This window comes from Amycolatopsis sp. NPDC058278, from assembly GCF_042881395.1.
Lineage (GTDB): Bacteria > Actinomycetota > Actinomycetes > Mycobacteriales > Pseudonocardiaceae > Amycolatopsis.
This window is the reverse complement of sequence record NZ_JBHVXZ010000022.1, coordinates 1-107,610: the sequence shown is the minus strand read 5'-3', so window position 1 is coordinate 107,610 and position 107,610 is coordinate 1. Positions and strand designations below refer to the sequence as shown.

108 protein-coding genes and 2 tRNA genes are annotated in these 107,610 nt (G+C 71.3%); 66 read left to right on the top strand and 44 right to left on the bottom strand.

The features are described from left to right. From ACFVYA_RS14455 to ACFVYA_RS14440, 4 genes are all read right to left on the bottom strand, one after another. Window positions 1-318 (bottom strand): hypothetical protein (locus ACFVYA_RS14455; protein WP_285986649.1); only part of this gene is annotated, 318 nt, incomplete at its 3' end. Between the two features lie 58 nt (window positions 319-376). Beyond that, window positions 377-1,012: a TetR/AcrR family transcriptional regulator gene (locus ACFVYA_RS14450; RefSeq protein ID WP_387045123.1), complete on the bottom strand. Its 636-nt coding sequence runs from the start codon at window positions 1,010-1,012 to the stop codon at window positions 377-379. Beyond that, window positions 1,009-2,532: an ATP-dependent acyl-CoA ligase gene (locus tag ACFVYA_RS14445; RefSeq protein ID WP_387045112.1), complete on the bottom strand. Its 1,524-nt coding sequence runs from the start codon at window positions 2,530-2,532 to the stop codon at window positions 1,009-1,011. The genes ACFVYA_RS14450 and ACFVYA_RS14445 overlap by 4 nt, the downstream gene beginning before the upstream one ends. Further along, complete coding sequence (locus ACFVYA_RS14440; protein ID WP_387045110.1) at window positions 2,529-3,266, bottom strand: enoyl-CoA hydratase/isomerase family protein; 738 nt, start codon at window positions 3,264-3,266, stop codon at window positions 2,529-2,531. The genes ACFVYA_RS14445 and ACFVYA_RS14440 overlap by 4 nt, the downstream gene beginning before the upstream one ends. Window positions 3,267-3,314: 48 nt before the next feature. On the opposite strand from ACFVYA_RS14440, the gene ACFVYA_RS14435 reads away from it, so the two are divergent. Beyond that, window positions 3,315-4,922 carry an amidohydrolase gene (locus tag ACFVYA_RS14435; RefSeq protein WP_387045109.1) on the top strand — a complete coding sequence of 536 codons (1,608 nt, stop codon included), beginning with the start codon at window positions 3,315-3,317 and terminating at the stop codon, window positions 4,920-4,922. Between the two features lie 4 nt (window positions 4,923-4,926). Here the strand turns inward: ACFVYA_RS14435 and ACFVYA_RS14430 are convergent, their stop codons facing one another. Further along, window positions 4,927-5,247 carry a hypothetical protein gene (locus tag ACFVYA_RS14430; RefSeq protein WP_387045106.1) on the bottom strand — a complete coding sequence of 107 codons (321 nt, stop codon included), beginning with the start codon at window positions 5,245-5,247 and terminating at the stop codon, window positions 4,927-4,929. Between the two features lie 55 nt (window positions 5,248-5,302). On the opposite strand from ACFVYA_RS14430, the gene ACFVYA_RS14425 reads away from it, so the two are divergent. From ACFVYA_RS14425 to ACFVYA_RS14400, 6 genes are all read left to right on the top strand, one after another. Next, window positions 5,303-5,743, top strand: coding sequence for a GNAT family N-acetyltransferase (locus tag ACFVYA_RS14425; protein ID WP_285986644.1), 441 nt, complete (start codon window positions 5,303-5,305; stop codon window positions 5,741-5,743). A 40-nt stretch (window positions 5,744-5,783) separates the two neighbouring features. Next, window positions 5,784-6,467, top strand: coding sequence for a metal-dependent transcriptional regulator (locus tag ACFVYA_RS14420; RefSeq protein WP_285986643.1), 684 nt, complete (start codon window positions 5,784-5,786; stop codon window positions 6,465-6,467). A 69-nt stretch (window positions 6,468-6,536) separates the two neighbouring features. Then, window positions 6,537-7,355 carry an LLM class flavin-dependent oxidoreductase gene (locus ACFVYA_RS14415; protein ID WP_387045104.1) on the top strand — a complete coding sequence of 273 codons (819 nt, stop codon included), beginning with the start codon at window positions 6,537-6,539 and terminating at the stop codon, window positions 7,353-7,355. 72 nt (window positions 7,356-7,427) lie between these two features. After that, window positions 7,428-7,760 (top strand): transcriptional regulator, encoded by a 333-nt coding sequence (locus tag ACFVYA_RS14410; RefSeq protein WP_285986641.1) that lies wholly within the window; start codon window positions 7,428-7,430, stop codon window positions 7,758-7,760. Window positions 7,761-7,789: 29 nt separating this feature from the next. Continuing rightward, complete coding sequence (locus ACFVYA_RS14405; RefSeq protein WP_387045101.1) at window positions 7,790-8,848, top strand: zinc-binding dehydrogenase; 1,059 nt, start codon at window positions 7,790-7,792, stop codon at window positions 8,846-8,848. Between the two features lie 311 nt (window positions 8,849-9,159). Continuing rightward, window positions 9,160-9,786 carry an alpha-ketoglutarate-dependent dioxygenase AlkB family protein gene (locus ACFVYA_RS14400; protein WP_387045100.1) on the top strand — a complete coding sequence of 209 codons (627 nt, stop codon included), beginning with the start codon at window positions 9,160-9,162 and terminating at the stop codon, window positions 9,784-9,786. Here the strand turns inward: ACFVYA_RS14400 and ACFVYA_RS14395 are convergent. Beyond that, window positions 9,783-10,364: an ArsR/SmtB family transcription factor gene (locus ACFVYA_RS14395; protein WP_387045097.1), complete on the bottom strand. Its 582-nt coding sequence runs from the start codon at window positions 10,362-10,364 to the stop codon at window positions 9,783-9,785. The genes ACFVYA_RS14400 and ACFVYA_RS14395 overlap by 4 nt on opposite strands. 81 nt (window positions 10,365-10,445) lie before the next feature. Here ACFVYA_RS14395 and ACFVYA_RS14390 point away from each other — a divergent pair, with 81 nt between their 5' ends. Next, window positions 10,446-10,799, top strand: a complete 354-nt coding sequence (locus tag ACFVYA_RS14390) for a hypothetical protein (RefSeq protein ID WP_285986637.1) — start codon at window positions 10,446-10,448, stop codon at window positions 10,797-10,799. A gap of 328 nt (window positions 10,800-11,127) precedes the next feature. Here ACFVYA_RS14390 and ACFVYA_RS14385 read toward each other — a convergent pair whose 3' ends face one another. From ACFVYA_RS14385 to ACFVYA_RS14365, 5 genes are read right to left on the bottom strand one after another with little or no spacing between them, the layout of a single operon-like run. Continuing rightward, window positions 11,128-11,961: a biotin-dependent carboxyltransferase family protein gene (locus ACFVYA_RS14385; RefSeq protein ID WP_387045095.1), complete on the bottom strand. Its 834-nt coding sequence runs from the start codon at window positions 11,959-11,961 to the stop codon at window positions 11,128-11,130. Next, window positions 11,958-12,569, bottom strand: coding sequence for an allophanate hydrolase subunit 1 (locus tag ACFVYA_RS14380; protein WP_387045094.1), 612 nt, complete (start codon window positions 12,567-12,569; stop codon window positions 11,958-11,960). The genes ACFVYA_RS14385 and ACFVYA_RS14380 overlap by 4 nt, the downstream gene beginning before the upstream one ends. Next, entirely contained in the window at window positions 12,566-13,318 is a 753-nt protein-coding gene (locus ACFVYA_RS14375) for a LamB/YcsF family protein (protein WP_285986633.1), read from the bottom strand. Before ACFVYA_RS14375 ends, ACFVYA_RS14380 begins: the two co-directional genes overlap by 4 nt. A gap of 1 nt (window position 13,319) precedes the next feature. Beyond that, window positions 13,320-14,114 (bottom strand): putative hydro-lyase, encoded by a 795-nt coding sequence (locus tag ACFVYA_RS14370; RefSeq protein ID WP_387045091.1) that lies wholly within the window; start codon window positions 14,112-14,114, stop codon window positions 13,320-13,322. 10 nt (window positions 14,115-14,124) lie between these two features. Continuing rightward, entirely contained in the window at window positions 14,125-15,369 is a 1,245-nt protein-coding gene (locus ACFVYA_RS14365; protein WP_387045090.1) for an MFS transporter, read from the bottom strand. Between the two features lie 117 nt (window positions 15,370-15,486). Here ACFVYA_RS14365 and ACFVYA_RS14360 point away from each other — a divergent pair, with 117 nt between their 5' ends. Then, window positions 15,487-16,209: a GntR family transcriptional regulator gene (locus ACFVYA_RS14360; protein WP_387045088.1), complete on the top strand. Its 723-nt coding sequence runs from the start codon at window positions 15,487-15,489 to the stop codon at window positions 16,207-16,209. Between the two features lie 237 nt (window positions 16,210-16,446). Here ACFVYA_RS14360 and ACFVYA_RS14355 read toward each other — a convergent pair whose 3' ends face one another. The 5 genes from ACFVYA_RS14355 to ACFVYA_RS14335 form a co-directional block, all read right to left on the bottom strand. After that, window positions 16,447-17,805, bottom strand: a complete 1,359-nt coding sequence (locus ACFVYA_RS14355) for a ricin-type beta-trefoil lectin domain protein (protein WP_285986629.1) — start codon at window positions 17,803-17,805, stop codon at window positions 16,447-16,449. Continuing rightward, entirely contained in the window at window positions 17,802-19,661 is a 1,860-nt protein-coding gene (locus ACFVYA_RS14350) for a ricin-type beta-trefoil lectin domain protein (RefSeq protein WP_387045086.1), read from the bottom strand. The genes ACFVYA_RS14355 and ACFVYA_RS14350 overlap by 4 nt, the downstream gene beginning before the upstream one ends. Beyond that, complete coding sequence (locus tag ACFVYA_RS14345; RefSeq protein WP_387045084.1) at window positions 19,658-20,719, bottom strand: RICIN domain-containing protein; 1,062 nt, start codon at window positions 20,717-20,719, stop codon at window positions 19,658-19,660. The genes ACFVYA_RS14350 and ACFVYA_RS14345 overlap by 4 nt, the downstream gene beginning before the upstream one ends. A 23-nt stretch (window positions 20,720-20,742) precedes the next feature. After that, window positions 20,743-21,954, bottom strand: coding sequence for a family 16 glycosylhydrolase (locus tag ACFVYA_RS14340; protein ID WP_387045082.1), 1,212 nt, complete (start codon window positions 21,952-21,954; stop codon window positions 20,743-20,745). Window positions 21,955-23,096: 1,142 nt separating this feature from the next. Beyond that, the gene (locus ACFVYA_RS14335; protein ID WP_387045080.1) at window positions 23,097-24,332 is read right to left on the bottom strand and encodes an ROK family protein; all 1,236 of its coding nucleotides are present in this window, start codon (window positions 24,330-24,332) and stop codon (window positions 23,097-23,099) included. 133 nt (window positions 24,333-24,465) lie between these two features. Between ACFVYA_RS14335 and ACFVYA_RS14330 the strand changes: the two genes are divergently transcribed. The 8 genes from ACFVYA_RS14330 (at window position 24,466) to ACFVYA_RS14295 (ending at window position 33,831) form a co-directional block, all read left to right on the top strand. Next, window positions 24,466-25,653, top strand: coding sequence for an ROK family protein (locus ACFVYA_RS14330; RefSeq protein WP_387045078.1), 1,188 nt, complete (start codon window positions 24,466-24,468; stop codon window positions 25,651-25,653). A 205-nt stretch (window positions 25,654-25,858) separates the two neighbouring features. Continuing rightward, window positions 25,859-27,529, top strand: a complete 1,671-nt coding sequence (locus tag ACFVYA_RS14325; protein WP_387045076.1) for an ABC transporter substrate-binding protein — start codon at window positions 25,859-25,861, stop codon at window positions 27,527-27,529. Window positions 27,530-27,546: 17 nt separating this feature from the next. After that, window positions 27,547-28,629, top strand: a complete 1,083-nt coding sequence (locus ACFVYA_RS14320; protein WP_387045075.1) for an ABC transporter ATP-binding protein — start codon at window positions 27,547-27,549, stop codon at window positions 28,627-28,629. Further along, on the top strand, window positions 28,626-29,606 hold the full coding sequence (locus tag ACFVYA_RS14315) for an ABC transporter permease (protein WP_387045073.1): 981 nt from the start codon (window positions 28,626-28,628) through the stop codon (window positions 29,604-29,606). Before ACFVYA_RS14320 ends, ACFVYA_RS14315 begins: the two co-directional genes overlap by 4 nt. Window position 29,607: 1 nt before the next feature. Next, window positions 29,608-30,594: an ABC transporter permease gene (locus ACFVYA_RS14310; protein ID WP_387045071.1), complete on the top strand. Its 987-nt coding sequence runs from the start codon at window positions 29,608-29,610 to the stop codon at window positions 30,592-30,594. Then, window positions 30,591-31,592 (top strand): ABC transporter ATP-binding protein, encoded by a 1,002-nt coding sequence (locus ACFVYA_RS14305; protein ID WP_387045069.1) that lies wholly within the window; start codon window positions 30,591-30,593, stop codon window positions 31,590-31,592. The genes ACFVYA_RS14310 and ACFVYA_RS14305 overlap by 4 nt, the downstream gene beginning before the upstream one ends. Before the next feature lie 41 nt (window positions 31,593-31,633). Continuing rightward, window positions 31,634-33,037, top strand: a complete 1,404-nt coding sequence (locus ACFVYA_RS14300) for a GH1 family beta-glucosidase (RefSeq protein WP_387045067.1) — start codon at window positions 31,634-31,636, stop codon at window positions 33,035-33,037. 170 nt (window positions 33,038-33,207) lie between these two features. Continuing rightward, a complete protein-coding gene (locus ACFVYA_RS14295; RefSeq protein WP_387045121.1) occupies window positions 33,208-33,831 on the top strand; it encodes a DUF2306 domain-containing protein in 624 nt (207 codons plus the stop codon). Here the strand turns inward: ACFVYA_RS14295 and ACFVYA_RS14290 are convergent. After that, complete coding sequence (locus tag ACFVYA_RS14290) at window positions 33,779-34,942, bottom strand: acyl-CoA dehydrogenase family protein (protein ID WP_387045066.1); 1,164 nt, start codon at window positions 34,940-34,942, stop codon at window positions 33,779-33,781. The two genes, ACFVYA_RS14295 and ACFVYA_RS14290, sit on opposite strands and share 53 nt — an antisense overlap. Then, window positions 34,939-37,281 carry a bifunctional salicylyl-CoA 5-hydroxylase/oxidoreductase gene (locus tag ACFVYA_RS14285; protein WP_387045064.1) on the bottom strand — a complete coding sequence of 781 codons (2,343 nt, stop codon included), beginning with the start codon at window positions 37,279-37,281 and terminating at the stop codon, window positions 34,939-34,941. The genes ACFVYA_RS14290 and ACFVYA_RS14285 overlap by 4 nt, the downstream gene beginning before the upstream one ends. Before the next feature lie 67 nt (window positions 37,282-37,348). On the opposite strand from ACFVYA_RS14285, the gene ACFVYA_RS14280 reads away from it, so the two are divergent. After that, window positions 37,349-37,744: a RidA family protein gene (locus ACFVYA_RS14280; protein WP_387045062.1), complete on the top strand. Its 396-nt coding sequence runs from the start codon at window positions 37,349-37,351 to the stop codon at window positions 37,742-37,744. Here the strand turns inward: ACFVYA_RS14280 and ACFVYA_RS14275 are convergent. Continuing rightward, window positions 37,731-38,573 (bottom strand): PaaX family transcriptional regulator C-terminal domain-containing protein, encoded by an 843-nt coding sequence (locus ACFVYA_RS14275; protein ID WP_387045059.1) that lies wholly within the window; start codon window positions 38,571-38,573, stop codon window positions 37,731-37,733. The two genes, ACFVYA_RS14280 and ACFVYA_RS14275, sit on opposite strands and share 14 nt — an antisense overlap. A 52-nt stretch (window positions 38,574-38,625) precedes the next feature. On the opposite strand from ACFVYA_RS14275, the gene ACFVYA_RS14270 reads away from it, so the two are divergent. From ACFVYA_RS14270 to ACFVYA_RS14260, 3 genes are read left to right on the top strand one after another with little or no spacing between them, the layout of a single operon-like run. Then, window positions 38,626-39,303, top strand: coding sequence for a GNAT family N-acetyltransferase (locus ACFVYA_RS14270; RefSeq protein WP_387045057.1), 678 nt, complete (start codon window positions 38,626-38,628; stop codon window positions 39,301-39,303). A 43-nt stretch (window positions 39,304-39,346) separates the two neighbouring features. After that, a complete protein-coding gene (locus ACFVYA_RS14265; RefSeq protein WP_387045055.1) occupies window positions 39,347-40,105 on the top strand; it encodes a hypothetical protein in 759 nt (252 codons plus the stop codon). A 36-nt stretch (window positions 40,106-40,141) separates the two neighbouring features. Then, a complete protein-coding gene (locus tag ACFVYA_RS14260; protein WP_387045054.1) occupies window positions 40,142-40,501 on the top strand; it encodes a PLDc N-terminal domain-containing protein in 360 nt (119 codons plus the stop codon). A 7-nt stretch (window positions 40,502-40,508) separates the two neighbouring features. Here the strand turns inward: ACFVYA_RS14260 and ACFVYA_RS14255 are convergent, their stop codons facing one another. Continuing rightward, window positions 40,509-40,979 carry a MarR family winged helix-turn-helix transcriptional regulator gene (locus ACFVYA_RS14255; RefSeq protein WP_285986610.1) on the bottom strand — a complete coding sequence of 157 codons (471 nt, stop codon included), beginning with the start codon at window positions 40,977-40,979 and terminating at the stop codon, window positions 40,509-40,511. Between the two features lie 97 nt (window positions 40,980-41,076). Here ACFVYA_RS14255 and ACFVYA_RS14250 point away from each other — a divergent pair, with 97 nt between their 5' ends. Beyond that, complete coding sequence (locus ACFVYA_RS14250; RefSeq protein ID WP_387045052.1) at window positions 41,077-41,499, top strand: nitroreductase family deazaflavin-dependent oxidoreductase; 423 nt, start codon at window positions 41,077-41,079, stop codon at window positions 41,497-41,499. On the opposite strand, the gene ACFVYA_RS14245 is transcribed toward ACFVYA_RS14250, so the two are convergent. Both ACFVYA_RS14245 and ACFVYA_RS14240 read right to left on the bottom strand, forming a co-directional pair. Next, complete coding sequence (locus tag ACFVYA_RS14245; RefSeq protein WP_387045050.1) at window positions 41,496-42,656, bottom strand: acyltransferase family protein; 1,161 nt, start codon at window positions 42,654-42,656, stop codon at window positions 41,496-41,498. The two genes, ACFVYA_RS14250 and ACFVYA_RS14245, sit on opposite strands and share 4 nt — an antisense overlap. Before the next feature lie 89 nt (window positions 42,657-42,745). Further along, window positions 42,746-44,038, bottom strand: a complete 1,293-nt coding sequence (locus ACFVYA_RS14240) for an FAD-binding oxidoreductase (RefSeq protein ID WP_387045048.1) — start codon at window positions 44,036-44,038, stop codon at window positions 42,746-42,748. 90 nt (window positions 44,039-44,128) lie between these two features. Between ACFVYA_RS14240 and ACFVYA_RS14235 the strand changes: the two genes are divergently transcribed. The 3 genes from ACFVYA_RS14235 to ACFVYA_RS14225 are packed head-to-tail and all read left to right on the top strand — an operon-like array spanning window position 44,129 to window position 46,851. Next, window positions 44,129-45,013 (top strand): LysR family transcriptional regulator, encoded by an 885-nt coding sequence (locus tag ACFVYA_RS14235; RefSeq protein WP_387045046.1) that lies wholly within the window; start codon window positions 44,129-44,131, stop codon window positions 45,011-45,013. 46 nt (window positions 45,014-45,059) lie between these two features. Then, complete coding sequence (locus ACFVYA_RS14230) at window positions 45,060-45,863, top strand: oxygenase MpaB family protein (RefSeq protein ID WP_387045045.1); 804 nt, start codon at window positions 45,060-45,062, stop codon at window positions 45,861-45,863. Between the two features lie 31 nt (window positions 45,864-45,894). Beyond that, a complete protein-coding gene (locus ACFVYA_RS14225) occupies window positions 45,895-46,851 on the top strand; it encodes a DNA polymerase domain-containing protein (protein WP_387045044.1) in 957 nt (318 codons plus the stop codon). A gap of 488 nt (window positions 46,852-47,339) precedes the next feature. Here ACFVYA_RS14225 and ACFVYA_RS14220 read toward each other — a convergent pair whose 3' ends face one another. Further along, window positions 47,340-48,110 carry a CDP-alcohol phosphatidyltransferase family protein gene (locus ACFVYA_RS14220; RefSeq protein ID WP_387045042.1) on the bottom strand — a complete coding sequence of 257 codons (771 nt, stop codon included), beginning with the start codon at window positions 48,108-48,110 and terminating at the stop codon, window positions 47,340-47,342. Window positions 48,111-48,177: 67 nt separating this feature from the next. On the opposite strand from ACFVYA_RS14220, the gene ACFVYA_RS14215 reads away from it, so the two are divergent. Genes ACFVYA_RS14215 through ribA form a run of 6 tightly spaced genes read left to right on the top strand, consistent with a single transcriptional unit; the run spans window position 48,178 to window position 53,139 of the window. Next, window positions 48,178-49,140, top strand: coding sequence for a zinc-binding alcohol dehydrogenase (locus ACFVYA_RS14215; RefSeq protein WP_387045040.1), 963 nt, complete (start codon window positions 48,178-48,180; stop codon window positions 49,138-49,140). Between the two features lie 31 nt (window positions 49,141-49,171). Next, complete coding sequence (locus ACFVYA_RS14210; RefSeq protein ID WP_285986602.1) at window positions 49,172-49,570, top strand: 6-carboxytetrahydropterin synthase; 399 nt, start codon at window positions 49,172-49,174, stop codon at window positions 49,568-49,570. Next, on the top strand, window positions 49,567-50,634 hold the full coding sequence (locus tag ACFVYA_RS14205; RefSeq protein WP_387045038.1) for a glycosyltransferase family 4 protein: 1,068 nt from the start codon (window positions 49,567-49,569) through the stop codon (window positions 50,632-50,634). Before ACFVYA_RS14210 ends, ACFVYA_RS14205 begins: the two co-directional genes overlap by 4 nt. After that, window positions 50,631-51,464 carry a methyltransferase domain-containing protein gene (locus tag ACFVYA_RS14200; RefSeq protein ID WP_387045036.1) on the top strand — a complete coding sequence of 278 codons (834 nt, stop codon included), beginning with the start codon at window positions 50,631-50,633 and terminating at the stop codon, window positions 51,462-51,464. The genes ACFVYA_RS14205 and ACFVYA_RS14200 overlap by 4 nt, the downstream gene beginning before the upstream one ends. Beyond that, a complete protein-coding gene (locus ACFVYA_RS14195; protein ID WP_285986599.1) occupies window positions 51,461-52,480 on the top strand; it encodes a lysylphosphatidylglycerol synthase transmembrane domain-containing protein in 1,020 nt (339 codons plus the stop codon). The genes ACFVYA_RS14200 and ACFVYA_RS14195 overlap by 4 nt, the downstream gene beginning before the upstream one ends. Next, complete coding sequence (gene ribA / locus ACFVYA_RS14190; RefSeq protein WP_285986598.1) at window positions 52,477-53,139, top strand: GTP cyclohydrolase II; 663 nt, start codon at window positions 52,477-52,479, stop codon at window positions 53,137-53,139. The genes ACFVYA_RS14195 and ribA overlap by 4 nt, the downstream gene beginning before the upstream one ends. Here the strand turns inward: ribA and ACFVYA_RS14185 are convergent. Then, complete coding sequence (locus ACFVYA_RS14185) at window positions 53,128-53,826, bottom strand: creatininase family protein (RefSeq protein ID WP_387045033.1); 699 nt, start codon at window positions 53,824-53,826, stop codon at window positions 53,128-53,130. The genes ribA and ACFVYA_RS14185 overlap by 12 nt on opposite strands. 28 nt (window positions 53,827-53,854) lie before the next feature. Between ACFVYA_RS14185 and ACFVYA_RS14180 the strand changes: the two genes are divergently transcribed. The 4 genes from ACFVYA_RS14180 (at window position 53,855) to ACFVYA_RS14165 (ending at window position 58,437) form a co-directional block, all read left to right on the top strand. Next, window positions 53,855-54,655: an inositol monophosphatase family protein gene (locus ACFVYA_RS14180; protein ID WP_285986596.1), complete on the top strand. Its 801-nt coding sequence runs from the start codon at window positions 53,855-53,857 to the stop codon at window positions 54,653-54,655. A gap of 138 nt (window positions 54,656-54,793) precedes the next feature. Beyond that, window positions 54,794-56,278 carry a serine/threonine-protein kinase gene (locus ACFVYA_RS14175; RefSeq protein ID WP_387045031.1) on the top strand — a complete coding sequence of 495 codons (1,485 nt, stop codon included), beginning with the start codon at window positions 54,794-54,796 and terminating at the stop codon, window positions 56,276-56,278. Window positions 56,279-56,402: 124 nt separating this feature from the next. Then, window positions 56,403-57,461, top strand: a complete 1,059-nt coding sequence (locus tag ACFVYA_RS14170; protein WP_387045030.1) for a glycosyltransferase family 4 protein — start codon at window positions 56,403-56,405, stop codon at window positions 57,459-57,461. Between the two features lie 127 nt (window positions 57,462-57,588). Beyond that, the gene (locus ACFVYA_RS14165; RefSeq protein ID WP_387045028.1) at window positions 57,589-58,437 is read left to right on the top strand and encodes an RNA polymerase subunit sigma-70; all 849 of its coding nucleotides are present in this window, start codon (window positions 57,589-57,591) and stop codon (window positions 58,435-58,437) included. A gap of 88 nt (window positions 58,438-58,525) precedes the next feature. On the opposite strand, the gene ACFVYA_RS14160 is transcribed toward ACFVYA_RS14165, so the two are convergent. Together ACFVYA_RS14160 and ACFVYA_RS14155 are read right to left on the bottom strand one after the other, a co-directional pair. Then, complete coding sequence (locus ACFVYA_RS14160; RefSeq protein ID WP_387045026.1) at window positions 58,526-61,762, bottom strand: GH92 family glycosyl hydrolase; 3,237 nt, start codon at window positions 61,760-61,762, stop codon at window positions 58,526-58,528. A 92-nt stretch (window positions 61,763-61,854) separates the two neighbouring features. After that, window positions 61,855-63,177, bottom strand: coding sequence for a PLP-dependent aminotransferase family protein (locus tag ACFVYA_RS14155; RefSeq protein WP_387045024.1), 1,323 nt, complete (start codon window positions 63,175-63,177; stop codon window positions 61,855-61,857). 47 nt (window positions 63,178-63,224) lie between these two features. On the opposite strand from ACFVYA_RS14155, the gene ACFVYA_RS14150 reads away from it, so the two are divergent. Next, a complete protein-coding gene (locus tag ACFVYA_RS14150) occupies window positions 63,225-64,220 on the top strand; it encodes an aldo/keto reductase (protein ID WP_387045022.1) in 996 nt (331 codons plus the stop codon). Here ACFVYA_RS14150 and ACFVYA_RS14145 read toward each other — a convergent pair. Next, complete coding sequence (locus ACFVYA_RS14145; RefSeq protein ID WP_387045020.1) at window positions 64,148-65,050, bottom strand: LysR family transcriptional regulator; 903 nt, start codon at window positions 65,048-65,050, stop codon at window positions 64,148-64,150. The genes ACFVYA_RS14150 and ACFVYA_RS14145 overlap by 73 nt on opposite strands. 82 nt (window positions 65,051-65,132) lie before the next feature. On the opposite strand from ACFVYA_RS14145, the gene ACFVYA_RS14140 reads away from it, so the two are divergent. Together ACFVYA_RS14140 and ACFVYA_RS14135 are read left to right on the top strand one after the other, a co-directional pair. Next, entirely contained in the window at window positions 65,133-66,389 is a 1,257-nt protein-coding gene (locus ACFVYA_RS14140; protein ID WP_387045018.1) for an MFS transporter, read from the top strand. A 60-nt stretch (window positions 66,390-66,449) separates the two neighbouring features. Beyond that, window positions 66,450-66,674 carry a hypothetical protein gene (locus ACFVYA_RS14135; protein ID WP_285986587.1) on the top strand — a complete coding sequence of 75 codons (225 nt, stop codon included), beginning with the start codon at window positions 66,450-66,452 and terminating at the stop codon, window positions 66,672-66,674. Between the two features lie 48 nt (window positions 66,675-66,722). Here ACFVYA_RS14135 and ACFVYA_RS14130 read toward each other — a convergent pair whose 3' ends face one another. Beyond that, entirely contained in the window at window positions 66,723-69,644 is a 2,922-nt protein-coding gene (locus tag ACFVYA_RS14130; RefSeq protein WP_387045016.1) for a tetratricopeptide repeat protein, read from the bottom strand. Window positions 69,645-69,792: 148 nt separating this feature from the next. On the opposite strand from ACFVYA_RS14130, the gene ACFVYA_RS14125 reads away from it, so the two are divergent. The 3 genes from ACFVYA_RS14125 to ACFVYA_RS14115 all read left to right on the top strand — a co-directional run bounded on the left by ACFVYA_RS14125 (window position 69,793) and on the right by ACFVYA_RS14115 (window position 73,367). Beyond that, window positions 69,793-70,455: a hypothetical protein gene (locus ACFVYA_RS14125; protein WP_387045014.1), complete on the top strand. Its 663-nt coding sequence runs from the start codon at window positions 69,793-69,795 to the stop codon at window positions 70,453-70,455. Then, window positions 70,442-71,290, top strand: coding sequence for a hypothetical protein (locus ACFVYA_RS14120; RefSeq protein WP_387045013.1), 849 nt, complete (start codon window positions 70,442-70,444; stop codon window positions 71,288-71,290). The genes ACFVYA_RS14125 and ACFVYA_RS14120 overlap by 14 nt, the downstream gene beginning before the upstream one ends. Window positions 71,291-71,564: 274 nt before the next feature. Further along, on the top strand, window positions 71,565-73,367 hold the full coding sequence (locus ACFVYA_RS14115; protein WP_387045012.1) for a hypothetical protein: 1,803 nt from the start codon (window positions 71,565-71,567) through the stop codon (window positions 73,365-73,367). 19 nt (window positions 73,368-73,386) lie between these two features. On the opposite strand, the gene ACFVYA_RS14110 is transcribed toward ACFVYA_RS14115, so the two are convergent. Then, window positions 73,387-73,683: a hypothetical protein gene (locus ACFVYA_RS14110; protein ID WP_387045011.1), complete on the bottom strand. Its 297-nt coding sequence runs from the start codon at window positions 73,681-73,683 to the stop codon at window positions 73,387-73,389. Window positions 73,684-73,833: 150 nt separating this feature from the next. After that, window positions 73,834-73,909: transfer RNA gene (locus tag ACFVYA_RS14105), tRNA-Arg, on the bottom strand. A 272-nt stretch (window positions 73,910-74,181) separates the two neighbouring features. Here ACFVYA_RS14105 and ACFVYA_RS14100 point away from each other — a divergent pair. The 7 genes from ACFVYA_RS14100 (at window position 74,182) to ACFVYA_RS14070 (ending at window position 81,153) form a co-directional block, all read left to right on the top strand. Then, window positions 74,182-74,835: a response regulator transcription factor gene (locus ACFVYA_RS14100; RefSeq protein WP_003087851.1), complete on the top strand. Its 654-nt coding sequence runs from the start codon at window positions 74,182-74,184 to the stop codon at window positions 74,833-74,835. Continuing rightward, window positions 74,836-75,444 carry a trimeric intracellular cation channel family protein gene (locus tag ACFVYA_RS14095; protein WP_387045010.1) on the top strand — a complete coding sequence of 203 codons (609 nt, stop codon included), beginning with the start codon at window positions 74,836-74,838 and terminating at the stop codon, window positions 75,442-75,444. 66 nt (window positions 75,445-75,510) lie between these two features. Beyond that, window positions 75,511-76,203 carry a response regulator transcription factor gene (locus tag ACFVYA_RS14090; RefSeq protein ID WP_013230061.1) on the top strand — a complete coding sequence of 231 codons (693 nt, stop codon included), beginning with the start codon at window positions 75,511-75,513 and terminating at the stop codon, window positions 76,201-76,203. Next, a complete protein-coding gene (locus ACFVYA_RS14085; protein WP_285986391.1) occupies window positions 76,200-77,609 on the top strand; it encodes a HAMP domain-containing sensor histidine kinase in 1,410 nt (469 codons plus the stop codon). The genes ACFVYA_RS14090 and ACFVYA_RS14085 overlap by 4 nt, the downstream gene beginning before the upstream one ends. A 176-nt stretch (window positions 77,610-77,785) precedes the next feature. Next, a complete protein-coding gene (locus tag ACFVYA_RS14080; protein WP_285986390.1) occupies window positions 77,786-78,586 on the top strand; it encodes a DeoR/GlpR family DNA-binding transcription regulator in 801 nt (266 codons plus the stop codon). Next, window positions 78,583-79,665, top strand: coding sequence for a galactose-1-phosphate uridylyltransferase (gene galT, locus ACFVYA_RS14075; RefSeq protein WP_387045008.1), 1,083 nt, complete (start codon window positions 78,583-78,585; stop codon window positions 79,663-79,665). Before ACFVYA_RS14080 ends, galT begins: the two co-directional genes overlap by 4 nt. A gap of 72 nt (window positions 79,666-79,737) precedes the next feature. Continuing rightward, window positions 79,738-81,153 (top strand): S1C family serine protease, encoded by a 1,416-nt coding sequence (locus ACFVYA_RS14070; RefSeq protein WP_285986388.1) that lies wholly within the window; start codon window positions 79,738-79,740, stop codon window positions 81,151-81,153. A 138-nt stretch (window positions 81,154-81,291) separates the two neighbouring features. Here the strand turns inward: ACFVYA_RS14070 and ACFVYA_RS14065 are convergent, their stop codons facing one another. The 5 genes from ACFVYA_RS14065 to ACFVYA_RS14045 are packed head-to-tail and all read right to left on the bottom strand — an operon-like array spanning window position 81,292 to window position 84,905. After that, entirely contained in the window at window positions 81,292-81,825 is a 534-nt protein-coding gene (locus ACFVYA_RS14065) for a hypothetical protein (RefSeq protein WP_387045007.1), read from the bottom strand. 11 nt (window positions 81,826-81,836) lie between these two features. After that, on the bottom strand, window positions 81,837-82,952 hold the full coding sequence (locus ACFVYA_RS14060) for a molybdopterin-dependent oxidoreductase (protein WP_387045006.1): 1,116 nt from the start codon (window positions 82,950-82,952) through the stop codon (window positions 81,837-81,839). Next, window positions 82,949-83,581: a class I SAM-dependent methyltransferase gene (locus tag ACFVYA_RS14055; protein WP_285986385.1), complete on the bottom strand. Its 633-nt coding sequence runs from the start codon at window positions 83,579-83,581 to the stop codon at window positions 82,949-82,951. Before ACFVYA_RS14055 ends, ACFVYA_RS14060 begins: the two co-directional genes overlap by 4 nt. Next, window positions 83,581-84,264, bottom strand: coding sequence for a DUF2064 domain-containing protein (locus ACFVYA_RS14050; protein ID WP_387045005.1), 684 nt, complete (start codon window positions 84,262-84,264; stop codon window positions 83,581-83,583). The genes ACFVYA_RS14055 and ACFVYA_RS14050 overlap by 1 nt, the downstream gene beginning before the upstream one ends. After that, window positions 84,261-84,905, bottom strand: a complete 645-nt coding sequence (locus tag ACFVYA_RS14045) for a glycosyltransferase family 2 protein (RefSeq protein ID WP_387045119.1) — start codon at window positions 84,903-84,905, stop codon at window positions 84,261-84,263. Before ACFVYA_RS14045 ends, ACFVYA_RS14050 begins: the two co-directional genes overlap by 4 nt. Window positions 84,906-85,064: 159 nt before the next feature. On the opposite strand from ACFVYA_RS14045, the gene ACFVYA_RS14040 reads away from it, so the two are divergent. Genes ACFVYA_RS14040 through ACFVYA_RS14030 form a run of 3 tightly spaced genes read left to right on the top strand, consistent with a single transcriptional unit; the run spans window position 85,065 to window position 88,217 of the window. Continuing rightward, window positions 85,065-86,459, top strand: coding sequence for a hypothetical protein (locus tag ACFVYA_RS14040; RefSeq protein WP_387045004.1), 1,395 nt, complete (start codon window positions 85,065-85,067; stop codon window positions 86,457-86,459). Between the two features lie 10 nt (window positions 86,460-86,469). Next, window positions 86,470-87,171, top strand: a complete 702-nt coding sequence (locus tag ACFVYA_RS14035) for a response regulator transcription factor (protein WP_387045003.1) — start codon at window positions 86,470-86,472, stop codon at window positions 87,169-87,171. Then, window positions 87,168-88,217, top strand: a complete 1,050-nt coding sequence (locus ACFVYA_RS14030) for a sensor histidine kinase KdpD (protein WP_285986381.1) — start codon at window positions 87,168-87,170, stop codon at window positions 88,215-88,217. The genes ACFVYA_RS14035 and ACFVYA_RS14030 overlap by 4 nt, the downstream gene beginning before the upstream one ends. Before the next feature lie 330 nt (window positions 88,218-88,547). Here ACFVYA_RS14030 and ACFVYA_RS14025 read toward each other — a convergent pair whose 3' ends face one another. Beyond that, window positions 88,548-89,510 carry a helix-turn-helix transcriptional regulator gene (locus tag ACFVYA_RS14025; RefSeq protein WP_387045002.1) on the bottom strand — a complete coding sequence of 321 codons (963 nt, stop codon included), beginning with the start codon at window positions 89,508-89,510 and terminating at the stop codon, window positions 88,548-88,550. A gap of 64 nt (window positions 89,511-89,574) precedes the next feature. Here ACFVYA_RS14025 and ACFVYA_RS14020 point away from each other — a divergent pair, with 64 nt between their 5' ends. Further along, entirely contained in the window at window positions 89,575-90,339 is a 765-nt protein-coding gene (locus ACFVYA_RS14020) for a nuclear transport factor 2 family protein (RefSeq protein WP_387045001.1), read from the top strand. Here the strand turns inward: ACFVYA_RS14020 and ACFVYA_RS14015 are convergent. Beyond that, complete coding sequence (locus ACFVYA_RS14015; RefSeq protein WP_387045000.1) at window positions 90,297-91,397, bottom strand: NAD-dependent epimerase/dehydratase family protein; 1,101 nt, start codon at window positions 91,395-91,397, stop codon at window positions 90,297-90,299. The two genes, ACFVYA_RS14020 and ACFVYA_RS14015, sit on opposite strands and share 43 nt — an antisense overlap. Before the next feature lie 123 nt (window positions 91,398-91,520). Here ACFVYA_RS14015 and ACFVYA_RS14010 point away from each other — a divergent pair, with 123 nt between their 5' ends. From ACFVYA_RS14010 to ACFVYA_RS14000, 3 genes are read left to right on the top strand one after another with little or no spacing between them, the layout of a single operon-like run. Continuing rightward, window positions 91,521-92,021 carry a molybdenum cofactor biosynthesis protein B gene (locus tag ACFVYA_RS14010; RefSeq protein WP_013230045.1) on the top strand — a complete coding sequence of 167 codons (501 nt, stop codon included), beginning with the start codon at window positions 91,521-91,523 and terminating at the stop codon, window positions 92,019-92,021. After that, on the top strand, window positions 92,021-92,881 hold the full coding sequence (locus ACFVYA_RS14005) for an aldo/keto reductase (protein WP_387045117.1): 861 nt from the start codon (window positions 92,021-92,023) through the stop codon (window positions 92,879-92,881). Before ACFVYA_RS14010 ends, ACFVYA_RS14005 begins: the two co-directional genes overlap by 1 nt. Before the next feature lie 4 nt (window positions 92,882-92,885). Continuing rightward, window positions 92,886-93,059 (top strand): hypothetical protein, encoded by a 174-nt coding sequence (locus ACFVYA_RS14000; protein ID WP_285986378.1) that lies wholly within the window; start codon window positions 92,886-92,888, stop codon window positions 93,057-93,059. A gap of 5 nt (window positions 93,060-93,064) precedes the next feature. Here the strand turns inward: ACFVYA_RS14000 and mscL are convergent, their stop codons facing one another. From mscL to ACFVYA_RS13980, 4 genes are all read right to left on the bottom strand, one after another. Next, the gene (mscL, locus tag ACFVYA_RS13995; RefSeq protein WP_387044999.1) at window positions 93,065-93,481 is read right to left on the bottom strand and encodes a large-conductance mechanosensitive channel protein MscL; all 417 of its coding nucleotides are present in this window, start codon (window positions 93,479-93,481) and stop codon (window positions 93,065-93,067) included. A 62-nt stretch (window positions 93,482-93,543) separates the two neighbouring features. After that, a complete protein-coding gene (locus ACFVYA_RS13990; protein WP_387044998.1) occupies window positions 93,544-94,161 on the bottom strand; it encodes an SAF domain-containing protein in 618 nt (205 codons plus the stop codon). A gap of 130 nt (window positions 94,162-94,291) precedes the next feature. Beyond that, window positions 94,292-94,591: an FmdB family zinc ribbon protein gene (locus ACFVYA_RS13985; RefSeq protein ID WP_285986375.1), complete on the bottom strand. Its 300-nt coding sequence runs from the start codon at window positions 94,589-94,591 to the stop codon at window positions 94,292-94,294. Between the two features lie 86 nt (window positions 94,592-94,677). Next, window positions 94,678-95,268, bottom strand: a complete 591-nt coding sequence (locus tag ACFVYA_RS13980) for a 5-formyltetrahydrofolate cyclo-ligase (protein WP_387044996.1) — start codon at window positions 95,266-95,268, stop codon at window positions 94,678-94,680. Between the two features lie 24 nt (window positions 95,269-95,292). On the opposite strand from ACFVYA_RS13980, the gene ACFVYA_RS13975 reads away from it, so the two are divergent. The 7 genes from ACFVYA_RS13975 to ACFVYA_RS13945 all read left to right on the top strand — a co-directional run bounded on the left by ACFVYA_RS13975 (window position 95,293) and on the right by ACFVYA_RS13945 (window position 101,248). Next, window positions 95,293-96,198, top strand: coding sequence for a UTP--glucose-1-phosphate uridylyltransferase (locus ACFVYA_RS13975; RefSeq protein ID WP_387044995.1), 906 nt, complete (start codon window positions 95,293-95,295; stop codon window positions 96,196-96,198). After that, entirely contained in the window at window positions 96,195-97,472 is a 1,278-nt protein-coding gene (glp, locus tag ACFVYA_RS13970) for a gephyrin-like molybdotransferase Glp (RefSeq protein WP_285986372.1), read from the top strand. The genes ACFVYA_RS13975 and glp overlap by 4 nt, the downstream gene beginning before the upstream one ends. Further along, complete coding sequence (locus ACFVYA_RS13965) at window positions 97,472-98,140, top strand: GNAT family N-acetyltransferase (protein WP_387044994.1); 669 nt, start codon at window positions 97,472-97,474, stop codon at window positions 98,138-98,140. Before glp ends, ACFVYA_RS13965 begins: the two co-directional genes overlap by 1 nt. 163 nt (window positions 98,141-98,303) lie before the next feature. Further along, window positions 98,304-99,152: a gephyrin-like molybdotransferase receptor GlpR gene (gene glpR / locus ACFVYA_RS13960; protein WP_387044993.1), complete on the top strand. Its 849-nt coding sequence runs from the start codon at window positions 98,304-98,306 to the stop codon at window positions 99,150-99,152. A gap of 54 nt (window positions 99,153-99,206) precedes the next feature. Continuing rightward, window positions 99,207-99,279, top strand: a tRNA-Ala gene (locus ACFVYA_RS13955). A gap of 1,169 nt (window positions 99,280-100,448) precedes the next feature. After that, complete coding sequence (locus tag ACFVYA_RS13950) at window positions 100,449-101,051, top strand: ArsR/SmtB family transcription factor (RefSeq protein ID WP_387044992.1); 603 nt, start codon at window positions 100,449-100,451, stop codon at window positions 101,049-101,051. Window positions 101,052-101,077: 26 nt separating this feature from the next. Next, window positions 101,078-101,248, top strand: coding sequence for a hypothetical protein (locus tag ACFVYA_RS13945; protein WP_387044991.1), 171 nt, complete (start codon window positions 101,078-101,080; stop codon window positions 101,246-101,248). A 530-nt stretch (window positions 101,249-101,778) separates the two neighbouring features. Here the strand turns inward: ACFVYA_RS13945 and ACFVYA_RS13940 are convergent. After that, on the bottom strand, window positions 101,779-102,426 hold the full coding sequence (locus tag ACFVYA_RS13940; protein WP_387044989.1) for an SDR family NAD(P)-dependent oxidoreductase: 648 nt from the start codon (window positions 102,424-102,426) through the stop codon (window positions 101,779-101,781). Between the two features lie 88 nt (window positions 102,427-102,514). Here ACFVYA_RS13940 and ACFVYA_RS13935 point away from each other — a divergent pair, with 88 nt between their 5' ends. From ACFVYA_RS13935 to vanX, 4 genes are all read left to right on the top strand, one after another. Beyond that, window positions 102,515-102,910, top strand: coding sequence for a MerR family transcriptional regulator (locus tag ACFVYA_RS13935; RefSeq protein WP_387045115.1), 396 nt, complete (start codon window positions 102,515-102,517; stop codon window positions 102,908-102,910). Window positions 102,911-102,975: 65 nt separating this feature from the next. Continuing rightward, the gene (locus tag ACFVYA_RS13930) at window positions 102,976-103,950 is read left to right on the top strand and encodes a D-isomer specific 2-hydroxyacid dehydrogenase family protein (protein WP_387044988.1); all 975 of its coding nucleotides are present in this window, start codon (window positions 102,976-102,978) and stop codon (window positions 103,948-103,950) included. After that, window positions 103,943-104,959, top strand: coding sequence for a D-alanine--(R)-lactate ligase (gene vanA, locus ACFVYA_RS13925; RefSeq protein WP_387044987.1), 1,017 nt, complete (start codon window positions 103,943-103,945; stop codon window positions 104,957-104,959). Before ACFVYA_RS13930 ends, vanA begins: the two co-directional genes overlap by 8 nt. Beyond that, on the top strand, window positions 104,956-105,564 hold the full coding sequence (gene vanX / locus ACFVYA_RS13920) for a D-Ala-D-Ala dipeptidase VanX (RefSeq protein WP_387044986.1): 609 nt from the start codon (window positions 104,956-104,958) through the stop codon (window positions 105,562-105,564). The genes vanA and vanX overlap by 4 nt, the downstream gene beginning before the upstream one ends. On the opposite strand, the gene ACFVYA_RS13915 is transcribed toward vanX, so the two are convergent. Continuing rightward, window positions 105,528-106,625 carry a sensor histidine kinase gene (locus ACFVYA_RS13915; protein WP_387044985.1) on the bottom strand — a complete coding sequence of 366 codons (1,098 nt, stop codon included), beginning with the start codon at window positions 106,623-106,625 and terminating at the stop codon, window positions 105,528-105,530. The genes vanX and ACFVYA_RS13915 overlap by 37 nt on opposite strands. A 10-nt stretch (window positions 106,626-106,635) precedes the next feature. Next, window positions 106,636-107,313 (bottom strand): response regulator transcription factor, encoded by a 678-nt coding sequence (locus tag ACFVYA_RS13910; protein WP_285986364.1) that lies wholly within the window; start codon window positions 107,311-107,313, stop codon window positions 106,636-106,638. Window positions 107,314-107,610: the final 297 nt, after the last annotated feature.

The following is a 107,610-nucleotide window of genomic DNA, read 5'->3' as shown; positions in this document are numbered from 1 at the left end:
CTTACTGTTGCGGATGGCGATCGGGACGCCCGCGAGGTCCTCTTCGTTGCACAGGAGCTTCACGTCGTAGTACGGCGAACCCTGACGGTCGTCGTAGTCGAGGTGGATGGCCAGGACGTCGAGTGGCTCGCCCAGCCACTCCTGGGCCTGCCGCAGCCACGCGGAGCACCGTGCCAGGGCGGTGGGGAGATCGTCATCGCGGAACTCGACGGGGCGATAGGGCACATCCTGCACCTGATCGCGGGGGTTTTCCGGCGCCGGGAGGCCCGGCGCGAGACCCGAGTCGTCCAGTTCCAGTTGGATCGTTTCCTCAGTCACCCTTCGAGCGTCCCCCACGCACGCCGTCTGGGCAAGGCGTACACAGGTAAAAGCGCCGCTAAACGGACACGCCCCACTCTTTCGCGACGATTTCCCGGCACCGTCGCAAGTCGGTCACACCGGGCGCGGACGTGCAGCCCAGCGCCCTGGACGCCAGTTCCGCGTAGTGCTCCGCCAGCTCGTCCAGCGCCAGCGGGCCACGTGGGGAATACCACCTCGCGACGCCGCTGCACATCTCGAGCAGGGCGAGCCGGGTCACCGCCGGGTGCTCCACACGGAACACCCCCGCAGCCACCCCGTCGTCGATCGCGGCCGCCCACAGCCGTTCGTAGGCGTCCCGCAGGGCGACCACCGGCTCGCGCGCGGCCGGGGACAGGACGTCGACTTCGTTGTCCACCACCCGGGTTTCCGCCGGCCCGACGGCGTGCGCGAGGACGTGCAGCACGACCAGCGTGCGCAGCCGGTGCACCGGGTCGCCGCCGCCCGCGGTCGCCTCGCGGGCCGCGTCGAGCAGCCGGTTCAGGGCCGTGTGCATGATGTCGGCGAGCAGATCCTCTTTGGTGCCCATGTAGTGGTACAGGCTGGCCGAGGAGAGTTCCGCCTCCTGCGCCAGATCCCGGATCCCGGTGCCGTGGAAGCCTTTGGTGGCGAACAGCTTCACCGCCGCCGCGCGCACCCGCTCCCGGCTGCTCACAGCCATGCTTCCGCCTTCGCGTCCCAGGAACCGGCACGCGGGTCGGCGACCTTCCGCAGCTCGCCCTTGGCGACCCGCTCCGACGGCGTCATGGGCAGCGTGTCCGCGAACGCCCAGAACCGGGGAACCTTGAAGTAGGCCAGTTTCCCGGCGCAGAACGCGGCGAGCTCGGCGGGGTCCGGCCGGTCGCCGTCGCACACGACGTACGCCTTGATCTCCTCGCCGCGCAGCTCGTCCGGCACCGCGACGACGGCCGCCAGCCGGACCGCCGGGTGCAGCAGCAGCGCGCGCTCGACCTCGTCGGCGGAGACGTTTTCGCCGCTGCGGCGGATCATGTCCTTCGTCCGGCCGACGTAGTAGACGCGGCCGGCGGCGTCCATCCGGGCGAGGTCGCCGGTGTGGAACCAGCCGTTTTCGAACGCTTTCGCCGTCGCGTCCGGATCGTCGTGGTAGCCGTGCATCAGCCCGATCCCGCGGATCAGCAGCTGCCCGGTTTCCCCGCGCGGCACCGGCTTCCCGTCGTCGCCCGCGATCAGCACCTCGCGGTCGCGGCTGGGCCGCCCGATGCAGCCGGTGCCGACGGTCTCGTCGTGGTCGGCGGCGGTCATCCGGATGTCGCCGCCGGTTTCGGTCATCCCGAACGCCTCGTACCACGGCACGCCCCAGCGGGCCTCCAGCTCGGCGTGCAGGTCGTGCGGGATGGCCGACGCGCAGATCGCGCGGACGCGGTGGTCGCGGTCGGCCGCGCCCGGTTCCTGGCGCAGCAGCAGCGTCGGCATCAGGCCGAGGCAGTAGAACCAGGTGACGCCGTGTTCGCGGACCTTCGCCCAGAACGTGCTGGGGTGGAAGCGGTCGAGGACGACGAGGGTGGCGCCGCCGGCGAGGCCCAGCGCGACATTCCACTGTGGATCGATGTAGTGGAACGGCTGGGCGGTCAGGATGACGTCGTCCGCGCCGACGGCGGGGAAGTCGGTGGCCAGGCTGATCGCCAAGGTCGTCCAGTAGCGGTTCGGCAGGACGCAGCCCTTGGGGGCGCCGGTGGTGCCGGAGGTGTACTGGATGTTGACCGGCAGCTCGGGCACGGGCGTGAACTCCGGCGGCTCGGCATCGGTGCGGAGCTCGTCCGGGGTGATCACCTCGATCAGGCCGATCCGGCCGAGCAATTCGGTGAATTCGGGCGCGGCGACGGCCAGCTTCGCGCCGGAGTGGCGGAGGACGTGGGCGCCGTCGAATTCCTGGTAGTTCGTGTTGACCGGCACCAGCTGCGCGCCGATCTTCGCCAGCGCCAGCCAGATGAGCGGGAACTCCGGCTGGTTGCGCAGCATCACCGCCACCCGGTCGCCGGGGCCGATGCCGCGTTCGGCGAGCGCCGCGGCGATCCGGGTGCTTTCGCGGTCGACCTCGGCGAAGGTGAACGTCCGATCCAGGTCGTCGAACACCCAGGCCGTGCGTTCGGGCCACAGCGCGGCGGCCCGCGTGACGAGCTGCGCGAGGGTCCCGATTTCGGCGAGGGGCGTCACGCCCGGCTCCGGAACGCTTCGGTGGACGCGGCGACGGCGGCCGAGTGCTCGGTGATCAGGGCGTGGCTGACCTCGAGTTCGAGGGCGGGCTCGAGGTCGATCGGCGTGTCGAGGACCCGCTTCGCCATGGCTGCCGCCACGGGCGGGTGCTCCGCGATCCGCTTGGCCCAGCTCAGCGCTTCGGTCTGGAGCTGCTCGGCGGGGACGGCGGTGTTGACCATGCCCAGCTCGGCGGCCTTCCGGCCGTCGAAGCGCTCGCCCAGCAGCAGCAGCTCCTTCGCCTTGAGCGGGCCGACCAGCAGCGGCAGCAGCCGCGACGCCGCCCCGGTGACGCTCAGGCCGAGCGAGACCTCGGGGAAGGCGAACACGGCGTCCTCGGCGGCCAGGATCAGGTCGCAGCCGAGCGCGAACTCCGCGCCGGCGCCGATCGCGTAGCCGTGCACCGCCGCGATCACCGGCTGGCGCAGCCCGCGCAGCCGCCGCGTGACGTCCTGGAGCCGGTCCAGCCGCGCCCGCGAGTCACCCGCGGGGGTGGGTTCCTTGAGGTCGTGGCCGGCGCAGAAGGCCCGGCCGTTTCCCGACAGCACGACGACCCGGGCGTCGCTGCGGGCGGCCGCGTCGAGGGCGGCGAGGAAGTCGTCGACCAGGACGGCGGCGACCGCGTTCAGCCGCTCGGGCCGGTTCAGCCGGATCTGCGCGATGCCGTTCTCGACGGCGAACTCCACGGTGGGCATGAGGGCGATGCTAGACGTTCGATCGATCGATCGATAGCCTCTGGACCCATGCGGGTCGATGCGATCTACGAGAACGCCACGGTGTGGACGGGCGCGGGCGTCACCAACGCACTCGCCGTGCTGCACGGCCGGGTCGTCGCGCTGGGTTCCGACGCCCTTGAGCTGTCCGCGCGTTCCCGGGTCGACCTGGCCGGCGGCTTCGTCGTGCCCGGCTTCCACGACGCGCACAACCACATGGCGTGGTTCGGCATGGGCCTCGACGACGTGCCGCTCGGCGACTGCCGCAGCGTCGAGGAGGTCTACGACGCCGTCGCCGCGCGGGCCGCGACGCTGCCGGCCGGGAGCTGGGTGGTCGGGAGCGGGTACGACCAGAACAAGCTCGCCGGCGGGCACCCCGACCGGCACGGCCTCGACCGCGCCGCGCCCGGGATGCTCGTGCGGCTCAAGCACACGTCCGGGCACATGACCGTGGTCAACTCGGCCGTGCTCGACCAGCTCGACCTCGCGAACGTCCCGGTCGGCGGCGACGTCGTGCACGCCGGCGGCTCGCCGACCGGCCTGCTGCGCGAGCAGGCCCAGCTGCTGCTGCGGCCGCTGACGTACCCGACGCCGGTTTCGCGGGTCGTGCGCGGGCTCGAGCGGGCGTCCGAGCAGTACCTGTCGGAGGGCATCACCAGCGTCCAGGAAGCCGGGATCGGTGGCGGCCTGGTCGGTGAGACACCCGCCGAACTCGCCGCCTACCAGGAGGCGCGCGACCGCGGCGTGCTGCGCGTGCGCAGCACGGTGATGGTCGCCGCCAGCGTGCTGCACGACCTGCCCGACGGCGCCGGCTTCGGCCTCGACCTCGGCCTGCGCACCGGTCTCGGCGACGAGTGGCTGCGCGTCGGCCCGATGAAGTTGTTCGCCGACGGCTCCCTGGTCGGGCGCACCTGCGCGATGCACGACCCGTTCGACGGCGCTGAAACTGCCTCAGACGCCGGCGGGCCGGACAACCGCGGCTACTTCCAGGTGCCCGAGGACGAGCTGGCGCGCACGATCCGCCGCGCCCACGAAGCGGGCTGGCAGATCGCGACGCACGCCATCGGCGACCGGGCGATCACCGTCGTCCTCGACGCGTACGAAGCCGCGTTGGCCGCTTCGCCGCGCACGGACCACCGGCACCGCATCGAGCACTGCGCGGTGCTCCAGCCCGCGGAACTGACCCGGCTCGCCTCCCTCGGGCTCATCCCGTCGCCGCAGGGCCGGTTCGTCAACGAGCTCGGCGACGGCATGCGCGCCGCGCTCGGTGAGTCACGCGTGCCCTGGTGCTACCGGCTGCGCAGCGTCCTCGACGCGGGTTGCGTGCTTCCCGCGTCCTCGGACCGGCCCGTCGTGAACGGCGCACCCCTGCTCGCGCTGGCCGACATGGTGCGCCGGCGCACGGCCTCCGGCGCACCCTTCGCACCCGAAGAGGCGTTGACGCCGGAGCAGGCGCTGCGCGCGTACACGTACGGATCGGCGTACGCGACCTTCGCCGAGCGTGACCTGGGCACGCTCGAACCCGGGAAGCTCGCCGACTTCGCCGTGCTGTCCGGTTCGCCCCTGGACGAGTCCGCTTTGGACGACCTCGGCGTGCAAGGCACCGCCGTCGGCGGCGAACTGCGTTATCAAGCGTGATGGCTCACTTCCTTCCCACGAACTCGAGTGCTTCCTCGGCCAGCGCGGACCAGGGCTGTGGCGACCCGGTGTCCAGTGCCAGCCATTCCTTCATCGGGGTGCCCTTGTTGGCGTCGAAGCGCACCCCGTGCCCACCCTCGACCAGCTCGTCCACCCGGCCCCTGGGCAGCTTGAGCACCAGCTGCCCGCGGACGAACATCGCGAAGATCCGGCCGTGCGCGCGCAGCGCCGTGCGCCCGAACCCGCCGGTCGCGCCGGGTGGCGTGATGCCCGGGCGTCCGGTGAACTCGTCGACCAGGTCCTCGAACTTCTCCTCCGGCGACATCGACCACCTCCAGGCCTGACCGTAACGACCACCACCGACAAAAAAGGGAGGCGAGATGCCCGTCCGCGACGCCGTCTTCGAAGACATCGAGGAGATCTGCGCGCTCATCGAGGAGCACGCCGTCTACGAGGACAACCACGACCTGAAGCTCGACCGCGCCGAGATGAGCGGGCACCTGTTCGGGCCGGACCCGAAGGCGTGGGTGCTCATCGCGACCCCGCCCGGCGAGCCGGGCACGGTGGCCGGCTTCGCCTTCTGCAGCTGGAACTTCTCCACCTGGGAAGCCCGGCCGGGGATCTGGCTGGACGACCTGTTCGTCCGGCCCGCGCACCGCCGCCACGGGCTCGGCGGCGAGCTGCTGGACGAGCTGCGCAACCGCACGACCGGCCGCGTGGAGTGGGACATGCAGGAGGGCAACGAAAAGGGTTCGGCGTTCTACGCACAGCTGGGTGCCGAGCCGGTCCCGGGCTGGATCCGCTACCGCTGGCGGCCGTGAACTTTCACGAGAAAGTACCCGGCCCCGTATCGTATGCGGTATGGGAGATGGTTCGGTCCGGAGGTCCTCGTCGGTCGAGGACTACGTCCGGGTGATCTACGGCCTGGTCGAGCGGGGCGAGGCGGTCACCAACGCGTCGCTCGCCGGCCGGCTGGAGGTCAGCCCGTCCTCGGCGTCGGGGATGGTCACGAAGCTGTCCCAGCTGGGCCTGGTCACGCACGTGCCGTACCGCGGCATCGAGCTCACGGCCGACGGCAGGCTCCTGGCGCGTTCGGTGCTCCGGCGCCACCGGCTGATCGAGACGTACCTGGTCTCGGAGCTCGGCTACACGTGGGACGAGGTCCACGCGGAGGCGGACGCGCTGGAGCACGCCGTGTCGGACAGGCTGGTCGAGCGCATCGCGGCCAAGCTCGGCAACCCGGTCCGCGACCCCCACGGCGACCCGATCCCGGCGCCGGACGGGAGCGTGGAGGAGCTCCCGGTCCGCATCCTGGACGACCTCCCGCCGGGCGCGGTCGGTGAGATCGTGCGGGTCTGGGACACGGACCCGGAGCTGCTGAGGTACCTGACGGAACACGCGATCAACCTGGGCGAACGCATCGAGGTGGTGGAACGCCAGCCGTTCGGGGGGCCGTTGGTGGTGAAGGTGGGGTCGCCACCGGATGCCGCCACGCACGCCATCGGCAAGGAGATCGCACAGGCGTTGTCGGTCACGCTGCGCTGAGGGACGTACGCGCGGGTGACGTCGTGAAGCGGATGTGGTGACCCGCCCCCGCCCGCGACCATGGCTCGCATGAAATCCTTCCGCTTCGGCGTCGTCGCCGGTCATGCGCGTGACCTCACCTCGTGGACCGCTCAGGCCGAGCGGATCGAAAAGCTCGGCTTCGACACCCTGCTCGCCACCGATCCCGTCGGGACCGCCGATCCCTTCGTCCTCCTGGGGGCCGCCGCCGCGGTCACGCTGGATCTCACCGTCGGCACCTTCGTGCTCGCCGACCCCTTCCGCACCCCGGAAGCGCTCGGCTGGCAGGTGCAGACCCTCCACCGGCAGACCCGCGGCCGGTTCGAGCTCGGGCTGGGTGTCGGGCGGCCCGGCGCGGAGGAACACGCCAAGGCTCTCGGGCGCGAATTCCCCTCACCGGGTGAGCGCATCACACGGATGGCCGCCACGATCGCGCACCTCAAGCGCGACGCCGACCGGCCACGGTTGATGCTGGCCGGCGGTGGGCCGAAAATGCTGGCGCTCGCCGCGCAAGAAGCCGACACCGTCACCTTCACCTGGGCGCCCACGACCGGCGAAACCGAGGCGCAGTCCATTGTGGATCGATTCCGGGACCTCGCCGGGCCGCGGCTGCCGGAGATCGAGCTCGGCCTGAACCTGATGGCCGTCGGGACCGAACCGTCGCCGATGATCGCGCGGTGGGCCGGGGTGGACGTGCCCGAGCTCGCCGCCGCCGGTGCGGTGACCGTCCTTCCCGAGGATCCCGCCGCCGCCGCGGAAAAGCTTCTCGGCTGGCGGGAGCGGTGGGGGATTTCCTATGTCACGATCAACTCCGGCTACGCGGAACCGTTCGCCGCGATCGCCGACGAGACGCGCAAGGCAGGTGGGTGAGGACTCTTCCGATCTTGCGAAGCGGCGCCTACGCTCCAATGTTCGTATTCGGGAGTGCTTCGGAGCGTTGTGATGACCGGTCAGCGAACACGCACCATCGACCGGGGGGAACAGGCGGAGCTGGGCCGGCTGCTGGCGGCCGGACCGTTCGACGTGGCCCTGCGGGCGGCGATCCGGGCCCGCGGCCTCGGCCTCGAGCGGATCCGCTATCGCTTGCGCGGCAGGGGAACCACGGTCAGCCTGGCCACCCTCAGCCACTGGCAATCGGGACGGTGCCGGCCGGAGCGGCCGGAATCGTTGGAGGCCCTGCGGAATCTCGAGGACATCCTGAACGTGCCGGACGGCTCGCTCAGCAAACTCCTCGGCCCGCCGCGGAGCAGGACGAGGTTCCACGCGCTCACTTGAGCAGTGTCGAAGACGGTTAGGCTCGTGCCGTGCGAGCTGTGGTCATGGAGGAGTTCTGCGTCCCGCCCGTCGTGCGGGACGTGCCGGAGCCGGTGGCCGCGCCGGGCGGTGCGGTGATCGAGGTCGACGCCACCGGTGTCTGCCGCAGCGACTGGCACACCTGGCAGGGGCACGACACCGCCGTCACGCTGCCGCACGTCGCCGGGCACGAGCTCGCCGGCCGGGTGGTCGCGCTCGGCGAAGGCGTCCGCGGCTGGGAGCTCGGCGCCCGCGTCACCGTGCCCTTCGTCTGCGCCTGCGGCACCTGCGCCCAGTGCGCCCGCGGTGACCAGCAGATCTGCGACCGCGAGTTCCAGCCCGGCGCTACGCACTGGGGGTCGTTCGCCGAGCGCGTCGCCATCGAGCACGCCGAGACGAACCTGGTCGCGCTGCCGGACTCGCTCGGCGCCGCCGAGGCCGCGGCGCTGGGCTGCCGGTTCGGCACGGCGTTCCGCGCGGTGCTGCGGCAGGGGCGCGTCACCGCGGGCCAGTGGGTCTCGGTGTACGGCTGCGGCGGCGTCGGGATCTCCGCGGTGCTGCTGGCCGTCGCGGCCGGTGCGAAGGTCGTCGCCGTCGACGTCTCGGCGGCCGCCCTCCAGCTGGCGGCGAAGTCGGGTGCCGCCGTCACGATCGATTCCTCGGCCTTCGACGGCCCGGAAGCCGTCGCCGCGCACGTCCGCGAGCTGACCGGCGGCGGCACGCACGTCTCGCTCGACTGCCTCGGCTCGCCGTCGACCTGCGCGGCCTCGGTCGGCAGCCTGCGCAAGCGCGGCCGGCACGTCCAGGCCGGGCTGATGCCGCCCGCGCAGGGCGTCGCCCCGATCCCGATGCACCGCGTCATCGGCGGTGAGCTGGAGCTCGTCGGCATCCACGGGCTCCAGGCCCACGAGTACCCGGAGCTGCTGCGCGTCGTCGAGACGGCGGGCATCGACCTCACCGCGCTGATCGGCCGGCGCATCGGGCTCGACGACGTCCCGGCCGCGCTGGCGGCGATGAACGACCCCGTGCCGGCGCAGGCCGGCGTCACCGTCGTGACGTTCCGTGCCTGATCGGCGGCGCCGTGGTCAAGAGACCCGTTCGTAGCTGATCCACGCTGGCATGTGACATTCAGGTGTGGGAACGTCTACTTCATGGTGGCCCAAAGCGAGGGGACGCGGCCGCAGGACCGTCCCGCTGGTCCATTGGGGCGGCTCCTGCGGCTGTTCGTTACCGCGGGCGTCACCTTCCGCGGTCATCGCGTGGTGCCCTCGACGATCACCGAGCGTATGACATCTGGGGCTTCGCCCCAGGCCGGGGGCTCCGCCACCCGGACCCCCCGAAAAGCCGCTGTGCGGCGGGAGTCTCCGGCACAATCGAAGTGATGGACGCCCTCCTGCCGCGCCCGCGCGCCGAGCTCGCGCCCGGCGCGGTGCACCTGCCGGACTGGCTCGGCTTCGACGAGCAGCGCGAGCTGGTCGCGGCCTGCCGCGGCTGGTCCGGCTACCGCCACACCCGGCTGCCCAACGGCGGCGTGATGTCGGTGAAGTCGGTCTGTCTCGGCTGGCACTGGTACCCGTACGGCTACTCGCGCACGACCGGCGAGGGGACGCCGGTGCTGCCGTTCCCGGACTGGCTCGGCGACCTCGGCCGCCGCGCGCTGGCGGCCGCGTACGGTGAGCCGGCCGAGGCGTACGCGCCGGACATCGCGCTGGTCAACTTCTACGACGCCACCGCGAAGATGGGGCTGCACCAGGACAAGGACGAGCGCAGCCTGGAGCCGGTGGTGTCGTTCAGCCTCGGTGACGCCTGCGTCTTCCGCTTCGGCAACACCGAAACCCGCGGCCGGCCGTACACCGACGTCGAACTCCGCTCCGGTGACGTGTTCGTGTTCGGCGGCCCGTCCCGGCTCGCTTACCACGGCGTGCCGAAGACGCTGCCGGGCACGGCGGACCCGGCGCTGGGCCTCGACGGGCGGCTGAACATCACGCTCCGGGTGTCGGGGCTTTAGTCCTCGGCGGACTCCTCCTCGTCCGGCACCACGATGAACCGGACGGCCACCGACCGCGAGTCTTCGGGGTGCTGCCCCGGCTCGGTGGCGTACTTCCACACCAGGTTCTGGTACTCCTCGACGAAGGACACGACCTGCTCCTTCGTCAGGTGCAGTCCGGCGCGGTGGATCTGGTTCCAGCCCTCGGCGCTGTCGTAGCCCACGTAAGCCCGCGTGACCAGGCCCAGGTCGTGACTCATCTTCAGCGCGCCGAGCTTGAGCATCGCTTCGCGTTCGTCGGGCGTCAGCTCGAGGCCGGGCGGGGTGTAGATGTCCTTCGACCGCGACTTCCACCAACGTTCGCGGCCGTCCCCGCGGTCTTCCAGCTCCTCGATCAGCTCCAGGTCGGCGAGCTTGCGGAGGTGGTAGCTGGTCGTGCCGGTGCTCTCGCCCAGCGCCTTCGCGACGCTCGTCGAGTTCGCCTCGCCGTGTTTGCCCAGGTAGCTGAGGATGTCCCGGCGCACCGGGCTGGCCAGCGCCTTGTAGAAGGCCTTGAGGTCCGCGCCGGTCAGGACGCGCTTTTCGGGACGTTGGACCATGCCGGGAGCGTACTACAGAGATTGTTTGCAAAGAATCTCTGCAATCGCTACCTTGGGTCGGGAGAGAACTCGGGGGTTCGCATGAAGAAGCTCTTCTGGGCGGCCGGGCTGTGCCTGCTGCCGTGGATCGCGGTGCTCGGGCTGACGCTGCCGGACGTTGTCGCGGCGCAGCACTGGCGGCTGGCCTGGACGGGCCTCGACACGGCGGAGGCGGCCGGCCTGCTGCTCACGGCCTGGCTGCTGAGCCGCGGCGACGCGCGGACGCCGCTGGTCGCGACGGCCACGGCGACGCTGCTGCTGGCCGACGCCTGGTTCGACGTGGTCACGGCCGGCGACGACGTGGTGTTTTCGCTGCTCATGGCCGGTCTGGAGGTGCCGCTGGCGCTGGCGTGCCTGTCCGTCGCCGTGCCGCGGCCGGTGCCGGCGCATGTCTGAGCTGGACGCGCGGCTGCGCGACGAGATCGACGACCAGGTCGCGGAGGCCCTGGACGCCTACCTGGCCGAGCGGGGGCCGCGCCGGCCGCGGCGCGCGTGGCCCGTGGTGGTGACGGTGGCACTGGGGGTCGTCACCACCGGGCTGGCCCCGGCCGCGGCCTGGGCGGCGTGGCTCGCGATCGGCGTCACGAACGCCGTCTGGCTGGTGGTCGTGGTGGGGGGGGGGGGGGGGGCCCCGCCCGGGGCCCCCCCCCCGCGTGGGGGGGGGGGCGGGGGCGGGCGGGGGGGGGGCCCCCCGGCCCCCCCCCCCCGACGCTGGGGAGGAAGGCTATGCCGCCCGGAAGCGGACGGTCTGACCCGGCCGCAGCTGAGCCGCCAGGTCCAGGTCCGCCTCCTCGACGACCGCGATCACCGGGTACCCACCCGTCGTCGGGTGGTCGGCGTGGAACAGGATCGGCCGGCCCGACGGCGGCACCTGCAGCGACCCCGGCACGCACGCCTCCGACGGCAGCTCGTCGTGGCGCGCCCGGGACAGGGCCGGCCCGGTCAGGCGGATGCCGACGCGGTCCGAATCCGGCGAGACCGTGTACACAGTGGACAGCAGTTCGTCCGGCGCGGTGAACCAGTCGCGACGCGGGCCCGGTGTCACGCGCAGCACCGGTTCCGCCGGCAACGCCGCCCGTGGCGCGAGATCGACCACCGGGAACGCCGGCGGAGCCGGGCCGATCGGCAGCAGCATCCCGGCCGTCACCGGGGGCGGGCCGAGCTTGCCGAGCGTGTCCGTCGCCCGGGAGCCCAGCACCGGCGGTACGTCGATCCCGCCGCGCACCGCGACGTAGCAACGCAATCCCGACACCGCCGTGCCCAGCGCCAGTTCTTCCCCTGGCCACAACGTGATCGGCCCGTTCGGCCCGCCCTTCGAGAGCGGGCAGGAAGCGCCGGTGACCGCCAGCGTCGTCACGCCGGTCGCGCGCAGCACCAGCCCGCCGAGCGTCACCTCCAGGGCCGCCGCCCCGGCCGGGTTCCCGACGAGCCGGTTGGCCAGCCGGAACGACTCGCGGTCGGCCGCGCCGGAGCAGCCGACGCCGAGCGCCGCGTGGCCCGGGCGGCCGAGGTCCTGCACCGTCGTCGCGAACCCGGGCCGGACGACTTCGAGCTTCACGACGGCACCGCCGTGAACCGGACCCGGGTGCCCGGCGGCAGCAGGTTCGGCGGGTCGCGCTCGACGTCCCACACCGGCACGCCGGTCCGGCCGAGCAGCCGCCAGCCGCCCGGTGACGCGCTCGGGTAGACCGCGCTGTACTCGCCGGCGATCGCCACCGAGCCCGCCGGGATCCGGGTGCGCGGCGAAGACCGCCGGGACACGTGCAGCGCGGGGTCCGACCCGGTCAGGTAGGCGAAGCCCGGCGCGAAGCCGCAGAACGCCGAAACGTACGTCCCCGCGGTGTGCCGGGAAATCAGCGAAGCCACGCTCAACCCCGTCTCCGCGGCGACGTCGGCCAGGTCTTCGCCGTCGTACACCACCGGGATCACCACCTCGCCCGCGTCGGCCGCGACACTGTCCACAGGGGACACTTGTCGCAGCAGCGCCCCCAGCCGTTCCGCGTTCGTGACCGACGGGTCGAAGCGGACCAGCAGCGTCCGCGCCGCCGGGACGAGTTCCACGACCCCGTCCGGCGGCGACTGCGTCAGTGCCGCCTGGAAGCCCAGCACGTCGTCCAGTTCCACCAAAACCGCGCGCCGCCCGCACGGCAGCAGCCGGACGGTCATCCGGTGAACGCCGTGAGCGGGACGTCCGCGGCGGTCAGGCCGGCGCGGATCCGGCGGGCCAGCTCGACCGCGCCCGGCGTGTCGCCGTGCACGCACAGGGAATCCGGGCGCAGGTCGAGCTTGCCGCCGTCGGCTGTCACGACGCCGCCGCCGGTCGCCATCGCCACGGCCCGGTCGGCCACGGCCGAGGGGTCGTGCAGGACGGCGCCCGGCCGCTTGCGCGAGACGAGCCGGCCTTCCGCGGTGTACGCCCGGTCCGCGAACGCCTCCGCGTACGCGACGACGCCGGCCTTCTCCGCCTCCCGCTGCATTTCCGAGTCCGGCAGGCAGAGCAGCGCCAGCGCGGGGTCGTACCGGCGCAGGCCCTCGACGATCGCCGCCGCCTGCTCGGTGTCGGCCGCCGCGGTGTTGTACAACGCGCCGTGCGGCTTCACGTACGTCACGCGGCTGCCGGCCGCGCGGGCGAACGCGTCGAGCGCGCCGATCTGGTAGAGCACTTCGTCCGCCAGGTCGTCCGGGGCGATGTCGAGGGCGCGCCTGCCGAAGCCGGCCAGGTCGCGGTAGCCGACGTGCGCGCCGATCGCGACCCCGCGCCCGGCCGCCAGTTCGCACACCCGCCGCATCACCGACGGGTCGCCGGCGTGGAAGCCGCAGGCGACGTTCGCGCTGGTCACGATGTCGAGCATGGCTTCGTCGTCGCCCATCTTCCAGGCGCCGAAGCCCTCGCCGAGATCGCTGTTCAGATCCATTTCAGCCCACCCGGTATTCGCTGTCGTACCGATCGGTGATGAACATGTACCCCGGCGCGTGGGTGATCGCAAAGGGGGGCCGCGACGCCATCAGTGCCGCCTGCGGGGTGACCCCGCAGGCCCAGAACACCGGGACGTCGCCGGGTTCGGCGTCCACCGGGTCGCCGAAGTCCGGCCGGGCCAGGTCGCCGATGCCCAGCGCGCGCGGGTCACCGATGTGCACCGGGGCGCCGTGCACCGCGGGCATCGCGCGGGTGATCCGGATGGCGTCGTCGACGCGGTCCTCCGGGATCTGGCGCATCGACACCACCATCGGCCCGAACATCCGCCCGGCGGGCTCGCACGGCCGGTTCGTCACGTACATCGCGACATTGCGGCCTTGGTCGACGTGCCGCAAGGGGACGCCCTCGGCGGCCAGCGCCGTCTCGAACGTGAAGCTGCAGCCGATCGAGAAGGCGACCATGTCGCTGCGCCACAGGCCGGTGGCGTCCGACACCTCGCCGGCGAGGACGCCGTTCTGCCAGATCCGGTAGCGCGGCAGATCGGTGCGCAGGTCCGCGTCCTCGGCGAGCCGGGTGGCCGGGTCACCGGGGTCGGTGACGTCGAGCAGCGGGCACGCCTGCGGGTTGCGGGTGCAGAACAGCAGGACGTCGTAGGCCCAGTCCTCGGGCACGGCGATCAGGTTGGTCTGGGTGAAGCCGTTGGCCCAGCCGGTCGTGGGGTGGGCGGTACCGGTGCGGAACGCCGCTCGCGCCTGCGCGGGCGTGTACGTGGCTGGTTCGTCGAAGGTCGTCATGAGTTCCCCCTCAGTCGACTAGTTCGATGCCGCGGGTCTCGGGGAGGCCGAGCAGCGCGAGCACGGCGATGCCGTAGCCGGCCGCGCCGATGACGATCGCGCCGCCCGCGCCCAGGAAGCCCACGACGGCCGGGAACACCGCGCCGACCGCGCGGCCGAAGTTGTAGGTGAAGCCTTGCCCGGTGCCGCGCAACGCGGTCGGGTACAGCTCGGCGAGGAACGCGCCGAAGCCGCTGAAGATCGCGGACATCGCGAAGCCGAGCGGGAAACCGAGGACCAGCACGAGCCCGTTGGCGCCCTTGGGGATCTGCGTGTAGGCGACGATCAGGATGGCCGACAGCACCGCGAAAGTCAGGAAGGTCTTCTTGCGGCCCAGGAGGTCCGTGAGGTAGCCGCCGCAGACGTAGCCGACGAACGCCCCGGTGATGAGGAAGGCGAGGTAGCCGCCGGTGCCGATCACCGTCAGGTCGCGCGTCTTCTTCAGGTAGGTCGGTAGCCAGGTGTTGATGGCGTAGTACCCGCCTTGGACACCGGTGGACAACAGCGCGGCGAAGAACGTCGTGCGCAGGAGGTCACCCTTGAAGATCCGGACGAGGGTGCCCTTGGGGCGCTCGGTCTTCAGCCGTTCCTCCGCGCGCGGGGCGTCCTTGACGCTCTTGCGGACCCACAGCACGAGCAGCGCCGGGATGACGCCGGTCCAGAACATGATCCGCCAGGCCACGTCGTCGCTGGCCACGCTGAACACGACGGTGTAGACGACCACCGACAGGCCCCAGCCGACCGCCCACGCGCTCTGCACGAACGCCACGGTCCGGCCGCGGTAGCGCGCCGAGGAGTACTCCGCGACCAGCGCCGCGCCGGCCGCCCACTCGCCACCGAAGCCCAGGCCCTGCAGCGCGCGGAAGATCAGCAGTGTCTCGAAGTTGGGCGCGAACCCGCAGAGCACGGTGAAGATCGTGTACATCGCGATGGTGATCTGCAGCGTGCGGACGCGGCCGATCCGGTCGGCCAGCATGCCGGCCCCGACCCCGCCGACGGCCGACACGACCAGCGTCGTCGTGCCGAGCAAGCCGGCTTCACCGCTCGAGATGCCGAAGTACGCGGTGATCGCGGCCAGGCCGAGGGGCAGGGTCTGGTAGTCGAACGAGTCCAGGCCGTACCCGCCGAACGCGCCCACGAAGGCGCGGCGGCCACGTTTTCCCAGCGTGCGGAACCAGTCGAACGGCCGGGCCTCGGTAGCGGTAGTGGCAGTCATGGGGCACCTCCTGGCCAGTGTCTCTCATCGTGGCGTGCCTCACACGGTAGGGATTGTTGAACAATTCCACAAGAGTCCAGTTGGATCGTCCTCTGGGTGACGGGTACCCTCGGTGCCGTGGTCATCGAAGACGGCGTGGTCCCGGGCCTGGAGGCCGACCGCGGCCTGGTCACGCGCAAGAGCACCGCCGAGCGGGTCGCCGGCGTCCTCCGCAAGCGCATCGCCGAAGGGTTCTTCCTGCCCGGCGGCCGGCTGTCGGAGCAGGACATCGGCAACGCGTTGGGCGTCTCCCGCAACACGCTCCGCGAAGCGTTCCGGCTGCTCACGCACGAGCGGCTGCTCGCCCACGAGCTCAACCGCGGGGTCTTCGTCCGCATCCCGAGCATCGAGGACGTCGTCGACATCTACCGGGTGCGCAAGATCATCGAATGCGCCGCGGTCCGCGGGGTGCGGGCCAAGCCGGCGTCCTTCGCGCGGATCAAGGAGAAGGTCGACATCGGGGACGAGGCCGCGCGCACCGGCAACTGGAAGGACCTGGGCACCGCGAACGTCTGGTTCCACCAGGAGCTGGCCGCGCTGTCCGGCAGCGAGCGGGTGAACGAGCTGGTCGGCAGGCTGACCGCCGAGCTGCGGCTGGTGTTCCACATCATGGCCGAGCCGCGCCGCTTCCACGAGCGCTACCTGCCCCGCAACCACGAAATCCTGGACCGCATCGAGGCCGGCGACGGCCCGGGCGCGGAGCAGTTGCTGCTGAAGTACCTCGACGACGCCGAGGAGCAGCTGGTGGACGCGTACGCCGACCGCGCCGAGGCGGCCCGCGCGGCCAGCGCGGCGGAATAGCCGGAGCGACCCCGCTTTGGGGCGTTCGGGCAGGCTTGACGTCCGTACGGTCCGAGCACGAGCCGCACGCGACAGGCGGTCGATAGCCTCGGGGGCGGTTCCGCCGCCGGAGACCCCCAGCGGCCGGCGGGACCCCACGCTGCCGGGTCGCCGCTTCCCCAGGGCCGCGGCCCGGCAGCCCTACGGCCGTGAAGGCCGCCTCGCGGCGGCCTTCACGGACTCGTCGAGCGGCCGTGGTCAGCCGGCGTAGCGGGCGAAGATCCTCGTGAAGTCCCACGCCTGCTGGGAAACCCCGGAGCAGGTGTCGTTGTTCGGGTACCCGCCGGGGCACGGGCGGTCGCGGTTCGCCGACCAGAACGTCAACCGGGCCAGGTGGTGCGCGTTCGCGTAGCCCAGGATGGTGGTGAAGTCGGTGAGCGTGACCGTCTCGCTGTTGTCGGTGATGCCGTTCATCGACGAGATGCCCATGTGCCGGTAGGCCGTGTCGTCGTCGTAGCCGTACGCGCTCTTGACGACGTTCTTCAGGCCCTCGGCCGCCCGCTGCGTCAACGTGCCCATGTTCTGGCCCGCACCGCCGAAGTCGAAGGGCATGATGACCCAGCCGTCGACCGTGAGGCCGGCCTGTGCCGCCCGGTTGACCAGGCTGTTGTCCGGGCCGGACTGGTCCGTGCCGAAGGTGACGTACAGCTTGATGCCCGGGTTGTTCGCCCGGACCGTCTTGAGCGCGTCGACCGTGCGCTGCTGCACCGTCGGGTTGCTGTAGGCGTCGGCCTCGATGTCGATGTCGATCGCCTTGAGGCCGTAGGCGTTGATCACCTTCTGGTAGCCCGCCGCCAGCTCGCCCGCGCTGCCGCACGACGACTCCAGCTTGTTGCCGGAGTAGCCGCCGAACGACGGGATGACATCGCCGCCGCCCGCGCGGATGGTGTTGATCGTGGTCTGGTCGACGCCGCCGGTCAGCGCCCGCCCGCCGTCCCACTGCGGGTTGCAGTAGCCGTTGGACAGGACGAACGCCAGCGTGAACCACTTGACGCCGGTGGCGCTCATGATCGTCGCCGGGTTCGGCGGGTCGCCCCAGCCGTTGTAGAGGTAGGGCGCGACGGCCATCGCCCCCGGTCCGGGCGGCGGGGTGGTGCCGCCGGCCGGCAGCGTCCACTGCTGGTTGGCCGTGCTCGCGCACGTCCAGATCTGCAGCCGCGTGCCGTTGGCGCTGGAGTTGCCGGTGGCGTCGAGGCACTTCCCGGACCCGGTGCCGACCAGGTTCTTCGCCGCGTTGGCCGTCCACTTCTGGGCGGTGGATCCGTTGCAGTCCCAGAGCTGGATCGTCGTGCCGTTGGCCGTGCCGGCGCTCGTGACGTCGAGGCACTTGCCCAGCGCCTGCAGGGATCCGTCGCTGCCGACCGTCCACTGTTGAGCGTTGGTGCCGTTGCAGTCGTAGAGCTGGATGGCTGTTCCGTTGGTGGTGCTCGCGCCGGCGACGTCGACGCACTTGCCGCCGATGCCGGTGATCGGGCCGGTCGCCGCCTGCGCGACGCCTGGCGCGAGCACCATCGCCGATGCGGCGATCAGAGCGCCCAACACTGCTCGTTTCTTCATGCGGGTACGTTCCACTTCTGGTTGGCGGCGCCGGTGCAGGTCCAGATCTGCAGCCGGGTGCCGTTGGCGCTGGAGTTGCCGGTCGCGTCGACGCACTTGTTCGACCCCGCGCCGACGAGGTCGCGGGCCGCGGTGGCCGCCCATCTCTGGTTGGCCGTGCCGCCGCAGTCCCAGAGCTGGAGCTGGGCGCCGTCCGTTGTGGACTGCCCGGTGACGTCGAGACACTTGCCGAGCGCTTTCAGGGTTCCGTCGGTGCCGGCCGTCCACTGCTGGGCGCCGGAGCCGTTGCAGTCGTAGAGCTGGACCGCGGTGCCGTTGGCGCTGCCGGCACCCGCGACATCGATGCACTTGCCGCCGATGCCGGTGATCGGGCCGGTCTTGCCGGTGCCGCCGCCGTTGCCCTGGTTGCCGCTCCAGGTGAACGTCGCCGAAGTGCGGCCGGGCAGGGTGTAGGTGAACGACGAGTTGCCCCAGTTCACCCGCACGCTCTGGTTGCCGGTGCCGGAGTTGTACGCGATCAGCGCCTTCGAGCCGTCCGGGTTCTTCCAGGCGACGTTGCGCACCGCCGAGCTGTCGTTCGAGTCGATCCGGTAGGCGCCCGGCTTCACGAACTTCGTCAGGTGGCCCATGGTGTAGTACTCGACGGTGTAGTCGACCTGCCCGCTGCGTGAGTCTCCGTTGTGGACGGTGATCAAGCCGGTACAGGTGCCGCAGCCGCCGTTGTGCGGGCCCATGTTCTGGTCGACGCCGAGGCTCCACTTGACGAAGCTCTTCGACCAGTTCCGGGTGTAATCCACGATGTTGTTCATGTCCTCGGCCTGCTGGTTCGAGATCCAGGTGCCGCCGGAGTGCTCGGTCGAGTAGGCGTTGACGTTCGGGTACTGGTTGTGGACGGTCGTCTGCTGGGCGATGTCGCCGCCGTAGCCGTGCCAGGCCACGCCGCCGAAGTTCGGGTGGTTGCGGATCGCCGAGTCGTCCAGCGTCGGTGCGCCGTAGGACGCGTAGGTGTCCCAGTTCCAGTCGAGCGCGAGGACCTTCGTGGACAGACCGGCACCCTGCAGTGCGGGCAGCAGGTTGTTCTTCGCGAAGTACGCCAGGCCGGCGCCGTTCCAGTTGGTCGACGGGTAGCTCGCGCAGCACGTCGGCTCGTTCTGCATCGAGACGTAGTCGATCGGCACGCCCGCGGCCTGGTAGGCCTGGAGGTACTTGACGAAGTACTGGGCGTAGGCGGGGTAGTACTGCGATTCGACCCAGCCGAGCAGGTAGCTGTCGTTGTCCTTCATCCACGGCGGCGCGCTCCACGGCGACGCCATGATCTTGGCCTGCGGGTTGAGCTGCTTGGCCTGCTTGGTCAGCGGCAGGACGTCGGCTTGGTCGTGCGCGATCGAGAAGTGCGTCAGGTTCGGGTCGGTCTGGCCGGCCGGCACGTCGTCGAAGGTGTAGCTGTAACGGGCCAGGTCGGAGGCGCCGAGCGGGTTGCGGATGAAGCTCAGCCCGATGCCGGTGTTCGGGTCGAAGAGCTTGCGCATGGTGTCGTCGCGGGTGGCCTGGGACAGCGCCCCGCTGGAGTTCATCAGCCACGCGGCGGTGTCCGTAAAGGACGCTCCGCCACCCTCGAACTGCTGGTAGGTGGTGTTTTCATTGACGTTGATGGTGACGCCGCCACCGCCGGTTCCGGCGGCGAACGTGACCGGCGTCTGCTGCTGGAGACCGCGGGTGACCGTCCGGCCGCCGGCATCGCTGGTCGTGGTGAGCCAGACGTTGACCGTTTCGCCCGCGGCCTGCGCGGGCCCGGCGAAGGTGGCCGCGGCGATCGCGGCCACCCCGATCAACGCCGGGAGAGAGCGTTTTCTCATGGGAGCGTCCACTTCTGGTTCGTGCCGGTCCCGCAGGTCCAGATCTGGAGCCGGGTCCCGTTGGCACTCGAATTGCCGGTGGCGTCGAGGCACTTGCCGGAGCCGGCGTTCACGAGGTTCTGCGAGCCGTTGGCCGACCACTTCTGGGCGCCCGATCCGTTGCAGTCCCAGAGTTGCGTCGGCGTGCCGTTGGCCGTGCCGGCGCTCGTGACGTCGAGGCACTTGCCGAGCGCTCGGACGGATCCGTCCGAATTGACCGTCCACTGTTGAGCCGCGGTGCTGTTGCAGTCGTAGAGCTGGACGGCGGTGCCGTTGGCGTTGCTCGCGCCGGCGACGTCGACGCACTTGCCGCCGATGCCGGTGATCGCGTTTTGCGTGGGCGGCGTCGTGGTGCCACCGGCGAACTGCGTGGCGACCTGCTCGCCGAGGCTGACGGCGTTGGCGTGGTTCTCGATCGGGTTGACGTGCGTGTTGGGGAACACGATGTACGTCACCGGGCCTTCGGTGCCGCCGTTCTTCGGGTCGGGGTTGATGCCGAGGCTGACCGCGGTGGCGTAGGAGGCCTCACCGATGATGCTCGTCGGGCCGGTGTCGCCGACCACGGCGTAGCTCACCTGGTTGTTGTAGATCACCGCCACGACCGAACCGCCGTCGATGCCGTAGTTCCGGTAGTCCCAGGTGGACGTCGGTTGTGGAAGGACGATGTACGGCAGCTGCGCCGCGTTGAGCGGCTGGTCGGCCGAGGTGTGGAACGCGGTGTCGGGGTAGAAGCAGCAGTCGGTGTTCTCGTTGCACTGCGTGGTGCGGACGCCGTCGCAGTCGACGTCCATGTCGGCCTTGAAGAACACCGCGCCGTTCGCCTGGCAGACGGGCACGGTGGCCGCGCCGCCTTCGTCGTAGGAATACTTCCCGTTCGAAATCTGCTGGCAGGACTGGGTTTTGGCGAGCAGCTGGCTCGCGGACGGGCCCGCTTCGACCGCCGCCTGAGCGGCGCTGCCTATCAGGAAGGAAAGCGCTAACAGGGCACACCCCATTAGCGCGACGAGGATTCGCCGCACTGGGTTTCTCCTTATGGGGAAGGTCAGGGAGTGGTCCACTTCTGGTTCGCGCCGCCGCCGCAGGTCCAGATCTGCAGCCGGGTGCCGTTCGCGCTGGAATTTCCGGTCGCGTCGAGGCACTTGTTGGCGTTGGGGTTCACGATGTCCTTCGCTCCGGTCGCGACCCACTGCTGGGCGCCGGTTCCGTTGCAGTCGTAGAGCTGCACCGGTGTCCCGTCCGCGGTGCCGGCGCCGGAGACGTCCATGCACTTGCCGAGGGCGCGGATCGTGCCGTCGGTGCCGACGGTCCAGTTCTGCGCGGCGTTGCCGTTGCAGTCGGTGATCTGGATCGGCGTGCCGTTGGCGGAGTTCGCCCCGGCGACGTCGACGCACTTGCCGCCGATGCCGGTGATCGTGCCGGTCCGGCCGCCGCCGCTGCCGGAGGCGTTGGTGACGTGCACGTAGTCGACGATCAGCTGCTGCGGGAACTGCGTGCTGCTGTTGGGATCGCCGGGCCAGTACCCGCCGACGGCGAGGTTGAGGATGATGAAGAAGTTGTGGTCGTACACCCAGCGGTTGCCGTTCAGGTCCGACGGCGTGCGCGTCTGGTAGAGGTTGCCGTCGACGTACCACTTGATCTGGTTGGGTGCCCAGTCGATGGCGTAGGTGTGGAAGTCGTCGGAGAAGTTCGGGCCGTTGTAGGCGGCGCCGATGCCACCGGAGCCGGAGTAGCCGGGGCCGTGGATGGTGCCGTGCACGGTGTTCGGCTCGAACCCGACGTTTTCCATGATGTCGATTTCGCCGTCGGTGGGCCAGTTCCCGCCGCCGAGCATCCAGAACGCCGGCCACATGCCTTGCCCGCGCGGGAGTTTCATGCGGGTCTCGAAGTGGCCGTAGGCCTGGCTGAACTTGCCGGCGGTGTTGAGCCGCGCGGAGGTGTATTCGCAGCGGCCGTACCAGCAGTTGTAGTTGCCGGGGTTTTCCCGCTTGGCGGTGATGACGAGGTGGCCCTGGCCGTCGAGCTGGGCGTTGTTGGTGCCGGAGGTGTAGTACTGCCGCTCGTGGTTGTTGACGTTGTCGCCGGTTTCGAGCTGCCACTTCGACCCGTCGACGCCGGCGCCGGCGGAGCCGTTGAAGTCATCGGTGAAGGTGGCCGCTGCTTCTGCCGGGGCCATCGTGAGGGCTTGCTGCCCGAGGAAGAGCAGCGAGCAGGCGGCGAGGAGTGCCGCCCAGCGGTTTTTTGCGGAGGTGGACATCGTTGTCGCCTCTCTCACCGTGGGGGACCGGCGATCCGCGCGCAGCACGGAACGCGGGGAGGGGGAGGTGGCCGCGCCTGCCGGGGCGGCGGCAGGTGTGACCGTGCGTGCCCGCGGCCCTCGGGCCGGGGCGGAGGTATCGGCCAGGCTTTGTTGTGCCTGGCAACAAAGTATGCATGGTCCAGACAAGCCGGGCAACCGTCGGCCGGTCATTTTTTTTCAACCCGAATTAAGGGGGTGTTGGTGGGGGATGCGGTGGTGAGGTGGGGTCCCGGTGAGCGGGGCACGGGGTTCGGTGATTCTCTGGGCTTCGCGGCTTCGCGGCTTCGCGGCTTCGCGGCTTCCGGGGCTGCGGCCGCCCGAGCTGTGGCGCTGGCTTCGGCTGCTAGGGCACCCGGGCTGCCCAGCTGCCTAGGCCACCCGAGCTGTGCCGGTGGCTTCGGCTCCAGGGCTGCCCGGCTGCCCCGTCGGCCCGGCTGCGCCGTCGGCCAGGCTGCCTCGGCGGGCCCAGCTGCCTCGACTAGCCCGGCTGGTCCGGCAGCCTTGCCGCCCGGCTTCCCCAGCTGCTCGGCAGCCTCGCCGCCCGGCTGTTCCGGGGCCCGGTGCCCTGCTGCTTGGGCGGCCATGGAGCACCCCGTCCGGTTGTCCACAATCCGGCTGGGCTGTGGACAACCTGCCGCCAAGGCGCGAATTCGGCGAGTTTTGTCAGGCGCCCTCGATACGCTGGAGCGGGGAGGTTCCCCCAGGGAGGGTGGGCCGTGCTGGGTGGGCCGTGCTGGGTGGGCCGTGCTGGGTGGGCCGTGCTGGGTGGGCCGTGCTGGGTGGGCCGTGCTGGGTGGGCCGTGCCGGGCGAGGCCCCGGGGAGGGGCGAGCGTGCCGGGCGAACCGCTGGCGTACTGGGCAACCCGGGGCATCCGCGGACCGAGGGAAACGTGACCGAAGGAAAGCCGCCCTACCTCAACGCTCGCTCGCTGTCACGCCCGGGGATGCTGCTCGCCGCCACCGCACGCGGGGATGCTGCTCGCTGCCACCGCACGCGGGTGCACGTCCGCACGCTTCACCTCGTACCCGGCAACGTGCACTTCCCCAGCCCGGCTCCCGGAGCAACCTTCCGCTAAGCCCGATCCAAAGCCCTCCGCCACTCAAGCCGCGTCGGAGTCCGGGGCTGCCGGCTTGGCGAGCCTCGACGTTGCGCCCTGCTCCAGCAAGTCCGCCACCGGGAGCGTTGCCGCTCCCGTGGCCACCGCGTCCAGGCCCAGCGATCCCAGCTGGATCGATGTCTGGCTGAACGGGTGCCGCAGGGCGTGGGCGCCCGCCGCCTCGCGGATGGCCGGCAGGAGCTGCTCTCCCAGGGCCAAGCCCGCCCAGCCGCCGATCACGATGCGCTCCGGGTTGAACAAGTTGATCAAGTTCGCGATGCCCGCGCCGAGGTAGCCCGCCGTTTCGTCGAGCACCCGGGCCGCCGTCTTGGACTTGTCCGCCGAGGACAGCAACGCCGAAAACTGTGCCTGCTCGTCCTCGCCCGTGATCTCCTTGCCGCGCGCCCGGCGGTACCGGGCCAGCACCGCTCCCGCGCCGATGTACGCCTCCAGGCACCCGCGCGAGCCGCAGCGGCACTCCTGACCGCCGTACGCGATCGTCGTGTGGCCCCACTCGCCCGCGCTGCTCGTCGAGCCGCGGTACGTCGTTCCGTCCGTCACCACCGCCGCGCCCACGCCCGAGCCGATCAGCGCGATCACCGCGTGGCGGGCTCCGCGGCCCGCGCCGAACCACATCTCCGCCTGGCCCTGCGTCTTCGCGCCGTTGTCGACGAACAGCGGCAACCCGACGCCCGCCGCCTGCAGCATGGCCTCGAACGGCACCGCGTCCCAGCCGACCGTCGGTGCGTGCACCAGCACCTGGGCGCCCTGCTCGACCGTCCCCGGCACGCCGATGCCGACCCCCAGCACGCCCGATTCGTCGATGCCCGCGCTCGCGAACACCTCCCGGAGCCCGGACGTCACCTGCTCGACCGCCGTCGCCGCGTCGGGGGCCTTCGGGAGCGGGTGCTCGACCGTCGCCAGGCGGTTCATCGCCAGGTCGAACAGCTCGACCTTGACACCCGTTTCACCGATGTCGACGCCTGCGACGTGCCCGTACGCCGGGTCGACGCGCAGCAGCACCCGGGGCCGGCCGCCGTCCGACTCGACCTGGCCGGCTTCGGTGATCAGGCGTTCTTCGCCCAGTTCGGCGGTCACGTTGCTCACCGTGGCGGCACTCAATCCGGTGAGCTGGCTGAGTTCGTGCCTCGACAGCGGGCCGTCGAAGTACAGTTTCGACAGCAGCAGGGATCGGTTGTGCCGCCGCAGATCGCGGACGGTGGTGCGCTTGCTCGCCATGGGCAACCCATCTGAACTTCTTACCGGCTCACTGACAGGATGCCTGATCGCCGTAAGTTGTGGCTATGTATTAAGTGGTGAACTAAGTCCCGAACCCATGGTGGCGGGGCCGCGGTCTGGCAGAATCCTCCCGGTGACCCAGGTGGTGCGCCAGACGACCCGTGACCTCAGGCGGCACAACCGCGCGGCGCTGCTCTCCTCGCTCTACCTCCGCGGTCCCGTCAGCAGACTGGAACTGGTAGCTGAATCGGGACTATCGGCCGCCACCGTTACCAACGTCGTCTCCGAGCTCATCGCGGACGGCGTCGTGGCCGAGGCCGGATCGGTCGAATCGGACGGCGGGCGGCCGCGGACGCTGCTGGCCGTCCGGCCCGAATTCGGGCAGGTCGTGGGCGTGGACGTCAGCGAGACGCACGTCGAGGTCGGCCTGTTCGACTGCGCCCTCGGCACCCTCGGCACGGTGCGCCACCCGCTGGTCGGCACCCGCCTCGACCCGGACGAAGTGGCCGGACTGGTGCGCACGGGCATCGCCGAAGTGCTCGAAGGGGGCGATCCGGACGCGGTGTTCGGCGTCGGCATCGGCGTACCGGGCGCGGTCCGCGACGGCGGGATCGTGCACGCGCCGACCCTCGGCTGGAGCGGGGTGAACTTCGCCGACCTGATCCATCCGCACATCCAAGCGCCCCTCCACCTCGACAACCGCGCGCGCACCCTGGGACAGGCCGAGACCTGGCGGGGTGCCGGCCGGGGCGCCGAACGCGCCATCGTCGCCCTCCTCGGTGTCGGCGTCGGGGCGGCCGTCGCGACGGCCGGGCGCTCGCACCCCGGCATCACCACGAGCGAGTGGGGCCACACCGTCGTCAAGGCGGCCGGGGCCGCCTGCCGGTGCGGCTCGCACGGCTGCCTGGAGGCCTACGTCGGCATCGAGGCGGTCGTCCGCCGCTACGCCGCCCTCGTCGGCGAGGAACCGGTCATCGGGGACGAAAGCGACGTCGAACTGGCGGGGATCGTGGCCGAAGCCCAGCGTGGTGGGCCGGCCGCCGACGTGCTCGCCGAGACCGGTGAGTACCTGGGCATCGGCATCGCGAACCTGATCAACCTGCTCAGCCCCGATCGGGTGGTGCTTTCCGGCTCGGCCGGGGCGATCATGGGACCGGCGATCCTGCCCGCGGTGCGCGACGCCGTGGGCCGGCACGCGCTCGGCTACCTGGCCGAGCGCACCGAGGTCGTCCTCGGCCGGCTCGGGCCCGAGGCGGTCGCGCTCGGCGCGGCCACGCTGCCGGTCGCCGAACTGCTGGCCAACGGCGGACGCATCAGCTGAAAGCCTTGCGTCGCAACGAGTAGTTCGATCAACAGGTCCAGACCGCCAGTTCTTTCAGTACTTAAACTTAGGTACAAAACGTTACCGCCGTGTTATTGACGTGACCCGAGTCACCCGGGTTGACTTCGGGGCGTCGTTCGGTCGCCGGCGGTCGGGGCTCGCTACCAGTCGACAAAGAGCTATTCGTCGATGACTAGGAGGACCGATGCGAGTCAAGCGCTCCATCGTCGCAGCGCTGGTGGCCATGACGGCCTTGAGCGGTCTCACCGCGTGCAGCGGTGGCAGCTCGAACGCCGCCCAGAGCAACCCCGACGCCGTGCTCAACGTCGGCAAGCCGGACGGCCCGCAGGCGGAGAACAACAACCCGTTCCTGGAGACGTCCGCCCTGTCGAACATGGGCTACCGGTGGATGATCTACGAGCCCCTGGTCATGTTCAACCGCGTCAAGCCGCAGGAGCCGGCGAAGCCGTGGCTGGCCACGAAGTGGGACTGGTCGGACAACTACAAGAAGCTGGTCCTGACCGTCCGTGACGGCGTGAAGTTCTCCGACGGCCAGCCGATGACCGGCGAGGACGTCGCCTACACCTTCCAGCTGCTGCGCGACAACAAGGCGCTGAACGTCGACGCCGTGCCGTACAAGGACATCACCGCGGCCGGCAACCAGGTCACCCTGGGCTTCGACGGCTCGCAGTTCGTCAACCAGGTCAAGATCCTGCAGACCCTGGTCGTGCCGAAGCACGTCTGGCAGGGCGTCAAGGACCCCGCGCTCGACCTCGTGAAGAACCCGATCGGCACCGGCCCGTACACGCTGAAGTCGGCCACCCCGCAGACGATGATCGTCACGCGGCGCGACAGCGGCTACTGGCAGGAAGCGCCGAAGGTCAAGGAGATCCGCTACACCTCCTACACGGACAACAACGCGCAGGTCAGCGCGCTGGTCAACGGGGCGGCCGAGTGGAGCTTCGTGTTCATCCCGAACTACAAGGCCGTCTACACCAACAAGGACCCGCAGCACTACAAGCTGTGGTTCCCCGCGCAGCTGGCCGTCCACGGCCTGTGGTTCAACACCGAAAAGGCGCCGTGGAACGACCCGAAGCTGCGCCAGGCCATCAACAAGGTGATCAACCGCGACGACGTCTTCAACCAAGGTGAGGCCGGCTACTTCTACCCGAAGAACGACCAGGTCACCGGCATCCCGACGCCGGCGGGCGACCCGTTCATCGCGCCGCAGTACCAGGGCCAGAGCGTCAAGGTCGACGTCCCGGGCGCGAAGTCGCTGCTGACGGGCGCGGGTTACAAGTTCACCGGCGACAAGCTGGCCGACCCGGGCGGCAAGCCGGTCACCATCAAGCTCACCGTCCCGTCGGGCTGGTCGGACTACATCACCGACCTGGAGATCATCAAGGACAACCTGGCGCAGATCGGCATCACCGCCACGGTCGACAAGATGAACCAGGACGCCTGGATGAAGTCGGTCGACACCGGTGACTTCGAGGGCCTGATGCACTGGACCAACGACGGGCAGACGCCGTACGACATGTACCGCGACGTCATGGACGGCAGCCGCTACAAGCCGACCGGCCAGGGCGGCATCAACGGCAACTACGGCCGCTACAAGAACGACGAGGCGACCAAGGCGCTCGAGACCTACGCCAACGCCGAGGACGACGCCGCTCGCACCGCGGCCATGGCGACGCTGCAGAAGATCATGATCGAGCAGCAGCCGATGATCCCCACGTCGGCGGCCAACTCCGGCGGCGAGTACAGCACGAAGAACTGGGTCGGCTGGCCGGACGACGCCAACCCGTACGCGCCGGCCCAGCCGACCCTGCGCAACGCGCTCGACATCGTCCTGCACCTCAAGCCCGCGGCCTGACGATGGCGGACTCAGCTGTGACGACCGAGCAGTCCCCCTCCGACCCCGTCGCCGTCGGGTCGGAGGGGGACCTCCCCGTGGTCCTCGAGGCCGAGGGCCTCACCAAGCACTTCTTTATCAGACGCAGCCCGGTCCGCCGCAAAGGCCGGGCCGCGCTGGCCGGGCCGCGCCGTGCCATCCAGGCCGTCGACGACGTGACCTTGACGCTCCGGCGGGGCCGCGTCACCGCGCTGGTCGGCGAGTCCGGCTCGGGCAAGTCGACGGTCGCGCGCCTGCTCGCGGGCCTCTACCCGCGCACCGGCGGTGACATCCGGCTGCACGGCGAGACGGTGAACGTCAAGCACGGCAAGGCGTTCCGCGCCTACGCCCGCCGGGTGCAGATGATCTTCCAGGACCCGTTCGCGTCGCTGAACCCGGTGCACACCGTGCGCTACCACCTGACGCGGGCGTTGAAGATCCACGGCCGGGCGGGCGACGACCTCGAAAAGTCGCTGCACGAGCTGCTCGCCCGCGTCCAGATGACCCCGCCCGAGCGGTACATCGACAAGTTCCCGCACGAGCTGTCCGGCGGCCAGCGCCAGCGCGTCGCGATCGCGCGGGCGCTCGGCGCCGACCCGGAGGCGCTGCTGGCCGACGAGCCGGTGTCCATGTTGGACGTCTCGATCCGGCTCGGTGTGCTGAACCTGCTGCGCGACCTCAAGGAACGCCTGCACCTGGCGATCCTGTACATCACGCACGACATCGCGTCAGCGCGCTACTTCGCCGACGACACGATGGTGATGTACGCGGGCCGCATGGTCGAAGGCGGTGACAGCGAAACCATCACGCAGCGGCCGGCGCACCCGTACACCCGGCTGCTCATCGAATCCGCTCCCGACCCGGACCGGATCGCGGGCGGCGGCGGGCCGGGGGAGACGCCGGCCGAACGCGGGTCCGGCGAACCGCCGAGCCTGATCGACCCGCCGCCGGGCTGCCGGTTCCACCCGCGTTGCCCGGTCGCGATGGAACGGTGCAAGACGGACCTGCCGCCGCGGTTCGACGTCGGCGACGCGCCCGGTCACTGGGCCGCGTGCTGGCTCTACGACGGGGCCGCCCGATGAGGTACCTGCTGCAGCGGCTGGCCTTCTACCTCTTCACCGCGTGGGCCGCCGTCACCATCAACTTCTTCATCCCGCGGATGATCCCGGGCGACCCGGTGCAGTCGCTGATCGCGAAGAGCCAGGGCATGATCAGCGCGGAAGCGATGCAGTCGCTGTACGTCCTGTTCGGACTCGACAAGAACGAAAGCCTGATCTCCCAGTACTTCGACTACTGGGGCCAGCTCTTCCGCGGCGACCTCGGGATCTCGTTCACGTTCTTCCCGACGCCGGTGTCCGACCTGCTCACCGACAGCCTGCCGTGGACGATCATCCTGGTCGGCATCACCACGGTCGTCGGGTTCGCGATCGGTACCGGGCTCGGCGTGGTCGCCGGCTGGAAGCGCGGCTCGTGGGTCGACGGCCTGCTGCCGGTGACGACGTTCCTCTCGTCGATCCCGTACTTCTGGCTCGGCCTGATCGCGCTGACGCTGCTGGCCGGCCCGGGCAGCTTCTTCCCGTCGTCCGGCGGCTACGACCCGGGCACCGTCCCGGGCTGGGACGCCGGGTTCATCGGCAGCGCGATCCAGCACAGCCTGCTGCCCGCGCTCACCATCCTGATCAGCTCGATGGGCAGCTGGATCCTGGGCATGCGCAACATGATGGTCACCGTCGCGTCGGAGGACTACGTGACCGTCGCGCACGCCAAGGGCCTGCCGGAACGCCGGGTGATGGTCGGGTACGCGGCGCGGAACGCGTTGCTGCCGAGCGTGTCCGGCTTCGCGCTGGCGCTGGGTTTCATCGTCGGCGGCACGCTGCTGGTGGAGATCGTCTTCTCCTACCCCGGCGTCGGCTACCAGCTGTTCCAGGCCGTCGGCTCGCAGGACTACCCGCTGATGCAGGGCATCTTCCTGATCATCACGCTGTCGGTGCTGGTGGCGAACCTGTTCGCCGACGTCGCCTACCTGGCGCTCGACCCGCGCACCCGGAAGGAGGGCTGACATGGCCGTACCCGCGGCGGACGTCAAGGCCGCCCAGGCCCTCCCGCTCGAAGCGGTGGCCGCGCGCCGGCGCCGCTTCCGGTTCCTCACCGGCGGCAAGACGGCCACCGGCCTCGCCGTCATCGTCTTCTTCCTGGTGATCGCGGTCATCGGCGACTGGATCGCGCCGTACGACCCGTCGGCCCGCAGCAGTGACCTGCTGGAATCGCCGTCGGGCCGGCACTGGTTCGGCACCACCCACCTCGGCCAGGACATCTTCAGCCAGGTGGTGGTCGGCACGCGCAGCGTCATGCTGGTCGGGCTGGCCGCCGGGATCGTGGCGACGATCCTCGCGGTGATCGTCGGCGTGACGTCCGGCTACCTCGGCGGGACGCCCGGCGAGGGGCTGTCCGCACTGTCCAATGTGTTCCTGGTGATCCCCGCGTTGCCGCTGATCATCATCATCGGCAGTGCGGTGCCCACCGGCGGGGACATCCTCGTGGCGGTGATCATCGGGTTCACGTCGTGGGCGTGGGGTGCGCGAGTCCTCAGAGCACAGACGCTTTCGCTGCGGGGACGCGAATACGTCGAAGCCGCCCGGGCGACCGGCGAATCGACGTGGCGGATCATCTTCTTCGAGATCCTGCCGAACCTGTCGGCGGTGATCGCGTCCAGCTTCGTCGGCACGGTGATCTTCGCCGTCATGTCGGAGATCACGCTCGCCTTCGTCGGCGTCTCGGGACTGTCCAACTGGAACTGGGGCACGATCCTGTTCTGGGCGCAGAGCCAGCAAGCGCTGGCCCAGGGCGCGTGGTGGTGGTTCGTGCCGGCCGGGCTGGCGATCGCCATCCTCGGCACGGCGTTGTCCCTGCTCAACTTCGGCATCGACGAGTTCGTCAGCCCGCGGCTGCGCGGCAGCGGCAAGGCGCGCGTCAAGGGCGCCGACGGGCGGACGCATCGGATGCGCGTGGGCTTCACGCCCGTGCTCGGGCGGGAGGAAAAGCCATGATGGACCCGGTGCTGGAGATCAAGGGCCTGGACGTCGACTACGGCGTCGGCGCCGAGGCCGCGCGCGCGGTCCGGGACGTGCACCTGACGCTGCACCGCGGCGAAGTCCTCGGCCTGGCCGGGGAAAGTGGCAGCGGCAAGTCCACTTTGGCCTACGGGCTGACGCGGCTGCTGGCGCCACCGGGCGTGATCCGCGGCGGCGAGGTGATCTACCACCCCGCTGACGGCGAGCCCTACGATGTCCTGAAGCTGACGGACAAGCAGCTGCGGGACTTCCGCTGGGCGGAGACGTCGATCGTGTTCCAGGGCGCGATGAACTCGCTGAGCCCGGTGCACAAGGTGGTCACCCAGCTGGTCGACGTCATCAAGGCGCACGAGCCGCGGTCGACGAAAGCGGGCCGGATCGCCCGCGCGAGAGACCTGCTCAAGCTCGTCGGCATCTCGGCCGACCGGCTCGAGGCGTACCCGCACCAGCTGTCCGGCGGGATGCGGCAGCGCGTGATGATCGCCATGGCGCTCGCGCTGGAGCCGCGGGTCGTCATCATGGACGAGCCGACCACCGCGCTCGACGTCGTGATGCAGCGGCAGATCCTCGGCCAGCTCGTGGAACTGCGCGAGCGGCTGGGCTTCTCGGTCCTGTTCATCACGCACGACCTTTCGCTGCTGGTGGAGTTCTCGGACCGGATCGCGATCATGTACGGCGGCCGGATCGTCGAGCAGGCGCCGGCGGCGGACCTCTACCGGGACGCGCTGCACCCGTACAGCCACGGCCTGCTGAACTCGTTCCCCGCGCTGCGGGGGCCGCGGCGCGAGCTGGCCGGGATCCCCGGATCGCCGCCCGACACGCGCGGGATGCCGTCCGGCTGCGCGTTCCACCCGCGGTGCCCCAAGGCTTTCGAGCCCTGCCCCGACCGCGTGCCGCTGCTCGGCACGCCCGGTGACCCGGCGCGCGAAGTGGCGTGCTGGCTGCACCCCGTGGGGACCGGTACCGCTCCCTGACCGCCGTCCACCCTGTCCGGTACCTCTGGAGGAGAGCCGCCTTGACCGAGACCACCGCCGCGACCGCCGAGCAGCAGGCGCTGATCGACACCCTGCCGCCGGACTTCCGCTGGGGCGTGGCCACCGCCGCGTACCAGATCGAAGGCGCGGTCTCCGAGGACGGGAGGACACCGTCCATCTGGGACACCTTCTGCCAGGTGCCGTGGGCGATCGACAACAACGACACCGGTGACGTGGCGTGCGACCACTACCACCGGATGCCGTCGGACATCGAGCTGGTCCGCGAGCTGGGCGCGGACACGTACCGGTTTTCCGTGGCGTGGCCCCGGGTCCAGCCGCGCGGCCGCGGCGGCGTCAACGAGGCGGGCATGGGGTTCTACGACCGGCTCGTCGACGAGACGCTGAGCCGCGGGATCACGCCGTGGCTGACGCTGTACCACTGGGACCTCCCGCAGGAGCTCGAGGACGCGGGCGGCTGGCCGGCGCGCGACACGGCGTACCGGTTCGCGGACTACGCGATGCTGGTGTTCGACCGGTTGAAGGACCGGGTCCGGCATTGGACGACGCTGAACGAGCCGTGGTGCTCGGCGATGCACGGGTACGTCCACGGCGTGATGGCGCCCGGCCGGCGTGACTACGCGGCCGGGATGCACGCGGTGCACCACCTGCTGCTCGGCCACGGTCTCGCGGTGCAGCGGATGCGGGAGGCAGCTCCGGCGGACACGCAGTTCGGCATCACGCTCAACATGTGCACGGCCGACCCGGCGACGGACTCCCCGGAGGACGTCCGCGCGGCCCGCCAGGCGGACGGCCTCGGCGTCCGCATCTACCTGGACCCGCTGGTGCGCGGCGAGTACCCGGCGGACGTGGTCGACGACCTGGCCGACCGCGGCGTCAAGCTCCCGATCCAGGACGGCGACCTGTCGATCATCTCCACCCCGCTGGACTTCCTGGGCGTGAACTACTACTTCGGCCAGCAGTTCTCGGGGGTGGACGAGAACGGCTCTCCGGTGGACGCGGACGGGGCCCCGGCATCCCGGGCGGTCCCGTTCGGCGAGCCGACCACGGCGATGGGCTGGGAGATCCTGCCGGGCAAGTTCACGGAGCTGCTGACGCGGCTGGGCCGCGATTACCCGGGCCTGCCGATGTACATCACGGAGAACGGCTCGGCCTTCGACGACGACCCGGACTCGACGGGCTTCGTCCGCGACGACTCGCGCACGGCCTACCTGGCGTCGCACATCGCCGCGGTGGCGGCGGCCCGCAACGCGGGTGCCGACGTCCGGGGGTACTTCGCGTGGTCCCTGCTGGACAACTTCGAGTGGGCGTACGGCTACGCGAAGCGGTTCGGGCTGATCCGGGTGGACTACGAGACGCAAGCGCGGACGATCAAGCAGAGCGGCTACTTCTACCGCGACACCGTCCGGCGGGTGCGCGGCAGCTGAACGGCGGTGGGGTGAGCCCCACCACGGTGGTGGTGGCTCACCCCATGGCTCGTCCCGGGGGCCTTCCCTACCTTCGAGGTAGCCGACCCCGGGGGGTAGCCGTGACCGTTCAGACCGAAGTGAGACCCGTCCCTGCCGGAACGACGCCGAAGTGGTGGCGGCGGCCCTGGGTGGCGCCGCTCGCCCTGGTGGTCGCCGTCTTCCTCGCCTATTCCGTGCCGCCGTACCTCACGCTCGATCCCGCGCAGTCACGTGTGCCCGCGCCCGTCGGGTTCGCCGCGCACTACTGGTTCCTCGTCGCGCACATCACCTTCGGGACCATTGCCATCGTCGGCGTCATCCTGCAGGTCTGGCCGTGGCTGCGGCGGACGCACCCGGTCGCGCACCGGCGGATCGGGCGGGTCTACGTCTTCGCCGGCGCGATTCCCGCCGCCCTGATGGCGGTCACCATCGGCGCGGTGAGCCCGTTCGGGCCGGTCGTCGCCGCGATCGATGTCGTGGCCGGGCTGCTGTGGCTCGGTTTCACCGTCGCCGGCTGGCGGGCGGTCCGGCAGCGGCGGTTCGCCGACCACCGGAAGTGGATGGTCCGCAGCTTCGCGATGACCATGCACACCCTGCTGACGCGGGCTCTCTCGCCGCTCGGGTTCCTGGTCGTCATGCCCCGGGTCGAAGACAAGACGGAACTGATCCTGAGCGCCGCCACGGTTTCCGGCGTGCTGAGCGTGCTGACGTTGCTGCTGCTCAGCCAGTGGTGGCTCGACCGGAAGCCGAAGAAGCCAGCCATCGCGCGATGATCGTCCGCTGGATCTCCGACGCGCCTTCGTAGATGCGGGGCGCCCGGACCTCCCGGTACAGGTGCTCCAGCAGGTGCCCGCGCCGCAGTGCGCGGGCGCCGTGGAGCTGGACCGCCGAGTCGACGACGAACTGCGCCGCCTCGGTGGCGAACAGCTTCGCCATCGCCGCCCGGCCGCCGAGGTTCACCTCGCCCGCGTCGTACGCGCCCGCCGCCGCGTAGACCAGCAGCCGGGCCGCTTCGGTGCGGGTGGCCATCTCGGCCAGCGCGTGCGCCACCGCCTGCTGCTTGATCAACGGCCCGCCGAAGGCCTCGCGCGAGCTCGTGTGGGACACCGTGGCGTCCAGCGCCGCCTGGGCCATGCCGACGGCGAACGCGCCGACGCTCGGGCGGAACAGGTCCAGCGTCCGCATCGCCACGGCAAACCCGCGGTTCTCCTCGCCGAGCAGCTCCTCGCGCCGGACCTCGACGCCGTCGAACGTCACCGTGCCGATCGGGTGCGGGCTGACCAGGTCCAGGTGCTCGCCACCCAGGCCCGGGCGGTCGGCGGGGACGACGAACGCGCTCACCCCGCGCGAGCCCGCGCCCGGCGTCGTCCGGGCGAACACCGTGTAGAAGTCGGCTTCCGGTGCGTTCGAGATCCACATCTTTTCGCCCGTGAGGCGCCAGCCGTCGCCGTCGGCCTCGGCCGCGAGGGACAGCGCCGCCGCGTCCGAGCCGGCGTCCGGTTCCGTCAGCGCGAACGCCGCCACCGCGTCGCCGGCCGCCACCGCGGGCAGCCACTTCGCGACTTGTTCGTCCTGTCCGGACTGGAGGATCGGGTAACTTCCCAGGCCCTGCAACGCCAGCGCGGTCTCGGCTTCCGTGCTGACCGTGGCGAGGTTCTCGCGCAGGATGCACAGGTCCGTCGCGGCCGCCTGCCTCGACGGCGTGCCCGACGCGACGCCGGGGAAGAGCCGCGCGAGCAAGCCGAGCGCCCCCATCGCCTTGAGCAGCGGGCGGTTGACCGCACCTTCCACACCGGACTCGGCGATCGGCCGCAGCTGCTCCTCGGCCAGCCGTCGCACCTCCGCGGCGAACGCCTGCTGGGCGGGGTTCAGGGCGAAGGTCATGAGGAAGCTCCCGGTCGCCAGCGGGCATGGGCGGTGCCGGCCGGACCGGACCGGACGAGGTCGAGCCGCGGCTCCGGCCCGTCGGAGCGGCCCGTCTGCGGCTTGCGGCTGCCCGCCGCGAACGGCTTCGGCCACGGCATCGGATAACCCTGTTCGGCGGCCGCGTGCAGCGTCCACTGTGGATCGTACAGGTGCGTCCGGCCCAGTGCGCAGAGGTCCGCGCGCCCGGCCAGGATCAGCGAATTGACGTCGTCGTAGGATGAAATGGCCCCGACGGCGATCACCGCGATCCCGTACTCCTCGCCGATTTCGTTGCGGATCCGGTCGGCGTAGGGCGTCTGGTAGCTGCGGCCGTACTGCGGGCGTTCCTCGCTGACGACCTGCCCGGTCGAGACATCGATGCCCGCGGCGCCGTGGGCGGCGAACGCCCGCGCGATCTCGACGGCGTCGTCGGCGTCGATGCCGCCTTCGCACCAGTCCGTTGCCGAGATCCGGACGGTCATCGGCCGCTCCGCCGGCCACGCGGCGCGGACCGCGTCGAAGACTTCCAGGGGGAAGCGCAGCCGGTTCTCGAGCGAGCCGCCGTACTCGTCGTCTCGCCGGTTGGTCAGCGGCGAGAGGAACGAGGACAGCAGGTAGCCGTGCGCGCAGTGCAGTTCGAGGACGTCGAACCCGGCGCGGGCCGCCGCGCGAGCGCACTCGGCGAACTGCTCGCGGATCTCCACGAGATCCGCTGTGGACAGTTCACGCGGGACCTGGTTGCGCTCGGAATACGGCAGCGGCGAAGGTGCGCAGACTTCCCAGTTGCCGGACGGGAGCGGCTCGTCGATGCCGTCCCACATCAGCTTCGTCGAACCCTTGCGCCCGGAGTGTCCCAATTGGACGCCGATCCGGGCCGGTGTCTGCCCGTGCACGAAGTCGACGATCCGCTTCCACGCCGCTTCCTGTTCCGGCGTGTACAGCCCGCCGCAGCCGGGCGTGATCCGGCCTTCGGGGGAGACGCAGACCATCTCCGTCATCACCAGCCCGGCGCCGCCGAGGGCCTTGCTGCCCAGGTGCACCAGGTGGAAGTCGCCCGGCACGCCGTTCTCCGCCGAGTACATGTCCATCGGGGACACGATGATCCGGTTCGGCAGCTCCAGTTCGCCGAGCCGGAACGGCTGGAACATCGGCGGCCGCGACGTCGTCCCGAGCGAGCGCGCGAACCAGTGGTCGAGCTCGGCCGCGAACTCGGGGTCGCGCAGGCGGAGGTTGTCGTAGGTGACGCGGCGGCTGCGGGTGAGGATGTTGAACGCGAACTGCGGCGGTTCCTGGTGGGCGTACTGCGCGATGTTTTCGAACCACTCCAGGCTGGCCTGCGCGGCGCGTTGCGTCGACGTGACGACCGGCCGCCGTTCCAGCTCGTACGCCTTGAGCGCTTCCGCGACGCCGTCGTTTTCGTGCAGGCACGCGGCCAGGGCGAGCGCGTCCTCCATCGCCAGCTTCGTGCCGGAGCCGATCGAGAAGTGCGCGGTGTGCGCGGCGTCGCCGAGCAGGACGACGTTCTCGTGCACCCAGGTCTCGCAGCGGACCGTCCCGAACGAGACCCACTTCGAGTTGTTCGCCATGACCTGGTGGCCGTCGAGGACGTCGGCGCACAGTTCGCGGATCAGCGCGATCGACTTCTCGTCGCTCTCGCCGGGCTTCAGCGAGGTCGCCGCGATCGGCCCGAACGTCCGCTGCCAGACGTCCTCCTGCACCTCGAGGATGAACGTGCTGCCCTCGCGGCCGTACGGGTAGCCGTGGATCTGCATGATCCCGGCCGGCGTCTCGAGGACGTAGAACTTGAAGGCGTCGAACACCAGGTCCGTGCCCAGCCAGATGTACCGGCACCGGCGCGTCTCGACGCTCGGCCGGAACGTCCCGGCGTACCGCGCGCGCATCGCCGAGTTGACGCCGTCGGCCGCGATGACCAGGTCGTAGCCCGAAAGGTCGGCCGGCGCCTCCTCCCGGAAGTGCAGCCCGACGCCGAGTTCGCCGCAGCGGCTCTGGAGGATGCCGAGCAGGCGCTTGCGGCTCATCGCGGCGAAGCCGTGGCCGCCCGAGGTGGTGACCGTGCGGCGGTAGTGGACGTCGATGTCGTCCCAGCGGGCGAATTCGGCCTTCATCGCCTCGTGCACGGCCGCGTCGGCGTGCTCGATGCCGCCGAGCGTCTCGTCGGAGAACACCACGCCGAAGCCGAAGGTGTCGTCCGGCGCGTTGCGCTCCCAGACGGTGATTTCGTGGGCGGGCCCGAGCTGTTTCGCGAGCGCGGCGAAGTACAGACCCGCCGGGCCGCCACCGATGACCGCGATTCGCACGCCGTCCAGGGTATGTCGTGGTGACTACGACCGTCAATAACGCGAAAGATGGCGTACCGTGTCCGGCATGGAACGCATCAACCCGCCGGAGCTGGGCAAGCCGTCCGGGTTCTCGCACGCGGTGGTGGCGGAGGGGCGCGTCGTCTTCCTCGCCGGCCAGACGGCGCTGGACGCGTCGAACAAGATCGCCGGCAACGGCGTGGTCGAGCAGTTCGAACGCGCGCTCGGCAACCTGCTGGCGTCGCTGCGCGCGGCCGGCGGCACGCCGGCGGACCTCTGCAGCGTGACGATCTACATCGTCGACATGGTCGATTACCAGGCCCACGCCCGCGAAATCGGCGCGGTCTGGCGACGCCTCGCGGGCACGGAGTACCCGGCGATGGCAGGCATCGGCGTGTCCCGGCTGTGGGACGAGGAGGCGCTGGTGGAGGTCCAGGGGTTCGCCGTGCTCAGCCGAAGTTGATCGCCTTCGCGACGAACGCGCGGGCCGGCGTCTCCAGTTGCGCGTGCAGCTTGAAGAACAGCTCGGCCGCGCGGATTCCGGACCAGCCGGCGGGCAGGAACTCCGCGGGCAGGCCCGGGTCGAGGTAGGGCATCCGGCGCCAGCCGGTCAGCACGCGGACGTAGTCGGCGAAAGCCTGCTCGTCGGTCACGGACTTGCGGCGCAGTGCGGGGCCGTGCTCGTCGAGGAACGTCGTGTACAGCTCGTCCAAGCGGTCGAGGTCCCACCAGTCGCGGACCTTGGCCGCGACGTCGCCGAAGGCCAGGTGGTCGGCTCGGAACAGGTCCGCGTAGCCGGCCAGGCCGAGCCGGGTGAGCGCTTCCTCGGTCGCCGCGTGGAGGTGGGCCGGGGCTATCCAGACGCCGGAGGCCGCGGTGCCGAAGCCCATCCGGGCGAGCTGGGTGCGCAGCAGGTGGCGCTTGTGGCGCTCGGTCTCGGGCACCGAAAACACCGCCAGCAGCCAGCCGTCGGCCGCGGTCGCGCGCCCGCGGCGGAAGATCCGCTCGTCGCCCTCGCGCAGGATCTCCCGGGCTTCGTCGGACAGTTCGTACCCGGCCGTCGCGTCGCGCCGCACCGCTTCGAGGATTCCGCGGCGCTTCAGCCGGGAGATCGACGAGCGCACCGCGGGCTCGTCGACGCCGACGGCGGCGAGCAGGTCGATCAGCGAGGCGACCGAGAGCCACCCGCCTTCGGTGCGCGAATACAGGCCGTACACCGTCACGATGAGCTGGCGAGGCTGGGCGGACCGGCCGGAGCCGTCCAGTTCGGTTGCCTCGGGTACGGCCGTCATCGCGCCACGATAGCAACTCCCGCCCGGATCGCTCCGCTACGATTTCGCCGCGATGCTGCCAGCCACCAAGGGGATCTTCGACCGGCTCACCCGCCGCGGCCGCCTGATGACCAAGCGGACCTGCGACCGGCAGGGCCACGTGCTGCGCAGCGGGCGCTTCCTCTTCCGCACCCCGACCGCGTGGGAATACGCCGCGGCCGTGGCCGGGGGCAGTGATCCGGCCGCGCAGCGGTGGCTCGGCTGGCAGCGCGACTCGATCGTCGCCGAACCGGTGCGCGCGGACGCGCTGCGGGTCGTGCCCGGCACCGGTCCGGACTGGACGTCACCCGATCTGCAGTCCGTCGACCTGGTGATGATCGACGTCGAGGCCAACCGCTGCGCCGGCCTGGTGAGCGTGCACACCGGCGAGGACGGCGGCCCGGAGACCGGCGGCTACCTCGCCCCGGGCTACCGCGGCCGCGGCCACGGGCGGGTGCTCTTCGCGGCCGGGCTGACGCTGGCGCACGATCACCTCGGCCTGGCGCGGGTGCGGGCCGGCGCGGAAGTCGGCAACGTCGCCAGCGCGCGGTCGCTGCAGGCCGCCGGGCTCGCCCGGGTGGCCGGGCCGCCGACGTACCGGCTGCCGGACGGCCGGATCACCGAGGCGTGGTGGTTCCAGCACGACGTCCCGCGCCCGACGCGCTGCCGTGGGCCTCAGGCGACGTGGTTTCCGGCGCGCTCGCTGCTCTGAAACTTCGGTCCTCGCCGACGTTTTCCGTGGCTACCTTCGCCGCATGACTTCGCTTTCCGCTCCGGTTCCGCCCGTGCCCCTCGACGTCGCGCCGGGGAGCGTCGCCTGGTTGCGCGCGTCCGTGGCCCGCTTCAGCAACGGTGCCGACCACGTCCGGCGGCGGGCGCCGGCCGTGGACGCGCTCGCTTCGGTCGACGCGGATTCCCTGCGCGAGAAGGCTTTTCTCCGCACTCGCGGGATCATGTCCGGCCTCGGTGTCGTCGACGTGATGGCCGAGATCGCGCGGCCGGTGCCGGTCGGGGTGCTCGCCGAGGCGCTGGGCCTGCCGGACGTCTCGGCCGACGTCGTCCCGGTCGCGGAGGCGTACCACCCGCACGTGGAGCCGGGCGAGGCCGCCGAAGCGGCGTTGGCGCGGCTGGTCGCGGTCTGCGGCGGGCCGACCGAACTCGCGGCGGCCCGGATCGGCCTGCTCGTCCAGGCCTGCGACGCCACCGCGGGCCTCATCGGAAACGGGCTTTTCGCTTCGCTGACCGGAAAACCCGCCGAGCAGCCGGTGCTTGCCACGCGCCGCCGGATCGGCGGGGAGGACGTCACGGTGTCCCTCGCCGGGACGCCGTTCGGGGCCGGGCCGCGCGCGTGCCCGGGGTCGCGGCACGCCCTCGCTCTCTCCGCCGGCGTTCTCGAGGCGTTGCGGGGTTTTCGCCTGACAGAAGGGGAAACGACCTGGGTTTCGGCGCCGAATCTCCGGATGCCCGCGGTGCTGAGGGTGACCCGCGGTCGAACCGCCGACGGGTTCTGCTAAGACTTACCGCGTCCATTCCTGGGGGAAGGCGGGGAATTGCTGTACTTCGACGGCCTGCTCGGCATCGTCACGTTCGGGTTGTGGATCTTCTGCTTGGTCGACGTGATCACGACGGACGAATCGTCCTGCCGCAACCTGCCGAAGGGGTTGTGGTTGCTGCTCGTGCTGGTGGTGCCGCTGGTCGGCTCGATCATCTGGCTGGTGGCGGGCCGTCCGGAGCAGGTGGCGCGGGCGCGCGGGCGGTACGAGCGGCACGCGCCGGCGTTTCCGGAGTACGACCGGCCGGGCCGGTTCGCGGCGACGAGCCCGGAGGACGACGAGGAATTCCTCCGCAAGTGCCGGGAACGCGCGGAGGCCCAGCGCAAGCTGGCCCGCGAAAAGCGCGGCGAGGAATAACGCGCGGTCAGCAGCTGGAGTTCGGGCCGTCGCAGGTGCCGCGTTCGTAGGCTTCCAGCGTCGCGATCACCAGCTGCCGCTGGGCGGGGGTCAGCGGCGTCAGCGCGTCGCTCCAGGCCTTCGCGCCGCGGGCCAGCCAGGCGTCGACCGCCGGGCGCTTGTCCGGGGTGATGCTGACGATCGTGCGGCGGCGGTCGGCGGGGTCCTCTTCGCGGTTCAGCACGCCCTGCCGGCTGAGGTCCCCGACCATCAGGCTCGCCGTCGTCGGCGCCACCTGGAGGCGGGTGGCCAGCTCGGTGACCGTCATCGGGCCGTCGAAGAGCAGGTACGACAACAGCGAAAGGTGCCTCGGCGCCAGCGCGCAGCCGTCCAGCTCCGCCGGCACCGGGGTGCGCTTCGCCCGGCCGACCAGGCGCGGCATGAGCAGCAGGAGCTGCCGCACGCCGTCCTCGACACTCGGTCCGGCCTCCGTTGACACCACTCACCTCGCATCGGTAGCTTTGCTTGCAAAGCAAACTCTTCGCCCGAGCGTACTCGCGCCCGGTCGAGCGTACCGGCCAGAAACAGGGGATCCCATGACCGCGCCAGCCGACATGAACGACTTCAACAAGCAGGTCGTAGCGGAATTCCGCGCCAACGAAGGCAAGGTGGGCAACTACTTCGAGGGCAAGAACGTGCTCTTGCTCACCACCACCGGCGCGAAGAGCGGAGCGGAGCGCCTGTCCCCGCTCGTCTACACCCGGGACGGCGACCGCTACGTCGTCGCCGCGTCCATGGGCGGCGCGCCGAAGAACCCGGCCTGGTACCACAACCTGGTCGCCAACCCGAAGGTCACGGTCGAGGTCGGCACCGAGAAGTTCGAGGCCACGGCCACGGTGATCGCCGACCGCGCCGAGCGCGACCGCCTGTACGCGGGCATGGTGGCGCACGCCGAGGGCTTCGCGGAGTACGAGACGAAGACCGACCGGGTCATCCCGATCGTGGTCCTCGAGCGCTAGGAACCCACCGGTGCGGGCTCGGCGCGCGTCTCGGCAGGACGTCCGGTTTCCTGCCGTTCCGCGCGCCGGGCTTCCTTGCGGGCGATGAGCTGCTTGCCGACGTCGATCAACGGCTTCTCGACCCAGCGGTGGATCAGGTCCGCGATCGCCAGGCCGACCAGGAACACCGTCAGCGCCGAGACCGTCCGGTGCGTCCCGAGCCCGGGCACCGCCTGCACGACCGCGAAGTGCACGGGCCCCTGGAGCAGGTACAGCGAGTACGACCGCTCGCCGACGAACCGCATCGGGGCCGTGCTGAGCAGCCACCGCAGCGGGCCCGGGCTCACCAGCACGATCAGCAGGAGCATCGTCAGCGCGGCGTACGCGACCAGCAGCCACAGGTTGTTGCGGGTCTCGTGCCAGAGGTCGTCGAAGTTCGTGTGCAGCAGCGCGAACGCCCCGACGATCGGGATCGCCGCCAGCGGGTGCGTCAGCGGCTTCAGCAGCGCGTACCCGCGGCGGTAGTGCAGCAGGATCGCCAGCAGGCAGCCGCCCGCCAGGATGAAGTAGTGGATCGTCGAGCGGTAGATCGCCGTCTGCGAGTACTCGAGGACCCAGCCGCCGGTGGTCAGCGGGACCAGCGCCAGCAGCGCGACCATCGCCACGCCGACCAGCAGGAACTTGCGCTTCGCCGCCCCGATCCCGATCGCGACCAGCAGGAACGGCCAGACCAGGTAGAACTTTTCTTCGATCCCGAGCGTCCACGAGCCGCTGAAGAAGTTGTCCGCGCCGTGGGTGGCCGCCGGCAGGAATTCGTTGAGGAACGTCAGGTAGTACTTCAGCGCCTGCGGGAAGTCTCGTGAGTGGAACTCGCCGCGCAGGACGACGAACGCGACGATCCCGCCGAGGATCACCAGGTACGGCGGCAGGATCCGGAACACGCGCCGGATGTAGAAGTTCGACAGCGAGATCCGGCCGGTGCGGTCCTGCTCACGCAGCAGCAGCGTCGTGATCAGGAACCCGGAGAGCACGAAGAAGAGGTAGACGCCGACCCAGCCCGACAGCCACGTCCACTTCGGCCCGCCGAAGTGGAAGAAGATGACCATCGTCGCGGCGAGCGCGCGCAGGCCGTCGAGCCCCGGGAACCGCCGCATGCCGAGGTATTCCTCGTGGCTCATCGTGCGCAAGGCGGTTCCCCTATCGATGCGGTGGCCGGCCGAGTATATGGCTACGATTTACGGTCCTTTTCCCCCGGCCGGTTCGCGTATCACCAGGCCCGGAAGACGTTCCCGGCGTCGTACCGGCGCTTCAGCTCCCGGAGCCGCCGCAGGTCGGCGGCCGGAAAGACGCTTTCCGCGACCTCCTCCGGCGCGTGCTCCCCGTAGACGAACGGCAGGAGACGGCCGGTCGTCCACGGCGCCAGCGCGTCGAACAGCTTCGCGTGCGCGCGCCGGACGGCCGCGACCCCGCCGTCGCCGACCATCGACAGCGCCCGGACGACGAACTCGGCCGATCGGTCCCAGCCGGGACCCGGCGTCTCCGGCGTCCGGGCGAGTGCGCCGCCCAGCCGGTCGATGATGAGCACGGGCGGCGCGGCCGCGCCCGGGCCGGCGTGCTCGACGACCGCGTCGAGCATCGCGTCGTTCAGCTGGGACACGGTCGCGTTGGTGCCGTGGTAGCCGTGCGGCTGCCGCGGCTCGGCCGCGATCGACCCCGACTCGGTGAACGGCATCGGCCGCAGCGTGTCCGCCAGTGCCGGGGCGACCGCCCGCAGCGGCGCGACGAGGTCGTCGCCGTCCTCGCCGAGGTAGGCGATCCGGACCTGGGCGACGTGCCGGCCGCGCACGGGTTCGGGCACCATCGGCAGGTCGGGGTACTGGATCATGGCCAGTGACGTCGTCAGCGTGTCCGGCGCGGCCGCCGACCACGTCCGCCAGGCCCGCAACGCGGCCGGCACGTCGGCGCTGTCGAAGGTCAGGCTGCCGCCGTAGAGGTCGCTGACCGGCATGAGGTCGAACTCGATCGCCGTCACGACGCCGAAGCCGGCGCGGCCGCCGCGCAGCGCCCAGAACAGGTCCGAGCCCGGCTCGGCCCGCCGGAGCTCGCCGTCGGCGGTCACGACGTCGAGGGCGCGGACGTGGTCGGCGGCGCGGCCGTACCGGCGGGCCATCAGCCCGAAGCCGCCGCTGAGCGTGTAGCCGACGACGCCGACGTCCGGGGACGAGCCGCTGAGCGGCGCCAAGCCGTGCCGGCCGGCGGCTTCGACCACCGCCTCCCACCGGACCCCGGCTTCGACGCGGGCGGTGCGGGCGTCGGCGTCGATCTCGACGCCGGTCATCCGCCGGGTGCTGATCAGGACGCCGTGGGTGCCCGCGGTCAGGCCGTGCCCGGTGGCCTGGACCGCGACGGGCAGCCGGTGCTCGGCCGCGTACCGCACGGCGGCGGCGACGTCCTTGGCGCTTTCGGCGGCGACGACGGCCGCGGGCGAGGTGGGCACCGCCGTCTGGAATCCGGCGGTTTCTTCGGCGTAGCCGTCCTGACCGGGGTGGAGGAGATTCATTTCGAGTCCTTTCCTTCGCTGCCTCCAGCTTCGAGCGAACTCGATCAGAAGTCCAAGATCTGGTTTTTCTACTGGCTAGAATCAGTGCTTATGGAACTGCATCAGCTCGCGTACTTCGTCGCCGTCGCGGAGGAAGGCAACTTCACGCGCGCGGCGGAGCGGCTGCACGTCGCCCAGCCGGGGGTGAGCGCGCAGGTCAAGCGCCTGGAGCGGGAGCTGGGGCAGGAGCTGCTGGACCGGTCCGGGCGGACGGTCCGGCTCACCGACGTCGGCGCCGCGGCCCTGCCGCACGCCCGGGCCGCGCTCGCGGCGGTGCAGGGCGTGCGCGAAGCCGTCGAGGAGCTCGCCGGGCTGGTCCGCGGGCAGGTCGCGATCGGCGCGGTGACGTCGGCGGGCCCGGTCCGGCTGCCCGACCTGCTGGCCGGCTTCCACGAGCGGTACCCGGCGGTCGAGATCACGTTGTCGGAGGCGAACTCCGACACCATGCTGGCCGCGCTGCGCGAGGGACGGCTCGACCTCGCCGTCGTCGGCCTCGCGACCGGCCCGCCACCCGGCATCGCGACGCAGGTGCTGCTCGACGAGCCGTTCCTGGCCGTCACCGCGCCGTCCGGTCCGCTGGCCGGCCGCGACGAGGTCGAGATCCCCGACCTCGACGGCCTGCCGCTGATGGCGCTGCCCAAGGGGACGGGCCTGCGCACGGCGTTGGACGCCGCCTTCGCCCGGGTGGGGCGCACGCCGCGGATCGCGTTCGAGGCGGCCGACCCGAACGTCCTGGTGCAGCTGGCGACGCGGGGGCTCGGGGTGGCGATCGTGCCGGAGTCGCTGGGGCGGTACCACCAGGCGCAGCTGCAGGTCGTCGGGATCCGCGGGCCGGGACTGCGGGGCGTGCTCGCGCTGGCGTGGCGGACGGAGGGGCCGTTGAGCCCGGCCGCACGCGCGTTGATCGCGTTCGCCCGGGCGGCCTACCGCTCTTGACACGTCGTCAACACCGGCGTTCCCTGGAGATCCAGGAGGTGCGCCGATGCCCGAAACCGCCCTTCGCGACGCTGTCATCGGCGCCGGGCTGCTGGCCGGCAGCGCGAACGTGATCATGCAGCTGTCCCGCGCGCCCGTCGGGCACGGCGTCCTGGAGAGCCGGGTCGACAGCGGCAACCTCTTCCGCCACCCGGTGAAGCGGACCCGGACCACGCTGACCTACCTCGCGGTCGCGACGATGGGCACCGACGCCGAGCGCGCGGCCTTCCGGAAGGGCGTCAACCGGGCCCATTCGCAGGTGCACTCGACCGCGTCGAGCCCGGTCGCCTACGACGCGTTCGACACCGACCTCCAGCTGTGGGTCGCGGCCTGCCTGTACAAGGGCATCGAAGACGTCCTCCTCGCCTTCGCCGGTGGTGAGCCGGAGCGGTTCTACGCCGACGCGGCCGCCCTCGGGACCACGCTGCAAGTGCCTCCCGAAAGGTGGCCCGGCGACCGGGCGGCCTTCGAGGAGTACTGGGCAGGCGGGCTGGCCGAGGTGCACATCGACGACGCCGTCCGCCGCTACCTCACCCGGATCGTCGACCTGGAGTTCCTGCCGCGGGTCTTCGCCGTGCCCGGACGGCGGTTCCACCGGTTCGTCACCACCGGGTTCCTCCCGCAGCGCTTCCGCGACGAAATGCGGCTGCCCTGGACCGCCGCCGACCAGCGCCGCTTCGAGGCGCTCCTCGCCGCGCTCGGCCTGGTCGTCCGCGTGCTGCCCGGTCCGCTGCGGCGGTTCCCCTTCAACGTCTGCCTCCGGGATCTCCGGTGGCGGTTGCGCACCGGCCGCCCGCTCGTCGGGAGTTGACCGCCTCGCGCGGGAACGCGAGGGTGGGCCGATGAGTGGCGATGAAGAGCGGCACGGCGTCAAGCTGAGCAGTCTCGACCAGGAGGTCTTCCCCGACGCGGGGGTCACCAAGCGCGAGCTGCTCGACTACCTCGAGGCGGTGTCCGGCCGGATGCTGCCGGAGCTGCACGACCGGCTGCTGAGCGTCGTGCGGGTGCTGCGGGGCCAGGGGCCGTTCATGCAGAAGAACCTGCCGAAGTACACACCGGAGTGGGTGGCGCGCCGGGCGCTGTGGGCCGACCGCTCGCGGCGCGAAGTCGTCTACGCGCTCTGCAACGACCTGCGCACGCTGCTCTGGTTCGGCAACCAGCGCGCGGTCGAGTACCACACGACGCTGTTCCGCGGTGAGCCCGCGAGCGGGCCGACACACTTGATCCTCGACCTCGACCCGCCCGCGGACGCCCCGTTTTCGCTGGCCGTGGGGGCCGCGAAACTGGTGCGGGAGGCGTTGCGCAAGGACGGCCTCGACGGCGCGGTGAAGACCAGCGGCTCCAAGGGCGTCCACGTCTTCGTACCGCTCGCGCCCGGGCAGCCGACGGAGGACATCGCGGCGGCGACCCGCGCGGTGGCGGCCCGGGCCGAGCGGATCGACCCGGCCCTGGGCACGACGGAGTTCGTGGTCGAGCGCCGCGAAGGCAAGGTGTTCCTGGATTCGACGCGGGCCGGCGGCGCGACGGTCGTCTCGGTCTACAGCCCGCGCCACCGCCCGGGCGCGCCGGTGTCGTTCCCGGTCCGCTGGGCCGACCTCGGCGACGTCAAGCCGGCCGACTTCACCGTGCACACGGTCCCGGACCTGCTGGGTGCGGGCGACCCGTGGACCGGGGAGATGCCCGAGCCGTTCGTGCTCCCCGCGGACCTGGTCGAGGAGGGCCACACGATCCCGATCGCCCGGGTGGTCGCGATGCACGAGGGCAAGCGCCGCGCCCGCGCGGCCCGCGAGTCCGGCTGACCAAGCGCCCCGAGGGGGCCTTGGTTGCTCCCTCCATGCCCCGCCACCACCTCAACGCCGATCCGCACCCACCGGGGCGCGGTCGTGGTCTTGCCGGCGCAAAGCCGGCCCGGGCGGGCAGGAACTGGTGGTGCCGGCCGTGCTGCGCCACAACCCGCGGTCGGCCCCCATCGGCGGCGGGCATGGTGTCCGGGTCGCGACGGTGAGGCGCTGGGTGCTGGAGGTCATCGGGCCTGCTCACCGCCCGCACGGCACGACTGAACCGTGTCCTGCGCCGCCTGGCCGCCCGGGCGGGGCGGCGGTGCTGGTCGAGAGCACCCTGATCCGCACCGGCCGGGCGCACCGCGCCAACTACAGCGGCAAGCACCACGGCCTGGTCGCACTCGCCCTCACCGACGAAGACGGCCGTTGGTGTGGGGCTCGGCAGTCCAGTCCGGCCCGCACCAACCAGGATGAATCAGCCCCATCGGGCGCAGGAGACCGGAGGATCAGGCGGCCTGGTTGTGGCCGGGCCAGGCGTGGCCCAGCGGCCGGCGCAGGGACGAGCGGGTGATCGCGACGATCCGGGCCGGCCGGTGCGAGACCGCGACGCGGTGGCGGGCCAGCCAGACGACGTCCCGGCCGAACGACCACGCCAGCGCGGTCAGGGCGACCGCGACCGCGCCGAACGTCACCGACGTCGGCAGCAGCTCCGAGACCGCGACCACCAGGACGACCCCCTGCACGGCCGCGACCGTCTTGCGCGCCATGCTCGGGTACAGCGGCGCGGTCAGCCAGGGCATGGTCCACGAGGCGGCGACGAACACGTACCGCATCAGGCCGATCGCCAGCACCCACAGCCCGAGCGTGCGGGACACCTGGATGCAGAGCAGCAAGATCAAGAACGCGTCGACCTCCATGTCGAAGCGCGCGCCGAACTCCGACGCCGTTCCGGTGCGGCGGGCCACCTGGCCGTCGAGACCGTCCAGGAGCAGCGCGACACCGACCAGCCCGACCAGCCACCCGAGGGAAAAATCACCCTCGGCGATGAGCGCCGCGGCGCAGCCGACGAGGATCGCGCGGGCGAAGGTGATCCAGTCCGCGGGCCCGAAGGCGCCGCGGCCGCTGCGGCGCAGCCCCCACTCGGTGAGCAGCACCAGCGCAAGGCTGTAGACGACTCCGGTCGCCCAGGCGAGCGGCGGGAAACCGCCCCCGAAGACCCCCGCGGCGAGCACCGGCGCCGGAACCACCGCACGCAGGAGAAGGTCCTGTTTGATCATCGTCGACTCCGCGAATTGCTCATAGGGTGGCGACACCAGCCTCCGGTCGCCTGCTGAGGAGAAACACGTGGAACAGGCTTTCTGGGTTCAAAGTCCCGGCTCGGGACAGCTGCGCGAGGAGCGGCTGCCCACGCCCGGACCGGACGACGTGCTCGTCCGCACGCTGTGCTCCGGGGTGAGCCGCGGCACCGAAACCCTCGTCTTCCGCGGCGGCGTCCCGGCGAGCCAGCACGACGTCATGCGCGCCCCCTTCCAGGAGGGCGAGTTCCCCGGCCCGGTCAAGTACGGCTACCTCAACGTCGGCGTCGTCGAACAGGGCCCGGCGCACCTCGAGGGCAAGACGGTCTTCTGCCTCTACCCGCACCAGACCGCGTACGTCGTCCCGGCGACCGCGGTGACGCCGGTGCCGGATGCCGTCCCGCCCGGGCGCGCGATCCTGGCCGGAACGGTGGAGACGGCCGTGAACGCCGTGTGGGACGCGCGCCCGCGGCTCGGCGACCGGATCGCCGTCATCGGCGCCGGGATGGTCGGCTGCAGCGTCGCGAAGCTGCTCACCGGCTTCCCGGCCGCGCGGGTGCAGCTGATCGACGTCGATCCGGCCAAAGCGGACATCGCCGCCGCGCTCGGGGTCGAGTTCTCGACGCCGGAGGAGGCGCTCGGCGACTGCGACCTCGTCGTGCACGCGAGCGCCAGCGAGGCCGGGCTCGCCCGGGCGCTGGAGCTGCTCGCGCCGGAAGGGGAGGTCGTCGAGCTGTCGTGGTACGGCGACCGGCGGGTCAGCGTCCCGCTCGGCGAGAACTTCCACTCGCGACGCCTGGTGATCCGCAGCAGCCAGGTCGGGACGGTCGCGCGGCCCGATCGCAGCTACGCCCAGCGCCTCGGCGTCGCGCTGGATCTGCTGGCCGATCCGGCGTTCGAAGCGCTGGTCAGCGGCGAGTGCATGTTTAAGGATCTTCCTTCCGTGCTACCCCGCCTGGTCACCGATGAACTTTCCGCCCTGTGCCTCCGTGTCATGTATCAGCCGCATTGACCACGTCCACCCGAACGCATCGGAGGTCTTGGTGTTCAGCATCACCGTCCGTGACCACGTGATGGTCGCCCACAGCTTCCGCGGGGAAGTCTTCGGTCCCGCGCAACGCCTGCACGGGGCGACTTTCGTGGTGGATGCGACGTTCCGCCGGGCCGAGCTCGACGAGGACAACATCGTCGTCGACATCGGCAAGGCCACGGAGGAACTCGGGGCGGTGCTGAGCGACCTGAACTACCGCAACCTCGACGAGGAACCCGAGTTCAAGGGGATCAACACCTCGACCGAGTTCCTCGCGAAGGTCATCGCCGACCGCCTGGCCGACGCCGTCCACGCCGGACGCCTCGGCGAAGGCGCGCGCGGTCTCGACGGGATCACCGTCTCGCTGCACGAATCGCACATCGCCTGGGCGAGTTACGAGCGTGCACTGTGAACAGTCTGTACGTGATCCTCCCCGGGGACGTCGACGACTCGTCCGTCCCCAGTGGCGGCAACACCTACGACCGCCGGATGTGCGACCGGCTCGCCGCCGCCGGTTTCGACGTGCACGAGATCGCCGTCTCCGGCAGCTGGCCGCGGCCGGACACCGAGGCCCGCGCGGTCCTCGGCCACCTGCTCTCCGCGCTGCCCACCGGCTCCGCCGTGCTGCTCGACGGCCTGGTCGCGTGCGGCGTGCCCGAGGTCGTCGTCCCGCAGGCGCGCCGGCTGTCGGTGTCGGTGCTGGTGCACCTGCCGCTGGCCGACGAGACGGGCCTGCCGCCCGCGCTCGCCGCCGAGCTCGACGCGCTGGAGCGCGAGACGCTGCGGGCCGTCGGCTCGGTCGTCGCGACCAGCGAGTGGGCCGCGCGCCGCCTGATCGGCCACCACGGCCTGGCCCCGCACCGGGTGCACTCGGTGACGCCGGGCGTCGACCGGGCGCCGCTCGCCGTCGGCACCGACGGTGTGTCCCGCCTGGTCTGCGTGGCCAACGTGACCCCGCGCAAGGGCCAGGGCGTGCTCGCCCAGGCCCTCGAAACCGTCGCCGACCTGCGCTGGACCTGCGAATGCGTCGGGGGGATCCGGCGCGAGACCAAGTACGTCGAGCGGCTGCGCGAGCACCGCCTCGGCCCCCGCTTCACGCTCACCGGCCCCCGGACCGGCCGCGCGCTCGAGGCGACCTACCACACCGCCGACCTGCTCGTGCTGCCCTCGCGCGCCGAAACCTTCGGCATGGTCGTCACCGAGGCCCTCGCCCGCGGCGTGCCGGTGCTGACCACCGACGTCGACGCGCTGCCCGACACCGTCGGCGTCGCGCCGGACGGCTCGGTGCCCGGCATGCTCGTCCCCGGCGACGACGTCGAGGCGCTCGGCGCCGCCCTGCGCCGCTGGCTCACCGAGCCGGCACTGCGGTCGCGGCTGCGCGCGTCGGCGAAGCTGCGCCGCGAGACCCTGACCGGCTGGGACGACACCGCCCGCCGGATCGCCGAGATCCTGCACCGGCAGGAGGCGGCGGCATGACCGCGTTCGCACCCGACTGGCTCTACCTGCGCGAACCCGCCGACGCCGCGGCCCGCGCCACCGAACTCCTCGACCCGCTCCGCCACTTCTTGCCGACCGGCGAAGACATCGTCATCCGCGACCTCGGCTGCGGCACCGGCTCGCTCGGCCGCTGGCTGGCCGCCCGCCTGCCCGGCAGCCAGCACTGGATCCTGCACGACCACGACACCGACCTGCTCACCCACGCCCAGGCGAGCCTCCCCGGCACCGCGCTCGACGGCAGCCCGGTCGACGTCGTCGCCGAGCAGCGCGACATCACCGCGCTGCGGGCCGCCGACCTCGCCGGGACGTCGCTGGTCACCGCGTCCGCCCTGCTCGACCTGCTGACCAGGGACGAAGTCACGGCCCTGGCCACGGCGGTCGTCGAAGCGGGCTGCGCGGCGCTGCTGATGCTGTCGGTCACCGGCAAGGTGGAGCTCTCGCCCGCCGACCCGCTCGACCCCGCGATCGCCGCCGCGTTCAATGCCCACCAGCGCCGGGTCACCGAAGACGGCCGCCGGCTGCTCGGCCCGAACGCCGTGGACGTCGCCGCGACCGCGTTCGGCAGGCTCGGCGCCACGGTCGTCCGCGCGGACAGCGCCTGGCGGCTCGGCCCGGACCAGGCCGAACTGCAGCGGCAGTGGCTCGAAGGCTGGGTCGGTGCCGCCGTCGAAGAGCTGCCGGAGCTGCGCCCGGTCGCCGAGGTCTACCTGCAGCGGCGGCTGGAGATGGCCGCGGCCGGCGAGCTGCACGCGGTGATCCACCACGGCGACCTGCTGGTCCTGCCGCCGAGCGTGGAGGCGGCGGCGTGAAGCGGGCACTGGCCTGGCTGCGGATCCTCGGCGCGGCCGGCATCCTCGCCGTCCTCGTCTGGCAGCTCGGCAGCGCCGCCTTCCTCGACGGGCTCGGCCGGATCAGCGTGCCCGGCGTGCTCGCCGCGCTCGCCATCGGCTTCGCGACGACGCTGTTCAGCGCGGGCCGCTGGCAGATCGTCGCCACCCGGCTCGGCCTGCGGCTTTCGCTGCGCACCGCCGTCGCCGACTACTACCGCGCGCTGTTCTTCAACGGCGTGCTGCCCGCGGGCGTCCTCGGTGACGTCCACCGCGCGGTGCAGCACGGCCGCGACAGCGGGGACGTGCCGCGCGGCGTGCGGGCCGTCGTCCTGGAGCGCACGGCGGGCCAGGTCGTGCTGATCGCGTCGGCGGTCACCGTCGTGCTCGCGTCGCCTTCGGTGGTGCCCGGCGCGTTCCGCGAGGTCGTCGTGGTGGCCGGGGTGGTCGTCGTGCTCGCCGCCGTCGCCGCGCTGGTCGTCGGCCGCCTGCTGGGTGGCCGCTGGATCCACAGCCCGTCGAAGTGGCGCCGCGGCTTCGCGGTCACCCTCGCCGACGTCCGGCTCGGCCTGCTGACCCGCGAGACGTGGCCCAGCGTGGGCTTCCTGTCCGTCGCGACCCTGGCCGGGCACCTGGCGCTGTTCGTCGTCGCCGCTCGCGTCGCCGGGGTCGGCGCGCCGGTGTGGCAGCTCGTGCCCCTGATGGTCCTCGCGCTGCTCGCGATGGGCCTCCCGCTCAACATCGGCGGCTTCGGCCCGCGCGAGGGCGTCTGCGCCCTGCTCTTCGGCGCGGCCGGTCTGGGAGCCGCCCAAGGTGTCACCGTCGCCGTGGTCTACGGCGTGCTCACGCTCGTCGCGAGCCTGCCCGGCGCCGGTGTCCTGTTCGTCCGGAGTGTCGCCGGGTTCCGCGAGACCCGCGCTCCGCACACCGGTGTCGTGCCCGCTCCGCGCGCGGCGGCCGGCACCGGGATCGAATCGGAAGTGGGGTTGAAGTCATGACCGCAAGTGACGTCAGTGATCTTGCCGGGGGTCTACCGCGCCGGGCGGTGGTCGAGCGGGTCGTCGAAACCCGGCTGCCGACCCGGCACGGGACGTTCCGCGCGGTCGGGTACCTCGACCGCACCGGCACCGAGCAGGTCGCGCTGGTCTACGGCGACGTCGCCCCGCTGGGCGCGCTGGTCCGGGTGCACAGCGAATGCCTGACCGGCGACGTCTTCGGCTCGACGCACTGCGAGTGCGGCGACCAGCTGGCGGTGGCGCTGGACCGGATCGTCGAGGAGGGCTCGGGCGTGCTCGTCTACGTCCAGGGCCACGAGGGCCGCGGGATCGGCCTGCTCGCGAAGCTCGAGGCGATGCGCCTGCAGCAGGACGAGGGTCTCGACACGGTCGACGCGAACGTGGCGCAGGGCCTCCCGGTCGACGCCCGCGACTACCACGCGGCGGCGGGCATCCTGACCGACCTCGGCATCCGCTCGGTGCGGCTGCTGTCGAACAACCCGGCTAAGGTCGAGCAGCTCACGCGCTACGGAATCCGGATCAGCGAGCAGGTTCCACTGCTGGTTCCGCCGAACCCGGAGAACCTGCGGTACCTGCGGACGAAGGCCGAGCGGATGGCCCACCTGCTGCCGCACCTGGGCCAGGCCTACTCAGGCGCCTAACACCTCGAGGACGCCGGCGAAGCGCTGGACCAGCGTGTCCAGCACGACGTGCCCCTTGGCCGCGCTCGCCAGCGAAGGACGGCCGACCACTCCCGACTCCGTGTACGCCCGCAGGCCCAAGGTCAGCAGGTGGTCCCGGCCGGTGACGTGGTCGGCCGTTTCGTGTCCGGGCCGGACCAGGTGCGGGTGGGCGTGCAGCAGGATCGACGTCTCCAGCTCGCCCGCGTGCATGTCGTCGTCCAGTGACGTCCGCAGGCCGGCCGCGGTGTGCGCCGCCTGCCAGTCCGCGACCCCGGGGAACAGCGCCATCGCGCCCGCCGCCTCCTGGACCACATTGGACAGTACGTAGTTGCCGCCGTGCCCGTTGACCAGCACGAGCCGGTCCACCCCGGACGCTTTCAGGGACGCGGCGACGTCGGTGACCACGGCGTGCAGCGTGCGCGCCGAAATGCTCACCGTGCCGGCCCACCCCGCGTGCTCGTGCGAGCACGAGATCGTGATCGGCGGCAGGTGGAGGACGGGGTACGCCGCGGCGACGGCTTTCGCGAGAGTCGCCGCGATGACCGTGTCGGTCGCCAGCGGCAGGTGCGCGCCGTGCTGTTCGAAGCTGCCGACCGGCAGCACCGCGATCGACGCCCGCCGCTCCTGCTCGTCGACGGTGGTGGCGAGCGGGAACAGATCGGTCATCTCCGCGGCCCTTCTCTATGTTGGTGGCATGACCGAGCATGCCGCACTACTGGACGTCGCGCGCGAGGCCGTGGCGAAGGCGACGGAGATCGTCAGGTCGCGCCCGAGTTTTTCCGTTTCCGCGAAAGGCGATCGCGACCTGGTGACCGACGTCGACACCGCGGTCGAGGACGCGCTGCGGGAGTTCCTCGCCGCCGAGACGCCGGAGATCGGGATCCTCGGCGAGGAGCGTGGCCGCAGCGGGGACGGCGGGGGCCGCTGGTGGGCGCTCGACCCCATCGACGGGACCGCCAACTTCGCCCGCGGAATTCCGCTCTGCGGGATTTCCCTGGCGCTGGTGGACGGCGAGCACAGCACGGTCGCCGCGATCACGCTGCCGTACCTCGGCGTCACGTACACCGCCGCGCGCGGCGAGGGCGCCTTCGCGAACGGAAAGCGCGTCGGCGCTTCCACCGCGACGGAAGTGTCCGACGCGATGATCGCCGTCGGGGACTTCGCGATCGGCGAGCTCGCCGAGGAGAAGAACCGCGCCCGGCTGACGCTGCTGTCGGACCTCGGCGCGCGGGCGCAGAAGATCCGGATGCTCGGCACGGCGGCCATCGACCTCGCCTGGGTGGCGGACGGAAAGCTCGACGCCGCACTGATCCTGTCCAACAACCCGTGGGACACCATGGCCGGCGTGCTGCTCGTGCGCGAGGCCGGCGGCGTCGTCGTGGACCGCGACGGCAGCGAGCACACGGTCGGTTCCGCGGCGACGATCGCCGTCGGCGCCGGGCTGCGCAAGGAGATCGTGGACGCACTTGATCGGGCGTACGGGGTTGTTCGTTAGGATTCCTGGGTACACCGTGGGCGGCGCCACAGCGCTTGTTTGCGCTGTCCGCGCAAGGTTTTCGGTTACGTTGGTACCGGTCGGCCGCGCAGGCTGGCATGCTGACCGGATCTCGTCGGCCACATCGGAGAATGGTGGATGCTCGTGGAAAGTCGCCGGATCCGCGATCGGTACCGGCTGCTCGAGCCGATCGGCGGCGGTGCGATGGGCACGGTGTGGCGAGCCCAGGACGAAAAGCTCGACCGCACCGTGGCGATCAAGGAACTCCTGCTGCCGCACGACCACGACGAGCAACGCACCCAGGAAGCGAAGAACCGCGCGATGCGCGAGGCGCGGATCGCCGCCCGGTTGCAGCATTCCCACGCGATCACCGTGTTCGCCGTCCTCGAGGAGGAGGACCGGCCGTGGCTGGTGATGGAGTACCTGCCGTCGAAGAGCTTGGCCCTCGTGCTCGGCGAGGAGCCGGCCACGGTGGACGACGCCATCCGCGTCGGCGTGCAGATCAGCTCGGCGCTGGCCGGGGCGCACCGCGCCGGGGTCGTGCACCGCGACGTGAAGCCGGCCAACATCCTGGTCGCCGAGGACGGCACGGCGAAGATCACCGACTTCGGCATCTCGCGCGCGATCGGTGACGTCAAGCTGACGGCCACCGGGGAGATCGCCGGAACGCCCGCGTACCTCGCGCCGGAGGTGGCCCGCGGCGAGGACGCCGACTTCGCCGCCGACGTCTTCTCGCTCGGGGCCACGCTGTACGCCGCCGTCGAGGGGCAGTCGCCGTACGGCACGGCCGACAACCCGATCGCCTTGCTCTACAAGGCCTCCAGCGGCGAGATCGTGCCGCCGGAGAAAGCGGGCCGGCTGACACCGCTGCTGCTGCGGATGCTCGCCTCCGAGCCGGCCGAGCGCCCGTCGATGGACGAGGTCGAGCAGGAGCTGCTGGCGCTGCTGCCGGACGCGGAGCCCGGCGACTCGGTGCTCGCGGCGACGGTGCCGGAAACCGAGCCGCCCGCGGTCCCGACCGTGCCGGCCGCCGTCTCCGTGCCCGCGGGCGAGGTCACCACGGTGTCGCCGGGCGCCCGCAAGGGCCTGATCGCCGTCGGGGCGGGCGCGGCGCTGCTGTGCGTCGCGGTCGTCGTGGCGATCCTGCTCGTCGTGCGGCAGAAGGCCCCGGACGGCAACGTCGCCGCGCCACCGCCGTCGCCGACGCCGTCCACCTCGGCTTCCGCGACCCCTTCGGCGTCATCGCCAGCGCCGTCGTCTTCCCCGTCGCCGACGCCGCCGACCTCGGCCACCTCGGCTCCGCCGACTTCGCCGACGGTTTCGACGGTGTCTTCGTCGAAGACGGCGGCTCAGGCGCTGAGCGACTACTACTCGCTGCTCCCGAACAATCCGCAGGCGGCGTGGAACCTGCTCACCGACAAGTTCAGGGCCTCGCGCAACCAGACCTACGAGAAGTACAAGAACTTCTGGAGCCAATACCGGAAGGTGGAGGCGTCCAGCGTCAGGGAGGTCGGGACCAACCAGGTCACGGCGCACGTCACCTACGACGGGGCCAAGCCCGAGAACGACACCTTCACGCTGGTCCAGGTGAACGGAATCTGGATGATTGACTCGCAGAGCTGAACCTTCCCGGCCTGGGGTGCGTGTGACGTATGAGCCGTCACCGCCGTCGACCCACGCTGGAGGTAGCCGTGTCTGTTTCCGAACCCGACCTGCTCCGGCGCGAGCGATGAGGCCCGCCGACCCGATGGTGTTCATCCTCCCGGCCGCGCCACCGGGCAGCGACACCTACGACAAGCGGATGTGCCAGAACCTGCCCGCCGTCGGGCAGCCGGTGCTGGAGCTGCCGATCGCCGGGGATTGGCCGGAGCCGGACGCGACGTCGAGACGCCGCCTGGCGCGGTCGCTGGCCGCGCTGCCGGACCGGACGGTCGTGCTGCTCGACGGCATGATCGCCTCCGGCGTACCCGAGATCGTCGTCCCGCACGCGCGGCGGCTGCGCCTGGCCGTGCTGGTGCACCAGGCCCTCGCCGACGAACCGGGGCTGACCCCGGCGCACGCCGCAGAGCTGGACGCGTGCGAGCGCGAGACGCTGCGGATGGCCGGGATGGTCGTCGCGACCAGCCCGTGGCTCGCCCGCCTGCTGATCGACCGCCACGACCTGGACCCGGCCCGCGTCTACGTCGCCAAGCCCGGCACCGACGCGGCCCCGCTCGCGGCGGGCGCGGACGGCGTGTCCCGGCTCCTCTGCGTGGGGGACGTGACCCGCCGCAACGGCCACGACGTGCTGGTCCAGGCCCTCGGCGAGGTCGACCACCTGGCCCTGTCGTGCGTCTTCGCCGGCTCGCTGGAGGCGGACCCGTCGTACGTCGAGGAGCTCGGCTGGTCGATCGAGCGCCTCGGCCTCGGCAACCGCATCACGCTGGCGGGCGACGCGGTCGACCTCGGCGCGGCGTACAACGCGGCGGACCTGCTGGTCATCCCGGCCCGCGCGGCGACGTCCGGCATGTTCGTCGCCCAGGCGCTGGCCAGGGGCATCCCGGTGCTGGCCACCGAGGTGGGCGGGGTGTACGACGCGCTGGGCGTCGACGCGGACGGCGAGATGCCGGGCCTGCTGGTGGAGCCGGACGACCCGTTCGCGCTGGCCGACGCACTGCACCGCTGGTACGCGGACCCGGAGCTGCGAAGGTCCCTGCGCACAGCGGCCCTGGGCCGCGGAAGCGCGCTGGAGGAGTGGGACGTGGCGGCTCGCCGGCTGACCCACGTCCTTTCGCGGCTGGCGTCCGAACCGCGGATCGTCGCCTGACGCAGCGAGCGTCGATCGCGCTGCCGATGGTCGCCTTGGTGACCGTGCTCGGCCGCCCACCGCAGCCGGAGATCCGCACCTGAACCGATTCCTTTCCCCGCCCGCGCCGGTCGGCAAAGGTATGAGCGTGGACTTCGAGCCGTACCGCCGCGAGCTGCTGGCGCACTGCTACCGCATGCTCGGCAACCCCGACGAGGCCGAGGACGTGGTCCAGGAGACCTACCTGCGGGCGTTCCGGGCGTACGACCGCTTCGAGGGCCGCGCGTCGCTGCGGACGTGGCTCTACCGGATCGCGACGAACGCCTGCCTCACGGCTCTGGAGGAGCGGGGCCGGCTCCCGCTCCCTTCGGGCCTGGGCCCGCCGTCGACGGACCCGGACGCCCCACCGGTCCTGGCCGACGCCGATGCCTGGCCCCGTCCCATCCCGGACGCGCTGATCACCCCGGAGCCGGCGGACCCGGCCGCGATCGCGCTGGCCCGCGACGGCGTCCGGCTCGCCTTGATCGCCGGGCTCCAGCTGCTCCCGCCCCGGCAGCGCGCGGTCCTGATCCTGCGTGAGGTCCTGACGTTCCCGGCGACGGAGGTGGCGGAGATGCTGGGCACTTCGGTGGCGGCGGTGAAGAGCACGCTCCAGCGAGCCCGGGCGACCCTCCGCGAGGCCCCGGTGGTCGAGGAGCTCGCCGAGCCGGAGCAGCGTGAGCTGCTGGAGCGGTACATGACGGCGTTCATGAACTCCGACCTGACGGCGTTGGAGGGGATCCTCCGCGAGGACGCGATGATCGAGCCGCTGCCGTCCCGGACGTGGTTCGCCGGAAAGAGCACTTGCGTCGCATTCCTGCGACACGTAATGGGCGAGCCGGGCGAGTGGCGGATGACCCCGGCCCGGGCGAACGGCCGGCCCGCCGCGGCGGCCCGCCGCGGCGGCCTGCCGCGGCGGTCTGGTACCGCGGCGAGCCGTTCGGGGTGGCGGTGCTGACCACCGGCGGCGGCATCGCGCGGATCACCGTCTTCGGCTTCCCTGACCTGGCGGAGCGGTTCGCCGGTGCCCCGGCGAACCGGACTCCTCACGTCAGGGTGAGCGCGTAGATCTCCACCCGCGGGTCGTTCGGCAGGCTCACCGACTGCACGGTCTTCCCGCCGTCCAGCCCGGCCGAAATCCCGAACAACCGCACCGGCGGCCCGTCGACCCCGCTCCCCGCCTTGATCCGGTGCGGCATCTCGAGCACCACCGGGCTCCCGGACCCCGCCCAGTCACCGAAGGTCACGGCCAGGTCGGCGCTCGTGCCGTCGGTGTAGTGCGCCGTCAGCGTCGTCGACACCGGGCCGTTGTGCGACGCCCCGGCCAGCTTCAACGCCGCGTGCTGACCGGCGGGGAGCAGCAGCGACTGCCCGCGGGCCTCCACGAAGTTCACAGCCGTCCCCGAAGCGTCCGGTGCCGCGTACGTGACGCCGTCCCAGACCACCGGACCCGCCGGCGGGAGCAGCGAAGCGTCGTAGCTCCAGCCGCCGCCGTCGAAGTTGCCTTCCGTGGACGCCGAGACCGTCGCCGTGCCGTCGTGGTTGCGGTCGCGGGCCAGGTCGACCGCGCACTGCGCACCCGGCGACACGCACGCCGAAGGCGTCCGGACCTCGATCGTCGCCGAGCGCGTCACCGTGTTCGCGCCCAACCCGGCCACCTTCACCTGCACCGGGTAGGTCCCGACGGCGGTGGCCGCCGGCACGGTCACCGTGATCGGCACCGTCCGCTGCACCGGCAGCCGCCCGGACCAGATCAGATCCACCGGCTGGAACCGGGCCTTCCACGGCGAGGTGACCGAAACCGTCACCGGCTGCAACACCGGGTTCTGCGCCAGCACGTCCAGGTCGAGGTGGACCTGCTGCGCGGTGCCGGACGGGATCACCACGGACGTCTGCCGCAGTGAAGCGTCGACGTGCCGCCGCTGGTCGCCCGGCGCGTCGTTCACCGAAGGCGGTGCCGCGGACGGCGACGTTCCCCACGAAGACGGCCGGGATCCGAGCTGGTGCGAAAGCGTCCCGCCGTGGGCCAGCGACGCCCAGTCCAGCGACGTCTGCCGCACGTCCCGGCCGTTGAGCGACACGCGCTGGATGTACCGGTTCGCGTCGCTCGCGCCCGGTGCCGACACCGTGAGCGTCCCGCCCTGCGCGGAGCCGTACTGTCCGATGCGGACGGTCGCCGACTCGAACTGCGGGCTCGACAGCGCGAGGAAGTTCGCGCCGCTCATCGTCGGGTACAGCCCGAGCGACGAGAAGACGTACCAGGCCGACATGGTGCCGAGGTCGTCGTTGCCGGTCATGCCGTCGGGGCCGGTGGTGAACAGCGTCATCGCCGCGCGGACGACGGTCGCGGTCTTCGCCGGCGCGCCGACCCAGTTGTACGTGTACGGCGCGAGCAGGTCGGGCTCGTTGTTCGGGTTGTAGGTGGCCTTGCCGTAGTAGTCGTACGGGCTGGCGATCCAGTCCTTCCGCGCGGTGCCGGCGGGATCGGTCAGCAGCTTGTCGTACGCGAAGAAGGAATCAAGCCGCTTCTCGGTCGTCTTCCTGCCGCCCATCAGCGAGACGAGCCCGGCCGGGTCCTGCGGCACGAGCCACTGGTACTGGTAGGCACCGCCTTCGTGGAACTGGTGGTCGGCGTCGACCGGGTTGTACGGCGTGAGGAACGTGCCCTCGGTGGTGCGCGGGCGGAACTGCTGGATCGAGGAGTCCCACAAATTGCGGTACCACTGGCCACGGTCGGCGAACATCTTCGCGTCGGCGCCGTGGCCCAGCCCGCGGGCCATCAACGCCAGCGCCGCGTCGGCCGCCGAGTACTCCATGGTCGCCGACGCCGGGTGCTCGCAGTCGTTGTCGCCGCCCTTGGCTGCGCAGTCCTTGCTGAGTTCCAGCCCGCTCGGGATGTACCCGCGTTCGTTGTAGTAGTTGACGCCGGAGCGGCCGTTGTACGGCGAATCGGCGGGCGGCGTGCTCGTCGCGTTCTTCTTGAGCAGCGCGTACGCCTCTTCTTCGTGCCCGGCGAGCAGGCCCTTCGACCACGCCTCGACGAGGAACGGCGTCACCGGGTCGCCGGTCATGATGTTCGTTTCGCTCTCGGCCAGCGCCCACCGCGGCAGCCACCCGCCGTCGCGCCCGATGGCGACGACCGACAGCGCCACGTCCCGCGCGACCTGCGGTTCCAGCATCTCCAGCAGCTGGTTCTGCGGCCGGTAGGTGTCCCATAGAGAGAAGTTCTGGTACGGCGTGTAGCCGCTCGCGGTGTGCACCTTGCCGTCGAAGCCGGTGTACGCGCCGTCGGTGTCGCCGGCCAGGTTCGGGTGCAGCTGGGCGTGGTAGAGCGCGGTGTAGAACGCCGTCTGCCGCTCGGTCGTGCCGCCGGCGATCTTGATCGCGCCGAGCCGGTCGGCCCACTGCTGGTGCAGCGCCGCGCGCGTGGCGTCGAAGTCGTAGTTCGAAGTCTCTGCCGCCAGGTTCTTCCGGGCGCCGTCGAGACCGGTGTAGGACAGGCCGACCTTGAGCACGACGTCGTGGTCGGTGGTCGCGTCGAAGCTCGCCCAGGCGCCGTTGCCGCCGGTGCCCGCGGCGTCGCGGCTGCCCGGCGTGCGCGTGGAGTCGCGCCAGGTGCCGAAGGAGCTGAACGGCCGGTCGAAGGTGGCGGTGAAGTAGACGGTGTGTTCGTCGTGGCCGGCGCAGAACCCGCCGGCTTTCACCCGCCCTTCGAGCGTCCGGTCGCCGACGACGTGGATCTCGGAGTCCTTGACGGACTGGTTGGCCTGGCCGGTGTTGAACAGGACGTTCGCCGCGCCGGTCGAGGGGAACGTGTAGCGCTGCCACCCGGTGCGCGCGGTTGCCGTCAGTTCGGCGTTGATCCCGTACTTCTTGAGGCCGACGCGGTAGTAGCCCGGCTCGGCGTGCTCGTCGTCGTGGCTGTACTCGGAGCGGTAGGCGCTCTTGTCAACGTTGTCCACGGCGCCGGTGGTCGGCATGATCGGCAGCTCGCCCATCACCCCGCAGCCGACGCCGGACAGGTGCGTCTGGCTGAAGCCGTAGATCGCGTTCTGCAGGTAGTCGTAGCCGCCCTGCCCGCCGGTGTCCGGGCTGACCTGCACCATCCCGAAGGGCGCACTGGCCCCGGGGAAGGTGTTGCCGAAGTTCTGCGTGCCGACGAACGGGTTGACGAGACTCACCGGATCGACCGGCGCGGCGGCGTGTGCGGTGGCCTGGGTCGTGGCGGCGACCACGAGCCCGACGGCCGCGGCGGCGACCAGCCGTCTGCTTTGCGACCCCATGGGGCGCACCTCCCAGTGTTGACAACGTTGTCAGGCGTGGCCTGTCCAGCAGCCTTTCACATCGCCGGGCCGTTTGGAAGGCGGCAACCAGGTCAAGCCGTTGTCATCGCCTGCCGCAGCAGCCGCGCGGCCGCTTCGACGCCGGAGTCGGCGAGGTTGCCGTAGCCGAGGACGAGCGCGGGCTCGCCCGGCGCGGTCCGGTAGCCGTCGAGATCGGCCACCTTGACGCCGGCCGCCTTCGCCTTCCGGACCACCGCCGCGGCGTCCTGGTCGAGGTGGAGCAGGAGGTGTAGCCCGGCGGCGGCCCCGGAGAGCCGCGCGGGCCCGAGCGCGGCGACGAGCCGGTCGCGCCGGGCGCGGTACCGCAGCCGGGCGCCGCGCAGGTACCGGTCGTAGCCGCCGCTTTCGACGAAGCCGGCGAGCGCGAGCTGGTCGACCACGGGTGGCGGGTGCGCCCGCACTGTCCACTGTGGAGGTAGCACGGCCCAGCCGAGCCCGAGCGCGGGGCTGAGCGTCTTGCTCACCGACCCGAAGAGCGCGACCCGCGCCGGGTCGGTGCCCTGGACAGTGCCGACGGGCCGCCGGTCGTACCGGAACTCGGCGTCGTAGTCGTCTTCGAGGATCAGGCCGTCGACGTCTCGCGCCCAGCCGAGGAGTTCGGCCCGACGGCGTGGCGAGAGGACCGAGCCGGTGGGGAACTGGTGCGCGGGCGTGACGAGCACGGCGCGGACGCCCGCCGGAATCCGCCCGACGTCGATGCCTTCGTCGTCGACCGGCACCGGGTCGACGGTCATCCCGGTGTCTTCGGCCGCCCGCCGCAACCGCGTCCACCCGGGATCTTCGACGGCCAGCCGCGTGCTGCCGCGCTCGACCAGGGCGCGGCACACGCCGGTCACGCCGTCGGTGACGCCGCCGCAGACCAGCACGGTGCCGGGCGCGGCGCCGCGGACGCGCCGGAGGTACTCACCCAGGACCCGCCGCAGCCGGGGGTGGCCGCCCGGTTCGGGCAACCCGAAGTCGGTGTGCGGCGTGGTCGCGAGGACCTCGCGCACCGCTTCCGCCCACGGCCGGCGGGGAAAGTTCCGCAGGTCGGGCAGGCCCGGAGCGAGGTCGTACCGGGGCGGCGCCGCGTGCGCCGGTTCCTTCGCCGCCACCGCGCCACCCACCCGCCGGACCCGGGTGGCCGACCCGGTGCGCCCGGCCAGGTACCCCTCGGCGACGAGCTGGGCGTAGGCCTGCGTGACCACCCACCGCGAGCACCCGAGGTCGGCGGCGAGCCGGCGGCTCGGCGGGACGGCGCCGGTCAGGACGCCGTCCCGGATCGCCTGCCGCAGGGCCCTGGCCAGCTGTTCGTGCTTGGGGCCCGGTCCGCTCAGCTCCAGCAGCACGCCCCAATCGGTCTGTGATTCCACCACGGGATTGGACTGTAGTACCGGACCGATTCCGGCTTAGCGTGGTCGGCATGGAGAAGGTGGAACTGGGCCGGACCGGCCAGTACGTGAGCCAGGTGTCGCTGGGCTGCATGACGATGGGCACCTCGACGGACGAGCCGACGTCGGCTCGCATTCTGGACGCGTACCTCGACGCCGGCGGCGATTTCCTGGACACGGCGAACTGCTACGCCTGGTGGGCCGGCGAGGAGTACTCCGGCGGCGAGAGCGAATCGCTGCTCGGCAAGCTGCTGCGCGGCCGGCGCGACCGGGTGTTCCTGGCGACGAAGGTGGCGGCGGGCATCACGGACCTCCCCGCGGCTCGTGCGGCCATCCGTCCGGACGGCACGTCGGACTGGGCAGCGAGGGAGCGCACGTACGAAGGGGCGAGTGCCGCGGTGATCGAGCGCGAGGCGGAGGCCAGCCTACGGCGCCTGGGCACCGACCACATCGACCTCTACTACGTCCACGTGGACGACCGGGCCACGCCGCTCGAGGAGACACTGTCCGCATTGGACTCCTTGGTCCGGGCCGGCAAGGTGCGGTACATCGGCTGGAGCAACGTCCGGACGTGGCGGCTCGAGCGCATCCGCGCGCTGGCTCTGGCGAACGGCTGGGCATCGCCGGTGGCGGTCCAGGTCCAGCACTCGTACCTGCGCCCGGCCGGCGCCGACGTCCCGTCCATCGCCGGGGGTGAGCTGCTGGACTGGCTTTCCGGTCACCCGGACGTCTCGCTGGCGGCGTATTCCTCGCTGCTGCGCGGAATCTACGACGACGCCGCCTACCGCGAGTCCACGCAGTTCTGGCGGTCCTACGCGGGGCCGGACTCGGAAGCCCGCCTGGCGGCGGTCGCGAAGGTCGCGTCTTCGCTGGGGGCGTCGGGCAACCAGGTGGCGCTGGCGTGGCTGCTGCACAAGGGCGCCATTCCGCTGATCGGCCCGCGCACCTGGGAACACTACGAATCGATCGCGCCGGCCTTCACCTTGGAGCTGCCCGAGGAAATGCTGTCCGTGTTGGACAACGCGTAGGCGGTGGCGAGCAGTGCGGCGACGCTCGGCTTGTGCTCGTCGCGCCGCCGCCACGTCATGGTGACGTCGGTGGTCGCCCCGGCCAGGGGAACGGCGATCGCGCCCTCGTGCTCGACGAGGGCGGGCACGAGCCCGCACCCCAGGCCGGCGGCGACGCACCGCGCGAGGGCGGCGAGGCTGCCCACTTCCGCCTCGACGACGGGCCCGTCGATCCGGTCCAGCATCTCCCGGAAGCCGCAGCCTTTCGGCGTCGCGAGGAAGCCGACGCCGTCGAGGTCGCCGGGCCGGATTTCCTCCTTGCCCGCCAACGGATGTCCGGGCGGGGCGATGACGACGAGTGGCTCGGTGCCCAGCGACGCACTGGCGAGCGCCGGGTCGGCGGGTGGCTCGCCGAAGGTGAAGCAAACGTCCATTGCGGACCGTTGCACGGCGCCGTAGAGCTCGCCGCGGCTGCCTTCTTCCAGCCTGACCCGCACGCGCGGCCACCGCGTCCGGTACGCGCCGAAGAGGGCCGGGATCCGATGCGCACACAGCGTTTCCAGGGCACCGATGGTCAGGTCGCCTTCGGGCTCACCGCGCTCCTCGTCGACCGCGGCCCGGGCTTCCTCGACGAGTTCGAGCACCTGGTCCGCGTAGCCGACGAGCCGTTCCCCGGCGCCGGTGAGCCGCAGCCGCCGCCCGCGGTCGAACAGTTTCGAGCCGAGTTCGGCTTCCAGGGCCTGGATCTGCTCGGTGACGCTGGACTGCGCGTAGTGCAGCTCGGCGGCGGCGTGGGTGAAGTTGAGCGTCCGCGCGACGGCGCGGAAGGTGCGCAGGTGGCGCAGTTCCATGGCATCCCCCATCGGCGTTCCCGATACCGGCCATCGTAACTCCCTGCTTCCGCCGAGGTCACCGAGCGTCCAGGCTTTCGGGGTGGCAAGACTCCTCACCGGCCTTTCGCTGGGCTACTTCCTGGTCATGCTGGACACGACGATCGTGACGGTCGCGCTCCCGGCTCTCTCGCCGTCTTTACCGGCGCAGCAATGGATTTCCAACGGCTACACGCTGACGTTCGCGGCGTTCCTGCTGACGGCGGGTGCGTGGTCCGACCGGTTCGGCGCCCGCCGGGTGTTCTCCGCCGGTCTGGTCTCGTTCGCGGTGCTGTCCGGTTTGTCGGCGCTGTCGTTCTCGACGCCGTCGCTGATCGCCCTCCGCGCCCTGCTCGGCGTGGCGGGCGCCCTGCTGGTCCCTTCATCGCTGTCGCTGATCGCGGCGGCCTACCCGGTGCCCGCCGCGCGGGCGAAGGCGATGGGGGTGTGGGCCGCGGTGAGCGGAACCGGCCTGGTGGCGGGCCCGCTCCTGGGTGGTCTCTTGACGCAGGCGTTCGGCTGGCGGGCGATCTTCCTGGTCAACGTCCCGGTGGCCGCGGTCGCGTTCGCGCTGTCCCGGTCCGCACCCCCGACGCCGGCGAAGCCCGGCCGGACCGACCTCACGGGCCAGGTTTCGGCAGTAGTCGCTTTGTCGGCTTTGACGTACGCCCTGATCGAGAGTTCGTGGGGTCCCTTGCTGCTCTCCGCCGCCGCGGCCGCGGTGTTCGTCCGGTCCCAGCGCCGCCCCGAGGCGATGCTCCCGGCGCGCTTGTTCCGCAACCGCGCGTTCCCGCTGGGACTGGTGGCGGGCGCGATCGTGAACTTCGGGTTGTCGGGCGTGCTGTTCGTGTTGTCGCTGTATTTCCAGGAAACTCGGGGTTATCCGCCGTCGCTGACCGGGTTGGCCTTTCTCCCGTTGACGATCCCGACGGCGTTCAATCCGATTTTCACCGGCCGTCTGGTGGCGAGGATCGGGCCCCGGATCCCGGCGGTCTCCGGTTTCTCCCTGATGTCGGCGGGCACACTGCTTCAGGCGTACTCGGCCTCGGCGGTCCTCTCGGTCGTCGCCCTCGCGCTGCTGGGCTTCGGGGTCTCGCTGGCGATTCCGTCACTGCTGACCGCCGTGGTCGCCTCGGCTCCGCCCGACCTGACCGGGGTCGCCGGTGGAGCGTTGAACGCCGCCCGTCAGACGGGTGCCGCGCTCGGGGTGGCGATCCTGGGCGCCCTGCTGGCGGGCACGACAACGTCGATCGCGCTCATCGCCGCGGCGGGCCTGCTCCTGGCCGGTGCGCTGGTCGTCCTGTTTCCCATTCGTTTATGAAACAGGAAACCCCTTGTCGGAGATTCCCGGCTGACGAATCCTCGGTGTAGGGCGCAGAAATTGTCCGAAGCGCTCGGAATCACCATTCCCGAGGAGGGATTCGCCATGTTCAAGAAGCTGGCCAAAATCGGTGGCCCGGCGCTCGCGATCTGCGCGCTCGCCGCACTGCCCGTGATCGGCTCCACCACCGCCTACGCGGACGACGGCGGCGGTGGCGCGCCGGCCGCCCCCGTCGTCACCCCGACGCCGACGCCCACCACCGACGGCAACCCCTGGCACGGTTGAGGGCTCGCCGTGAGTGGCTGTGTCGGGGGCAGCCACTCACGGCTTCGTTCAGCGGGGACCGCAGGCGCACTCCAGCGCCGAACGCGCTTCGCGCACCTCGCCGGCCTCCGGCAGGTCGAGCGCGGCGAATTCGGCCTCGGCCGCGGCCCAGTGGGCGACCGCGCCTTCGTGGTCGCCCATCGCGTGCAGCGTCTCGGCGACGCCGCGGTGGGCCCGGGCCCGGTAGGCGCGGTTCCCGCTGCCGTCGGCCAGGTCCAGCGCCGATTTGCCGGCGGTGAGCGCGTCGTGGCAGGCGCCCCTGGCCAGCGCCGTCGCACCGCGGTCGAGGTAGAGCTGGGTGCGCAGGTCGGCGTCCGGCACGTTCGCCGCCACGTCCCGGGCCTTGTCGTGGTAGCGGACGGCTTCGGCGAACCGGCCGCGCTGCCGGTGCACGTTCCCGAGGTTGTTCAGCGCGTAGGCCTCGACGCAGCGGTCGCCGACTTCGGCGGCGTGCCCGTGCGCGTCCGTGTAGCTGGTCAGCGCTTCGGTGAGCAGGCCGAGCCGTTCCTGCACGGACCCGAGGTTGTTGAGCGCGTGCGCCAGCCCTTGGACGTGGCCGATCTCCCGCAGCATCCGCGCGGCGGATTCGTGCTGCCGCAGGGCGATCCGGAGGTTGCCGTGGAGTTCGTTGAGGTAGCCGAGCATGCTCAGCGCGTGGGCTTCGCCCCGCCGGTCTTCGGTCTGCTCGTACTTGGCCAGCGCGGCCTCGAGGTGCGCCATCGCCTGCTCGTGCCGGCCCAGTTCCATGGTCGGGATCGCGAGCGCGCACAGCGTCGCCGCTTCGCCGCGCGGGTCCCCGAGGCGGCGCCACTTGGGCAGGGCCTTGGCGGCGAGTTCGAGTGCCTCGGCGAGCTGCCCGCGCCGGTCGTGCGCGGTGGCCAGCCGCAGCAGCACGTGCGCTTGGCCGTAGTCGTTGCCCCGGTCGGCGGCGACGATCTTCCAGGCGAGCTCGAGCGTGCCGATCCAGTCCTCGAACTGGTTCGTCGTGTTGAAGTAGCGCCACAGCAGCACGGCGAGGCGCCAGGTGTGCTCGGGCAGCGCGTGCCCGGCGGCGTAGTGGACGGCGGCCACGAGGTTGTCGCGTTCGCCGACGATCCACCGCAGCCCGGCGTCGGCGTCGGCGAACATCGGCGTCACCGCGCAGGAGCGGTCCGTCGTCGACGGCAGCTGCGCACGGTCGAAGGGGTACGCGGCGCGGACCGCGGCCGCCAGCGTCACCAGGTAGTAGTCGAGCAGCCGCACCAGCGCGGGTTCGGACGCCGGCTCGCCGGCGGCGAACTCCTTGAGCGGGTCGAGCATCTGGTACCGCTCGGGCGCGGCCTCCTCCAGCAGGCTGACCTCGTGGAGGTCGTCGAGCAGCGACCGCGCCTCGGCGACGTCGCAGCCGGCCAGGGCCGCGCCGCCGGCGACGTCGACGTCCGGGCCGGGCAGCCCGCCCAGCAGCCGGAACATGGCGCGCTGCGGTTCCGCGAGCTGCCGGTAGGACACCCGGACCGCGGCGACGCCGCCGTCCTCGCCCCACGGCCCGTTTTCTTCGAGCAGGCGCAGCAGGTGCTCCAGCGGCCACCGGTCGTGCCGCCGGAACAGCGCGGCCGCCACGCGGATGGGCATCGGCAGGAAGCCGCACCGCCGGACCACCTCGGCGACACCGGCCGCCCGGCCGCGCAGCCGCGCCGGCCCGGCGAGCGCGTGGAACAGCTCGGCGGCCTCCTCCGGCGGCAACGGCGAGAGCCGGATGTTTTCGCCGGTGTCGGCGTCGCCCATCCGCCGGCTGGTGACGACGGCCAGGCAGCCGTCCGCTTCGGGCAGCAGCGGCCGGATCTGCTCCGGCGACGCGGCGTTGTCCAGCACGACCAGTGTGCGCGTGCCCCAGAGCGTCGCCTGGTAGAGCGTGACCTTCCGGCCGACGGTGGCCGGGATCTGCTCGGCGGGCACCCCGAGCTCGACCAGCAGCTCGCTGAGGGCGTCGCCGACGCTGGTCGAGGGGACACCGGGGGTGAACCCGTTGAGGCGCGCCAGGAGCTGGCCGTCGGGGAACCGGTCGCGCAGCCGGTGGGCGGCCTCGATCGCCAGGCCGGACTTGCCGGCGCCGGGCGCCCCGCTGATCCAGACCGCCCGCCGTCCGGCCGCCGCGGCCGCCTCGATGGTGGCGATTTCCGCGGCCCGCCCGGTGAACCCGCCGGGCCGGGACGGCAGCGAACTGGGCGGATCGCCCTGTTCGGCCCGCGCGGCGAGCTTGCGCAGCACCGGCCCGGGCGCCATCCGCAGGGCGGCGAGGGCGTCGCGGGTGCCGTGGTGAACGCGCAGGGCCGCGACCCGGTCGCCGCCGGCGAGCAGCGCGCGCATCAGGAGTTCGGCGTGCTTCTGGCTGGCCGGATCGGCCTGGACGAGCGGCCGCAGCCGGTCGCGCGCCGAGCGGTGGTCACCGGACTCCAGCTCGAGTTCGGCCAGGTCGCCGACGACGTCGGAGTAGCTCTCGTCCGGCGAGATCACTTCGGCGCCGCCGACGCGGTCGATGTCGATGTCTTCGAGGAACTTCCCGCGCCAGAGGCCGGCGGCTTCGCGCAGCAGGGTGATCGCCCGGCGGGGGTCGTCGACACGGGCGTCCGCGGCGTCGGCGCGCAGCCGGTTGAACCGCGTGGTGTCGAGCTGGTCCTCGCCGATCCGCAGCAGGTAGCCGGTCGGGGTCGTCTCGATGCTCACGTCGCCGGCTTCCTGCACGACGTCCCGCAGCCGCTTGATGTAGCTGCGCACCAGGGTGGGCTTGGCTTCGCGGTCGGCCCAGACGATTTCGGCGAGGCGGGCGGGCGTCACGGGCTTGTTGGCGTGCAGGAGCAGCACGACGAGGACGAACCGCTGCTGCTGGTCGCCCAGCGGCACCGGCACGCCGTCGTGCCACGCCTCGAGCGGGCCGAGCATCCGAAACTCCACGCGGCCTCCCCGGCGTCAGCTTGCTGTCCTCTTTTGCTGTCGCGAAATCGGCCGTCCGGGTTTCGGAAATCCGCATTTGTTCCACGTTCGATGCACGCGGGGTTGGCAAACTCCGCCGGTCGATCAGGGGTGTGAAGGAGAAACCGATATGGGGTCCGACGTGTTGCCGTGTTACCTCGCCTGCGATGTCTCGCTTTCGATGGCCGACCACATCGACGAGCTGCACACGGGGCTGCGCGAGTTCCGCGGCGCCGTCCACGCGGACGCGTCACTGGCCGGCCGCGTGTACTGCAGCGTGGTCGGCTTCGGCGAGAAACCGCAGGTGGTCCAGTCGTTGCTGCCGATGGACGACCTCGGCGAGCTGCCCGAGCCGGGCCCGTGCGCGGGCACGAACTTCGGCCCGCTGTTCACGTTCCTGCGTTCGGCGATCGACCGCGATGTGCTCGCTTTGGAGCGCCACCGCCTGGTGGTCCACCGCCCCCTGGTGTTCTTCCTGTCGGACGGCCAGCCGACGGACCCGGTGACGTGGCCTTCGGCGTTTGCTTCGCTGACCGACCCGGCGTGGCCCCGCTGTCCCCGCGTGGTGACGTTCGGCCTGGGCGACGCGGATGAGGAGGCTCTCGGCCGAATCGGAACCTTCCGCACGTACCTGGGCCGCGACGGAGTCCGCGTGGGTACGGCGTTGATCGCTTCGGTGATGCACGTTCTGTCCACTTCCCGTCCACCGGCCGACCGCACCCTGTCGGCACCGGGGATCGCAAAGGGGTTGCCATGGAAACGCACTGAAGGAGAAGCCGGTGGAGCGCGCTGAGCTGGTCCGGGAGCTGAAGACGTTGCGCAAGGGCCGAGCCTTGGCCGGCCGTGTCGAGGACCGGGTGGGGCCTGCCTTGCGGTCGGCGTGCGAGGTGTCGGACGGGGACGGGATGGTGACGATCCGCGCCAAGGTGTCGGACCGTCTGTCCGAATTGTCTTCGCAGTTGCCCGAGGACCTCCGCCTGGCGGCGTTGGCGGCCTTCGCGATCACACCGGAGGCCCGCCAGCCGCTGTACCAGGACCGCATGCGTTGGGCCGCTCTCCGCGTCGACCGCGACCCGCGCACGGTCCGTCGCCGCGTGGACGAGGCGATCGAGCTGCTGGCCGAGCTGGCGCTGGCATCCCCTGCTTCGTCCACGCCCGGCAACTGGCACACCTTGTCGTTGACGATGGCGCTGGTGCTCGAGGAGTCGTGCGTGTTCGAGCAGCACCGGCTGGTGGCGGACCAGGACGATCTCCGGTCGTTCGACCTGGCGGTTCCCGCGGGCACGGTGCTGTACGGCGGGACGCTTTCGGAGGGAACGGTGGAGCTGCCACGCGCGCTCTCCCGCGGAGAGTCTTGGGAGTTCGCGGCAGTGTTCCCGGCAGAGCCGAAAACGCGCCTGGTCTACCTCCCGCGGCACCGCTGCGAGGTGTTCGACCTGCGCGTGCGGTTCGGAAAGGCGGGCCCTTCGGAGGTGCTGGCACTGGACGGCGCGTTCGAGAGGGACATCCCGGACCCGCGCTACCGCGGCCGGGTGCTACAGGTGGATGCGGTGGGGGAGGTGCACCTGCAGTTCCGCCACCTCACGCCCGGGCTGGTGTACGGAGCCCGATGGGCGGATCAGCTCTGACGCCCGGGTGCAGACGATCCGGCTCCCTTCACTACCTTGCCGGTAGGCGACAGAAGGGGACCGGGTGCGTACCTACTACGACCAGGACGACCGTCAAGGCTTCGAAGCGGGGCAGGATCTTGTGGTTCGGCGCTTCACGAAGTGGGCTGCCGCTCAGGGCTGCGAGGTCGACCCGTATGCCGTGGTTTCGGCACTCGAGTTCCGGCACACGTCCGTCGACGGGCGGCTGACCTGGTGGACCACCGCGCAGGTCCGCGAGTTCCTGTTGTCTTACGTGCCGCGCACGCTGTCGGCTACCGCCGACGAGGCCGTCCTCGTGCCCGAAACACTGCGGATGTTCCTCCGGTACCTCCACCAGACCGGGCTGGCCGACCCCACGGGCGAGCCACTGGCGGACCTCGAGGGCGCAGTCACGAAGGCATCCGCCGAGTTTCCGGCCGTGATGGCCGACGAAGACAATTTCGGCGTCGCCAAGTACTGGGTGATGACTGCGGCCCGCAAGGGGATCGAGCCCTCGGACCACGAGGCGTTGAACGCGTTCTTCGCCGAGGTGAGCGAGGGGCGGCACAGTTACGACGCCGAACTCCTGGACCGGCTCGTCGCCAGGCAGTTCACCGAGCAGACCGAACGGGCTTTTCCGCAGCCGGCGGTGTCGCTGCCGGTCGATTCGGAGCTTGCGGACGCCGCCGAAGCCTCGCTGATCGTGACCCAGCTGCGGAAGCTCGTCGACTGGGTGGGTGACGGCCGCGCGTTGACCAGCACCGGGAACCTGAAACTGGCCGACGCTAGCGATCTGGTGTCGCTGCTCGGCACCGGCGATGTGCTCGAATGGGACGGCGGCGACAAGGTGTACCCCGTCCGCAGCAGCGCCGACCTGCCGCACCTCGCCATCGTTTTCGAACTCGCCAAGCGCACCCGGGTCGTCCGGGTAGTCAAGGGCAAGCTCGTGCGCGTGGCGAAGGCGGCGCCGCTGGTGAAGAACGCTCTCGAGTTGTGGGCGGCGGCGTTCGACGCGCTTCCTTCGCGGGGCTTGCTGGTCAAGCAGAGTGGTTGGGCTCCGGGGTACGCGCAGCTTCTCGACGAGAACCTCGACATCGTGCTCCCGGACGTGCTCAACTCGATCTATGGCATGCCGGAGCCGATCCCGGTGGTCCGGCTCGCCGAAAGCGTGTGGCTGGCCTGCATCGAACACGCCTACTTCGATCTGGAACCGTCGACAGAGCCGCTGTGGCGGGACGGCCTCGCACTGGAGTTTCGCCGGCTGCTCGACAAGCTGGCCGAGATCGGCGCGGTCGAGCTGACGGTGGGCCCGCCCGACCCGATGTACAGCATGGACCTGGTACCGGAGAACCCGGAGCTCCCGCCGGATGTCCAGGACCGGATCCGGCACGCGCTCGACGTCCCATCGGTCGACCTGGTCGCCCTCACACCCTTGGCCACCCGGGCGGTCCGGGAGCGGCTGCTGCGGGAGGGCCGGGTCGCGCCTCTGGTGGGTGATCTCGCCGAAGCTGCCCCAGCCCCCATGCTGAGCACGCTCGTGGGTCACTACACCGCGGAGACGGCCGCGGCGGAGGTTTCCGGCTGGCTGGCCGCACATGGTGGCCGGGAGCCTGGCCTGCCCGTGTTGCTGGACGCCATCCGCGAAAGCCCGTTCCGCACGCTGGCGTCGGACATGCTCGAGGTCCTCGCCGATTCCCTTCCGGACGGCGATGCACTGATAAGCGACCTGCGCACCGACCCGGCCCTCGGCCCGATCGCAACGCGCGTGCTGATCGACAGCGGCGAACTGGACTTCGGCGAAGTGGATGACCGGGAACGCCTGCTCGGCATGACCGAGCAGTTCCTCGTCCTGCTGGAGGCGGCCGGACTGGAAGGAGCGTCGGAGACACTGAGCGCACTGCCCGACGGCGAACTCGCGGGTCTGCGGGAAGCGGTCCTGCATTCGGGACATCCGGACCAGGTGGGGCTGGCAGAGCTGGCCGAGGTGTTCGAGCAGTTCGAGCCGAGCCGCAAGGCGCATCCGCTGGGCGGTTTGGCCCGATCCCGGACGACCAAGGGCAAGAAGCGCCGTAGTTGAGTACCGCCTGCACAAAACGTCAATGCCGGGTACCGCCGCGTTCCCACCAGTCGACCGCGACACCGTCCTCCGCCATGCGACGGATCGTGTGTGCGGCCAGTTCCACCTCGGCCCCAGACTGGCCGCAGAACGTCCAGAGCTGCCGCGCCGCTCGTTGGTAACGGTGAATCACCTTGTCCACCTCAAAGGCGTCCAGCTCGCCCGCGCGGTGCCGGTCGACGGCATCGGCGACACGGGCGACCAGCTCATTCAGCCGCGCTTCGTGGTAGGCGGAAACCAGCGTGGCGGCGACACGGCGTTCGGCTTTGGTACCCACTCCGGCACGGTACCGAGCCGGCGGCTTTGAAGAAGCTGATGAGACACTACGATGGGTTCACCAAAGAATTCATCCGAGAACGACCGGATCTTCTCTGGAGAGTCGTTTCCGAGCCCGTCTCGTGCCGTGATGTTCGTCGTGGATTGCCGGTGGTGCCCCCGGCAGGATTCGAACCTGCGACACCCGCTTTAGGAGAGCGGTGCTCTATCCCCTGAGCTACGAGGGCCTGCTACTGCCGGGTCAGCTTAGCCTGCCGGGCCCCTTCGCAGCAGCAGGGGCACGGATGACTGGCCCGACTCTCGTCGTCACCCAGGTGAGTGGTTCTCACCGTCCTCTCACCTGGCGGATACACCCTGGCGCACCGCCGACCGCAGCTGACCTGGACGGACCAGTGCCTCACCTGGTCGTGTCTGGTTTCGAACTGCTGAACAACAGTAGGTAACCTTCGTTAACGGGACGCGGGGAGCCGCCTCCTACTGGCTGTTGCGGAGGGCTTCGTTGATCAAGCTCATGTTCGCCGACGACGAGGAACTGGTGCGCTCGGGGTTGCGCGCGATGATGTCCGGGGCCCAGGACATCGAGATCGTGGGCGAGGCGAGCGATGGCAGATCCGCCGTGGAGGTCGCTCGGCGCTACCACCCCGACGTTGCCCTTCTCGACATCAAGATGCGGGCCCCTGACGACGGCATTCGAGCGCTCCGGGCCATCCTCGCCCTCCCCGACCCGCCCACCGTTGCCATGCTGACCACCTTCGACATCGATGAATACGTCAGCCTCGCGCTGCGGCTCGGGGCCAACGGCTTCCTCCTCAAGGACATCGATCCGGCCGCCCTGCTCAGGGCCGTCCGGGACCTTGCGCGAGGGGGCGCCGTCCTCGATCCGGGTGTGGCCGCGCGGATGGTTCAGTCGCACCGGGACGAACAACGCGCTGCTCAGCCCGCCCGGAAGCTGCTCGCCTCTCTGTCCGAACGCGAGCGTGAGGTCGTCGCGCTGATCGGCCAGGGACTGAGCAACGCCGAGATCGGCGGACGGCTGCACCTCTCCGAGGCCACCGTCAAGGGGTACGTCTCCGCTGTGCTCTCCAAGATCGGCGCGGCCAACCGGGTGCAGGCCGCTCTGCTGGCCTACCGCGGTGGGCTGCTCGACCAATAAATGCTGCTCACGGAGCTGGAGTTCGTCGGGCTCGTCGCCTTCGCCGCGTCCGGCGCGCTCGCCGCGGTGCGGGCGCGGCTCGATGTCTTCGGTGTCGTCGTGGTCGGGCTCACCACCGCGCTCGGCGGCGGTGTCATCCGGGACGTCCTGCTCGGCATCCACCCGCCCACGACGCTGCGGAACTGGTCCTACCTCGCCGTCTGCGCCGGGACCGCCCTGGTCGTCTTCGTCTTCCACCCGCAGGTCGCGCGGCTGCGGCGGGGCGTTCTCCTGGCGGACGCGCTCGGGCTCGGCGTCTTCGCCACCGCCGGGACGACCATCGCGCTAAACGCCGGCGCCACCGTCTACGCCGCGTGTCTGATCGGGATGACCACCGGCATCGGCGGCGGGGCCGTGCGCGATCTGCTGCTCCGGGAAATCCCGCTCGTCCTGCGGAAGGAGATCTACGCCGTGGCCGCGCTGGCCGGCTCGGCGCTCGTCGCCGTCGGTCACGCTGTGCAACTGCCGGAAGGGCTCGTGACCGTCGTCGCGGCCGCTGTCGTGGTTTCCATCAGGATGATCGCGCTCTGGCGGCGCTGGAACGCGCCGGTCGCGCGCGGTCCCGAGTGAGAAATCCTTTGTGAGTTCTGCGTGTGTTCTTAGGCGGGTCTCAGCACGCTGCGTAAAACTAGCGCCATGCGCATCCTTGTGGTGGACGACGACCGCGCCGTCCGTGAGTCGCTCCGGCGGTCCCTGGAGTTCAACGGCTACCAGGTCCAGCTGGCCAGTGACGGTGCGCAGGCCCTGGAGGCGATCATCGCCGACCGGCCGGACGCGATGGTGCTGGACGTCATGATGCCCCGGCTCGACGGCCTGGAGGTCGCGCGCCGCCTGCGCAGTACCGGCGACGACCTGCCGATCCTGGTGCTCACCGCGCGCGACACCGTCTCCGACCGGGTGTCCGGCCTCGACGCCGGCGCCGACGACTACCTGCCGAAGCCCTTCGCGCTCGAGGAGCTGCTCGCGCGGCTGCGGGCGCTGCTGCGCCGTGCCATCCCGGAGGGCCAGAACGGCCAGGCCTCGGAGGCCCTGGCCTTCGCGGACCTGACCCTCGACCCCGGCACGCGGGAGGTCCGCCGCGGCGGCCGCGAGATCAGCCTGACCCGGACCGAATTCGCCCTGCTGGAACTGTTCCTTTCCTACCCGAAGCACGTCCTCACGCGTGGCCGGATCCTGGAGGAAGTATGGGGTTACGACTTCCCGACGTCGGGCAACGCGCTGGAGGTCTACGTCGGCTACTTGCGCCGCAAGACGGAGGCCGAGGGGGAACCGAGGCTGATCCACACGGTGCGGGGGGTGGGGTACGTCCTGAGGGAAACCCCGCCGTGACCGAACCGGGCGATCCCCGCGGCACGCGCTGGGGAGCCCGCCGGTTCTCGCTGCGCGGCCGGGTGACGCTGCTCGCCGCCGCCTGCGTCGCCGGCGCCGTCGCGCTGGTGTCGATCGGTGCCTACATCGTCGTGCGCAGCAACCTCTACCAGCAGCTCGACGACAGCTTGCTGGCGCGCGCGCAGGCGGCGGCCAACTCGCCGCAGGTGCAGACCGAGCTGCGGCAGGTCCCCGGCGCGTTCCTGGCCAGCGCCGACCTGCAGATCGGGCAGCTCAACGCGGCGCCCGACGTCCAGCACGCCGTGATGACGTACCCGTTGTCGAGCTCGCCGCCGCCGTTCGGGCCGGACGAGCTGGCCGTCGCGAACGGCGATTCGGCGGAGTCGCTGCGGACGGACTTCCGCTCCGACAGCCGCGTGGTCGCCCTGCCGACCGGGCACGGCGAGGCCATCGTGCTGGCCCAGTCGATGGGCCCGACCAAGCGCACGCTGAACGAGCTCGCGCTGGTGCTCTTCCTGATCGGCGGCGCCGGCATCCTGGTCGCCGCCGCGGCGGGCACCGCGGTGGCCCGCACCGGCCTGCGCCCGGTCGACCGGCTGACGTCGGCCGCCGAGCGCGTCGCCAAGACCGGCGACCTGCGGCCCATCCCGGTCAGCGGCGACGACGAACTCGCGCGGCTCACCCAGACCTTCAACACCATGCTCGGCACGGTCGCGGACTCGCAGGAACGCCAGCGCCAGCTGGTCGCGGACGCGGGCCACGAGCTCCGGACGCCGCTGACGTCGCTGCGCACCAACCTCGAGCTGCTGCTCGCCGCGAGCAAGCCGGGCGCGCCGCCGCTGCGAAACGAAGACCGTGTCGACATCATCGCGGACATCAGCGGCCAGCTCGACGAGCTGACGCAGCTCATCGGCGACCTGGTCGAGCTCGCGCGCCAGGACGAGCCGCGCGAGCGCTTCGAGCGCGTCGAGCTGCTGGAGGTCGTCGAGCGGGCGCTCGACCGGGCGCGGCGGCGCGCGGGTGAGATCAACTTCGACGTCTCGCTGCAGCCGTGGGTGCTCACCGGCGACAACAGCTCGCTCGAGCGCGCGGTGCTGAACCTGCTCGACAACGCGGTCAAGTTCTCGCCGCCCGACGCGACGGTGTGGGTGCGGCTGTACCCGCTCGGCGACGGCACCGCCGTCGTCGAGGTCGCGGACGCCGGGCCGGGCATCGCCGAAGAGGACCTGCCCAAGGTGTTCGACCGCTTCTACCGGTCGTCGGAGGCCCGGACGCTGCCGGGTTCCGGTCTCGGGCTGGCGATCGTGAAGCACGCGGCCGAGCGGCACGGCGGAGCTGTGTACGCCTCGCAGGCGCCGGAAGGCGGCGCGCTGATGACGATCCGGCTGCCGGGGGCGCCCGGCTGATCCGGGCCCGCGGCATCCACCGGCGTTCTCCCCCGTTGTTCGGCTGGGACGGGGCACGTCCGTTCCTGCCCACGTCATGACCTGGTGTTTCGAAGTTCACCCTCGTCGGCCCTGCGGATCCCGTGTTTAGTCGTGTAGGATTTTGTGTAATTGGCTGGACGGGACGGAGTGAAACGGTGCTGGCGCGTCAGCGACAGGCGGTGATCCTGGAAGAGGCCCGCCGGACCGGTGCGGTCCGCGTGAGCGACCTCGTGACCAGGCTTGGCGTGTCCGACATGACGGTGCGCCGCGACCTCGACGTCCTCGCCGGCCGGGGACTCGTCGAGAAGGTGTACGGCGGCGCCACCTCGGTCGTCGGCAAGAGCACCGACGAGCCCGGCTTCGAGGCCAAGTCCGTGCGCCAGCGGGCGCAGAAGGAAGCCATCGCCGAGCTCGCCGCGACACTGATCCGGCCCGGCACCGCGATCGGCATCTCCGCCGGCACCACGACGTGGACGCTGGCTCGGGCGCTCGACGCCATCCCCGGGCTCACCATCGTGACCAATTCGATCCAGGTCGCCGACGTGCTCCGCGGGTCGACGCAGCCGGATCGCACGGTCGTGCTCACCGGCGGGGTGCGGACCCCGTCGGACGCGCTGGTCGGGCCGGTCGCCGTGCACAGCCTGCGGTCGCTGCACCTGGACGCCGTCTTCCTCGGCGTGCATGGGATGGCCGACGGGCCGGGGTTCACGACACCGAACCTCACCGAGAGCGAGACCGACCGCGCGCTGGTCGAGGCCGGGCGCAAGCTGGTCGTGCTCGCCGACCACACCAAGTGGGGCACCGTCGGGATCTCGACGATCGCCGACCTGGACGAGGCCGACGTCGTCGTCACCGATGACGGGATTTCCGACGAGGCCAAGGAAATACTCGCCGAAAGGGCAGGGGAACTCATGATCGCCGAAACGGCGGAGACGGTCGAGGCCGAAGAAGCGTGAAGCGAACCGTACGACACCTGGCCGACGGCCGGGAGATCATCTACTTCGACCAGTCCGGCGCGCCCGACCGCGTCGCCGAGGACACCCGTGACCTGCCGCCGGTTTCGGCCGCGTCGGAGATCCGGCTGGACCCGCTGACCGGTGAGTGGGTCGCGATGGCCGCGCACCGGCAGACGCGGACCTACAAGCCGCCTGCGGACCTCTGCCCGCTGTGCCCGAGCAAGCCCGGCAAACCGAGCGAGATCCCCGAAAGCGATTACGACGTCGTCGTCTTCGAGAACCGGTTCCCGTCCTTCGCCGAGGACGTCGTCGGCGAGCCGTCCACTGTGGATGGTTTCGGGCTGGTGCCGGTGCGGCCCGGCCGTGGCCGCTGCGAGGTCGTCTGCTTCACCAGCAACCACGACGGTTCCTTCGCGCAGCTGAGCGCCGAGCAGGTGCGGGCCGTGGTGGACGCGTGGGCGGACCGCACGACCGGGTTGTCCGCGGTGCCCGGCGTCGAGCAGGTCTTCCCGTTCGAGAACCGCGGCGAAGAAATCGGCGTCACGCTGTCGCACCCGCACGGGCAGATCTACGGCTACCCGTTCGTCACCCCGAAGACCGAGCGGATGCTCGAAGTCGCCCGCGCCTACCAGGCCGAACACGGCCGCCCGGTGCTCGGGGACGTGCTCGCCGCCGAACGCAAGTCCGGCGCGCGCGTGGTGACGTCCGGCGAGCACTGGACGGCGTACGTGCCGCCGGCGGCCCGCTGGCCGGTCCAGGTGCAGATCGTGCCGCACCGGCAGGTCCCGGACATCCCCGCGCTGACCGACGCCGAGCGCGACGACTTCGCCGACGTCTACCTGGACGTGCTGCGCCGCTGCGACGCGCTGTACGACCGGCCGCTGCCGTACATCGCGGCGTGGCACCAGGCACCGGTGCGCCGCGACCGCGAGCTGGGCTGGCTCCACCTGGAGCTGTTCTCCGTGTTGCGCGCGAAGGACAAGCTGAAGTACCTGGCGGGGTCCGAGTCGGGCATGGCGGTGTGGATCAACGACGCGACGCCGGAGCAAATCGCGGAACGGCTCCGCGCGGCGGGCTGATCCCGGCATACTCATCTCCGATGCACAGGTTCGGCTCAGGAAGCTCTCAGGACCATCGCGCAAGGTGAGGACATGACCGAGAACGACCCCAGCGCGCACGACCCCGCGGCTCCGCGGCACCCCGAGACCGGCCAGCAGCCGGCCCAGGGCGGTTGGGCGGGGCACCCGTACGGTGAGCAGGCCCAGCCCGAGTCCGGCGGTGCGCCGCAGTACTCCGAGCCGTCCTACCACGCGGTGACCGGGGCCGATCCGGCGTACGGCGGGCAGGCCGCGAACCCGTGGTCCGCCCCGGGTGCGCAGATGCCGTCCGGCCCGACCCAGCAGAGCGTCTACCCGCCGCCCCACCCGTACGGGCAGCCCGGCACGTCCGGCTACCCCGTCGCCGCGCCGGAGCCCAAGCGGTCCGGCGGGAAGCTGCTCGCCGGCGTCGCGCTGGTCGCGCTGCTGGTCGGCGGCATCGCGGGCGGGACCGTCGGGTACTTCACCGGCGGGTCGTCCGGCCCGGCCAGCAACGCGCTCGACGCGCCGAAGCCGGCCCAGCAGACGGGCAACGCGCCCGCCGGCTCGGTCGAGGCCGTCGCGCAGAAGCTGTCGCCGAGCGTGGTCGAGCTGCAGGTCAGCGGCCAGCAGGGGGCCGGCGAGGGCTCCGGCTTCGTCATCAGCACCGACGGCTACATCCTGACGAACAACCACGTCGTCGAGGTCGGCGCAAACGGAGGCCAGATCCAGGCGGTGTTCCAGGACGGCAAGAAGGCCGCCGCCAAGATCGTCGGCCGCGACCCGACGACCGACATCGCGGTCGTCAAGGTCACCGGCGTCGGCAACCTGACCCCGGTGGAGCTCGGCCGCTCTGACGACCTGCGCGTCGGCCAGTCGGTGGTGGCCATCGGCTCGCCGTTCGAGCTGGCCGGCACGGTCACCTCGGGCATCGTCAGCTCGCTGCACCGGCCGGTGCGCGCGGGCGGCAGCAGCGGCGACCAGACCACGGTGATGGACGCGGTCCAGACCGACGCGGCGATCAACCCGGGCAACTCGGGTGGGCCGCTGGCGAACATGTCCGGCCAGGTCATCGGCATCAACTCCGCGATCTACAGCCCGCAGTCGGCCTCCGGTGGCCAGGGCCAGGGCGCGTCCGAAGGCGGCAACGTCGGCATCGGCTTCGCCATCCCGATCGACCAGGCCCGCCGCACCGCGGACACGATCATCAAGACCGGCCAGGCGGTGCAGACCTACATCGGCGCGGAGGTCAAGGACGCCCCGCAGGGCGGCGCCGAGCTCGGCGCCATCAAGGGCGGCAGCCCGGCGGAGAAGGCCGGCCTGAAGGCGGGCGACGTCGTCACCAAGATCGACGACCGCCCGATCGACTCGGCCGACACGCTGGTCGCGGCGGTCCGCACCCGGGCCCCGGACGAGAAGGCGACGTTCACGCTCGCCGACGGCCGCACGGTCGAGGTGACGTTCGGCGGCCAGCCCGTCCAGCCCAACTGATCCGGTTCAGACGCTCGGCCGCCCTGGCGCGGCCGAGACCAACTTCGGCTCGACCCCCGTCTTCGGGGCCGGACCCACAAGGCCACGCGCGACCAGGCACTCGATGCCGGTCGCGCGTGGCCGCATTTCTGCCCGGAGTCAGGGATTGGGGCGGTCGGCTGGTGTGTCGGAACGGGCATCTTGCGTGTCTGGGGGCGTGTCTCGCGTGATTGGGGACGTGTTTCGCGTGATTGGGGACGTATCTCGCGTGATTGGCGGGACGGCACGGGTGATTCGGGGGACGACACGGTGGCGGAGGGCAGTCAGGGCCACGGCCAGCCAGACTGCTGCCAGGGTGAGGGCCAGGGCGGGGGCCGGGTTGGTGTCGTCGTGGAGGCCCGGCATCGGCGGGGTTCCGTACGGGCGCCAGAACAGCGGGAACGCCAGGATCGCCAGGATGCCGGTGGTGACCGTGCCGGCGATGACCGGGCCTTTCCACGGGCGCGGCAGGCGGCGAGCCAGGACGATGCCGAGCAGCGCCGTCAGCGGGGCGATGACCGCGTCGTTGAGGATCGGGCCGCCGATGATCCAGCCGACCGTCCCGAAGACGTCCGGACGCAAGGGCAGCGCGTACTCGGCGAACAGCACCACACCCCACACCAGTGCCGCGAGACCCGGCAGGGCGAGGAGCACTCGCGCGGTCTTCACAGCGCCTCCAGCTTCGTGACCCACTTCGTCTGCAGCACGCCAGGGCGGTTCGGCGCGATGATCCGGCAGGGGAAGCCGTGGTCGGGGGCGAGGACCTCGCCGTTCAGCTCCAAGGCCAGCAACGTCAGCTCGTCGGCCGTGTGTTCGCCGGGGAGCACGCTGACGCCGTACAGCCCGCCACGCTCCGAAGAGGACACCCGGACCGCCGTGCCCGGTGCCGCGCCGGCGGCTTTCAGGAGCGTGGGCAGGGAGATCCCGCGCCAGGTGGCCGACTGGCTCCAGCCCTCCACACACGCGATCGGGAGCTCCGCCGTCGTTTGCGGCAGGGCGCGCAGCTCGTCGAGCGAGAACTTCGCCGTGCCGCGCGGGGTCAACACCGAGAGCCGCCAGGCCGGCGACAACGTGACACCCGCGGCCGCCGCCGTGCGGTTCACCGGGAGGTCCTGCGTGCCCTTACCGGTCCGCCAGGAAAGGGCGGAGACGCCGCGCAGGAACGGGACCGTCGCACCCGCGGTGGCCACGACCGCGACCCCGGCCGCCAGCCCGGTGGTCACCAGGAAACCCCGCCGGGACAGCCCCTCGGCCGGCGCCTCCGCCACGGTGGTCCGGCTCAGTGCGCGGCGGATGATCGGCAGCTTCACCGCGACGTGCACCAGGATCGAGCCGATCGCCAGCCACGCGACCGCGTAGTGCACCTGGGGGAAGTAAAAGCCCCAAGGATAGTTCTGCGCGACGTTCAGCAGCCCGGTCGTCAGCTCGAAGAACGCCGCACCGGACAGCACCAGGATCGACATCCGCTCCAGGGCGTGCGGCAGCGAGCGGACGAGCGGCCGGCCGAACAGCTTCGGGTAGACGCTCCACAGTTTCGCCAGCAGCAACGGGATCGACGCCACGCCGGAGATCACGTGCAGACCCTGGGTGACGCGGTAGAGCCCGACCGGGCGGCTGGGCCAGGAGAACCACCCCGGCGGGTGCTGGATCAGGTGGCTGATCAGCCCCGTCACGAAACACGTCGTGAACGTGATCGCGAGCGCCAGGCCGATCTTCGACGTCACGCGTTCGTGGTGCGCCGGGGCCCGGAACTGCTCTTCTGCCGGAATCGCGAGCTTCACGACCGCTCCAATCGCGCGAACCAGCGGTGCCCGTGCCGGGTGGTCCAGTCGACGCGCAACCCGGCGCGCGCGGCGACCTCGGCGATCGCGTCGACCCCGACCCAGGCCCAGGTGAACCAGGCGACGTCGGCGTGGCCGGGCCGGAGCCGGACGCGCTCGTGCCGCAGGCCCCGACCGGGCGGCTCCAGCTCGACGAGAACGTCACCGCCGGGGGCGATCAGGCGCGCCGTGCGCCGCAGCAGCGTGGCCGGGTCGCCGCCGATGCCGATGTTGCCGTCCGCGAGCAGGGCGTGCCGCCACCGCCCTTCGCCGGGCAGGCGGTCGAAGAGGTTGCGCTGCAACGCGCTTCCGCCGCGACGCCGGGTCAGCCCGACGGCCGTGCGCGAGCTGTCCACGCCCAGCGCGACGACTCCGCGCCCGGCCAGCGCCGCGGTGAGCCTGCCGGGCCCGCACCCGAGGTCGATCGTGGGGCCGGAGCACGCGTCGAGCAGGACGTCGTCGCCCTCGGACGGCTCCGCCCAGCGTTCCACGGCCAGCTCGATCCGCTCGCCGTTGGCCAGCTCGAGCCAGCACTGGTGGCCGAGCAGGCCGCGGTCGAACTCGTGGCCGGTGCTCACCGGGGCGGTCATCACGCCACCGCCCGTCCGCCGACCGCCGCGACGGCGCGGGCGAACCGGCCACCCGGGCACACCGCCGCCACCGAGCGGGCGTCCGCCATCGTGTCCACATCGGACAGCTGGGCGGCGCGCCGCGGCCGCAGCCCGCACGCGGTGAGGGCGCGTAGTGTGCGCTCACCGGTGTCTTCGCGGGACATCGGGACGTCCGCGAGGGCCTGTGCGTGCCGCGGCTCGGCGAGGCCCAGCGCCCACCAGCCGCCGTCCGCGGCCGGCCCGAGCACCGAGTCGTGGCCGCCGTGCAGGACCGGTGCGGCTGCGGCGGCGAGCAACTCCGGCGTGACCTGCGGGGTGTCCATGCCGATCTGGAGGACCGGCAGACCGGCGTGCACCTCGGCGGCGTCCGCGTGGGCGTTCGCCAGCCGGGCACCGAAATCGGTGCCACGCTGCGGGATCGTGGTGACGTGGCGCAGCGCCATGCCGATTTCGATGGGCCGGGCGGCCGCACCGAGATCGCCGGTCATCGCGACGACGGGCTCGGCGCCGGGCACCGCGCAGACGGCCTCGAGCGTGTCGAGCAACGCGGCCGCGGCGATCTCGGCCGCCTGAGCCGGAGTGGCGGGCGGGCACAGCCGGGTCTTGGCCAGCCCCGGAACGGGCGCCTTGGCCACGACCAGCAGGATGAACGGACGGGTCATCGGGCCAGCACCCGCCCGAAGTCGCGGACCGCACGCAGCGTCCCCCGCACCGACCCGGACACCTTCGACTTCGTCCCTTTGGCGCGCTCGCCGTAGCGGACGTCGAACTCCCGGACCCGCCACCCGGCGCGCTGGGCCTTGATCAGCAGCTCCAGGGGGTAGCCGAACGCCCGGTCGGCGACGTCCAGCCGAAGGAGGGCGAGCCGGTCCGCGGCGCGCAGGGGCGCGATGTCCCGCACCGGCAGCCCGCGGCCGCGCAACAGCGTCGCCAGCACGACATTGCCCATCCGCGCGTGCCACGGCCACACCCCGGGACCGGTCGGCACCCGGCGTCCGACGGCCAGGTCCGCGCCGTGTTCGACCGCGGTCACCAGGCGCGGCAGGTCGGCGAGGTCCAGGGACCCGTCGGCGTCGGCGAAGCACACGATGTCCGCGGTGGCGGCTTCCAGCCCCGCGTGCACGGCCGCGCCGTAGCCGCGGCGCGGCTCGTGGACGACCTTCGCGCCGAGCGAGGCCGCCACTTCCGGCGAGCCGTCGGCCGAGCCGTTGTCGACCACGATCGCGCGGTAGCCCGGCGGCAGGCCGGCCAGTACGGCGGGGAGGGCACCCGCTTCGTCGAGGCAGGGGAGGACGACGTCCACTTCCAAGTCAGTCACGGCGCCGACCGTAAGGCCGCCCGAAACGTCGTAGAACCCTTGCGGGGCTTACCGAATCATGACATCGGGCGAGTTCTTACCGCGTCGTTACGGCTCCCGTTCCCAGGGCGCGGATCGCCCGCGGTGAACCTAGGGTGGGCGACGATGAGCGAGCCGACATCGGCAGCCCGGCTCGCCGAGCCGCCTGCCCGCGAACCCGAAGCCCCGGTCTCCGGCCGCCGCGCCGACCTTTTTGCCGTCGCCGCCGCGGCGGTGCTCGCCGCCGCCGCCACCGCCGTCGGCCTCTACTACAACCGGCCGCACTCCGGCGTGGTCATCTTCGTGTCCGCGCCGCCGTTGTTCGCCGACTGGCTGCCGCACGTCGGCCCGGGCTCGGTGTTCGCCGTGCTCGTCGCGGTCGCGGTGGTGCTCCACGGCCCGGCGCTGGCCGCCCGCCTGCCGTGGCGCCGCGCGCTCGCCGCCGGCTACCTCGCCTCGCTCGCCTGGATCTTCTCCCTGGCCATGGTCGACGGCTGGTCCCGCGGGTTCGCCGGGCACCTCACCATTCCCCAGGAGTACCTCCACGAGGTCCCGGGGATCACCGACATCCCGCCGATGCTGCGCGAGTTCTCCTCCCGCATCCTCGACTTCCAGCCCCAATCGTGGACGACGCACGTGTCCGGTCACCCGCCGGGCGCGACGCTCGTCTTCGTCTGGCTGGACCGGCTCGGCCTGCACGGCGGCGCGTGGGCGGCCACGGCCGTGGTGCTCGCCGGCAGCCTGGTCGCGGTGGCCGTGCCGGCCACGGTCGCCCTGCTCGGCCGGCCCGAGGCGGCCCGCGCGGTGCTGCCGTTCGCCGTCCTCACCCCGGGCGCGGTGTGGATCGGCGTCTCGGCGGACGGCCTCTTCGCCGGGGTGACCGCGACCGGGCTGGCGCTCCTCGCGCTGTCCGCGACGGGGTTCACCCACGGCCGCCGGTACGCCGCTCCGGCCGGGCTGGCCGCGGGGGTGCTGCTCGGCTTCGGGATCTTCCTGTCGTACGGCCTGGTGCTGCTCGGCCTGCTCGCGGTGGCCGTCGCCGTCCTCGGCCGGCAGTGGCGGGCGGCGGCACTGGCGATCGTCGCGGCACTCGCCGTCGTCGGCGTCTTCGCCTGGGCGGGCTTCTGGTGGCTCGACGGCTACCACCTGGTCGTCGAGCGCTACTACCAGGGAGTGGCGCTGGTCCGGCCCTATTCGTACTGGGTGTGGGCCGACCTCGCGGCGGTGACCGTCGCGCTCGGCCCCGCGGTCGTCGCCGCCGTCCGGCGAGGATTCGGGTCTCCGCGCCGGGCCTTGCTCGCCGATCCGGTCCTCCTGCTGGGCCTCGCCGCCCTGACCGCCATCCTCTTCGCCGACGTCTCGGGCCTGTCGAAAGCCGAGACCGAACGGATCTGGCTACCGTTCGGGGTGTGGTTGCTGCCGATGACGGCGCTGTTGCCGCGGCCCGGCCGCCAGTGGTGGCTGGCCGCGCAGGCGGCGACGGCGCTGGCGGTCAACCACCTGCTGCTGACGGGCTGGTGAGGGAGACGTGATGAGGGATCAGGCCGGACGGGTGCTCGTGGTCGACGACGACGAGACGGTCCGCGACGTCGTCCGCCGCTACCTCGAGGTGGCCGGGTTCACCGTGGACATGGCCGGCAACGGCGCCGAGGGGCTGACGAAGTTCGCCGCCCACGAGCCCGACCTCGTCGTCCTCGACGTCATGATGCCCGGGATCAACGGCCTGGAGGTGTGCAAGCGGCTGCGCCAGGTCAGCCAGGTGCCGATCGTCATGCTCACCGCCCTCGGCGAGGAGGAGAACCGCATCGCCGGCCTCCAGCTCGGCGCCGACGACTATGTGACGAAACCGTTCAGCCCCAAGGAACTCGCCCTCCGCGTGACCTCGGTGCTGCGCCGCGCCCGGATGCCCCGCCCGGAGCCGGCCGCCGCCGTGCTCGCGGACGGCGACCTGCGCCTGCAGATGAATGCGCGCACCGCGACCCTCCGCGGCCGCGAACTGCCGTTGACCACCCGGGAGTTCGACCTGCTGGCGTTCTTCCTCGCCCACCCCGGCGTGGCGTACTCGCGCGCGGACCTGCTCGAAAAGGTGTGGAGCTGGGACTTCGGCGATCAGTCCACTGTGACCGTCCACGTGCGACGGCTGCGCGAGAAGATCGAGCGTGACCCGGCCAAGCCGACCCGGGTGGCGACGGTGTGGGGTGTCGGCTACCGCTACGACCGGGAGCAGCCGTGATCGGTTCGGGCGAGTCCGTCTCGGAGATGCTGACGCACCTCTGGCACATCCTGCCGTTCGCACTGCTGTTCTCGCTGCCGGTTGCGGCACTGGGCGGCGTGGCGTTGTACGTCCTGCGCCGCGGTTCGCTGGCCACCACGCTCACGGTGCTGGTGCTGATCCCGGTGCTCGCCACGCTGGTCGGCGTCCTGGGGATCAGCGGGTTCATGTTCACCCCGGCGCTGACCACGATGCTCCTGGTCTGTCTGCTCGTCGCGCTGGTCACCGTGCCCGCGGCGATCATCCTCGGCCGGGCCATCGCACGCCGCAGCGTGTGGGAACGCGAGGCACGCGAGCGGGAACGCGCCGCCGAGGCCTCACGGCGCGAACTGGTGGCCTGGATCAGCCACGACCTGCGCAGCCCGCTGGCCGGGATCCAGGCGATGGCCGAGGCGCTGGCCGACGGCGTGGTGTCCGAACGCGACGAGGTCGCCGACTACGCCCAGCGGATCAGCGGTGAGACCCGGCGGCTGTCCGCGATGGTCGGCGACCTGTTCGAGCTTTCGCGGATCACCGCGGGGGCCCTGGAACTCACGATGTCGGCGGTGCCGCTGCGGGACGTCGTGAGCGACGCCGTGGCCGCCCAGGCGCCGGTGGCCCACCGGAAGCGGGTCCGGGTCCTCGCCAGGGCGTCGACCTGGCCGGTGGTGACCGGCAGCGACCCGGAACTGGCCCGGATCGTGCGGAACCTGGTGTCCAACGCGATCCGGCACACCCCGCCCGACGGGACGGTGGCGGTGCAGATCGGCGTCGACGGCGACGAGGCGCTGCTCGCCGTGGACGACTCCTGCGGCGGCATCCCGGACGACGAGATCAACCGCGTCTTCGACGTCGCTTTCCGCGGGACGCAGGCGCGGACGCCCGAGCGCGGCGGGACGACCAGCGGCGGCGGGCTCGGCTTGGCCATTGCGAAGGGGCTGGTCGAGGCGCACCGGGGGCGGATCGGGGTGCACAACCACGGACCGGGGTGCCGGTTCGAGGTGCGCCTGCCGCTGGCGATGCCCTAGATGTGAGGTCCAGGGACGTTGTCCGGCGTGGAGGCGATCGGTGGCGGCCTGTCGCGCGTCGAGCAAAGCTGGACCTGCGCCGCTGCAGCAAAAATGCTTATAGTCGCCGCCACAACCGCCCGCAAAGGGGCCGACGCTGCCGCACTGAAGGCGCTGCCGGGACGGCTGATCGCAGCTGCCGTCCGCAGCACAGCCCGGCCCGAACACCCGATGCAGGCGATCGTGCGGCTGCGGTGGCGCAAGCAGCTGGGCCCGGTCCGGATCGGCGGCCGGCTCGGCCTGGCCGTCTCGACGATGCAAGCGGTGCCGGCCAGTTGCCGGATCAACCGGCTAGAGACCGTAGGCCCGGTTCATCGCGTGCAGGATCCGGACGACTTCCGCTCGCAACTCTTCCGGTGCGACGACCTCGACGTCGGCGCCGAACTTGAGCAGTTCGGGCACCGCGGCCTCGACCGATTCGATGGGGATCTCGAGTTCGGTCCACCCTGCCGGGTCCGGCCCGGCCCTGGTCTTCCGGGCCGCCACGACGGCCGGTTCGAACAACTCGGGTAGCCGGTCCAGGCCACGACGGGAGAACCGGAGGACCGCGGTGTCCCGATAGCGGCGCCGGTCGAAGTGGTCGAGGTAGCTCTCCCAGTGGCTCGCCAGGTCGAACCCTTCGGCTCGTTCGAACCGCTCGGGGAGGACATCCACGTCGAGGATCCGGGAGATCCGGTAGGTCCGGAACTGCTCGCCGCCGCGAGCCACGAGGTACCAGTTGCCCGCTTTCAGGACCAGTCCGTGGGGCTGCACGGTCCGGCTGATCTCGTGCGGCTTCACCCAGCGCAGGTAGCGGATCCGCAGGGCGTGCTGGTCACGAGTGGCCTCCGAAATCGGAGTCAGGTGCGGAGTTCGCTCGGCGCGGAGGTACCACGACGGGAGGTCGACGTGGAACCGGCCGGCGGCGCGGTCGCGCAGCTCGGCGGGCAACGCCGCCATGAGCTTGAGCTGCGCAGCGGTCGTCGCGGCCGTCAGGCCCAGCTGGGCCGCCGCGGACGGGAGCCCGGTGAGGAACAGCGCCTCGGCCTCGTCCGCGGTGAGGCCGGTCAGCCGGGTGCGGTAGCCGTCGAGCAGCCGGTAGCCGCCTTCGTGACCTGGTTCGCCGTACACGGGGACGCCCGCGGCGCCGAGCGACTCGACGTCCCGGTAGATCGTCCGGACCGACACCTCCAGGGCGTCCGCCAGTTCCCGCGCGGTCATCCGCTCCCTGGTCTGCAGCAGCAACAGCAGGGACACCAGACGAGTCGCACGCATGTCCGGAAGTCTGCCCGGATCCACTGACAGGAGGTGTCAGGGAACCCGCTCTAGCTTCCTGACCATGACCTCGAACTTGATCAGCCGCTACGTGGCGGTGTGGAACGAGCCGGACGCCGCCGCGCGGCGCAGCACTGTCGCGCGGCTGTGGGCCGAAGACGGCGTGCAGTACACCGAAACCGCCGAGCACCGGGGACACGACGCGCTCGAGGCCCGGGTCACCGGCGCGTACGACCGGTTCGTCGCGACCGGGGAATTCGTCTTCGCCGCGGCGGACGACGTCGTGACCCACCACGACGCGGTCACGTTCACCACCCACATGGTTCCGGCGACGGGTGGCGCCCCGGTGTGGAGCGGCACCATCTTCCTCCTGCTCGACGAGGACGGCCGGATCCGGTACGACCACCAGTTCACCGGTGCGGAGGCGAGCACCCGGGCGGCCGTGACCGAGTTCCTCGCCCGGCTGGCCGGGGGAGATCCGGACCGGATCGCCGAACTGTTCGCGGACGGAGTCGACTGGCAGCTCGACTGGCCCGCGGCGGGACACCCGGCAGTGCCGTGGATCCGGGAGCGGTCGACGCGCGCCGATGTCGCCGACCACTTCCGCCAGCTGAACGAGTTCCACGGGGAGCGCGGTGGAGTGATCTCGAGGATCCTGGTCGACGGCCGGGACGCGGTGGTGCTGGGAGATATCCGCCAGACGGTGAAGGCCACCGGCCTGGCCTACAGCGCCCGCTGCGCCCTGCACCTCACCGTCGACAGTGGCGTGATCACCCGCTACCACGTCTACGAGGACAGCCTCGCCGTCGCGCGGGCGTTCACGGCCTGAACCTCGACGGGGGCGCGCAGTTCCGCCGTCGCGAAATCGGCGATTCCCGCTTCGAAGCCGATTTCCGCCGTGAAGCCCAGTAGTTCGCGGGCGCGGGCCGGATCGGCGACGACGTGCCGGACGTCGGCGGGACGCGCGCCGCCGATCACCTGGGGTGCCGGGCCGTCGCAAGCCCGCGCCAGCTCCTCCGCCAGGTCGCCCACCGTGTGCGGGGTGCCGGAACAGATGTTCAGCGGGGTGATCTCGGCTGCCGGGGCTTCCGCGCGCAGGGCCAGGACGTTCGCCCTCGCCACGTCGTGGACGTGGATGAAGTCGCGCTGCTGGCGGCCGTCTTCCAGAACTCGGGGCGCCTCGCCGCGTGCCAAGGACGAGCGGAAGAGTGACGCGACTCCCGCGTACGGGGTGTTCTGGGGCATCCGCGGGCCGTAGACGTTGTGGTAGCGCATCGCCCACACCGTGCCGCCCGTCTGCCGGGCCCACGCACCGGCCAGGTGTTCCTGGGCCAGCTTCGTGGCCGCGTACGTGCTGCGGGGGTTCAGCGGCGCGTCCTCGGGCACCAGCTGCCAGCTCAGCTCCTCTTCGCACGACGGGCAGCGTGGCTCGAACCGGCCGGCGTCCACATCGGACCGGCGGCGCGGCGAAGGCGCCACCACGCCGTGGTCCCCGCACGCGTAGCGGCCTTCGCCGTAGACGACCATCGACGAGGCCAGCACCAGCTTCCGTACGCCGGCCGCGTGCATTCCGGCCAGGAGCACCGCCGTGCCGTAGTCGTTGTGCAACGCGTACGAAGGTGCGTCCGACGGGTCGATCCCGTGGCCCACCACCGCCGCCTGGTGGCAGACCGCGTCGACGCCGTCCAGCAGCTCCGCGACGATCTCGGTATCGGTGACGTCGCCGCGCAGGAACCGGTGCCTGTCGGTGTAGGGCGGCGGGGAGCCGGAGCCGTGAGCCGTGGGGAGGAGGTTGTCCAGCACCACGACCTCGTCACCGCCGTCGGCCAGGAGGTCGGCGATGTGGGACCCGATGAACCCGGCTCCGCCGGTGACCAGTACGCGCACCCCGGCCACGCTAGGGGCCTTCGCCGGGGCTCGCCGGAGCTCGCGGCGTCACGTCACCGAATCGTCAGAACTCACCCGGCACCTCCCGGCGCCCGGCCGCCGAAACCGGCTACGGTGGGCGCCATGGAACGGAGTGCACAACGGCTGGGCCGGGCCCTCGTGGTCATCGTGGACGATCGCGTGGCGCACGGCGAGCACGAGGACACCACTGGCCCGCTGGTCACGGAGCTGCTCGAAGAAGCGGGCTTCATCGTCGACGGTGTCGTGGTCGTCGAGGCCGAGACCGCGGGTATCCGCAACGCGCTCAACACCGCCGTGATCGGCGGCGCCGACCTGGTGATCACCGTCGGTGGCACCGGCGTGCTGCCGCGCGACCGGACTCCGGACGCCACCGCCGGTGTGCTCGACCGGCCCATCCCGGGCATCAGCGAGGCCATCCGCGCATCCGGACTGGCCGCCGGCGCCGTCGACGCCGGGATCTCCCGCGGGCTCGCCGGGGTGTCGGGCAGCACGCTCGTGGTCAACCTGGCCGGGTCGCGGTCGGCGGTCCGCGACGGGATGGCCACGCTGACCTCGCTCGTTCCCCACGTGATCGACGAGCTCTCGGGCCTCGAAGAGGTGTGATCCCCGATTTCCGCATCGGTGGCAGGCTGAACGTCCGGCGGCTCGGTTTCGGGGCGATGCACCTGCCGACCGAAGCCGGGCCCGCCCGGGCCGGCGCGATCGCCGTCGCCCGGCGGGCCGTCGAGCTCGGTGTCACGCTCATCGACACCGCGCACCTCTACGGCGGCGGAGCCAACGAGGAACTGCTCGCCGAGGCCCTGCACCCCTATCCCGACGAGCTGCTGATCACCACCAAGGTCGGCGTCGCGCGAACCGGGCCCGGCGGCGAGTGGCGGCTCGACGCCCGGCCCGAAATCCTGCGCGACCAGGTCGACCAGGCCCTGCGCCGGCTCCGCGTGGAGCGGATCGAGCTGCTGCAGCTGCACCGCGTCGACCCGGAAACGCCCTTGGCCGATCAGCTCGGCACGCTCCGCGAGCTGCAGTCCGCGGGGAAGATCGGCCTGCTCGGGCTGTCCGAAGTGACTGTCGACGAGCTCGCTCGGGCCCGTGAACTCGTCGAGATCGTCAGCGTCCAGAACCGCTACAGCGTGCTCGACCGTGAGCACGAGCCGGTCCTGCGGGCCTGTGCGGCGGCGGGAATCGCCTTCCTGCCTTGGCGACCGGTGGCACCGGCCGCGGCAGGCGGAGCGGAGATCGCCGCTGTCGCGGGCGAGGTGGGTGCCACCTCCGCCCAGGTCGCCCTCGCGTGGCTGCTGGCCCGATCACCGGTGGTCCTGCCGATTCCGGGCACCGGCCGGATCACGCACCTGGAGGAGAACGTCGCCGCCGCGGGGCTCGAGCTGCCCCCTGAGCACCTGCGCCGCCTCGATGCGCTCGGTCAGCTCTCTGGAGTTGTCAAAGAACGCGTCGTGGGAGACTGAGGGCATGTCCGGCGAGAAACGCGACCCCAAGGCCGGCAGCGAGCAGCGCCGCCGGGTCGATGAGATCTTCGGGGACGTCCTGCCCGAGACGACCTCCGACGAGCGCGACCCCGAGCGGCGCACCGGTCTCCCGGACGACTGGTACCGGGAGAACCGGCCACCGCACCACGACCGCTGACCTCGTCAGTCGCGGTCGCTGCCGCGCTGGCTCTGCTGGGCGCGCAGCAGGTCGCGGATCTCGATCAGCAGCTCCACGTCCGTCGGCTCCGACGGGCCCGGCTCCTGGCCGCGCTTGCGGCGCTCCTGCACCTTCTTGACCGGCATCACGATCACGAAGTAGACCACCGCCGCGACCAGCACGAAGTTGATCGCCGCGTTGATCACGCCGCCGAAGTCCAGGAACGTGGCTTTGTTGTTGTCGAAGATCTGGTATCCGAGGCCGTTCGCGGCCTCCGTGCCGCCGATCGTGCTGATCAGCGGCTTGATCAGGCCGCTGGTGAACGCCGTGACGATCGCCGTGAACGCCGAGCCGATGACCACCGCCACGGCCAGGTCGACGACGTTGCCGCGCATCAGGAAGTCCTTGAAGCCTTTGAACACCTTTTTCTCCTCACGAGCCACGAACCGGAAGGGGACGCCCCGCCCGTCCGGGCGGGCGGAGGCTAGCGGAGAGTAACCGTTACCGGACGCTCCAGTGAAATCGCCGCCACCCTCGTTGCCGCGGCCTCCGGCAGCCGGAGCAGCACCAGCGGCCCCTTGAGCGTGGCCGGCTCCTGGTGCCCAACCGTCACGACCGTCGCCCCAGCGGCCAGCACGGACGCGGGCGCGGCCGGCTCCGGCGCCGCGACGACGTCGACGCGTTGGCCGGGCCGGAGCAGTGCGGCGACGGCCATGTCAGCCAACCGGACCGGCACGGTCGCCGTGCCGGGATCACCCGGGGCGGGGACCGTCGCCAGCCGGACGTCGGTCAGCGGCTCGCCGGCTCGGACGGCGCCCGCCAGCAGGCGCCCGTCGACGGCGTCGAGGGTGCTCAACACGCCCATCGGACGTGCTTCGTCGGAGAGGTCGGCCAGCCGGACATCGGCAGCGCTCAGCGTCGCGCCGGAAGGAAGGTCGTGGGCCGCGAGGACGGTCGGTGCGCCTCGCGCGGAGCCGGGGTGGACGAGCGACAGCCCACCCAGGACGAGCAGGCCGACGGCGAGCCAGCGGCGGATCAGCCGCGTCCGCCGGCTCGGCAGCCGGGGCGGATGAAGTGCGCGGAGCTTCGGCAGGATGTCCACAGGGCCCCCTCAGTCGGATCGGGTGCGGCGGTGTGCCGCACGAGATCGACGTTAGGGAAGCCGGACGGGCCGCCGGAAGGGCCACGTCCGGCATCTGTGGACAACCGGGGTGTTGTGGATAACTCGCGGGTCAGGACGCCGCGGCGGCCGTCTTCGTCGTGGTCGAAGAGGAGGATGCCGAGCTCGTGTCCGGCTTCGACTCCGTCTTGGTCTCGGTCTTCGCCGGGGCGGGCGCGGTGCTCGACTTGCTCGAGTCGCGCGAGTCCGTGCGGTAGAACCCGCTCCCCTTGAAGACGACGCCGACCGAGCTGAAGACCTTGCGCAGCACCCCGGAGCACTGCGGGCAGACAGTCAGGCTGGGGTCCGAGAACGACTGCACGGCTTCGAACCGGTGGTCGCATTCTTTGCAGGCGTACTGGTACGTAGGCACTGACGGCTCCTTTGCTGGCACTCATCCGACCTGAGTGCTAACCCGATTGTGCGGGAAAACCTTCCCGAAAGGCAATTCCTGGTTGCTCACACCGGCAGTTCGACCACGCCTCGACCGGGCGTCAAGGCCCCGGTCATCCGCACGTCGTGCGGCTCCCCGGGCAGCCGTTCGACCAGCTCTTCGTCCCGGACGACGGCCAGCAGCGTAGCGCCGGCCGCGGCGAAGACCAATGAGCGGTCGTAGTGGCCGGCCCCGCGCCCGAGCCGGACGCCCCGGCGATCCACGGCCAGCGCGGGCACCAGCACCAGTTCCGCCGCGCCCACGGCCTCGATACCCAGGCGTTTCCCGCCCGGCTCCCGGATGCCGCGGAACCGGCTGGGCACGAGATCGGCCTCGCCCGTGTACTCGGCCCAGTCGAGCGGGCCCGGCGCCGGCAGGATGACGGGCAGCAGGACCCGCGCGCCGCCGGCCGCCAGCGCGTCGACGAACGCCGTCGTGCCCGGCTCGGTGCGGAACGGCAGGTACGCGCACACGGTGGTCGCTGTGACCTTCGCCACCGCACTGACCAGCGCCGACGCCTCCCTGGCGTGGGATTCGGCTGCCTGTTCCGCCCGGGCGCGAGTCACCCGGTCACGCCACTCCGCCTTGCTCAGGTGCTCATTGCCCAGCGCGTGCATGACCTCACGTTAGGCTCTGCGCCCATGACGGGCGCCGAATCCACCCAGACGTTCAGAACCGCCATCGTGCCTGCCGCCGGCCTTGGGACACGGTTCCTCCCGGCGACGAAGGCCGTGCCCAAGGAGCTCCTGCCGGTGGTGGACACCCCGGGCATCGAGCTGGTCGCGGCCGAGGCCGCCGCCGCCGGCGCGGAACGCCTGGTCATCGTGACCTCGCCGGGCAAGGACGCCGTTGTCCGGTACTTCGAAAAGCAGCCCGAGCTCGAGCAGAACCTCGAGGCCAAGGGCAAGACCGAACTGCTCGCGAAGGTGCGCCGGGGCACCGATCTCCTCGCCGTCGAAACCGCCATCCAGGAACAGGCCCTCGGCCTCGGCCACGCCGTCGCGCAGGCCGAGCCGAACCTGCGCCCGGACGACGAGGCCGTCGCCGTGCTGCTCCCGGACGACCTGGTGCTGCCCACCGGCGTGCTCGAGCGGATGGGCGCGGTCCGCGCCCAGTACGGCGGCAGCGTGCTCTGCGCGTTCGACATCCCGAAGGCCGAGATCTCGCCGTACGGCGTCTTCGACGTCACCGACACCGACGACGAAGACGTCAAGCAGGTGCACGGGATGGTCGAGAAGCCGAAGCCGGAGGACGCGCCGTCGACCTACGCCGCGGCCGGGCGGTACCTGCTCGACCGGGCGATCTTCGACGCCCTCAAGCGGATCACCCCGGGCAGCGGCGGCGAGCTGCAGCTGACCGACGCGGTCGCGCTGCTGATCAGCGAGGGACACCCGGTGCACGTCGTCGTCCACCGCGGCGGCCGCCACGACCTGGGGAATCCGGGTGGTTTCCTGCGCGCCGCGGTCGATTTCGCGCTTGAAACGCCCGAGTACGGTCCATCTTTACGGGCGTGGCTGACGGAACGGATCGGGACAGAGCGCCCATGACGGAATCCCTCGACGCGGCGCGGCCGGAAGCGGCCGGGGACGAGGCCGAGCTGCGCTCGGTCGACGCGCAGATCTCGATGACCTTGGACGCCGCCGTCCGGCCCCAGCCGGTGCGCGTGGCGATCTCCGAGGCCCAGGGCCTGCTCTGCGCCGAGGAAGTGGTCGCCGAGCACGCGCTGCCCGGGTTCGACCAAGCCGCGATCGACGGGTACGCGGTGCGCAGCGTCGACGTCCGCAACGCCGGGCAGGAGCCGGTGCAGCTGCCGGTCGTCGGGGAGATCGCGGCGGGTTCACGCCAGCCGCGCCGGCTCCAGCCCGGCCAGGCCGTCCGGGTCGACACCGGCGCGCCGCTGCCGACGCTGGCCGACGCCGTCGTGCCGCTCGCCTACACCGACGGGCACCAGGCCAAGGTCACGGTGCACCGCTCGGTGCCGTCGGCGGGGTACGTACGGCGGGCCGGCGAGGACGTCCAGATCGGGGACGTCGCGGTGCGCCGCGGCGACACGATCGGCTCGGCCCAGGTGGGCCTGCTGGCCGCGGTCGGCCGGGCGAAGGTCCTCGTCTACCCGCGGCCGCGGGTTTCGATCGTGTCGGTCGGCGACGAACTGGTCGACGTCGACCGGACGCCGTCGGTCGGGCAGGTCTACGACGTCAACTCCTACGCGCTGTCCGCGGCCGCCCGGGACGCGGGTGCCGAGGTCAGCCGGGTCGGCATCGTGCCGAGCGACCCGAAACGGCTGCGGGAGGTCGTCGAAGGCCGGCTGCTGATGTCGGAGATCGTCGTAGTCGCGGGCGGCGCCGGGGGCGCCACCGGCGACGAGGTCCACGCCGCGCTGTCCGACCTCGGCCGGATCGACATGACGCGGGTGGCGATGCACCCCGGCTCGGTGCAGGGGTTCGGCAGGCTCGGCCCCGACTCGGTGCCGACGTTCCTCATCCCGGGCAACCCGATGAGCGCGCTGGTGGTGTTCGAGGTGCTGGTGCGGCCGCTGATCCGGGCGGCGCGCGGGACCCGGAACCCGCACCGGCGGATCGTCGGCGCGCGGCTGCTGTCGCCGGTCACCTCGACCGAGGGCAGGCGCGGCTTCCTCCGCGGCCAGCTGCTGCGCGACGAGGCCAACGGCGAATACCTGGTCCAGCCGCTCGGCCAGTCCGGGGCGCACCTGCTCGCGTCGCTGGCCGAAGCGAACTGCCTGATCAACGTGCCGGAAGAGGCGACCGAAGTCCCCGCCGGGGAACAGGTCCAAGTCACCTTCCTGGCGCAACGGGCCTGATGAACTCCGTGTCGGGCGTGTCCTACCCGGTCGAAAGCCGGCACCCGGGCTGGCCGGCTCGGCTAGGCCCGCTGCGCGTGCCCGCGGGCGAGGTCGCGATCCGGCCGGTCCGGCTGCGCGATGCCGGCGAGTGGAGCCGGATCCGGCTCCGGGACCGCGCGCACCTCGAAATGTGGGAGCCCACCGGCGTAGGCCCGTGGCCGGAACGCAACGCCTTCTGGTCGTGGCCGTCGCAGTGGGCGGCGCTGCGTTCGCTCGCTCGGCGTGGTCAGTGCCTCCCGTTCACCATCACCCTGGACGGTCGCCTGGCGGGGCAGATCACTGTGGGTAACGTCATCCGGGCGTCGCTGCGGTCGGCCTGGATCGGCTACTGGGTGTCGTCCGAGGTGGTCCGCGGTGGGGTCGCGACGGCTGCCGTCGCGCTCGTCACCGACCACGCCTTCGGGCCGGCCGGGCTGCACCGGCTGGAGGCCACCGTGCGGCCGGAAAACGCCGCCAGCCTGCGGGTTCTCACCAAAGCGGGCTATCGGCGGGAAGGCCTGTTCGAGCGTTATCTCGACGTCGCGGGCGGGTGGCGGGACCACTACTGCTACGCCTTGACGCGCGAGGAAACCGGGGCCGGGCTGGTGTCGCGGCTGGTCGCGGCGGGCCGCGCCGACTACGCCTGAACGTGATTACCCACCCGGGGCGGTAGCCGCGTTACCACATGCTGTGAGTTTCACCTAATCCGGTGAGGCTTTTCCGTGATCCAAACCGGCGAGTCTCCGCCCGATCTGTTACTCCTGTGACTAACGTGATTCGTGGTGGAAGGATCGGGGGAGGTGACGGGAGATGCCCAGCTCCGTGATCATCGTCGCGCTCGCCGCGGCATGGCTCGTCGTACTCGTGCCCATGGTCGCGCGTCGGCGGCAGCAGGTCGCGAGAACGGCCGACTCGGCGCTCGCGGCCAGGGTCGTGCGCAGTGGACGCAACGAAGACCGGGAGGAATTCGCCATGTCCGACGATTCCGGGAAGTCCCGGCCTTCGGTGGAGGACGACCTCGCCGAGCTGGAGGCCGAGCTCGAACTGGAAGACGACCTCGAGGAACCGGACCCCGAACCCGAGCCGCTCCCGCAGCCGGCCCGCGGCTCGCGAGCCGAGCGTGACCGCGCCGGCTACCGGCCTGGCCGCGGCGGCTTCGACCCGGAAGCCGCCGAGATCGCGGCCCGCGCCAAGTACGGCTTCCGGCAGCGCATCGTCGTCATCCTGCTCGTGATCGCGGTGATCACCGGCGTCGTCGCGGGCTTCGTCGTCCCACTCGCCTGGTGGGGCCACGGCGCGATCGACGTCGTGCTCGTCGGGTACCTCGTGTACCTGCGCCGCCAGGTGCGCATCGAGGAGGAGATCCGGCAGCGCCGGCTCGCCCGCTTCAACAGCACTCGCGCGCCCCGGCGTCCCGCTCCGTCGGCTTCGGCTCCGGCTCCGTCGGCTTCGGCTTCGCCGGATGAAGAGGACCACGCGGAGACCGAGGATGTGGAGGTCGTCGAGCCGGTCCGCCGCCAGGTCGTCGAGCGCCGTCCGTCCCCGACATCCCGCGTCCGCCGCAGCGCGGTCGTCGTCGACCTCGACGACGAGGACCCGGCGTTCGAGGAGCTCGACGAGCCCGGAACCGGCCCGTACCGCCGCGCAGTCGGGGAGTGACCCCCCTGCAGGGGGTGCTCGTAGGGCACTGCTAAGCTCTACGAGCACAACCAAGGGGCTGTAGCGCAGTTGGTAGCGCGTCTCGTTCGCATCGAGAAGGTCAGGGGTTCGATTCCCCTCAGCTCCACAGCAGGTCAAGGGCCGTCCACAGTAGAGTGGACGGTCCTTTTCGTTGTCCTGGTAGCAGCAAAGTAGAGCAGTGGCGCTACTTGTCGAGGCTCTCGCCAAGCCGCTTGAGCGCGTCCCCGTGCGCGGTTGTCCTAGGCCCGGTTGAAGTTTCGGGGGTCGATCGGCAGCCCGTACTTTGTGGTGAACACCAGGCGGGTGCCAGGCCACCTCAGCTTCCTGCCGGTCGGCGAGCTGGTCCCGCCGGCGCGACCAGGGGGCGTGGGCAAGAGTTCGCCGCGAAGGTGTCGGCTCGACGAGGGTTCAGCCTCTACGGCCTGCTGTCAGAAGTGAGTTCTCAGTGCCTCGACTCAGTGGGTATTCTCGGTAGTGGCTGCAATCCCGGTGCTGCAAAGACGGGCGATCGGGTGTCGGATACCGGGAGTTCCCGTCACTCGCGCCCGTACCAGGCCCAGGCACTCAGGGCGCGCGCCGGGTTACGCCCACCCGCTGGTTCAGCCTCTTTGGGGCCCTGACCTAACCTGGCCGCACGAGCTACCCCGCCTAACTCCGCGCAGGTCACAGCCGCTTCCGGCACCTAGCCCCGCGGGTTAGAGATCTAACCCCCGTTAAGAGCGACCTAACGATCCGCGACCGGTTCGGCGACCAGGCCGCTGCCATGGCACGGCAACAGGCCACCTACAAGAGCTTCCTGTCCAAGCTGCTGTTCATTGAGTGCGAGGACCGGGAGGCCCGCCTGGTCAAGCAAGCCGGCTTCCCGCGTACGAAACGCATCGAGGACTTCGACTTCGCCGCCGACCCGAACCCGCGCTCGTGCACACCCTCGCCAGGGCGCCTGGATCCGCGCCGGGCGCCTGTCTCTGATCGGCGACTCCGGAACCGGCAAGTCCGCTGGTCAACGAGCTCGTCGAGGCCGCCGACGACAAGCACCTGTCCAAGACCATCGCCGGCTACGGCCGAGTTGACCTGCTTTTGCTTGGAAGAACTGGGCAATCTCGAGCTTGACCGGCGCGGCGCGGAGCGGAGCGGAGCTGCTGTTCCAGGTTTCGCCGAACGCGAAGACCGCGCCAGCTGACAACGTCAGGTTGTCGTCAACCGTGCGAGGGGGAAACGCGCTCAGATCGCAGAGGGCTCTTTGCAAAGAGCTCGCTGCGGTTTAAGGTGGGCAGCATGACCGAGGAACGCCGGGATCAGACGTCGCGACCGCTCGACGCCCGGATGCTTCGGGCGCTCGCCCACCCGTTGCGAATGCGGATGCTCGAATTGCTGCAGGCAGACGGCCCCGCGACCGCAACCGGACTGGGCAAGCGGGTCAGCGAAAGCTCGGGGACCACCAGCTGGCACCTGCGACTGCTGGCCGAGGCCGGCCTGGTCGAAGAGGACAGCGAACGGGGGAACAAACGCGAACGATGGTGGCGGCCCGTCCAGAAGTCGACGCGTATGCGGGCCGCCGACTTCATCGGCGACCCGGACCTCGCGGGCCCGCTGGACATATACCTGAGGTCTGTGATCGAGCAGCGCTACGAGGCCGAGTCGCGGTTCGTCAGCGAACTCCCGCAGTGGATGGACCAGTGGTACGACAAGGCCGTTTTCAACGACGCACGGCTGTCTCTGACTCCCGCGGAAGCGGCGGCGATGAGCACAGAGGTCGAAGCGGTGATCGACCGCTACCGCCGGGACGCGCGACCGGGCGACCACAACGTGATCGCGCACTGGTCAGCGTTCCCCCGGCAGGCGCGGCCAGAGAAACCCGACACATCGAAGTCCGGCTGAGGGGGACGAACGCGGTGCATTTTCTTATGGCGGAAGATCTGGTCCGCGAACGCGAGACGGAACTGCGGCGGGTTGCGAGCCACGTGAAATACCGTCGAAGGGAAGGAACGCGGCTGCAACGCCTCGGATGGATTCTCATCGAAACCGGCCTGAAGCTGGCCGCGAAGAACGCCGTGCCCGCGCATCGCACTGGCTGACACCGGCGGTGGTTCACGGGTGCCGAGCACTCGTTTCTGCTTAACCGAGATCACTCGATCGATCATTCCTCTTGCCGCAGAAGGAAATCAGCCGGGAAGGTTGGATAACAAACTCAGAACAGCGCCTCGCGCTGCTCTGCTTCGACCGACCCCGTCGGCGGAGGGCGGATCGTTCCCGCGTCGATCTCGGGCGCGACACGTCCTCCTCCGGCCGGCAGTCCACGTCTCGCTGGCCTCCAGTTCGCGGCGGACCACCCGACCGGCTGGCCAGCGAGCCTGATGAACACCTCATCCAGCGCCCACCTCAGCGTCACCGCCGAGCCGGTCAAAGCGGGTGGCGAGCCCGCGGACCCGGTCTCCGGCCTGGTGGACGGCCACGAGCTCACCAACTTCTTTGGTGGCCCGTGCCCGCGGAGGGCGCGGGCCTTTTGCGTGGAGCGTCCTTGTTTTGTGGGGGTGCAACCCCCACGCCCCGCCCGGCGGGCTTCGCCCCCGGACCCCCGGTTGGTCGCCTTGTCCGCGTGGCCCGGTCAGGGGTGCACTATTTCCTGGTTCCACTCGTGTCGCTGTTCCCTGTGCAGGCGCCAATAGTGCTCCGCGATGTCTTCGGGGTCGAACGCTGTGCCCGGGGCGATCGGACCGTCCACGGTCACGGATGCGAAGTGGACGCCAGCTGGTCCGTACTGCTTGTCCAGCAGCGTCACCAGTGCTCGTACTCCGGCCTTGCCGAGAGAGAGGCTCACGTACTCGGGTTTCGGCTCGGGCATTCCGCCGGTGATGATGAACGAACCGCTGCCGCGCTGTGCCATCGCCGGGCCGATGTGGGCGGCGGCGGTGATCGCTCCCACCACGTTGACCGCCCAGGCCTCCTGGTGAGCCCGTACGGACAACTCGCCGGGCCGGTCCGGCTGGATGATCGCCGCGTTGTACACCACGGCCTCCGGTACGCCGAACTTCGCCGTTGCCGTGTCGAGTGCGGTGCGCAGCGCTGTCTCGTCGGTGCTGTCCGCGGTCAGCGCGGTCACCGGGACTCCGGTCGGGGTGAGGGCGGCGGCCAGCGTCTTCAGCTTGTCCTCGGACCGGGCCACCAGAGCTACGGGCAGCCCCTCCCGTGCGAATCTACGAGCCACCGAGAGGCCGAGGCCCGGTCCCGCTCCGATGATCACCACGCCCGGCATCGTTGCTCCTTCGCCTTCCTTCGTCACCGACGACGAAAGGCTAAAGTCTCACATCGGTGAGAAGGTCAAGGGGGAACGAGGGGTTCAGGTGCGGATCGGTGCGTTGGCCCGGAGAACCGGAGTGAGCGAACGGCTGCTGCGCTACTACGAGGAGCAGGGCCTGCTCCGGCCGGCCCGGCGGGCGAATGGCTACCGCGAGTACGGCGAGCCCGACATCGTCACGGTCGGGCGCATCCGCGCTCTGCTCGCCGCCGGACTGCCCACCACCGTCATCGCGCAGATCCTGCACTGCGTGCACACCGACGGCGAACGGCTCGTTCCGGAGCCGTGCCCGGACATGGTCACTCACCTCCGACGAGAACACGCCCGGATCGACGAGGCGATCGGACAGCTCCGGGCCTCCCAGCGCGCACTCGGCGCACTTCTCACGGCCGCGCAAGAACAGCACGACAAGCACGGGGTAGCGCCGGTTACTCGTGAGTAACTTATGCTCGGCGTATCGAAAAGCCCATACGTGCCGGCAACGCCACGCTCCCTTGAATGGGCGGCATGAGCGAACCGGCACTCGGGATGACGATCTATGGGTGTGAACCCGACGAGGCCGTGCTGTTCCGGGAGCTGGCGCCGCGCTTCGGCGTGACGCCGACCATCACCGACGCGGCGGTGTCCGAGGCCAACGCCGCGCTGGCGGCCGGCAACCGGTGCGTCAGCGTCGGCCACAAGACGCCGCTCGCGAGAGGGACTCTGCTCGCGCTCAGCCGAGTCGGCGTCGCCTATGTCTCCACGAGGAGCGTCGGCTGCGACCACATCGACGTCGGATACGCCGAGCGCGTCGGCATTTCCGTGGGGAACGTCGCCTATTCGCCGGACAGCGTGGCCGATTACACCCTGATGTTGATGCTGATGTTGGTGCGGGACGCCAAGTCCGTCCTCCGCCGCGCGGACGAGCACGACTACCGGCTGAACGACGTGCGGGGGAAAGAGCTGCGCGATCTGACCGTCGGGGTGATCGGGACCGGACGGATCGGTGCGGCGGTCGTGGGGAGGCTGCGTGGCTTCGGCTCCCGCGTGGTCGCCCACGACAGCCATCCGCACGCGGACGTCGAGTACGTGCCGCTGGAAGAACTCCTGCGGCTGAGCGACATCGTCACGCTCCACACGCCGCTCGACGCCGGGACGCGCCACCTCCTGGATCGCCGCCGGCTCGAGCTGATGAAGCCCGGAGCGTTCGTCGTCAACACCGGGCGAGGACCCCTTCTCGACACCGAGGCGCTCGTCGCGGCGCTGGAAAACGGCAGGCTGGGCGGCGCCGCGCTGGACGTCCTCGAAGGGGAAGAGGGCATCTTCTACGCCGACTGCCGCGACCGGCCCGTCGAAAGCGACCTGCTGGTGCGGCTGCAGAAGCTGCCGAACGTGCTCGTCAGCCCGCACACCGCCTACTACACGGACCACGCGCTCAGCGACACCGTCGAAAACTCCATCGTCAACTGCCTGAACTTCGAAAGCGGGAAACGGCATGAATAGGCTCAAGGTCGGGATCATCTTCGGAGGCGTCTCCGAGGAGCACCCCGTCTCCGTGAAGTCCGCGCAAGAGGTCGCGCGGCACCTCGACACCGGTAAGCACGAACCGTTCTGGATCGGGATCACGAAGGACGGCGCCTGGAAACTCTGCGACGGCCCGGAAGCGGGCTGGGAAGCCGGGAAGACGGCCGTTCTGTCGCCGGACCCGGGTGTTTCCGGTCTGCTGGTCCTCGACGAGGGGAAGTACGACACCATCTGCCTGGACGTGGTGCTGCCCGTGCTGCACGGCAAGTTCGGCGAAGACGGCGTGGTGCAGGGCCTGCTGGAACTCTCCGGGATTCCCTACGCGGGCTGCGATGTCCCGAGTTCTGCCCTGTGCATGGACAAATCCCTCGCTTACGTCGTCGTCGGAAACGCGGGCATCGCCACGCCGAACTTCCGGATCGTCCGAGCGGGCGAAGAAGTTGAGGGACTCACCTATCCCGTCTTCGTGAAGCCGGCTCGTTCGGGTTCGTCGTTCGGCGTCAGCAAGGTGTCCGGCGAAGAAGAACTGGCGGCCGCGATCGCGACCGCTGCGCAGTACGACTCGAAGGTGCTGATCGAGGAGGCCGTCGCCGGGAGCGAAGTCGGGTGCGCCGTCCTCGGGAACGGCCAGGAGCTGTTCGTCGGCGAGGTCGACCGGGTCGCCCTGTCCCACGGCTTCTTCCGCATCCACCAGGAAGACAACCCCGAAAGCGGCTCCGAGAACTCGACGTTCATCGTGCCCGCCGACATCCCGGCCGAAACCCGCGCACGCGTCCAGGAGACGGCGAAAGCCATCTACCGCGCGCTCGGGTGCGGGGGACTGGCCCGGGTGGACATGTTCCTCACCGACGACGGCACGGTGGTCCTCAACGAGGTCAACACCTTGCCCGGTCTGACGTCGTACAGCCGCTACCCGAGGATGATGGCGGCCGCCGGGGTGCCGCTCTCGGAACTGATCGACCGGATCGTGGCCGGGACGGCCCGGTGAACGACGACTTCGCCTTCGTGGACGAGCTCGTGCCCGGCATCCGCTGGGACGCCAAGTACGCCACCTGGGACAACTTCACCGGCAAACCGGTGGACGGGTACCTGGTCAACCGGATCGCCGGCACGAAGACCTTGTGCGCCGCACTGGGCGAGGCGCAGGAAAAGGCCGCGTCCCTCGGCTTCGGTCTGCTGCTGTGGGACGGCTACCGGCCGCAACGCGCCGTCGACTGCTTCCTGCGCTGGGTGGACCTGCCGGAGGACGGCCGGACGAAGCTGTGGCACTACCCGAACATGGACCGGGCCGCGATGTTCGCCAAGGGGTACGTCGCGGCGAAGTCGGGCCACAGCCGGGGCAGCACCGTCGACCTGACCCTCTACCACCTCGGCAGCGGCGAGCTCGCGTCCATGGGTGGCGGCCACGATCTGATGGACGCGATCTCACACCACGACGCGCGGAGGATCTCGCGCCTCGAAGCGGGGAACCGCCGCTACCTCCGGTCCATCATGGAGGACTGCGGGTTCGCCGCGTACGAGCGTGAATGGTGGCACTACGGCCTGAAGGACGAGCCCTACCCGGACACGTACTTCGACTTTCCCGTCGCGTAGCCGAGCGAGATCGGCAGCCGGACGGTGACGCGGAGGCCGCCCGCCGGCCGCGGAGCAAGGGTGAGCGTCCCGTCGTGGGCCTGGGTGATGCTCTTGACGATGGCCAGGCCGAGGCCGACGCCCGCCTGGTCGGTGCGGATGCGCTCGGTGCCGCGCTGGAAGGGTTCGGCGAGGGTGGCGACCAGCGGCTGCGGGAGGTGTTCGCCGGTGTTCTCCACGGTGAGCACCACGGTTCCGGGCTCGATGCCGGTCGTGACCCACACCGCGCCCTGCTCGGGCAGGTTGTGGACGATCGCGTTGTGCACCAGGTTCGTCGTCAGCTGCAGCAGGAGCGCCGGCGAGCCGAGGGTCGGCGCGGCCTCGCCGGACGTCTCGACGGTGACCCCCCGCTTCTCGGCGAGGAGCAGGAGCGTTTCGGCGGCTTCTTCCGCGACCAGGGACAGGTCGACGCGGTCACGGCTGAAGGCCCGCTGTTCGGCGCGGCTGAGCAGCAGCAGGGCTTCGGTGAGTTCGATCGCTCGCGTGTTGACGACGCGAAGCCGTTCGTCGAGCTCGTCGGTGGTGCGCTCGGGGTCGTTGCGGGCGACGTCGAGCAGGCTCTGCGTGATCGCCAGCGGGGTGCGCAGTTCGTGGGACGCGTTGGCGGCGAACCTGCGCTGCTCGGCGACGTGCGTCTCGAGCCGGGAAAGCATGGTGTCGAAGGCGTCGGCGAGTTCGCGGAACTCGTCGGCGCGCCCGGGCAGCCGGATGCGGTGGGACAGCGATCCGTCCGCCGCGACGCGCGTGGCGTCGGTGATGCGCGTCAGCGGGGCGAGCATCCGGCCGGCGAGGACCCACCCGCCCAGCAGCCCGAACACCAGCAGGAAGACGATCACGACCGCCATGAACGGGACGAAGGCGCGAACCAGGCGCGAGCGGTTGATCCAGAAGTTGCCCTCGGTGATGATCCAGCCGTTGGGCAGGAAGTACAGGTAGAAGGCCAGCACCGCGCCCATCAGCAGGATGCCGGCGAGCATGACGAAGCCGGCGTAGCTGAGGGTGAGTTTGAGGCGGGCGCTCAACCCCGGTTTCCTAGCCACGGTTCTCGTCCCCGGTGTCGATGCGGTAGCCGACGCCGGGCACGGTCGCGATGATCCCGGGTTCGCCGAGCCGCTTGCGCAGCACGGAAACCGTGATGCGCACGGCGTTGGTGAACGGGTCCGCGTTCTCGTCCCACGCCCGTTCCAGCAGTTCCTCGGCGCTGATCACCCCGCCTCCGGCCGCGACGAGGACTTCGAGCACGGCGAACTGCTTGCGCGTCAGGGCCACGTACCGGCCGTCGCGGTAGACCTCGCGGCGGAACGGGTCCAGGCGCAGGCCGGCGATTTCGTGCACCGGCGGCCGGTTGTGCGCGCGCCGCCGGTCCAGCGCCCGGAGCCGGAGCACGAGTTCCCGGAGTTCGAACGGCTTCGTGAGGTAGTCGTCGGCGCCGAGCCCGAATCCGGTGGCCTTGTCGTCGAGCCGGTCGGCGGCGGTGAGCATGAGGATCGGCATCCCGCTGCCGGAGGCGACGATGTGCCGCGCGATCTCGTCACCGGACGGGCCGGGGATGTCGCGGTCCAGGACGGCGATGTCGTAGGTGTTGACGCTCAGCAGCTCCAGCGCGGTGTCGCCGTCGCCGGCGGTGTCCGCCGCGATGGCCTCCAGCCGGAGGCCGTCGCGGATGGCGTCGGCCAGGTAGGGCTCGTCCTCGACGATCAAGACACGCACCCGCCCGATGCTACGAGCGGGCGCCTATCGGGCGCATATCGGAAACCGCGTACGCACCGGCAACACCGCGCTGCCTTGACTGGCCGCCATGACCTCCAGTCAACGCACGTCCCTCGGCCGGGGACACGGCGCCGTGCCGGACGGCCTGCCGGTCCACGACGACGAGTCCCCGGCCGTGGCCAACCTCGATCCCGACCTGCTCGACGCCCTGCGCCGGGGGGCGGGGGGGGGCGCGGCGGCCGGGGGGGGGGGAGGGGGACAAAGGGGGGGGGGTTGGGGGGGGGGGCCGGAGCCGCA

Coding starts and splice junctions, on each gene's coding strand:
- ACFVYA_RS14440 (WP_387045110.1), bottom strand. CDS start 3,266: ATGCCCACCGTGGAGTTCGCCGTCGAGAACGGCATCGCGCAGATCCGG.
- ACFVYA_RS14435 (WP_387045109.1), top strand. CDS start 3,315: ATGCGGGTCGATGCGATCTACGAGAACGCCACGGTGTGGACGGGCGCG.
- ACFVYA_RS14430 (WP_387045106.1), bottom strand. CDS start 5,247: ATGTCGCCGGAGGAGAAGTTCGAGGACCTGGTCGACGAGTTCACCGGA.
- ACFVYA_RS14425 (WP_285986644.1), top strand. CDS start 5,303: ATGCCCGTCCGCGACGCCGTCTTCGAAGACATCGAGGAGATCTGCGCG.
- ACFVYA_RS14420 (WP_285986643.1), top strand. CDS start 5,784: ATGGGAGATGGTTCGGTCCGGAGGTCCTCGTCGGTCGAGGACTACGTC.
- ACFVYA_RS14415 (WP_387045104.1), top strand. CDS start 6,537: ATGAAATCCTTCCGCTTCGGCGTCGTCGCCGGTCATGCGCGTGACCTC.
- ACFVYA_RS14410 (WP_285986641.1), top strand. CDS start 7,428: ATGACCGGTCAGCGAACACGCACCATCGACCGGGGGGAACAGGCGGAG.
- ACFVYA_RS14400 (WP_387045100.1), top strand. CDS start 9,160: ATGGACGCCCTCCTGCCGCGCCCGCGCGCCGAGCTCGCGCCCGGCGCG.
- ACFVYA_RS14395 (WP_387045097.1), bottom strand. CDS start 10,364: ATGGTCCAACGTCCCGAAAAGCGCGTCCTGACCGGCGCGGACCTCAAG.
- ACFVYA_RS14390 (WP_285986637.1), top strand. CDS start 10,446: ATGAAGAAGCTCTTCTGGGCGGCCGGGCTGTGCCTGCTGCCGTGGATC.
- ACFVYA_RS14380 (WP_387045094.1), bottom strand. CDS start 12,569: ATGACCGTCCGGCTGCTGCCGTGCGGGCGGCGCGCGGTTTTGGTGGAA.
- ACFVYA_RS14375 (WP_285986633.1), bottom strand. CDS start 13,318: ATGGATCTGAACAGCGATCTCGGCGAGGGCTTCGGCGCCTGGAAGATG.
- ACFVYA_RS14370 (WP_387045091.1), bottom strand. CDS start 14,114: ATGACGACCTTCGACGAACCAGCCACGTACACGCCCGCGCAGGCGCGA.
- ACFVYA_RS14365 (WP_387045090.1), bottom strand. CDS start 15,369: ATGACTGCCACTACCGCTACCGAGGCCCGGCCGTTCGACTGGTTCCGC.
- ACFVYA_RS14355 (WP_285986629.1), bottom strand. CDS start 17,805: ATGAAGAAACGAGCAGTGTTGGGCGCTCTGATCGCCGCATCGGCGATG.
- ACFVYA_RS14350 (WP_387045086.1), bottom strand. CDS start 19,661: ATGAGAAAACGCTCTCTCCCGGCGTTGATCGGGGTGGCCGCGATCGCC.
- ACFVYA_RS14340 (WP_387045082.1), bottom strand. CDS start 21,954: ATGTCCACCTCCGCAAAAAACCGCTGGGCGGCACTCCTCGCCGCCTGC.
- ACFVYA_RS14335 (WP_387045080.1), bottom strand. CDS start 24,332: ATGGCGAGCAAGCGCACCACCGTCCGCGATCTGCGGCGGCACAACCGA.
- ACFVYA_RS14325 (WP_387045076.1), top strand. CDS start 25,859: ATGCGAGTCAAGCGCTCCATCGTCGCAGCGCTGGTGGCCATGACGGCC.
- ACFVYA_RS14315 (WP_387045073.1), top strand. CDS start 28,626: ATGAGGTACCTGCTGCAGCGGCTGGCCTTCTACCTCTTCACCGCGTGG.
- ACFVYA_RS14310 (WP_387045071.1), top strand. CDS start 29,608: ATGGCCGTACCCGCGGCGGACGTCAAGGCCGCCCAGGCCCTCCCGCTC.
- ACFVYA_RS14305 (WP_387045069.1), top strand. CDS start 30,591: ATGATGGACCCGGTGCTGGAGATCAAGGGCCTGGACGTCGACTACGGC.
- ACFVYA_RS14290 (WP_387045066.1), bottom strand. CDS start 34,942: ATGACCTTCGCCCTGAACCCCGCCCAGCAGGCGTTCGCCGCGGAGGTG.
- ACFVYA_RS14280 (WP_387045062.1), top strand. CDS start 37,349: ATGGAACGCATCAACCCGCCGGAGCTGGGCAAGCCGTCCGGGTTCTCG.
- ACFVYA_RS14275 (WP_387045059.1), bottom strand. CDS start 38,573: ATGACGGCCGTACCCGAGGCAACCGAACTGGACGGCTCCGGCCGGTCC.
- ACFVYA_RS14270 (WP_387045057.1), top strand. CDS start 38,626: ATGCTGCCAGCCACCAAGGGGATCTTCGACCGGCTCACCCGCCGCGGC.
- ACFVYA_RS14265 (WP_387045055.1), top strand. CDS start 39,347: ATGACTTCGCTTTCCGCTCCGGTTCCGCCCGTGCCCCTCGACGTCGCG.
- ACFVYA_RS14250 (WP_387045052.1), top strand. CDS start 41,077: ATGACCGCGCCAGCCGACATGAACGACTTCAACAAGCAGGTCGTAGCG.
- ACFVYA_RS14245 (WP_387045050.1), bottom strand. CDS start 42,656: ATGAGCCACGAGGAATACCTCGGCATGCGGCGGTTCCCGGGGCTCGAC.
- ACFVYA_RS14240 (WP_387045048.1), bottom strand. CDS start 44,038: ATGAATCTCCTCCACCCCGGTCAGGACGGCTACGCCGAAGAAACCGCC.
- ACFVYA_RS14235 (WP_387045046.1), top strand. CDS start 44,129: ATGGAACTGCATCAGCTCGCGTACTTCGTCGCCGTCGCGGAGGAAGGC.
- ACFVYA_RS14230 (WP_387045045.1), top strand. CDS start 45,060: ATGCCCGAAACCGCCCTTCGCGACGCTGTCATCGGCGCCGGGCTGCTG.
- ACFVYA_RS14225 (WP_387045044.1), top strand. CDS start 45,895: ATGAGTGGCGATGAAGAGCGGCACGGCGTCAAGCTGAGCAGTCTCGAC.
- ACFVYA_RS14220 (WP_387045042.1), bottom strand. CDS start 48,110: ATGATCAAACAGGACCTTCTCCTGCGTGCGGTGGTTCCGGCGCCGGTG.
- ACFVYA_RS14200 (WP_387045036.1), top strand. CDS start 50,631: ATGACCGCGTTCGCACCCGACTGGCTCTACCTGCGCGAACCCGCCGAC.
- ribA (WP_285986598.1), top strand. CDS start 52,477: ATGACCGCAAGTGACGTCAGTGATCTTGCCGGGGGTCTACCGCGCCGG.
- ACFVYA_RS14185 (WP_387045033.1), bottom strand. CDS start 53,826: ATGACCGATCTGTTCCCGCTCGCCACCACCGTCGACGAGCAGGAGCGG.
- ACFVYA_RS14180 (WP_285986596.1), top strand. CDS start 53,855: ATGACCGAGCATGCCGCACTACTGGACGTCGCGCGCGAGGCCGTGGCG.
- ACFVYA_RS14175 (WP_387045031.1), top strand. CDS start 54,794: ATGCTCGTGGAAAGTCGCCGGATCCGCGATCGGTACCGGCTGCTCGAG.
- ACFVYA_RS14170 (WP_387045030.1), top strand. CDS start 56,403: ATGGTGTTCATCCTCCCGGCCGCGCCACCGGGCAGCGACACCTACGAC.
- ACFVYA_RS14160 (WP_387045026.1), bottom strand. CDS start 61,762: ATGGGGTCGCAAAGCAGACGGCTGGTCGCCGCCGCGGCCGTCGGGCTC.
- ACFVYA_RS14150 (WP_387045022.1), top strand. CDS start 63,225: ATGGAGAAGGTGGAACTGGGCCGGACCGGCCAGTACGTGAGCCAGGTG.
- ACFVYA_RS14145 (WP_387045020.1), bottom strand. CDS start 65,050: ATGGAACTGCGCCACCTGCGCACCTTCCGCGCCGTCGCGCGGACGCTC.
- ACFVYA_RS14125 (WP_387045014.1), top strand. CDS start 69,793: ATGGGGTCCGACGTGTTGCCGTGTTACCTCGCCTGCGATGTCTCGCTT.
- ACFVYA_RS14095 (WP_387045010.1), top strand. CDS start 74,836: ATGCTGCTCACGGAGCTGGAGTTCGTCGGGCTCGTCGCCTTCGCCGCG.
- ACFVYA_RS14090 (WP_013230061.1), top strand. CDS start 75,511: ATGCGCATCCTTGTGGTGGACGACGACCGCGCCGTCCGTGAGTCGCTC.
- ACFVYA_RS14070 (WP_285986388.1), top strand. CDS start 79,738: ATGACCGAGAACGACCCCAGCGCGCACGACCCCGCGGCTCCGCGGCAC.
- ACFVYA_RS14055 (WP_285986385.1), bottom strand. CDS start 83,581: ATGACCGCCCCGGTGAGCACCGGCCACGAGTTCGACCGCGGCCTGCTC.
- ACFVYA_RS14050 (WP_387045005.1), bottom strand. CDS start 84,264: ATGACCCGTCCGTTCATCCTGCTGGTCGTGGCCAAGGCGCCCGTTCCG.
- ACFVYA_RS14040 (WP_387045004.1), top strand. CDS start 85,065: ATGAGCGAGCCGACATCGGCAGCCCGGCTCGCCGAGCCGCCTGCCCGC.
- ACFVYA_RS14035 (WP_387045003.1), top strand. CDS start 86,470: ATGAGGGATCAGGCCGGACGGGTGCTCGTGGTCGACGACGACGAGACG.
- ACFVYA_RS14025 (WP_387045002.1), bottom strand. CDS start 89,510: ATGCGTGCGACTCGTCTGGTGTCCCTGCTGTTGCTGCTGCAGACCAGG.
- ACFVYA_RS14020 (WP_387045001.1), top strand. CDS start 89,575: ATGACCTCGAACTTGATCAGCCGCTACGTGGCGGTGTGGAACGAGCCG.
- ACFVYA_RS14010 (WP_013230045.1), top strand. CDS start 91,521: ATGGAACGGAGTGCACAACGGCTGGGCCGGGCCCTCGTGGTCATCGTG.
- ACFVYA_RS14000 (WP_285986378.1), top strand. CDS start 92,886: ATGTCCGGCGAGAAACGCGACCCCAAGGCCGGCAGCGAGCAGCGCCGC.
- ACFVYA_RS13980 (WP_387044996.1), bottom strand. CDS start 95,268: ATGCACGCGCTGGGCAATGAGCACCTGAGCAAGGCGGAGTGGCGTGAC.
- ACFVYA_RS13975 (WP_387044995.1), top strand. CDS start 95,293: ATGACGGGCGCCGAATCCACCCAGACGTTCAGAACCGCCATCGTGCCT.
- glp (WP_285986372.1), top strand. CDS start 96,195: ATGACGGAATCCCTCGACGCGGCGCGGCCGGAAGCGGCCGGGGACGAG.
- ACFVYA_RS13965 (WP_387044994.1), top strand. CDS start 97,472: ATGAACTCCGTGTCGGGCGTGTCCTACCCGGTCGAAAGCCGGCACCCG.
- glpR (WP_387044993.1), top strand. CDS start 98,304: ATGCCCAGCTCCGTGATCATCGTCGCGCTCGCCGCGGCATGGCTCGTC.
- ACFVYA_RS13950 (WP_387044992.1), top strand. CDS start 100,449: ATGACCGAGGAACGCCGGGATCAGACGTCGCGACCGCTCGACGCCCGG.
- ACFVYA_RS13945 (WP_387044991.1), top strand. CDS start 101,078: ATGGCGGAAGATCTGGTCCGCGAACGCGAGACGGAACTGCGGCGGGTT.
- ACFVYA_RS13940 (WP_387044989.1), bottom strand. CDS start 102,426: ATGCCGGGCGTGGTGATCATCGGAGCGGGACCGGGCCTCGGCCTCTCG.
- ACFVYA_RS13930 (WP_387044988.1), top strand. CDS start 102,976: ATGAGCGAACCGGCACTCGGGATGACGATCTATGGGTGTGAACCCGAC.
- vanA (WP_387044987.1), top strand. CDS start 103,943: ATGAATAGGCTCAAGGTCGGGATCATCTTCGGAGGCGTCTCCGAGGAG.